This is a genomic window from Leisingera sp. SA215 (genome assembly GCF_055902035.1).
Genome location: NZ_JBVVXU010000001.1, coordinates 56,323 through 167,972, shown reverse-complemented (window position 1 = coordinate 167,972; position 111,650 = coordinate 56,323). Strand labels below are relative to the sequence as shown.

Annotated in this window: 112 protein-coding genes and 2 pseudogenes (2 of these 114 only partly in view); 45 read left to right on the top strand and 69 right to left on the bottom strand. The window is 61.9% G+C overall.

Going from position 1 to position 111,650, the window contains the following annotated elements; all coding sequences use genetic code 11:
* A protein-coding gene (locus AC0KW6_RS00820) for a hypothetical protein (RefSeq protein WP_323776424.1) crosses the window boundary here: on the top strand, positions 1-177 show its 3' portion. It extends 108 nt beyond the left edge of the window; only the last 177 of its 285 coding nucleotides appear in the window; its start codon lies beyond the left edge, outside the window; the stop codon is at positions 175-177.
* 126 nt (positions 178-303) lie between these two features.
* Positions 304-642 (top strand): DOPA 4,5-dioxygenase family protein, encoded by a 339-nt coding sequence (locus AC0KW6_RS00815; RefSeq protein WP_474033824.1) that lies wholly within the window; start codon positions 304-306, stop codon positions 640-642.
* Between the two features lie 116 nt (positions 643-758).
* Here the strand turns inward: AC0KW6_RS00815 and AC0KW6_RS00810 are convergent, their stop codons facing one another.
* From AC0KW6_RS00810 to yajC, 10 genes are all read right to left on the bottom strand, one after another.
* Positions 759-1,298 carry a DsbE family thiol:disulfide interchange protein gene (locus AC0KW6_RS00810; RefSeq protein ID WP_323776421.1) on the bottom strand — a complete coding sequence of 180 codons (540 nt, stop codon included), beginning with the start codon at positions 1,296-1,298 and terminating at the stop codon, positions 759-761.
* Positions 1,291-1,446, bottom strand: a complete 156-nt coding sequence (ccmD, locus tag AC0KW6_RS00805; RefSeq protein ID WP_323776419.1) for a heme exporter protein CcmD — start codon at positions 1,444-1,446, stop codon at positions 1,291-1,293. Before ccmD ends, AC0KW6_RS00810 begins: the two co-directional genes overlap by 8 nt.
* Entirely contained in the window at positions 1,446-2,177 is a 732-nt protein-coding gene (locus AC0KW6_RS00800; protein ID WP_323776417.1) for a heme ABC transporter permease, read from the bottom strand. The genes ccmD and AC0KW6_RS00800 overlap by 1 nt, the downstream gene beginning before the upstream one ends.
* Before the next feature lie 55 nt (positions 2,178-2,232).
* Positions 2,233-2,889 (bottom strand): heme exporter protein CcmB, encoded by a 657-nt coding sequence (gene ccmB / locus AC0KW6_RS00795; RefSeq protein WP_323776416.1) that lies wholly within the window; start codon positions 2,887-2,889, stop codon positions 2,233-2,235.
* On the bottom strand, positions 2,886-3,500 hold the full coding sequence (gene ccmA, locus AC0KW6_RS00790; RefSeq protein ID WP_323776414.1) for a heme ABC exporter ATP-binding protein CcmA: 615 nt from the start codon (positions 3,498-3,500) through the stop codon (positions 2,886-2,888). The genes ccmB and ccmA overlap by 4 nt, the downstream gene beginning before the upstream one ends.
* Before the next feature lie 87 nt (positions 3,501-3,587).
* Positions 3,588-3,941 (bottom strand): Mth938-like domain-containing protein, encoded by a 354-nt coding sequence (locus AC0KW6_RS00785; protein WP_323776413.1) that lies wholly within the window; start codon positions 3,939-3,941, stop codon positions 3,588-3,590.
* Between the two features lie 12 nt (positions 3,942-3,953).
* The gene (locus AC0KW6_RS00780) at positions 3,954-4,706 is read right to left on the bottom strand and encodes a sulfite exporter TauE/SafE family protein (RefSeq protein WP_323776412.1); all 753 of its coding nucleotides are present in this window, start codon (positions 4,704-4,706) and stop codon (positions 3,954-3,956) included.
* Entirely contained in the window at positions 4,699-5,667 is a 969-nt protein-coding gene (gene secF / locus AC0KW6_RS00775; protein ID WP_323776410.1) for a protein translocase subunit SecF, read from the bottom strand. The genes AC0KW6_RS00780 and secF overlap by 8 nt, the downstream gene beginning before the upstream one ends.
* A gap of 1 nt (position 5,668) precedes the next feature.
* Positions 5,669-7,330 carry a protein translocase subunit SecD gene (gene secD, locus AC0KW6_RS00770; RefSeq protein ID WP_323776408.1) on the bottom strand — a complete coding sequence of 554 codons (1,662 nt, stop codon included), beginning with the start codon at positions 7,328-7,330 and terminating at the stop codon, positions 5,669-5,671.
* Between the two features lie 34 nt (positions 7,331-7,364).
* A complete protein-coding gene (yajC, locus tag AC0KW6_RS00765) occupies positions 7,365-7,649 on the bottom strand; it encodes a preprotein translocase subunit YajC (protein WP_024089858.1) in 285 nt (94 codons plus the stop codon).
* Between the two features lie 293 nt (positions 7,650-7,942).
* Here yajC and serS point away from each other — a divergent pair, with 293 nt between their 5' ends.
* Positions 7,943-9,235 (top strand): serine--tRNA ligase, encoded by a 1,293-nt coding sequence (serS, locus tag AC0KW6_RS00760; RefSeq protein ID WP_474033823.1) that lies wholly within the window; start codon positions 7,943-7,945, stop codon positions 9,233-9,235.
* 70 nt (positions 9,236-9,305) lie between these two features.
* Here serS and AC0KW6_RS00755 read toward each other — a convergent pair whose 3' ends face one another.
* From AC0KW6_RS00755 to AC0KW6_RS00735, 5 genes are all read right to left on the bottom strand, one after another.
* Positions 9,306-9,638, bottom strand: coding sequence for a hypothetical protein (locus AC0KW6_RS00755; protein ID WP_474033822.1), 333 nt, complete (start codon positions 9,636-9,638; stop codon positions 9,306-9,308).
* A 196-nt stretch (positions 9,639-9,834) separates the two neighbouring features.
* Positions 9,835-10,788: a fatty acid desaturase gene (locus tag AC0KW6_RS00750; protein ID WP_323776399.1), complete on the bottom strand. Its 954-nt coding sequence runs from the start codon at positions 10,786-10,788 to the stop codon at positions 9,835-9,837.
* A gap of 309 nt (positions 10,789-11,097) precedes the next feature.
* Positions 11,098-12,561 (bottom strand): ribosome biogenesis GTPase Der, encoded by a 1,464-nt coding sequence (gene der, locus AC0KW6_RS00745; protein WP_474033821.1) that lies wholly within the window; start codon positions 12,559-12,561, stop codon positions 11,098-11,100.
* A 72-nt stretch (positions 12,562-12,633) separates the two neighbouring features.
* The gene (locus AC0KW6_RS00740) at positions 12,634-13,956 is read right to left on the bottom strand and encodes a PQQ-like beta-propeller repeat protein (RefSeq protein WP_474033820.1); all 1,323 of its coding nucleotides are present in this window, start codon (positions 13,954-13,956) and stop codon (positions 12,634-12,636) included.
* Positions 13,957-14,009: 53 nt separating this feature from the next.
* The gene (locus AC0KW6_RS00735) at positions 14,010-14,681 is read right to left on the bottom strand and encodes a hypothetical protein (RefSeq protein WP_474033819.1); all 672 of its coding nucleotides are present in this window, start codon (positions 14,679-14,681) and stop codon (positions 14,010-14,012) included.
* Positions 14,682-14,997: 316 nt separating this feature from the next.
* Here AC0KW6_RS00735 and AC0KW6_RS00730 point away from each other — a divergent pair, with 316 nt between their 5' ends.
* Both AC0KW6_RS00730 and AC0KW6_RS00725 read left to right on the top strand, forming a co-directional pair.
* On the top strand, positions 14,998-16,113 hold the full coding sequence (locus tag AC0KW6_RS00730; RefSeq protein ID WP_474033818.1) for an efflux RND transporter periplasmic adaptor subunit: 1,116 nt from the start codon (positions 14,998-15,000) through the stop codon (positions 16,111-16,113).
* Positions 16,110-19,940 carry an efflux RND transporter permease subunit gene (locus tag AC0KW6_RS00725; RefSeq protein WP_474033817.1) on the top strand — a complete coding sequence of 1,277 codons (3,831 nt, stop codon included), beginning with the start codon at positions 16,110-16,112 and terminating at the stop codon, positions 19,938-19,940. Before AC0KW6_RS00730 ends, AC0KW6_RS00725 begins: the two co-directional genes overlap by 4 nt.
* Before the next feature lie 154 nt (positions 19,941-20,094).
* Here the strand turns inward: AC0KW6_RS00725 and AC0KW6_RS00720 are convergent, their stop codons facing one another.
* From AC0KW6_RS00720 to AC0KW6_RS00710, 3 genes are all read right to left on the bottom strand, one after another.
* Positions 20,095-20,367 (bottom strand): EF-hand domain-containing protein, encoded by a 273-nt coding sequence (locus AC0KW6_RS00720; protein WP_474033816.1) that lies wholly within the window; start codon positions 20,365-20,367, stop codon positions 20,095-20,097.
* Positions 20,368-20,673: 306 nt separating this feature from the next.
* Positions 20,674-22,503 (bottom strand): ABCB family ABC transporter ATP-binding protein/permease, encoded by a 1,830-nt coding sequence (locus AC0KW6_RS00715; RefSeq protein ID WP_474033815.1) that lies wholly within the window; start codon positions 22,501-22,503, stop codon positions 20,674-20,676.
* 97 nt (positions 22,504-22,600) lie between these two features.
* Positions 22,601-24,124: a LysM peptidoglycan-binding domain-containing protein gene (locus AC0KW6_RS00710; RefSeq protein ID WP_474033814.1), complete on the bottom strand. Its 1,524-nt coding sequence runs from the start codon at positions 24,122-24,124 to the stop codon at positions 22,601-22,603.
* A gap of 124 nt (positions 24,125-24,248) precedes the next feature.
* Here AC0KW6_RS00710 and AC0KW6_RS00705 point away from each other — a divergent pair, with 124 nt between their 5' ends.
* On the top strand, positions 24,249-24,800 hold the full coding sequence (locus tag AC0KW6_RS00705) for an LOG family protein (protein ID WP_474033813.1): 552 nt from the start codon (positions 24,249-24,251) through the stop codon (positions 24,798-24,800).
* On the opposite strand, the gene rarD is transcribed toward AC0KW6_RS00705, so the two are convergent.
* Both rarD and AC0KW6_RS00695 read right to left on the bottom strand, forming a co-directional pair.
* Positions 24,737-25,648, bottom strand: a complete 912-nt coding sequence (gene rarD, locus AC0KW6_RS00700) for an EamA family transporter RarD (RefSeq protein ID WP_323781258.1) — start codon at positions 25,646-25,648, stop codon at positions 24,737-24,739. The genes AC0KW6_RS00705 and rarD overlap by 64 nt on opposite strands.
* A 124-nt stretch (positions 25,649-25,772) precedes the next feature.
* Positions 25,773-26,372: a superoxide dismutase gene (locus AC0KW6_RS00695; protein ID WP_474033812.1), complete on the bottom strand. Its 600-nt coding sequence runs from the start codon at positions 26,370-26,372 to the stop codon at positions 25,773-25,775.
* A 271-nt stretch (positions 26,373-26,643) separates the two neighbouring features.
* Here AC0KW6_RS00695 and AC0KW6_RS00690 point away from each other — a divergent pair, with 271 nt between their 5' ends.
* The 3 genes and pseudogenes from AC0KW6_RS00690 (at position 26,644) to AC0KW6_RS00680 (ending at position 27,278) form a co-directional block, all read left to right on the top strand.
* Positions 26,644-26,802, top strand: a complete 159-nt coding sequence (locus tag AC0KW6_RS00690) for a transposase (protein ID WP_323781264.1) — start codon at positions 26,644-26,646, stop codon at positions 26,800-26,802.
* Positions 26,803-26,823: 21 nt separating this feature from the next.
* A pseudogene (locus AC0KW6_RS00685) lies at positions 26,824-27,135 on the top strand (DDE-type integrase/transposase/recombinase); the annotation flags it as partial.
* On the top strand, positions 27,075-27,278 hold the full coding sequence (locus AC0KW6_RS00680) for an integrase core domain-containing protein (protein WP_416361555.1): 204 nt from the start codon (positions 27,075-27,077) through the stop codon (positions 27,276-27,278). The pseudogene AC0KW6_RS00685 and the gene AC0KW6_RS00680, both read left to right, overlap by 61 nt.
* A 274-nt stretch (positions 27,279-27,552) precedes the next feature.
* On the opposite strand, the gene AC0KW6_RS00675 is transcribed toward AC0KW6_RS00680, so the two are convergent.
* The 5 genes from AC0KW6_RS00675 to AC0KW6_RS00655 all read right to left on the bottom strand — a co-directional run bounded on the left by AC0KW6_RS00675 (position 27,553) and on the right by AC0KW6_RS00655 (position 33,443).
* Positions 27,553-27,987: a hypothetical protein gene (locus tag AC0KW6_RS00675; RefSeq protein WP_323781265.1), complete on the bottom strand. Its 435-nt coding sequence runs from the start codon at positions 27,985-27,987 to the stop codon at positions 27,553-27,555.
* Positions 27,988-28,182: 195 nt separating this feature from the next.
* Complete coding sequence (locus AC0KW6_RS00670; RefSeq protein WP_323781266.1) at positions 28,183-28,749, bottom strand: sarcosine oxidase subunit gamma; 567 nt, start codon at positions 28,747-28,749, stop codon at positions 28,183-28,185.
* Positions 28,742-31,774, bottom strand: a complete 3,033-nt coding sequence (locus AC0KW6_RS00665; RefSeq protein ID WP_323781267.1) for a sarcosine oxidase subunit alpha family protein — start codon at positions 31,772-31,774, stop codon at positions 28,742-28,744. Before AC0KW6_RS00665 ends, AC0KW6_RS00670 begins: the two co-directional genes overlap by 8 nt.
* Positions 31,775-31,823: 49 nt before the next feature.
* Positions 31,824-32,165, bottom strand: coding sequence for a sarcosine oxidase subunit delta (locus tag AC0KW6_RS00660; RefSeq protein ID WP_474033811.1), 342 nt, complete (start codon positions 32,163-32,165; stop codon positions 31,824-31,826).
* Between the two features lie 33 nt (positions 32,166-32,198).
* On the bottom strand, positions 32,199-33,443 hold the full coding sequence (locus AC0KW6_RS00655; protein WP_024089838.1) for a sarcosine oxidase subunit beta family protein: 1,245 nt from the start codon (positions 33,441-33,443) through the stop codon (positions 32,199-32,201).
* A 198-nt stretch (positions 33,444-33,641) separates the two neighbouring features.
* On the opposite strand from AC0KW6_RS00655, the gene ccmI reads away from it, so the two are divergent.
* The 3 genes from ccmI to AC0KW6_RS00640 are packed head-to-tail and all read left to right on the top strand — an operon-like array spanning position 33,642 to position 35,587.
* Positions 33,642-34,880 carry a c-type cytochrome biogenesis protein CcmI gene (gene ccmI / locus AC0KW6_RS00650; protein WP_323781277.1) on the top strand — a complete coding sequence of 413 codons (1,239 nt, stop codon included), beginning with the start codon at positions 33,642-33,644 and terminating at the stop codon, positions 34,878-34,880.
* Positions 34,877-35,350 carry a Holliday junction resolvase RuvX gene (gene ruvX, locus AC0KW6_RS00645; protein WP_323781280.1) on the top strand — a complete coding sequence of 158 codons (474 nt, stop codon included), beginning with the start codon at positions 34,877-34,879 and terminating at the stop codon, positions 35,348-35,350. Before ccmI ends, ruvX begins: the two co-directional genes overlap by 4 nt.
* A 3-nt stretch (positions 35,351-35,353) precedes the next feature.
* A complete protein-coding gene (locus AC0KW6_RS00640) occupies positions 35,354-35,587 on the top strand; it encodes a DUF1289 domain-containing protein (protein ID WP_323781283.1) in 234 nt (77 codons plus the stop codon).
* 13 nt (positions 35,588-35,600) lie between these two features.
* Here the strand turns inward: AC0KW6_RS00640 and AC0KW6_RS00635 are convergent, their stop codons facing one another.
* The 8 genes and pseudogenes from AC0KW6_RS00635 to AC0KW6_RS00600 form a co-directional block, all read right to left on the bottom strand.
* On the bottom strand, positions 35,601-36,329 hold the full coding sequence (locus tag AC0KW6_RS00635) for a SpoIIAA family protein (protein WP_474033810.1): 729 nt from the start codon (positions 36,327-36,329) through the stop codon (positions 35,601-35,603).
* 176 nt (positions 36,330-36,505) lie between these two features.
* The gene (locus AC0KW6_RS00630; protein ID WP_323781595.1) at positions 36,506-37,303 is read right to left on the bottom strand and encodes a hypothetical protein; all 798 of its coding nucleotides are present in this window, start codon (positions 37,301-37,303) and stop codon (positions 36,506-36,508) included.
* Positions 37,304-37,313: 10 nt separating this feature from the next.
* A complete protein-coding gene (locus tag AC0KW6_RS00625; protein WP_323781592.1) occupies positions 37,314-38,168 on the bottom strand; it encodes a sulfite exporter TauE/SafE family protein in 855 nt (284 codons plus the stop codon).
* Between the two features lie 86 nt (positions 38,169-38,254).
* On the bottom strand, positions 38,255-39,250 hold the full coding sequence (gene dusA, locus AC0KW6_RS00620; RefSeq protein ID WP_474033809.1) for a tRNA dihydrouridine(20/20a) synthase DusA: 996 nt from the start codon (positions 39,248-39,250) through the stop codon (positions 38,255-38,257).
* A gap of 350 nt (positions 39,251-39,600) precedes the next feature.
* Positions 39,601-40,414, bottom strand: a pseudogene (locus AC0KW6_RS00615) (transposase); the annotation flags it as partial.
* Positions 40,415-40,912: 498 nt separating this feature from the next.
* Complete coding sequence (locus AC0KW6_RS00610) at positions 40,913-42,316, bottom strand: TRAP transporter large permease (protein ID WP_323779079.1); 1,404 nt, start codon at positions 42,314-42,316, stop codon at positions 40,913-40,915.
* Between the two features lie 5 nt (positions 42,317-42,321).
* Positions 42,322-42,972, bottom strand: coding sequence for a TRAP transporter small permease subunit (locus AC0KW6_RS00605; RefSeq protein WP_474033808.1), 651 nt, complete (start codon positions 42,970-42,972; stop codon positions 42,322-42,324).
* Positions 42,973-43,048: 76 nt separating this feature from the next.
* A complete protein-coding gene (locus AC0KW6_RS00600) occupies positions 43,049-44,065 on the bottom strand; it encodes a C4-dicarboxylate TRAP transporter substrate-binding protein (protein WP_474033807.1) in 1,017 nt (338 codons plus the stop codon).
* Between the two features lie 489 nt (positions 44,066-44,554).
* Between AC0KW6_RS00600 and acs the strand changes: the two genes are divergently transcribed.
* From acs to AC0KW6_RS00560, 8 genes are all read left to right on the top strand, one after another.
* Positions 44,555-46,516 (top strand): acetate--CoA ligase, encoded by a 1,962-nt coding sequence (gene acs, locus AC0KW6_RS00595; RefSeq protein ID WP_474033806.1) that lies wholly within the window; start codon positions 44,555-44,557, stop codon positions 46,514-46,516.
* 6 nt (positions 46,517-46,522) lie between these two features.
* Complete coding sequence (locus AC0KW6_RS00590) at positions 46,523-47,206, top strand: adenylate kinase (RefSeq protein WP_474033805.1); 684 nt, start codon at positions 46,523-46,525, stop codon at positions 47,204-47,206.
* A 195-nt stretch (positions 47,207-47,401) separates the two neighbouring features.
* Positions 47,402-47,686 carry a DUF4212 domain-containing protein gene (locus AC0KW6_RS00585; RefSeq protein ID WP_323779089.1) on the top strand — a complete coding sequence of 95 codons (285 nt, stop codon included), beginning with the start codon at positions 47,402-47,404 and terminating at the stop codon, positions 47,684-47,686.
* A gap of 1 nt (position 47,687) precedes the next feature.
* The gene (locus tag AC0KW6_RS00580) at positions 47,688-49,472 is read left to right on the top strand and encodes a sodium:solute symporter family protein (RefSeq protein WP_323779090.1); all 1,785 of its coding nucleotides are present in this window, start codon (positions 47,688-47,690) and stop codon (positions 49,470-49,472) included.
* A gap of 102 nt (positions 49,473-49,574) precedes the next feature.
* Positions 49,575-51,398 carry a DUF294 nucleotidyltransferase-like domain-containing protein gene (locus AC0KW6_RS00575; protein WP_474033804.1) on the top strand — a complete coding sequence of 608 codons (1,824 nt, stop codon included), beginning with the start codon at positions 49,575-49,577 and terminating at the stop codon, positions 51,396-51,398.
* 85 nt (positions 51,399-51,483) lie between these two features.
* A complete protein-coding gene (locus tag AC0KW6_RS00570; RefSeq protein WP_323779094.1) occupies positions 51,484-52,002 on the top strand; it encodes a hypothetical protein in 519 nt (172 codons plus the stop codon).
* A gap of 2 nt (positions 52,003-52,004) precedes the next feature.
* The gene (locus AC0KW6_RS00565) at positions 52,005-53,408 is read left to right on the top strand and encodes a 3'-5' exonuclease (protein WP_474033803.1); all 1,404 of its coding nucleotides are present in this window, start codon (positions 52,005-52,007) and stop codon (positions 53,406-53,408) included.
* 65 nt (positions 53,409-53,473) lie between these two features.
* A complete protein-coding gene (locus AC0KW6_RS00560) occupies positions 53,474-53,974 on the top strand; it encodes a flavin reductase family protein (RefSeq protein ID WP_323777637.1) in 501 nt (166 codons plus the stop codon).
* A gap of 85 nt (positions 53,975-54,059) precedes the next feature.
* Here AC0KW6_RS00560 and AC0KW6_RS00555 read toward each other — a convergent pair whose 3' ends face one another.
* From AC0KW6_RS00555 to AC0KW6_RS00520, 8 genes are all read right to left on the bottom strand, one after another.
* Positions 54,060-54,800: an ATP-binding protein gene (locus AC0KW6_RS00555; protein ID WP_474033802.1), complete on the bottom strand. Its 741-nt coding sequence runs from the start codon at positions 54,798-54,800 to the stop codon at positions 54,060-54,062.
* Positions 54,800-55,084 (bottom strand): hypothetical protein, encoded by a 285-nt coding sequence (locus AC0KW6_RS00550; RefSeq protein ID WP_474033801.1) that lies wholly within the window; start codon positions 55,082-55,084, stop codon positions 54,800-54,802. Before AC0KW6_RS00550 ends, AC0KW6_RS00555 begins: the two co-directional genes overlap by 1 nt.
* 36 nt (positions 55,085-55,120) lie before the next feature.
* The gene (locus AC0KW6_RS00545) at positions 55,121-56,107 is read right to left on the bottom strand and encodes an ABC transporter substrate-binding protein (protein WP_323777631.1); all 987 of its coding nucleotides are present in this window, start codon (positions 56,105-56,107) and stop codon (positions 55,121-55,123) included.
* A gap of 147 nt (positions 56,108-56,254) precedes the next feature.
* Complete coding sequence (locus AC0KW6_RS00540; RefSeq protein WP_323777629.1) at positions 56,255-57,100, bottom strand: ABC transporter permease; 846 nt, start codon at positions 57,098-57,100, stop codon at positions 56,255-56,257.
* Between the two features lie 85 nt (positions 57,101-57,185).
* Complete coding sequence (locus tag AC0KW6_RS00535; protein WP_323777627.1) at positions 57,186-58,103, bottom strand: ABC transporter permease; 918 nt, start codon at positions 58,101-58,103, stop codon at positions 57,186-57,188.
* Positions 58,104-58,202: 99 nt separating this feature from the next.
* On the bottom strand, positions 58,203-59,042 hold the full coding sequence (locus AC0KW6_RS00530; protein WP_323777625.1) for an ABC transporter ATP-binding protein: 840 nt from the start codon (positions 59,040-59,042) through the stop codon (positions 58,203-58,205).
* A 60-nt stretch (positions 59,043-59,102) separates the two neighbouring features.
* Positions 59,103-60,557 carry a dihydropyrimidinase gene (hydA, locus tag AC0KW6_RS00525; RefSeq protein WP_474033800.1) on the bottom strand — a complete coding sequence of 485 codons (1,455 nt, stop codon included), beginning with the start codon at positions 60,555-60,557 and terminating at the stop codon, positions 59,103-59,105.
* Positions 60,558-60,687: 130 nt separating this feature from the next.
* Positions 60,688-61,938 (bottom strand): Zn-dependent hydrolase, encoded by a 1,251-nt coding sequence (locus AC0KW6_RS00520; RefSeq protein WP_323777621.1) that lies wholly within the window; start codon positions 61,936-61,938, stop codon positions 60,688-60,690.
* A gap of 269 nt (positions 61,939-62,207) precedes the next feature.
* Between AC0KW6_RS00520 and AC0KW6_RS00515 the strand changes: the two genes are divergently transcribed.
* Positions 62,208-62,822 carry a TetR family transcriptional regulator C-terminal domain-containing protein gene (locus tag AC0KW6_RS00515; RefSeq protein WP_323777619.1) on the top strand — a complete coding sequence of 205 codons (615 nt, stop codon included), beginning with the start codon at positions 62,208-62,210 and terminating at the stop codon, positions 62,820-62,822.
* 95 nt (positions 62,823-62,917) lie between these two features.
* Here the strand turns inward: AC0KW6_RS00515 and preA are convergent, their stop codons facing one another.
* The 6 genes from preA to AC0KW6_RS00485 all read right to left on the bottom strand — a co-directional run bounded on the left by preA (position 62,918) and on the right by AC0KW6_RS00485 (position 67,967).
* The gene (gene preA / locus AC0KW6_RS00510; protein ID WP_323777617.1) at positions 62,918-64,222 is read right to left on the bottom strand and encodes an NAD-dependent dihydropyrimidine dehydrogenase subunit PreA; all 1,305 of its coding nucleotides are present in this window, start codon (positions 64,220-64,222) and stop codon (positions 62,918-62,920) included.
* A 52-nt stretch (positions 64,223-64,274) separates the two neighbouring features.
* Positions 64,275-65,609, bottom strand: coding sequence for an NAD(P)-dependent oxidoreductase (locus tag AC0KW6_RS00505; protein WP_474033799.1), 1,335 nt, complete (start codon positions 65,607-65,609; stop codon positions 64,275-64,277).
* 155 nt (positions 65,610-65,764) lie between these two features.
* Positions 65,765-66,403, bottom strand: a complete 639-nt coding sequence (locus AC0KW6_RS00500; protein WP_323777613.1) for a cupin domain-containing protein — start codon at positions 66,401-66,403, stop codon at positions 65,765-65,767.
* Between the two features lie 77 nt (positions 66,404-66,480).
* On the bottom strand, positions 66,481-66,885 hold the full coding sequence (locus AC0KW6_RS00495; protein WP_323777611.1) for a RidA family protein: 405 nt from the start codon (positions 66,883-66,885) through the stop codon (positions 66,481-66,483).
* A 95-nt stretch (positions 66,886-66,980) separates the two neighbouring features.
* Positions 66,981-67,133, bottom strand: coding sequence for a hypothetical protein (locus AC0KW6_RS00490; RefSeq protein WP_323777609.1), 153 nt, complete (start codon positions 67,131-67,133; stop codon positions 66,981-66,983).
* A gap of 570 nt (positions 67,134-67,703) precedes the next feature.
* Complete coding sequence (locus AC0KW6_RS00485; protein ID WP_024089791.1) at positions 67,704-67,967, bottom strand: DUF2312 domain-containing protein; 264 nt, start codon at positions 67,965-67,967, stop codon at positions 67,704-67,706.
* A 196-nt stretch (positions 67,968-68,163) separates the two neighbouring features.
* On the opposite strand from AC0KW6_RS00485, the gene AC0KW6_RS00480 reads away from it, so the two are divergent.
* Positions 68,164-68,382, top strand: a complete 219-nt coding sequence (locus tag AC0KW6_RS00480; RefSeq protein ID WP_323777606.1) for a hypothetical protein — start codon at positions 68,164-68,166, stop codon at positions 68,380-68,382.
* Between the two features lie 28 nt (positions 68,383-68,410).
* On the opposite strand, the gene AC0KW6_RS00475 is transcribed toward AC0KW6_RS00480, so the two are convergent.
* Positions 68,411-68,626 carry a hypothetical protein gene (locus AC0KW6_RS00475; RefSeq protein ID WP_323777604.1) on the bottom strand — a complete coding sequence of 72 codons (216 nt, stop codon included), beginning with the start codon at positions 68,624-68,626 and terminating at the stop codon, positions 68,411-68,413.
* Between the two features lie 292 nt (positions 68,627-68,918).
* Between AC0KW6_RS00475 and AC0KW6_RS00470 the strand changes: the two genes are divergently transcribed.
* The 4 genes from AC0KW6_RS00470 to AC0KW6_RS00455 are packed head-to-tail and all read left to right on the top strand — an operon-like array spanning position 68,919 to position 71,101.
* Positions 68,919-69,782: an MBL fold metallo-hydrolase gene (locus tag AC0KW6_RS00470; RefSeq protein ID WP_323777602.1), complete on the top strand. Its 864-nt coding sequence runs from the start codon at positions 68,919-68,921 to the stop codon at positions 69,780-69,782.
* Positions 69,772-70,230, top strand: a complete 459-nt coding sequence (locus tag AC0KW6_RS00465) for a YeeE/YedE family protein (protein WP_416361497.1) — start codon at positions 69,772-69,774, stop codon at positions 70,228-70,230. Before AC0KW6_RS00470 ends, AC0KW6_RS00465 begins: the two co-directional genes overlap by 11 nt.
* Positions 70,230-70,664: a DUF6691 family protein gene (locus tag AC0KW6_RS00460; protein WP_323777600.1), complete on the top strand. Its 435-nt coding sequence runs from the start codon at positions 70,230-70,232 to the stop codon at positions 70,662-70,664. The genes AC0KW6_RS00465 and AC0KW6_RS00460 overlap by 1 nt, the downstream gene beginning before the upstream one ends.
* A gap of 11 nt (positions 70,665-70,675) precedes the next feature.
* Positions 70,676-71,101, top strand: a complete 426-nt coding sequence (locus tag AC0KW6_RS00455) for a protein tyrosine phosphatase family protein (protein WP_323777598.1) — start codon at positions 70,676-70,678, stop codon at positions 71,099-71,101.
* A 277-nt stretch (positions 71,102-71,378) separates the two neighbouring features.
* Here the strand turns inward: AC0KW6_RS00455 and AC0KW6_RS00450 are convergent, their stop codons facing one another.
* From AC0KW6_RS00450 to AC0KW6_RS00430, 5 genes are all read right to left on the bottom strand, one after another.
* On the bottom strand, positions 71,379-72,728 hold the full coding sequence (locus AC0KW6_RS00450; protein WP_474033798.1) for a FliM/FliN family flagellar motor C-terminal domain-containing protein: 1,350 nt from the start codon (positions 72,726-72,728) through the stop codon (positions 71,379-71,381).
* A gap of 85 nt (positions 72,729-72,813) precedes the next feature.
* On the bottom strand, positions 72,814-75,492 hold the full coding sequence (locus AC0KW6_RS00445; protein ID WP_474033797.1) for an ATP-binding protein: 2,679 nt from the start codon (positions 75,490-75,492) through the stop codon (positions 72,814-72,816).
* On the bottom strand, positions 75,492-75,824 hold the full coding sequence (locus AC0KW6_RS00440) for a hypothetical protein (protein WP_323777594.1): 333 nt from the start codon (positions 75,822-75,824) through the stop codon (positions 75,492-75,494). Before AC0KW6_RS00440 ends, AC0KW6_RS00445 begins: the two co-directional genes overlap by 1 nt.
* 7 nt (positions 75,825-75,831) lie before the next feature.
* Positions 75,832-76,212 carry a response regulator transcription factor gene (locus AC0KW6_RS00435; protein ID WP_323777593.1) on the bottom strand — a complete coding sequence of 127 codons (381 nt, stop codon included), beginning with the start codon at positions 76,210-76,212 and terminating at the stop codon, positions 75,832-75,834.
* A 91-nt stretch (positions 76,213-76,303) separates the two neighbouring features.
* Positions 76,304-77,602 (bottom strand): helix-turn-helix domain-containing protein, encoded by a 1,299-nt coding sequence (locus tag AC0KW6_RS00430; RefSeq protein ID WP_323777591.1) that lies wholly within the window; start codon positions 77,600-77,602, stop codon positions 76,304-76,306.
* Positions 77,603-77,833: 231 nt separating this feature from the next.
* On the opposite strand from AC0KW6_RS00430, the gene AC0KW6_RS00425 reads away from it, so the two are divergent.
* The 5 genes from AC0KW6_RS00425 (at position 77,834) to AC0KW6_RS00405 (ending at position 83,077) form a co-directional block, all read left to right on the top strand.
* Positions 77,834-79,180: a substrate-binding protein gene (locus tag AC0KW6_RS00425; protein WP_323777589.1), complete on the top strand. Its 1,347-nt coding sequence runs from the start codon at positions 77,834-77,836 to the stop codon at positions 79,178-79,180.
* Positions 79,181-79,311: 131 nt separating this feature from the next.
* The gene (locus tag AC0KW6_RS00420; RefSeq protein WP_474033796.1) at positions 79,312-80,334 is read left to right on the top strand and encodes a branched-chain amino acid ABC transporter permease; all 1,023 of its coding nucleotides are present in this window, start codon (positions 79,312-79,314) and stop codon (positions 80,332-80,334) included.
* 3 nt (positions 80,335-80,337) lie between these two features.
* On the top strand, positions 80,338-81,540 hold the full coding sequence (locus AC0KW6_RS00415) for a branched-chain amino acid ABC transporter permease (protein ID WP_474033795.1): 1,203 nt from the start codon (positions 80,338-80,340) through the stop codon (positions 81,538-81,540).
* Positions 81,541-81,552: 12 nt separating this feature from the next.
* Positions 81,553-82,308 (top strand): ABC transporter ATP-binding protein, encoded by a 756-nt coding sequence (locus AC0KW6_RS00410; protein WP_024089774.1) that lies wholly within the window; start codon positions 81,553-81,555, stop codon positions 82,306-82,308.
* A 13-nt stretch (positions 82,309-82,321) separates the two neighbouring features.
* On the top strand, positions 82,322-83,077 hold the full coding sequence (locus tag AC0KW6_RS00405; protein ID WP_474033794.1) for an ABC transporter ATP-binding protein: 756 nt from the start codon (positions 82,322-82,324) through the stop codon (positions 83,075-83,077).
* A gap of 94 nt (positions 83,078-83,171) precedes the next feature.
* Here the strand turns inward: AC0KW6_RS00405 and AC0KW6_RS00400 are convergent, their stop codons facing one another.
* A complete protein-coding gene (locus AC0KW6_RS00400) occupies positions 83,172-84,680 on the bottom strand; it encodes a class I adenylate-forming enzyme family protein (protein ID WP_474033793.1) in 1,509 nt (502 codons plus the stop codon).
* Between the two features lie 93 nt (positions 84,681-84,773).
* Between AC0KW6_RS00400 and AC0KW6_RS00395 the strand changes: the two genes are divergently transcribed.
* The 4 genes from AC0KW6_RS00395 (at position 84,774) to aat (ending at position 88,030) form a co-directional block, all read left to right on the top strand.
* Positions 84,774-85,310, top strand: a complete 537-nt coding sequence (locus AC0KW6_RS00395; protein WP_474033792.1) for a PAS domain-containing protein — start codon at positions 84,774-84,776, stop codon at positions 85,308-85,310.
* Positions 85,311-85,466: 156 nt separating this feature from the next.
* A complete protein-coding gene (gene accB / locus AC0KW6_RS00390) occupies positions 85,467-85,955 on the top strand; it encodes an acetyl-CoA carboxylase biotin carboxyl carrier protein (RefSeq protein WP_323781872.1) in 489 nt (162 codons plus the stop codon).
* A gap of 9 nt (positions 85,956-85,964) precedes the next feature.
* On the top strand, positions 85,965-87,314 hold the full coding sequence (gene accC, locus AC0KW6_RS00385; RefSeq protein WP_323781875.1) for an acetyl-CoA carboxylase biotin carboxylase subunit: 1,350 nt from the start codon (positions 85,965-85,967) through the stop codon (positions 87,312-87,314).
* An 83-nt stretch (positions 87,315-87,397) separates the two neighbouring features.
* Positions 87,398-88,030, top strand: coding sequence for a leucyl/phenylalanyl-tRNA--protein transferase (gene aat, locus AC0KW6_RS00380; protein WP_474033791.1), 633 nt, complete (start codon positions 87,398-87,400; stop codon positions 88,028-88,030).
* Here the strand turns inward: aat and AC0KW6_RS00375 are convergent.
* The 6 genes from AC0KW6_RS00375 to AC0KW6_RS00350 all read right to left on the bottom strand — a co-directional run bounded on the left by AC0KW6_RS00375 (position 87,994) and on the right by AC0KW6_RS00350 (position 91,913).
* Positions 87,994-88,356, bottom strand: a complete 363-nt coding sequence (locus AC0KW6_RS00375) for a DUF2155 domain-containing protein (RefSeq protein WP_474033790.1) — start codon at positions 88,354-88,356, stop codon at positions 87,994-87,996. The two genes, aat and AC0KW6_RS00375, sit on opposite strands and share 37 nt — an antisense overlap.
* The gene (mlaD, locus tag AC0KW6_RS00370) at positions 88,356-88,811 is read right to left on the bottom strand and encodes an outer membrane lipid asymmetry maintenance protein MlaD (protein WP_323781883.1); all 456 of its coding nucleotides are present in this window, start codon (positions 88,809-88,811) and stop codon (positions 88,356-88,358) included. Before mlaD ends, AC0KW6_RS00375 begins: the two co-directional genes overlap by 1 nt.
* 24 nt (positions 88,812-88,835) lie before the next feature.
* Positions 88,836-89,222, bottom strand: coding sequence for an NADH:ubiquinone oxidoreductase subunit NDUFA12 (locus AC0KW6_RS00365; protein WP_323781886.1), 387 nt, complete (start codon positions 89,220-89,222; stop codon positions 88,836-88,838).
* Positions 89,223-89,357: 135 nt separating this feature from the next.
* The gene (locus AC0KW6_RS00360; RefSeq protein WP_474033789.1) at positions 89,358-89,723 is read right to left on the bottom strand and encodes a RidA family protein; all 366 of its coding nucleotides are present in this window, start codon (positions 89,721-89,723) and stop codon (positions 89,358-89,360) included.
* A gap of 139 nt (positions 89,724-89,862) precedes the next feature.
* Entirely contained in the window at positions 89,863-91,131 is a 1,269-nt protein-coding gene (clpX, locus tag AC0KW6_RS00355) for an ATP-dependent Clp protease ATP-binding subunit ClpX (RefSeq protein WP_323781893.1), read from the bottom strand.
* A gap of 149 nt (positions 91,132-91,280) precedes the next feature.
* Complete coding sequence (locus AC0KW6_RS00350) at positions 91,281-91,913, bottom strand: ATP-dependent Clp protease proteolytic subunit (RefSeq protein WP_323781895.1); 633 nt, start codon at positions 91,911-91,913, stop codon at positions 91,281-91,283.
* Between the two features lie 254 nt (positions 91,914-92,167).
* Between AC0KW6_RS00350 and AC0KW6_RS00345 the strand changes: the two genes are divergently transcribed.
* Positions 92,168-93,175: a GlxA family transcriptional regulator gene (locus AC0KW6_RS00345; RefSeq protein ID WP_323781897.1), complete on the top strand. Its 1,008-nt coding sequence runs from the start codon at positions 92,168-92,170 to the stop codon at positions 93,173-93,175.
* Positions 93,176-93,260: 85 nt separating this feature from the next.
* Here the strand turns inward: AC0KW6_RS00345 and AC0KW6_RS00340 are convergent, their stop codons facing one another.
* From AC0KW6_RS00340 to AC0KW6_RS00300, 9 genes are all read right to left on the bottom strand, one after another.
* Entirely contained in the window at positions 93,261-94,307 is a 1,047-nt protein-coding gene (locus tag AC0KW6_RS00340) for a c-type cytochrome (RefSeq protein WP_323775998.1), read from the bottom strand.
* Positions 94,291-95,562, bottom strand: a complete 1,272-nt coding sequence (gene soxC / locus AC0KW6_RS00335) for a sulfite dehydrogenase (RefSeq protein ID WP_323775999.1) — start codon at positions 95,560-95,562, stop codon at positions 94,291-94,293. The genes AC0KW6_RS00340 and soxC overlap by 17 nt, the downstream gene beginning before the upstream one ends.
* Positions 95,563-95,655: 93 nt before the next feature.
* Positions 95,656-97,353, bottom strand: coding sequence for a thiosulfohydrolase SoxB (soxB, locus tag AC0KW6_RS00330; protein ID WP_474033788.1), 1,698 nt, complete (start codon positions 97,351-97,353; stop codon positions 95,656-95,658).
* A gap of 99 nt (positions 97,354-97,452) precedes the next feature.
* The gene (soxA, locus tag AC0KW6_RS00325) at positions 97,453-98,304 is read right to left on the bottom strand and encodes a sulfur oxidation c-type cytochrome SoxA (protein ID WP_323776001.1); all 852 of its coding nucleotides are present in this window, start codon (positions 98,302-98,304) and stop codon (positions 97,453-97,455) included.
* A gap of 75 nt (positions 98,305-98,379) precedes the next feature.
* Positions 98,380-98,709, bottom strand: coding sequence for a thiosulfate oxidation carrier complex protein SoxZ (soxZ, locus tag AC0KW6_RS00320; RefSeq protein ID WP_323776002.1), 330 nt, complete (start codon positions 98,707-98,709; stop codon positions 98,380-98,382).
* 44 nt (positions 98,710-98,753) lie between these two features.
* The gene (gene soxY / locus AC0KW6_RS00315) at positions 98,754-99,170 is read right to left on the bottom strand and encodes a thiosulfate oxidation carrier protein SoxY (RefSeq protein ID WP_474033787.1); all 417 of its coding nucleotides are present in this window, start codon (positions 99,168-99,170) and stop codon (positions 98,754-98,756) included.
* A 58-nt stretch (positions 99,171-99,228) separates the two neighbouring features.
* Entirely contained in the window at positions 99,229-99,705 is a 477-nt protein-coding gene (gene soxX, locus AC0KW6_RS00310) for a sulfur oxidation c-type cytochrome SoxX (RefSeq protein ID WP_323776004.1), read from the bottom strand.
* A gap of 129 nt (positions 99,706-99,834) precedes the next feature.
* A complete protein-coding gene (locus tag AC0KW6_RS00305; RefSeq protein WP_323776029.1) occupies positions 99,835-100,401 on the bottom strand; it encodes a thioredoxin family protein in 567 nt (188 codons plus the stop codon).
* A 46-nt stretch (positions 100,402-100,447) separates the two neighbouring features.
* Positions 100,448-101,185, bottom strand: a complete 738-nt coding sequence (locus AC0KW6_RS00300; RefSeq protein ID WP_474033786.1) for a cytochrome c biogenesis CcdA family protein — start codon at positions 101,183-101,185, stop codon at positions 100,448-100,450.
* Between the two features lie 109 nt (positions 101,186-101,294).
* Here AC0KW6_RS00300 and AC0KW6_RS00295 point away from each other — a divergent pair, with 109 nt between their 5' ends.
* The 9 genes from AC0KW6_RS00295 to AC0KW6_RS00255 all read left to right on the top strand — a co-directional run.
* Positions 101,295-101,678 (top strand): hypothetical protein, encoded by a 384-nt coding sequence (locus AC0KW6_RS00295; RefSeq protein ID WP_323776006.1) that lies wholly within the window; start codon positions 101,295-101,297, stop codon positions 101,676-101,678.
* A 60-nt stretch (positions 101,679-101,738) separates the two neighbouring features.
* Positions 101,739-102,077 (top strand): ArsR/SmtB family transcription factor, encoded by a 339-nt coding sequence (locus AC0KW6_RS00290; RefSeq protein ID WP_323776007.1) that lies wholly within the window; start codon positions 101,739-101,741, stop codon positions 102,075-102,077.
* Between the two features lie 20 nt (positions 102,078-102,097).
* The gene (locus tag AC0KW6_RS00285; RefSeq protein ID WP_323776008.1) at positions 102,098-103,156 is read left to right on the top strand and encodes a YeeE/YedE family protein; all 1,059 of its coding nucleotides are present in this window, start codon (positions 102,098-102,100) and stop codon (positions 103,154-103,156) included.
* Between the two features lie 175 nt (positions 103,157-103,331).
* Positions 103,332-105,365, top strand: coding sequence for a PhoX family protein (locus AC0KW6_RS00280; RefSeq protein WP_474033785.1), 2,034 nt, complete (start codon positions 103,332-103,334; stop codon positions 105,363-105,365).
* 156 nt (positions 105,366-105,521) lie between these two features.
* Positions 105,522-105,992 carry a DUF302 domain-containing protein gene (locus AC0KW6_RS00275; RefSeq protein ID WP_323776010.1) on the top strand — a complete coding sequence of 157 codons (471 nt, stop codon included), beginning with the start codon at positions 105,522-105,524 and terminating at the stop codon, positions 105,990-105,992.
* Between the two features lie 148 nt (positions 105,993-106,140).
* Positions 106,141-107,754: a thiamine pyrophosphate-binding protein gene (locus AC0KW6_RS00270; RefSeq protein WP_323776011.1), complete on the top strand. Its 1,614-nt coding sequence runs from the start codon at positions 106,141-106,143 to the stop codon at positions 107,752-107,754.
* On the top strand, positions 107,741-108,940 hold the full coding sequence (locus AC0KW6_RS00265; protein WP_474033784.1) for a CaiB/BaiF CoA transferase family protein: 1,200 nt from the start codon (positions 107,741-107,743) through the stop codon (positions 108,938-108,940). Before AC0KW6_RS00270 ends, AC0KW6_RS00265 begins: the two co-directional genes overlap by 14 nt.
* 260 nt (positions 108,941-109,200) lie before the next feature.
* Positions 109,201-110,562: a tetratricopeptide repeat protein gene (locus tag AC0KW6_RS00260; protein WP_474033783.1), complete on the top strand. Its 1,362-nt coding sequence runs from the start codon at positions 109,201-109,203 to the stop codon at positions 110,560-110,562.
* A 24-nt stretch (positions 110,563-110,586) separates the two neighbouring features.
* On the top strand, positions 110,587-111,650 hold the 5' portion of the coding sequence (locus tag AC0KW6_RS00255; protein ID WP_323776014.1) for an OpgC family protein. The gene runs 199 nt beyond the window's last position; 1,064 of the gene's 1,263 nt are visible here — the first part of the coding sequence; it begins with the start codon at positions 110,587-110,589; the stop codon falls past the right edge of the window.

The window sequence follows — 111,650 nt, the reverse complement described above, 5'->3', positions numbered from 1 at the left end:
ATCGAAGCCCATGCGGGCATTAACCGCGCGCGTTTTGAAATTGCCGTTTTCCACCTATGGGAGTCGAATGCCCATTTGGAGCGCTACTTGACCTGGCGTGCGGAACGCGGCGATTTGGACGCCCGCAGCGCCACCATGCGGCGGGAACAGGATTTCAGGACTTTCTCGGTGCCCTGAAACCCCGGCCTTCGCTTTGACAGCGCGTCACCGTCCCCCGCACAGCCGGGTTCAGCCTTGCGCTGCACAGGGGCTGTTCGCAATCTGCTGATTGCCTTGGGCTGTCGCGCCGGAAATACTGGCGGCATGAAACACACAGACAGCATCACCGGCTATCACGCCCATATCTACTTTGATGAACACAGCTTCGCCCAGGCCCGCGCTGTTTGCCAGCGTGCCGCTGAGCATTTTGGCTTGGAGATGGGGCGCATGCATCAAAAACCCGTCGGACCGCATCCCAAGTGGTCTTGCCAATTGGCGGCCAGCCCGGAGCAGTTTTCCAAGCTGCTGCCTTGGTTGGCATTGAACCGCGATGGCCTGATCGTCTTTGCCCATCCGGAAACCGGCGACGCCCTGGCGGATCATCGGGATCACGCCATCTGGCTGGGGACCGGGCTGGCGCTGGATCTCAGCATTTTCGGCTGAACCGCATCGTAAGTTCACCGGGCTGGCGGCTCTTGTGAAGCAAACGGCTTGTCTGCGCGCTGTCATCAAAGGAGCTGGATTTCAGCAGCGCCGCCCCGGGTTAACCAGCATAAGGCTCACTGGCCCGCCGCCTTCGCCATAGCCGGGCGCAGGGTGTTTTCGATCACCCGCTGGGTGATCGGCCCGGCAAAGCGCAGCACGATCTTGCCTTCGCCGTCCACCACATAGGTTTCCGGCACGCCGTACAGGCCCCAGTCGATCGCCATGCGGCCCTTCTCATCCCTGCCGATTGCTGTGTAGGGATCGCCCAGCTCGTCCAAAAAAGCCGCGGCGTTGGCCAGCTGATCCTTATAGTTGACGCCATAGACGGGGACACCTTCCTTGGTCAGCGCCTCCAGGTTGGGATGCTCGGCCCGGCAGGGCGCACACCAGCTGGCCCAGTAATTCACCAGCTTCACATTGCCATCGCGCAGGGTAGCGTCGCTGAACAACTCCTTGCCCGGGAATTCATCCAGCACCACCGGCGGTGCAGGCTGGCCTTCGCGCGCGGACGGCAGGCTGTCGGGGTCCTCGCGGAACATGCCCACCAGGGCGAGACCGAAAAAACCGGCGAACACAACACCGGGGACCGCCATCAGCGGAGAGATTTTAGCCATTGCGTTTCACCCGGCTTTCCAATGTTTCCATCTCCCGGCGCACCTTGCGGCCGCGCAGGATTGTCAGCACTACCAGCGCCAGCAGCAGCAGCAGCGAGGCGCCATAGGCCGACAGCACAGTATCGGCGTATTTTCCAAGATCGGGCATCAGGCCTCCAGCCGTTCACGCGCCATCAATGCCTTGATGCGGCGGGCGCGGATTTCAGTTCCGGTGCGGTAGAACACCAAGGCGATGAACAACAGCACAAATCCTGCCATGCAGACATACAGCGGGTTGGAAAACGCATCTGCCACGTTCTCCTTTTTGTCCAGCGACAGCGATGCACCCTGGTGCAGCCCCTGATTCCAGAAGTTGACAGCATAGCGGCTGAGCACGGCAAAGACCGAGCCGACCAGACACAGGATCGAGGTGAGGTCAGCGGCAGTGTCAGGATTGTCGATCGCCTCCCACAGGGCGATGTAGCCGAGGTAGAACAGGAACAGCACGAGGAAGGACGTCAGCCGCGGATCCCAGGCCCACCAGGTGCCCCACATCGGCTGGCCCCAGATCGCGCCGGTGATCAGCGCGATCACGGTCATGACAATGCCCACAGGGGCGGCAGCACGGGCGGCCAGCGCGCTGACGTGGTGGCGGCGGATCACCCAGACCAGCGAAGCGACCAGCATCATGAACCAGGCGTTAATCGCCATCAGCGCCGAGGGTACATGCAGGAAGATGATCTTGACGGTGGAGCCCTGACGGTAATCGTCAGGCGTGAAGAAGAAGCCCCAGGTCAAGCCCGCGGAAATCAGTACCGCAGAGCTGACCCATAAGGCCGGCATCACCTTTTCCGTGGTGGCCAGGAACTTCTTCGGGTTGGCGTATTCCCAGATCGACATGTTGGCTATTTAGCTCTTGTTCTCGGGTTTCTCAATTCACGAGGCAGGCATTCGGTCAGCGCAAATTGACGCGCAGTACGGCGGCGCTGGCGAACGGCAGCAATGCAATGGAGGCGGCGGAGATTCCCGCCAGCATCAGAAGCGGTGTCTGTACTGTCATTCCTTCCGCCCCGCGGCGGGCCACTTCGGAGCCGAAGATCAGCGTCGGCACATAGAGCGGCATCACCAATAGCGACATCAGCAGGCCGCCGCGCTTCAGCCCCACTGTCAGCGCCGCGCCAAAGGTGCCGATGACGCTCAGCGCCGGGGTACCCAGAAGCAACGAGACCACAAGCCATTGGAACCCCGCAACAGGCAGGTTCAGCAGCAGCCCCAGCACCGGCGCCGCCATCACCAACGGCAGGCCGGTGGTGATCCAATGGGCCAGCGCCTTGATTGTCACGGTGCTTTCCAGCGGCAGCGGTGCAGTGGCCAAGAGGTCGAGCGAGCCGTCCTCCCAATCCAGCGCCAACAGCCGGTCCAACGACAAAAGGCAGGCCAGCAGCGCGCCCAGCCACAACACACCCGGCGCAATGCGGGCCAGCAGCTCGGATTGCGGGCCAACGGAAAACGGCACCATCACGGTCACGATCAGGAAGAACGCAAGACCCAGGCCAAAGCCGCCGCCCGCGCGGAAAGCGAGCTTCAGATCCCGCATCAGAAGCGCAATCACAGGAAGCCTCCGTCGAAATCATCCAGCGCCATTGGCTTGGCCTTGAAGGGACCGACATCCAGCACCCCGGCTGCCAGCCCCAGATCGATATGGGTGGCAATCAAGGCAGATCCGCCCTGCCCCAGATGCGCCCGCACGGCATTTGCAAACATCGCGACAGAGGTTTTGTCGAGGCTCACCGTCGGCTCATCCATGATCCAGATCGGCCGCCCGGTGACCAGCATCCGGCTAAGGCCGAGGCGGCGTTTCTGTCCCGCCGACAGCGCCCCCGCCTGCCGGTCGCGCAATCCTTGCAGGTCAAACCCGTCCAGCGCCTGTTCGATCCCATTGCGGCCAAAGACGCTGGCCCAGAAGGTCAGGTTCTCGGCCACCGTCAGCGTCGGCTTCAGCCCGTCGGAATGTGCGGCATAGGCGATCTGATCCTCGGCGCCTTCCACCCGGCCTTTCAGCGGCGGCTGCAGCCCGGCGACGGTGCGCAACAGCGTGGTCTTGCCAATGCCATTCGGGCCGCGCAGGATCAGCGCCTTGCCGGGATCCAGCGCAAAGCTCAGGCCTTCCAGCACCGGGATGCCACCGCGCGCCACGCTCAGATCCGTCACAGTCAATGTCATGAAGTTCGCTTATCCCATTGTGCTTGCGCATCAAAAGCCATTCAGCCGCAGCCCGCTTAGCGGCAGGTCAATCACATCTTAAGAAATTCAGACCGCCAGCGCCGCTATGGCAATCCGGCGCCCCTCGGACAGCAGCACATTATAAGTGCGGCAGGCCGCGGGGGAGTTCATCACCTCGACCCCCAGACCGGCCCCTTCCAGCACCTTGCGCAGCTCCGCCGGGATATGGGCAATCTCGGCGCCGGTTCCTATGAACAGCACGTCGATCTCTCCTGCCAGCGCCAGCAACGGCTTGGCATCCGCATAACCGCCCCAGGCCGCGGTCCCCGCAGCTGAGGTCAGCACCGCCCCCTGATGCACCTGCCCGCCGATGCGGAAGAACCCGGCACCATAGCCATCAACCGGCTGTGCGTCCGTATAGCTCACTTCATTCAAGCGCATTCGGGGATCCTTTCAGTCAAACACCGGAAGGCTGGATAACACGGCCAGCGCAATCACGGAATAGGAGGCCAAGCGGTAGGGCTTTTCCAGCTTGGGATCAAACAGCGCCTTTCCGGTCAGGGTGGTGATCACGTAAGGCACGCCCAGCAGAGCCGCCAGAACGACCGCCTGCAGGCTGGCCAGCCCGCCAAAGATCAGGTTAACCGCAATCACCACATCAAGGGCGGCCAGAAACACAATTGTATTGGCCCTGACCCGCGCCACATCGCGCACATTTGCCAAATAAAAGACAATGACCACCGGTCCTGTCAAACCGGTCATGCCGCCGACCATGCCAGCCGCTCCACCGATGCCAAACCGTCCAGGCCAGCCCAACCGCCCCTGCCAGCGCCAGCCGGAGACCACAGCTGCCAGCGTCACCCCGATTACCCCGGCGGCAAGCCAGCGCAATGTCAGCGGATCCATCTGCGACATCACCCACAGACCAGCGGGAACTGTAACCGCAGCGGCCATCGCCAGCGCACCAACCTCAGCCTTGTCGGCCTGGCGCCAGGCCTGCGGGAACAGGGTGATGGTGGAAAACACCCCCATCAGCACCATCAGAAACACCACATCCGCCGCCGGCAGGAACTGCGCCCCCACCGGCACAAAGATCATTGCGGTGCCAAAACCAGTGAAGCCGCGGACAAGACCCGCGGCTCCAATAGTCAGGAAAAGCCAGAACAGCCCCGGTGTGGCCAGGGTTGCCTGAAAGGTCTCAAGCATCGATGTTCGAGAACTGATTGCCGGTGGTGTTTGCTTGTTTCGACCAGTCACGCTTCACACCCAGCCTCAGCAGAATGGTGGAGGCCACGAACACGGACGAATAGGTCCCGACCAGAACACCCCAGATCATTGCAAAGACAAAGCCGCGGATCACATCGCCGCCCAGCACATACAGCGAGACCAGCGCCAAGAGCGTGGTAACCGAGGTCATCACCGTCCGGCTGAGGGTCTCGTTGATCGAGATGTTCAGAACCTCGGCCAGGTCTTTCTTCTTGTAGCGTCGCAAGTTTTCGCGGACCCGGTCGAACACAACCACAGTATCGTTCAGCGAATAACCAACAATAGTCAGCAAGGCTGCGATGATGGCTAGGTCGAACTTGATCTGCAGTTCCGAGAACACGCCGATGGTCAGCACCACATCATGCACCAGTGCCGCCACGGCGCCCAAGGCGAACTGCCACTCAAACCGCAACCAGATGTAGACCAGAACAGCGGCAATCGCGAGTGCCACGGCCAGCACTGCAGTCTGGATCAACTCGCCCGAGACCTTGGGGCCGACCGATTCGACCGAAACAAACTTGATGCCCGGCGCCACTGCGTCCAGCGACTGTTTCAGCATCTCGACCATACCGCCTGTGATCGCCTCGCCGTCGTCCTGCGCCTGAATGCGGATCATGGCGACGTGCTGGTCTTCCTCGAAGGTCGGATCGAACACTTCGGTAATCGATACATCGCCCAGATCATGCACCGCCAGCGCGTCGCGGTAGGCGCCGACGTCCACGGATTCGGATGCTTCGGTGCGGATGGTGGTCCCGCCGCGGAAATCGATGCCGAAGTTCAGCCCCTGCAAGAAAAAAGAGACCAGTGCAACCACCATCATCAGGGCGGAAATCCCCAGCCACAGCTTGGAGAGCTTGAAGAAATCGAAAGAGGTCCCCTCGGGAACTAGTTTCAGCCGCATCTTACACCTCAATCGTTTTCGGACGGCGCCGTTCAAACCACATCACGATGATCAGCCGGGTGACAAAGATCGCGGTGAACACCGAGGTCAGAATGCCAAGCCCCAGAGTGATCGCAAAGCCGCGCACCGGGCCGGAGCCCATGGCAAACAGGATCACCGCGGTGATGAACGTTGTGATATTGGCGTCAAGGATGGCGCTCAGCGCCTTGGAGTAGCCTTCGTCGATGGCACGGGCCGGGCCGCGGCCCGCCTTCAGCTCTTCGCGGATACGTTCGAAGATCAGCACATTGGCGTCCACTGCCATACCGACCGTCAGCACGATACCCGCGATGCCCGGCAGCGTCAGCGTGCCGCCGATCAGGCTGAGCATCCCGAAGATCAGCGCGATGTTCAGGATCAGCGCCACATTGGCAAAAAGACCGAAAAGACCATAGCTGAGCCCCATGAACACCAGCACTGCAATGAAGGCAACGATAGTAGCGATCTTGCCCGCGTCGATGCTGTCCTGGCCCAGTTCCGGGCCGATGGTGCGTTCTTCGAGGAATTCCAGCCCTGCCGGCAGTGCGCCTGCGCGCAGAAGAACCGCCAGATTGGTGCTTTCCTCGATGCTGAAATTGCCGGTGATGATGCCGGAACCGCCCGGAATATGCGATTGGATCACCGGGGCAGAGACCACCTCGTCGTCCAGCACAATGGCAAAGGGAGAGCCGATGTTTTCCGCGGTGTAGTCGCCGAACCGGCGCGCACCCGAGGTGTTGAAGCGGAAGGTCACCGCTGGACGGCCGTTCTGATCGAAGGACGGCTGCGCATCCACCAGGTCCTCACCAGTTACCACAGCAGCAGCTTCAATGGTGTAGTAAATGCCGCTTTCGTCCAGCGACGGGATGATTTTATTACCGATACCCGGTGCAGCATCTTTGTCGCTGCCACGGCCGACAACCGGATTGAAGGTCAGTTGCGCAGTGGTGCCAATGATCGCCTTCAACTCAGAGGCAGAGCCAATGCCCGGCACCTGGATCAGGATCCGGTCAGCGCCTTGGCGCTGGATGGTCGGCTCGCGGGTTCCGACCTCGTCGATCCGGCGGCGCACGATCTCCAGCGCCTGCCGCACGGTGCGGTCGTCCGAGGCGATCTTTTCTGCCTCGCTCAAGCGCACCACCAGGACGCCAGCCTCAGCGGAAACCTCGATGTCGTTGGCGCCCACTCCGGTTAATGTGGTAATCGGATTGGCCAGCTCGCGCACGACGTCCAGCGCACGGGCCATGCCTTCGGGCTTGGTGATTTTCACCCGAATCTCATCCGCCTTGCCCGGCTGGCGGCGGAACGTGCCGACGGTGCTGCGTTCGGGCCGCAGTGCATCGCGCACCTCCGGCCACAGCGCATCCATCCGCGCCTCATAGACGTCACTGACCTGCACTTCGGCCAGCAGATGCGCGCCGCCCCGCAGATCGAGGCCCAGGTTCACCAGCCCTGACGGCAGGAAGGCCGGCCATTGGCCCGCCGTTTCAAGCCGCTCAGATGTTTCACCCTTGGCGATGATATCCGCCGCGGCATCGTTGGCCTGTTCGACGCGGGTATAAAACCCGTTTGGCAGGGCAAGCATCAGACCGGCCGCACACACCAGCCAGATCAGCACCCTCTTCCAGAGATCAATTTGCAGCATTGCCCTGCCTTTTCAGTATGTTATCGGTCTGAGCTTACGACACGGGGTCGGTTTTGCTCAGCACCTGGGCAATGGTCGCCTTGATGACGCGCACTTTCACGCCATCGGCGATTTCAACTTCGATCTCGCCGTCTTCCTTGACCTTGGACACCTTGCCGATCAGGCCGCCCTGGGTCACCACCTGATCGCGCACCCGCAGCTGATCGACCATCTTCTGATGCTCTTTCACCTTTTTCTGCTGCGGACGGATCAGCAGGAAGTACATGATCGCGAAGATCAGGATAAGCGGGAGAAATTGGGCGATTGCGCCACTGTCCATGGGATATTCCTTCTGTCAAAGCGGCATGAGGTTTCACACCGGAATTTTGCAGCGGAACCTATGCGCTGGGTGGATAGGTTGCAAGGCTGGCGCAATGCAAAAGCGCAGCCGGGAAAGGCCGTTGCAGGTTTCGCTTGGCGCCGTGCCGGGAAAGGCGCTCCGATCCGCTGCCGCAGTTGCGGCAATTCCCATGTTGCACATAGACCGTACGCGCCCCTTCCCCTTTGTTCACCCTTGCGTCATAGGATGGGCTTACTGATTCAAATCGTCATTCAACGCCAGGAGAGACTCTCATGCATGACATCCGCGCCATCCGCGAAAACCCTGCCGCATTCGACGCCGCTGTGGCGCGGCGCGGGGACGCGGGCGTGTCATCCGAGATCCTGGCACTGGATGAGGCGCGCCGGGCCAAAATCCAGGCAGCAGAAGCCGCCCAGGCCCAGCAGAACAAGGCCTCCAAGGAAGTTGGCGCCGCCAAGGCCCGCGGCGACGAGACCGAGTTTGAACGCCTGCGCGCACTGGTCGCGGAGAAAAAGGCCGAAGTCGCCGCCATGAACACCGAGGCCAAGGAGCTGGATCAGCAACTGACCGATAGGCTGATGACCATCCCGAACCTTGCGTTTGAGGACGTGCCAGACGGCGAAGATGAGGACGACAATGTCGAAATCCGCCGCTGGGGCGAGCCAAAGGAACTCGGCTTCGAGGCCAAGGAGCATTTCGAGATCGAAGGCGTGAAGCCCGGCATGGATTTCGAAACCGCAGCCAAACTGTCAGGCAGCAGGTTTGTGGTGCTGTCGGGTGCAGTCGCCCGCATCCATCGCGCGCTGGCGCAGTTCATGATCAACACCCATGTGGACGAGAACGGTCTAACTGAGGCCTGGACCCCGGTTCTGGTGCGCGAGGAAATGATGTACGGCACCGGCCAGCTGCCCAAGTTCGGCGAAGACAGCTATAAGACCACCGATGGCTGGTGGCTGGTTCCGACTGCCGAGGTCACGCTGACCAATATCGTCAACGGCATGACGGTCGAAGAAGGCTACCTGCCCCGCCGCTATGTGGCGCACACCCAGTGCTTCCGCTCCGAGGCCGGTTCGGCCGGCAAGGACACTTCCGGAATGCTGCGCCAGCACCAATTCGAGAAAGTCGAAATGGTTTCGGTCACGCATCCTGACAACAGCGGTGATGAGCATGAGCGCATGACCCGTTGCGCCGAAAACATTTTGGAACGGTTGGGCCTGCCCTACCGCACCATTGTTCTGTGCACTGGCGACATGGGATTCGGCGCCAGAAAGACCCACGACATCGAGGTCTGGGTGCCCGGCCAGAAAACCTATCGCGAGATCTCTTCGGTTTCGGTCTGCGGCGATTTCCAGGCCCGCCGGATGAATGCACGGTTCAAGCCTGAGGGCGGCGGCAAGCCGCAGTTCTTGCACACGCTGAACGGATCCGGTCTGGCAGTGGGCCGCTGCCTGATCGCAGTGCTGGAGAACGGCCAGCAGGCGGATGGATCGGTCAAGCTGCCCGAGGTTCTGGCACCTTATCTGGGCGGTAAGCTGACCCTGACCGCGGATGGCGCACTGGCCTGACACAAACGCCAGAGCCATACAGAAAACGGCGCCCAAGCGGTGCCGTTTTTTCTTGCTCAGAGCGTTAAGGTTATTTCTTCACCTTCTTCTTCCCGCCCCCCTTGGCTTCAAGAATTGCCTGAGCCTTTGCCTTTTCCTTTTCAACGGCTTTTTTCGCCTTCGCTTTGACCTTCTTTGCCTTTTGCTTGGCTTTTATTCTTGCTGCTGCAAAATCCACCGCCAGCTGCGCCGCTTTACGCTTGGCTTTACGCGCCTTGGCCTGCGCCTTTGCAGCCTTTTCCTCGGCTGCCCGGCGCGCGGCCTCGGCAGCTGCCAGTTTGGCATTCAGCTCGTCCTGCAATCCACCAGTTGCTCTATCTGCCAGTGGCTTGACCACTTTCCTGCCTGGCGCCTTTCCGGTCATGGGCGGGGTCTCCTTCTTTTCAAATTCGGTCGGCCTGGCGGCCTCAGCCGGCTATTCCTTGGAAGCCTGCGGCAGCATCACCGCATGTCCGGTTCCGGCACCGGGGATGCCGTGCAGCGGCGGGTTCCCGTGCAGCCAGGTCAGTTGCGCCTTGGAAGTCATAGCTGCCCGCCGCCCGTTTCAACAGAGGAAGACCTCAGCTTGGAAAGGGCACCAGGCATTTTTTGTCCTCGTCCCACAACTTCAGCGTCAGCGCCCGGACTGCTTCGCGAAATTTGATCCGGCGCAGCCCCAGTTCCGGCGGCAGGCTGTAGTGGCATTGGCGCAGCCGGTAAGACGGGATACGGGCGTTAAAATGGTGGATATCATGCAGGGTGATATTGGCCACCGCCATGTCGAAGACCCAGCCGAAATCCAGGCAGGAAGACCCCTGCAGCGCCGCCACCTGCGGGTTTAGGTCCGGGCGGCGGTCCCAATAGGTGTCCTCAAAATTATGCTGCAGGTAGACCAGGAACACTCCGATCATGCCGCCCAGGAAAGAAAACACCAGCCAGACCCAGATCCCGGTCACCCCAGCCGCCCGGTAAAGAAGGCCCAGCAAGGCGACGATCACAAGATTGTGCAGGATCACCGCCACCGCACCAAAGCGCCGGGTATTCTTGGGCCAGCGATAGCGGATGAAGTAAGTGAATGCCGCCCCCAGCGGCACCAGCACGAACGGATTGCGGTACAGACGGTAGCGGAGCCGGTCCCAGCCCCCGGCCTTGGCCCACTCCCGCACGGTCATGGTGTGAATCTCACCCGTCTCGCGGTGTTCCAGGTTGCCGATGTTGGAGTGATGCAGGTTGTGGTTCTGTTTCATAACCTCAAACGGCGCAAATGTGAAAGGAGACAGCACATGGCCGGCAATCTCGTTCTGGAGCCGGGTTTCAAATAAGGAATGATGCCCGGTGTCATGCTGCAGCACATATAGCCGCACTGCGGCAAAGGCAAAAACCACACCTGCCGGCAGCATCAGGAACCACTGGTCCGCATAGGCAACAGCCACGGCAAGCGCTGCAAAGTAGACCGCAAAAGTGCCGAAATAGCTGAGCAAGGCCAGCCGGTTGTCCTGTCGTGCGAATTGACGCGTATGTGCCCTCAGATCCATGACCCCGTCCCTAAAGCCGATGCGTGACAGCTATGCAAAGCGCGCATTCCGTCCAAAGTCAATTTCCAGATAACCCGGCCTTGTTCAAAAACAAGATTATCACCGGACAAACCCTTCAACCTTAAGTGTATAAATCTGCAAAAGTGAACCAAATACAGGCAGGAGACGCAGGGCTAGCAGCAGGCAAAAGCCCGCGCCCCCCCGCGCAACGCAAAAGCGCCGCCCGACAGGGCGGCGCCGGGCCCAACGGGCCGGGGTTTTCTTTCGGGACTGCCGCAGGACCGGCGGGAGCACCGCGGTCTTACTGGATCAGCCGCCGCGCTTGTTCAAATGCTTGGCCAAAGCGCCGGCATTTTTGGCGCGCTTGCCCTTATAGGGGTTCTTGTCGCCCTGGCCGCGCATATAAAGCCGGATCGGCGTGCCCGGCATGTCGAAATCCTCGCGCAACCCGTTGACCAGATAGCGGGTATAGCTTTCCGGCAGTTTGTCGGGATGCGAGCACATCACCACAAACCCCGGCGGGCGGCTTTTGGCCTGGGTCATGTAACGCAGCTTGATCCGCTTGCCCTGGGGTGCTGGCGGCGGGTGCTGCTCCAGCATGCCAACCAGCCAGCGGTTCAGCGCCGCGGTCGGCACCCGGCGGTTCCACACACGATAGGCCCGCATGATCGCGTCATGCAACCGGTCCAGCCCTTTGCCGGTTTTGGCCGAAACCGTCACCAGAGGCGCGCCGCGCAGCTGCGGCAACAGGCGGCCGAAGGCTTCCTTCAGATCGCGCAGCTTTTCCTGCTTGTTGTCTTCGATGTCCCATTTGTTCACCGCGACAACAACCGACCGGCCCTCGCGCTCGGCCAGGTCGGCGATCCGCAGGTCCTGTTGCTCAAACGGGATATCCGCATCCAGCAGCACCACCACTACCTCGGCGAATTTCACCGCACGCAGGCCGTCGGAAACGGACAGCTTTTCCAGCTTTTCCTGCACCTTGGCCTTCTTGCGCATGCCGGCAGTGTCAAACACCCGCATCGGCACGCCGTTCCAGTTCATCCGCAGCGAGATCGCGTCGCGGGTGATCCCTGCCTCAGGTCCGGTCAGCAGCCGGTCCTCACCCAGGATCTTGTTGATCAGCGTCGACTTGCCCGCGTTGGGACGGCCCACCACAGCGACCTGCAGCGGCTTGGCATCGGTCGGCTCGGGGATGCTCTCGACCTCATCTTCGCCGATCTCTTCGTCCAGCACCACATCGGTGACCGGCGAATGATCCACTGCCTCGGTTTCAAACTTCTCCGCCAGCGGCATCAGGACCGAGTAGAGATCCGGCATTCCTTCGCCGTGCTCGCCGGACAAGCGCAGGGGCTCGCCCAGACCAAGGCTGTAGGCCTCCAGCACGCCGGCTTCGGCGGCGTTGCCTTCGGCCTTGTTGGCAACCAGGATCACATGGGCGGATTTGCGGCGCAGAATGTCGGCAAACAACTCATCGGTCGGCGTCACGCCGGTGCGCGCGTCAATCATGAACATGCAGATATCGGCCATATCCACCGCCCGCTCGGTCAGCCGCCGCATGCGGCCCTCCAGCGAGTTGTCGGTGGCATCTTCCAGACCTGCGGTATCAATCACCGTGAACCGCAAATCGCCCAAACGCGCCTCGCCTTCGCGCAAATCGCGCGTCACGCCCGGCTGGTCGTCGACCAAGGCCAGTTTTTTGCCCACAAGGCGGTTGAACAGGGTGGACTTGCCCACATTGGGGCGGCCCACGATGGCGAGGGTAAAGGACATCAGACCAGCTTTCTGCGATTCAGACGCGGCTCATAACGCATCCGGGCGGCATCCGCCACCCGGAAACACTGCTCAGCGGTATGCCAGCAATTCACCATTGGAGGAAACCACGTAGAGCGTGCGCCCTGCAACAACCGGTGCGGTGGTGGCGCCGCCCGGCACCTCGGCGGTGCGGATGAGGCTGCCATCCTGCGGGTTGAAAAAGCGCAGAAGCCCGTCATTGGAGGCGACTACAATCTGCCCGCCTGCCAGCACCGGCCCGTAATGCACATGGATCCGGCCGCGCTTGCCTGGCCTGTCTTTCAGAAACCCCGGAAGATCAACCGCCCAGATCACCTCGCCGCTGCCCGCATCCAGGCGCAGCAGCTGGTTGAGGTCGCTGACCTGGAACAGGCTGCCGCCTGCAGGCCAGGCTGTGCCGGCGGCGCCTTCGCGCGCGGTCCACAGCCGGTCGCCGGTGTCGAGATCGATCGCGACGGTGCGCCCCGAGTGGTTGCCGGCATACAGCCGCTTGCCCGAGACCACCGGTGCGCCGGTCACATCGCTGATCCGCGACAGGGTCAGGCCGGTGCGCTGGCCGGAGACCGATGCGCTCCAGCGGCGCAGGCCGCCGCGGCGGAAAGTGGCGATCAGATCCCCGGAACCAAAAGCAAAGACCGCCAGATCATTGGTCACCACAGGTGCAGGCGCCCCCAGGATATTCGACGCCGAGGGCGAAGCTTCGATCTGCCAGGCGATGCGGCCGTCCTTGGTTCTGACAGCCCAGCCGGTGTCATCCCCTGCCACCAGATAGACCAGGCCGCCGCTGACCCGCGGCTGGCCCGAGCCGGTGGCGTCCAGTTCCTGACGCCAGATCAGACTGCCATCGGCAGCATCCAATGCTGTCAGCACGCCATAGCCGGAGGAGACGTAAAGAACGCCATCATCATAGGCCAGACCGCCACCGGTGGCCTGACCCTCGTCATCTGCTGCCGGGATCAGCGTGCTGCGCCACAAGACCTGCCCCTGCGGCGACACCGCCGAAACCTGTGCTGCGCTGTCCAGCGCGTAAATGCGCCCGCCGCCGACCACCGGCGTTGCGGTGATACGCTGGCGGCGCCCGTCGCCGCTTCCGATGGAAGCGGACCAGATCCGCTGCGGCGCCGCTGCCAGTGCAGGATGCGCTGTGCGTCCGGCCTCGGCGCCATGGCCCTGGGCCCAGCTTGCATTTACCACTTGCTTGGGCAGCGAAATCGCGCGGGATTGGTTGACCACCTCAATTGCGGCCTCCGGACGGATGTCCTCGCGTTCTCCGCGCAGGATAATCTCTTCCTCCGCACAGGCGGCCAGAATTGCCACCGCCGCGGTGCCGCACAAAAAAGCCCGTGCCCGGGAGAATGTTCTGCTTTTTGTCATTACCCTGCCCTGTCTGCCGTTCGTGTTCCGCAAGTTCCCATCTGCGGAGCGCCTCACCCCTCAGGCGCAGAGGCATCCTCCATGGAGCCGCCAAGCGCCACAATCAACTGAGTTGCACGTTCTTTCAAGTCTGCGCTCACAGAAGCATCCGCTGCAATCTCCCGGAGCCGGCCGATTGCGGCCGGGGTATTACCCGCTTCAATATCCAGCAGCGCCAGCTGTTCGGACGCCAGCAGTGCCAGCGGCGCGCCCGGCTGGGCCAGCGCCTCATATTGCAGACGCCGGTCGTCAGAGCTCAGGGTTCCGGCCTGCAAAGCCAGTGCCTTGAAGCTGGCAATATGGCGGTAGATCAGCGGCAGCTCGCCATTGACCGCCACAGTCTCCAGCCGGGCGACCGCCTCCGCAAGCTTGCCCGAGTCCGCCAGCGCACCCGCTTCCAGCATTTTCAGAATGGCTGCGCCGCCAGCGCTTTTGGCGGAAACCGCAGCCAGTGCTTCGGATTGGCTGCCGCTGCCGTCAATTTCCAGCGCGGCGCTGATCGCATCCCCCAGGGCTTCTGCCGCGGCCTGGTCCTGTGCCTTGCTGTACTCGCGGTACGCGGCACCGCCGACGATCAGCGCCACCACAGCGCCGCCGATCCAGCCGTAGCGTTTCAGCATCAGGAATAGCCGGTCACGGCGGACCTCTTCGGTCACCTCATCGATAAAGCTGTCGGTATCGCTCATGAAAAGCCCCTGATGTGCGCGGCCCAGGCAATCCGCCCGAACCGGTAATAAATGCGTTGCGCCCCTCTTAACCCGGCTCAAAGGCCAAGCCAAGTGGCCCGTTTGCACCAGAAACCCCGGCTTTTACCCCAGAAAGGAAAGAAATGTGAACTAAACGGCTTAGTTTAGAATGGACAACTCTTGTATCAGGCTTATCACATACGCGTGGCTCCCATAGAGAGCAGGCCCTGCCATTTGTGAGCAGGCCCTGCCATATTCCGGTCATGGGCATTTTGCACCTATGACCCGACCCGACAGGAAACAAGGAAGGCCCGACATGCGTATCATTCCGATGCTGACTGCTGTGGTTGTGACAGCTGGCCTCTATTTGGTGATAATTCAGCGTGATAATCTGATTGCCTTTGCCCGCGGCGAGGTCGCGCCAGGGGCCGGCCAGACCGGGCCGGAACCAGTTGAAGGCCAGCAGCTTGCCGAAGCCTCGGACATGCGAGTCGGCGTAGTGGCCCTGCGAAGCAAGGCGCGCACCATTGACAGTGCGGTCATCCTGCGTGGACAGACGCAGGCGATCCGCCAGGTCGACGTTCGGGCCGAGATCACCTCAACCGTGATTTCCGAACCCTTGCGCAAAGGAGCCCATGTGAAGAAGGGCGACTTGCTGTGCGAACTCGACCCTGGCATCCGCCAGGCCATGCTGCTTCAGGCGCAGGCCCAGTTGAAGGAAGCCAGGATCAATCTGACCGCCTCGGCGAAACTGTCGCAAGGCGGTTACGCCTCGGAAACCCGGCTGGCCTCCTCGGAGGCTGCGGAGCGGACGGCCTTGGCCGCAGTGGCGACAGCAGAACAAGAACTCGGCCACCTAACCATTACTGCACCTTTCGACGGCCTGCTGGAAAGCGACACCGCCGAATTGGGAAGCCTGCTGCAACCCGGCAGCCTGTGCGGCACAGTGATACAGCTCGACACCATCAAGCTGGTTGGCTACGTGCCCGAGGCCGAGGTGAACAAGGTGACCCAGGGCGCCACGGCCGGGGCCGAACTGGCGACCGGACAACATGTGCAGGGTGAGGTCACCTTTGTCAGCCGTTCCGCCGATCCGAACACCCGCACTTTTGAGGTGGAAATCACCGTTCCCAACCCGGATCTGAGCATCCGTGACGGCCAGACCGCCGATATAGCGATTTCTTCGGCCGGCCGGCTCGCGCACAAGCTGCCGCAATCGGCGCTAACGCTGAATAACGAAGGCAAGCTGGGGGTGCGCGTTGTCGGTTCTGATAGCACTGTGGTATTCTACCCGGTGCAGCTCCTGCGGGATGAGGCCGACGGAGTCTGGCTCGGCGGCCTGCCCGAAACCGCAAATGTGATCGTGGTGGGGCAGGACTTTGTGACCGAAGGAGTCGTGGTGGCGGCCACCTACCGGGAGACTGAACAGTGATTGGCATCGTCGATTGGGCCGCCGGCCGCGCGCGGATGGTCCTCGCCTTCATCGCGATCTCGCTGCTTGTCGGCGGCGTCGCCTATTCGATGCTGCCCAAGGAGGGTGAGCCGGACATCGAAATCCCCGCCCTGTTCATCTCGGTCCCCTTCCCCGGCATTTCGGCCGAGGACGCCGAAACCCTGATGGTCAAGGTGATGGAGACCGAGCTGGCCGATCTCGACGGGCTCGACAAGATGACCTCGACCGCCGCCGAGGGCTATGCCGGGGTGGCGCTGGAGTTCGAGTTCGGCTGGGACAAGACCGCGATCATGGCCGACGTGCGCGACGCCATGGATAAGGCCGAGGCGGAATTCCCCGACGGCGCCGAGAAATACTCGATCACCGAAATCAACTTTTCCGAGTTCCCGATCGTCATCGTCAACCTGACCGGCGCCGTGCCGGAACGCACGATGGCGCGCATTGCCAAAGACTTGCAGGACGACCTTGAAGCACTGGACGCGGTTCTGGAGGCCGGGATCGCCGGCAACCGCGACGAAATGGTCGAGGTGCTGATCGACCCGCTGCGGCTGGAAGCCTATAATGTCACAGCACCTGAGTTGATCAATGTTGTGCAGAACAACAACCAGCTGATTGCGGCAGGTGAAGTGGAGACTGCACAGGGCACCTTTGCGGTCAAGATCCCCTCCTCCTTTGACGAGGTAAAGGATATCTATCAACTGCCGGTCAAAACCAACGGTGACCGTGTGGTTACCCTTGGGGAACTGGCGCAGATCAATTTCACCTTTGAAGACCGGATCGGCACCGCCCGATTCAACGGCGGAGACACAGTGGCGCTGCAGGTGGTCAAGCGCAAGGGCTACAACGTTATCGACACCGTCAACCTGGTGAAAGAGACGCTGGAATCCTCCAGATCCAAATGGCCGCCGGAACTGCAGGCCGCGGTTAACGTCGGCACCTCCAACGATCAAAGCCGCGTTGTCGGCTCGATGGTCAGCCAGCTGGAAGGCTCGGTTCTGACCGCCGTGGCGCTGGTGATGATCGTCGTTCTGTCCGCGCTTGGCAGCCGCGCTGCGCTGCTGGTCGGCTTTGCCATCCCAACGTCGTTCCTGCTGTGCTTTGCATTTCTGGCGCTGATGGGCGTCACCATTTCCAACATGGTGATGTTCGGACTGATCCTTGCCGTGGGCATGCTGGTGGATGGTGCCATTGTGATCGTGGAATATGCTGACAAACGCATCCAGGAAGGCACCGGCCCGATGCACGCCTATGTCGAGGCAGCACAGCGGATGTTCTGGCCGGTGGTCTCCTCCACCGCGACCACGCTCTGCGCCTTTTTGCCCTTGCTGTTCTGGCCCGGTGTGCCTGGCGAATTCATGGGAATGCTGCCAGTCACAATGATCTTTGTGCTGTCCGCCTCGCTGGTGGTGGCGCTGATCTACCTGCCTGTCATGGGCGGAGTCACCGGCCGTATCAGCCGCACATTCGAGGGCGCCTCCCGCGCGCTGCGCATGGTCGCGCCCTGGTGGCTGCGCGCCGCTTTGGTGCCTGTTGCCATGTGGGGCATGTTTGCAGGCGCCATGCAGATGCTGAACCCGTCTTACCTGCTGGGCAGCGGGGCCGATGGACTGGGCGGCGTGCTGTTTGGCGGGCTGGTCTTCACGCTTGCCTCTTTTGCCGCCTCCATCACCCTTAGCGCGGTCAAGATCGAGCGTGAGCAGAAAGAGGTCGCCGCCGGCTACCATCACACGCCCTTTGGCCATGTGATCAAGTTCATCGCAGGCAACCCGGTGATGCCGGTGGTGACCATCATCGCGGTCGCGTTCTCCATCATGATGGTGTTCAAAACCTTTGGTGAAAACAACCTTGGCGTTGAATTCTTCGTGGATTCGGAACCTGAACAGGCCTCCGCTTACGTCCGCGCCCGCGGCAACATCTCGTTGCAGGAAAAGGACGCAATGGTCCGCGCCGCTGAAGACATCATCCTGCGGCACCACGCAGTGATCAACGTCTTTTCCTTTGCCGGCGACGGCGGGTTGAACACCGACAGCTCCGGTGCGCAACTGCCCCCCGACACCATCGGCCAGGTCCAGTTCGAGATCATCCCTTGGGAAGACCGCCCCACCGACAACGAACCGCTGGATGGCTGGTTCGGGGAGGTGCTGAGCAAATACCTGGGCGTTGAAAAGGCACTCATCGCCGAGGAATACGACGGCAACACGGTCCTGGACGAGCTGAACGCCGAAATGGCCAGGCTGCCCGGTTTTGAGGTTGAGGTCCGCGCCCTTGCGCAAGGTCCGGCCTCCGGCAAACCGGTTCACCTGCGCCTGCGCGGCGACGGCTGGGAAGAACTGACAGCCGCCACCCTAGCCGCACGCGCGCATTTTGAGGCCACCCCAGGCCTGACCCTGATCGAAGACAGCCTGCCGCTGCCAGGCATCGACTGGCAGATCGACGTCGATGTCGAAAAGGCCGGCCGCTACGGCGCCGATGTAGCCACCGTGGGCGCGATGGTTCAGCTGGTCACCCGAGGCATCCTGCTGGACACCATGCGGGTCGACAGCTCGGACGAGGAGATCGACATCCGCGTTCGCCTGCCGGAGCAGGACCGGGTGCTGTCAACGCTCGATAACCTCAAGGTCCGCACTGCCGACGGGCTGGTGCCGCTGTCCAACTTCATCACCCGCCAGCCGGTGCCGAAACTGGCCCAGATCAACCGCATCGGCCAAGAGCGCTACTATGACGTGAAGGCCGACGTGGAAGCGGGTCTGAGCAAGGCCGTGATCGAAGATCCGGATACCGGCGAAATGACCCGCTTGGCGCTGCTGAAGGACCTGCCCGAAGGCACCGCGGCAACCGGAGAAACCATCGTCGCACCAAATGGCAAAACCCTGCAGCTGGTGCAGCTGACGGGTGCTGAAAGCCTTGATGCGCTGAAGGCTGCGCTGGAGGATGGTGCCAGGATCAGCCCGGTCAACCCGAACGAGCGGATCGCCGTCATCACCGAATGGCTGGAAACCGATCCGCTGCCGCGCGGCATCAGCTGGGAATGGACCGGCGACCAGGAGGAGCAGGAGGAATCCGGCGCCTTCCTGTCCAAGGCCTTTGCCGGCGCGCTGGCGCTGATGTTCGTGATTCTGCTGGCCCAGTTCAACAGCTTCTACAATTCCGCGCTGGTGCTGCTGGCGGTAGTGCTATCCACCACCGGGGTGCTGATCGGCATGATGGTAATGCAGCAGCCGTTTTCGATCATCATGACCGGCACCGGCATCGTGGCGCTGGCAGGGATTGTGGTGAACAACAACATCGTGCTGATCGACACCTACCAGGAGTTCAGCCAGCAGATGCCGCGGATCGAAGCGATCATCCGCACCGCGGAGGCGCGCATCCGCCCGGTACTGCTGACCACCATCACCACGATGGCGGGCCTGACCCCGATGATGTTCGGCGTCAGCCTGGACTTCATCAACGGCGGCTATTCCATCGACAGCCCCACCGCGCTGTGGTGGAAACAGCTGGCCACGGCAGTGGTCTTCGGCTTGGGCATCGCCACCGTGCTAACCTTGGTTGTCACCCCCTCGCTGCTGGCAATCCGGGTGTGGTTCGCCACTTATATGCGCGCCCTGGGCCGGGCGCTGTCGCGGATTACCCGCGGCCGCTCCAGCCGCATCGCGCAGGACTCGCGTCTGTTCAAAAAAGCGCGGCAGCTGCCGACGACGGAAATTCAGTGGGTAGAGGATTCGGCGTCTGAAAAGGCCGGCGACCAAGGTGAAGAGGACGAACCGCAACCGCCCGCCCCGCAGGGCCGCCTGCGCGCCGCGGAATAGCGGAAGAATGGTGAAAGCTGGCCCCGCACCTCCGGGGCCAGCTCTTTGCATTGCAACGTCAGCCTGTCTGCAGGGAACGGCAGCTTTTGCACAAGGCTCCAACCAGAGAGGAAGCGAGCCGGCCTGCTGGGAACAGGTCTGAACGCGGTGATGCTCAGCCCGCTTTTGCCAGCACGCCGGCGTCCACGGCGGCCTTCATTTCATCCTGGTCAACCTCGCCGTCGGCATCGGCATCGATGGCGGCAAAGGTTTCCGCGTTCAGTTCCGGATATTCGGCCTGCAACTCTTCCAGCGAGAAGGAGCCGTTGCCGTCCACGTCGGCCTCGGCGCCGATGCCAACGGTGACCCCGGTGGCGAGGTCCAGTGCGGCCACCGGGGCAGCGGCAAGGGCAGTCAGGGCGGCAGCAGTCAATGCGAAGGACTTCATGTGAGATACTCCATTCATTCTATTGCGTTTTTCTAAACCCACGGTGTCTCGGTGAGCCACGGATAGAGGTAGGCACAGCGCGCAGCCATCGCCAGAGGCCGGGACGGCCCGGGAAATTTTCGGCGCGGGGCCGCCGAAATCCCGCCCCGGTCTGAGCGCCTTGCCGCCCTGGCCCGAAACCTGTGCCTTTCTCCGCTTAGCCGCAGCCGCGCAAGCCGCAGGTTTTTGCCGCCGCTGTCGCCGGTGCGGCAATAACGCAAGTCTCTGGGAACTTTCCCGGCCGGTCCGAAAGCCGCCGCACGAGGCTTACGCCACGTCCTGATCCGCCTGCTGACGCTGCCACAGCCGCGCGTACCGCCCGTCCCGTGCCAGCAATTCGTCGTGGGTGCCTGTCTCGGCAATTTCCCCCTGCTCCAGCACCACGATCCGGTTGGCTTCGGCAATGGTAGACAGACGGTGCGCGATGGTGATCACTGTGCGTCCCTGCCCGGCCCGAGCCAACGCCTCCTTGATTTCCTGCTCAGTATCGGTGTCCAGAGCCGAGGTCGCCTCGTCCAGCAGCAGCACCGGCGGATTTTTCAGCAATGTGCGGGCAATGCCAACCCGCTGCTTCTCGCCGCCGGACAATTTCAAACCACGCTCGCCGACCTGCGTGTCGTAGCCCTCCGGCAGCGCCGCGATGAAGTCATGGATCTGCGCGTCGCGCGCCGCTTGCTCCACATCAGACTGGGTGGCCCCGTCGCGTCCATAGGCAATGTTGTAGCGGATCGTGTCGTTAAACAGCACAGTGTCCTGCGGCACCACGCCGATCGCGTGGTGCAGGCTTTTCTGGGTCACGTCGCGCACGTCCTGACCGTCGATCTTCAACGCGCCGCCAGTGACGTCATAAAAGCGGAACAACAACCGTCCGATGGTGGATTTTCCCGACCCGGTGGAACCCACGATCGCCACCGTCTGGCCAGGTTCCGCTTCCAACGAGACGCCTTTCAGGATCTCCCGCCCTGACTCATACGAAAACCGCACATCCTCCAGCGTGATCCGGCCGCCATTGACCCGCAGCTCAGCAGCGCCCGGGCGGTCGCTCACATCGGCGGGCTGCTCCAAAAGATCAAACATCTCGCCCATGTCCACCAGGCTCTGGCGGATTTCGCGGTAGACGGTGCCAAGGAAGTTCAACGGCACCGTGATCTGGATCATATAGGCGTTGACCATGACGAAATCGCCGACCGTCAGCGCGCCCCGCTCCACGCCGATCGCGGCCATCACCATAACACCGATAAGGCCCGCGGTGATAATCATACTCTGGCCGAAATTCAGTGCTGCCAGCGAATAGGCTGTTTTCAGGGCCGCCTGTGCATATCCCCGCATCGCTCCGTCATAGCGTGCCGCCTCGCGCTCCTCGGCGACGAAATACTTGACCGTCTCGTAGTTTAGCAGGCTGTCGATGGCTTTCTGGTTGGCGTCGGTGTCCTGCTTGTTCATCTCGCGGCGCAGCTTCACCCGCCATTCGGTCACCGCAAACGTGAACCAGACATAAAGGGTGATGGTTCCGGCCACGACTGCCAGATACCAGGCGTCGAAAAGAACCGTCAGAATCACCGCAACCAGGGTCAGCTCCAGGATCAGCGGCCCGATGGAGAACAGCATGAAACGCAGCAGGAACTCGACACCCTTCACGCCGCGCTCGATGATCCGGCTAAGCCCCCCGGTCTTACGGGTGATGTGATAGCGCATCGACAACCGGTGGATATGGGCGAAGGTCTCCAGCGCCAAACGGCGCAGGGCACGCTGCCCGACCGGGGCAAAGATTGCATCGCGCAACTGCTGAAACCCAGTGGTCAGGACGCGCGACATGCCATAGGCCACCGTCAGACCGACGGCGCCCAGGGCCAGCGGCGGCACCCCTTCCCCCGCGAGACTGTCGACTGCGTCTTTATACAGCATCGGCGTATAGACCGCGATCAGCTTGGCCAGAACCAGCACCGCCAGCGCCAGCACCACCCGGACCTTCACTGCACGGTTATCCTTGGGCCACAAATACGGTCCCACCTTGCGCAGTGTGCGCAGGCCGGACCGGCGTTCGTCTTCGGCGGTGAGGGCTGGCGGCGGCACGGCGGCCTGGTCTGTCTGGGTCATGGTGGTTCCTGGCTTGACCCCCTCAGATATTCACCTGTTCACGGTTTTGCGAGGGGCAAACAGGAAAAACGCCCCCCAGGGGCGGGGTTCTTTGCTGTTACTCCGGTACGGTAAAGACTTGCCCCGGATAAATCAGGTCCGGATCGCGGATCGCACCGCGATTGGCCTCAAAGACCCGGACGTACAAAAAGCCGCTGCCGTATTTCTGTCGGGAGATTGCCCAGAGCGTATCGCCCTTCTGCACCGTTACCGCCCGTACCAATGGCACCGGCTGATCCGGCGTTGCCTCCTCCGCAGGCTGCAGCAGCGTCCCGGGAGGTTCGCGTTTGAACGGGGTTTCCAGACGGCTGACCACAGCTCCGGTTCCCGCTTCGATCTCATCCAGGCGCAAGGTATAAATGCCAGGTGCCACATCTTCCAGCCGGCCGCTCCAGCGCCCGTCTGCCGCGGCGTTCAGCTCTGCCACAGGCCGGTTGTCAACATAGACCCGCACCTGCGATTGCGGCTGCGCCCGGCCTGACAGCTCGACCCCGCCGCTGCCATTGTAGCTGATTGAATCCAATGCCACTTCGTCATTCAGCTCCGGATCGGCGGGACGTGCGGGCTGCACAACCTCAATCCCCTCCGCATCTGCCCGCAGAACGGCCATAGCCTGCCCCTGCGGTGTTTCCGGTTCGCCGGCAGTTGCCGGGTCCGTTGACGCCGCCGGAGCCCCTGCTGCGAAAGTCCCCGCCGTCTGACCGGTGCTGTCATCACCATTGCTTGGGTCCGCCATTCCTGTAACCGAGTCAGCGGCTGGATCCAGAGCCGCTGATGCTGTTTCGATTGCAGATTGTTCCGCCACGGCAACCTCTGCAGATTTGAGCACTGCTGCCTGACTGACCGGCGCCAGGATAAAAGACGCCCCCGAGACTTTCTTCCGGCCGTTATGTTCGGCCAGAAGCGACACCACCCGTGCATCGGTGCTTGGCGCAATCGTGGTCAAAGAAACAAATTCACCGCCCGTCGGTACTTCCAGTTGTTCCAACACTTCGCCGTCCAGCAATACCGATATACGCACCCCTGCCTGCGCGCGTCCGGCAATCACTGTGGCGCCTTCATTGTCTACCCGCACCAGATCCAGTTCGGGGGGGGCCAGAACAAAGGTATCTACCGTGGACGTTGGCGCCTCATCAACAGCGTCTGCCAAAGCAATCCGTTCCGGCCGCGCCGCTGCTTCGGGCGCTTGACCCGTAGAAATTTCATTTTCTATTTTAATTCCGATATTTACTTGCAGATCTTCATCTGGAACCTGGCCTTCTGAAGCCACTGTTTCAGCAGATTCAGCCTCAGCCCCGCCGGTATCGGAAACAGCGGCTGCAGGTTCAGATTCCGCTCTCTCGGCTTTGGTTCGGGTCTGGTTCTGCAGCGGCTGGCCGGATTCGCCGCCATCCCCTGTGAATGCGCCCCCCCCATTTGCCGCCTGGCTGCCCGTCTGATGGTCCGTCGCCCCCTCGCCTGGCTGGCCGCTGCCGAAATCCCCAAGCTGGAACAGCGCCACGCCGCCCAGCACCACCGCCACGCCGGCAATGCCGCCAAATGTGAGAGCCCCCAGCCCCCCTTTTCCAGATGCTTCCGCCATTTCGATCCCTTCGGAAATTGCGGAATGTTGCCTTCCGCTTAGTTGAGCAAACCTACCAATCCCGCTATCACGGGTCAAAACACCAATTGCGTTCCACCTTGAATTCCCACGGAAAGGCTGGCCGATGAGCATCAAATCCGTCTGTGTCTACTGCGGCGCCCGCGCTGGAGCGCTGCCAGCCTATACCCAGGCGGCACAGGATCTCGGCACCGCACTCGCCGAAAACGGGATGCGGCTGGTCTATGGTGCCGGCGATGTCGGACTGATGGGAGAGGTCGCCCGCGCCGCTCAGGCCGCAGGGGCAGAAACCTTCGGCGTGATCCCCGGCCATCTGGAAAAGCGGGAAGTCGGTAAATCCGATGTCAGAACCTATGTCGTCACCGAGACCATGCATGAGCGCAAAAAGGTCATGCTGTGGAACGCCGATGCGGTGGTTCTGCTGCCCGGCGGCGCCGGGTCGCTGGATGAGCTGTTCGAGGCCCTCACCTGGCGCCAGCTGGGCCTGCATGACAAGCCGATCGTGATCCTGAACACCGCAGGCTACTGGGACAAGCTGCGCGAGCTGCTGAACCATATAGTCAGCCAGGGTTTTGCCGGTCAGGACACAGCGGATTATCTGATTTGGGCCGACACTCCGGTAGCAGCCATTGCCGCCCTGCGCGACGCCCGCTCCTGACGCAGAGCCGAGAACGAAAACACCGCAACCGCACTCCAGATCAGCGCAAAGGCGGCGCTGTGCCAGGGAGTGAACGGCTCGGAAAAGACCAAAACCGCCACCAGGAACTGCAGCGTCGGGTTCAGATACTGGAGCACCCCGATGGTGCCCAGCCGCACGCGTTTTGCAGCATAGCTGAACAGGATCAGGGGCAGCCCGGTCAGGATACCGGAAAACGCCAGCATTGCCGCGTCGGCAGTACTGCCCAGAAATCCAGCGCCGCCAGTCAGCCAGATCACCGCCAGCGCCACCGGCAGGATCAGCAGGACCTCGGCGGTGACCGATACCACCGGACCCAAAGAAAGTTGTTTTTTGGCAACGCCGTACAGAGCAAAGCTGCCACCAAGAACCAACGGGATCAGAGGCGCCGCCCCTAATCCGAATGACAGCACTGCAACCGCCAGTGCCGCCAGTCCGACAGCCGCGCCTTGGGTCCGTGTCAGCCGCTCACTGAACACCTGCCGTCCCAGCAGCACGCTCAGCAAAGGAAAGATGTAATAGCCCAGGCTTGCTTCGGTTGCGTGGCCCGTCTGCACTGACGAAATGAAGACAAACCAGTTAAGCGAGATCATCGCCGTTGCTAGGACCAGAAACACCGCGTTGCGCTTGGTGCTCAGCGCTGTTCCCAAGACGCCGATCCGGCCCTGGAACAGGAGCACGCCAGAAAAGAACAGGAACGACCACAGCGCGCGGTGCGACAGAACCTGCTCCGGCGGCACATGCGACAGGGCCTTGTAATAGATCCCCGACAGGCCCCAGACCAGGCAGGCTGCGATCATTGCCAGAATACCCTTGCCAGCGTCACTCATCTTTGCCTCCAAGCCTCAGGTTCCCGCCGCCGGCCTGTTGTGCGCTATACGCGCCGGCCGCCCGGCGAAACAAGAAACGCCCGGTCGGATGACCGGGCGTTCCTGACGTTGATCTGCCTGCAGATTACATCCGCGAGGCGACGTTTTCCCAGTTCACCAGATTGTCCAGGAAGTTGGTCAGGTAGGCCGGACGCTTGTTGCGGAAATCGATGTAGTAGGAGTGTTCCCACACATCGCAGCCCAGCAGAGCAGTCTGGTTGAAGCACAGCGGGTTGACGCCGTTTTCGGTCTTTGTCACCGCCAGCGAGCCATCGGTGTTCTTGACCAGCCAGGCCCAGCCGGAGCCGAACTGGCCGGCACCTGCAGCGGAGAACTGCGATTTGAACTCGTCAACCGAGCCGAATGACTCCACCAGCGCCTTTTCCAGCTCGCTTGGCATTGCGCTGTCGCCCGGGCCCATCATTTCCCAGAACTGATTGTGGTTCCACAGCTGCGAGATATTGTTGAAGATACCATTCTGGGCAACTGAACCGGCGTCATAGGTGCCTTTGATGATTTCTTCCAGCGACTTGCCGTCCCACTCGGTGCCGGCGATCAGCTTGTTGCCGTTGTCGACATAGGCTTTGTGGTGCAGGTCGTGGTGATACTCCAGGGTCTCGGCCGACATGCCTTTGGCGGCCAGGGCGTCGTGTGCATAAGGAAGATCGGGAAGTTCAAAAGCCATTTGGGCCCCCTGTAAAATAAGATTACGTTCCTGATCAGATACATGCTGTGCGGCGGGTTTCAGGTCAAGTGCCAAGGCCCCATTTCCCTGCAAGGTTTATGTGCACAAAGGCTGAGCCTGCCCGGTCCGGCTGGTGCTATGCTTATCTCAGACTCTCCAACCGATGCATTTACCGCTGCCGCGCGGCGCGTTGTGAGTTCCCCTGAACATCGGACACTGACGTAAGCTGCGGTTTGTTGTCTGCTGATCTTTAACGCGAAGGAGACCAGCAATGCCGAAACGGAAGAAACATCGCCCCATTTTCAAAGCTAAGGTCGCGCTGGAAGCGTTGAAGGGCGAGCCGATTATCCGCGATCTGGCCAGTCGGCTCGGCGTTCACCCGGCGATGATCCATCATTGGAAACACACCTCTATCTGTTGCCTGGCCTGAGGGTGACGCGCCCCAACCAGGTGGGCGGCCGGCATCACCTACCTGCCAATGCGCAAGGGGTTCCTGTATCCGGCCGCCATCATGGACTGGCACAACCGCAAGGTGCTGGCCTGGCGTATCTCAAAAACGCTGAAAACCGATTTCAGCGTGGAACCGCTGAGCAAGACCATCGCCAGGCTCTGCCCATCCGTGATCATGAGCACCAACCAGGGCAGCAAGTTCACCTCGCTTGACTGGACTGACCGGCTGCGCGATCCCGCTTGCGTATCTCGATGGATGGCAAAGACCGGTTCCTCGACAATTTCTTTGTCAAGCGTCTCTGGCGGTCGCTGAAATACGAATGCGTCTACCTGTACGCCTGGGAGACCGGATCAGAGGCAGAGGCCGGTGTCGGCAAAGGGATCGAGTTGTACAACTGCAGGCGCCCATATTCCGCCCCTGGCGTCCCCCCAAGCTTGGCCTATTGGCTGAGATAAAGACAAACCCAAACCGGTCAGCAGGTGCAGAGAGCAGCTTAAGTATCGCCGGAACTTGCCCAAAGATCAGGGAGTTGCTCAGTGATGCTTCTTCCTTCCGCCGCTGCGGCGGACGCGGTTGCCAGCAGAATGCGCGCATCCAGTAGCAATCGGTTCATTCAGGTTGTTCCATTCAGCCTGCTGCGCATGTGATGCAAGCACGCCAGTTCCAAAGCAATTGCAATCAATGACTGCATTGCAAACAACACATTTCCGCCCAAGGTCTGGCGGGCGCCTAGTTCCGCCCGAGGCGGTTCTGAGCTACCAGCGATAAAGACGGCTCCCTGCGGCATGAGCCCCAACCGCGCGGCGGCTGCATCGTGCTGCCGACGTTGATCGATTGAATGCTCATCTTCAGGTTTGCAGTGTTCAGGGCGGCCCTGAATCGCGGCTTTGCCCGCCCGCTGTCCGTCAGCATCGGTAACGACCAGCTAAGCGCATAGGTTGTCGCGCTGCGCTGCGAAACCCTGGCTGATACAGACACCCCAAACGCCGCATCGGTGACCTTTGCGGTCGTGAAGTCATCAGAAAATCGCACGTTGATACGGCCAGGTATCCATGACGCGCGGGAAATCGGTTGCAGGTCGCATTGAAAGCTGCCTTCCGCCCGGGCGCCCGCCCCGGATAACGTTAAAACCAGTGCTAGAATTCCGTATGCAGGCACGCTCATAAGCCGCTCCCTGTAACTTATTTTTCAAACAGCCTCTCCCTCCACCGTGAAAAGGCTTTTCAATTCAATCAATTGCAATCAGTGCTAAGGAGCAATTCCAGGGGCATCCAAATATATAAAAACGGTGCCCGGAAGGTCTCCAGGGCACCGTAAATGACGCGTCATAGCGTCACAAGCAGAAAGAGGGTGAAAATTTTAGTAAACACCCACCTTGCTTTGTGGATGTGCCGCTGTGCTCAGAAGTTTGAACACATACTCTCCGACAGAGCGGAAGCAGACGATGTAAAAGCAGCCGTCTTCATGCAGCCAGAAGGCGCCCGCCACCTGCGCCAAGCGCGAGCGGCGGAACTGGCCTGCCTTAAAGGCCGCCGCGTCAAAGTCCACCGGGCTTACTTTGCCCAGCACCTCGCGCGCCCCTTCACCCGAAACACGGAAGAAGGCACGGGCGTCAGAGACGTTCACCGCCAGTGCATGTTCGCCCGCCAGTGCCGCGGTCACTTCCGCGGTTTTGGCGACTGCATCCTCATAGGGCACCAGCAGCAGCAGCTCATCCGGCGACATCCAGGCAGCGGCGCCGTTTTCGGCAACCGTGATGCTGCCCTGGCCCGGAACCCCGGCGCCGGTGGCGGCTTTGACAGCCGCTTTCAGCGCGGCAGACCCCAGATCGCCACGCAGGGTGATCATCCCCTGCAGGCCCGCGTCCTCGACCTTGGCCAGGCCGGAGAAATGTGCGCCGTTCAGTACGGAAACAGCCTTAGACATTCTGCTTCTCCCCTTCCTTGTCGTAAAAGACCGGATCAACGATCTTGGCCTTGTAGGTCTTGCCGTCGGTGCCCGGGAATTCAACCACTTCGCCCATCCGCTTTGGACCGTGCTTGATCAGGCCCATTGCGATGCCGCGCCCCAAGGTCGCGGAATAGTAAGTTGAAGTCACCCGGCCGATCATGTTGCGCTGGCCGTTGGCATTGACGCCTTCACCCAATGCATAGGCGCCGTCCGGAAGCACCGAACCGTCCACAGTCTCCAGACCGACTAGCTGCCAGCGGTCGGGGTCTGCCATGTGGCTGCGCAGCTGGGCGCGTTTGCCAAGGAAGTCTTCCTTCTTCTTGGAGATCGCCCAGTGCAGTCCCAGATCCTGGGGGATCACGGTGCCATCGGTCTCGTCGCCGATCATGATGAAGCCTTTTTCGGCCCGCAGGATGTGCAGGGTCTCGGTGCCGTACGGCATGACGCCGAATTCCTTGCCTGCTTCCATCAGCGCATCCCAGAACGCTTGGCCTTCGGAAGCCGCAACCGCAATCTCGTAGGACAGCTCGCCCGAGAAAGAGATCCGGTAGGCGCGGGCATCGAAGCCGCCGATCTGACCGTCACGCCATTCCATGAACGGCAGCGCCTCTTTCGACAGATCCATGCCCCCGCCAGCTTGCGTGTTCAACTTCTCCAGCACCTTGCGGGCGTTGGGGCCGACCACGGCAACCTGGGCGTACTGCTCAGTCACGTTAGCGACATAGACCTTCATGTCCCACCATTCGGTCTGCAGCCATTCTTCCATGTGGCCATGGATGCTTTCGGCACCGCCGGTGGTGGTGTGGCAAAGGAAAGTGTCCTCGTCGATGCGGGCAACAACGCCGTCATCAATCAGGAAACCGTTTTCCGAGCACATCAGGCCATAGCGGCATTTGCCGACCTTCAGCGTGGACATCATGTTGGTATAGAGCATGTCCAGGAACTTGCCTGCGTCCGGCCCTTTGACAATCAGCTTGCCCAGGGTCGAAGCGTCCAGCAAGCCGAGGTTCTCGCGGGTGTTTTTCACCTCGCGGTTCACCGCGGCATGACGGTCCTCACCCGGTTGCGTGATGGCAAACGGGCGGCGCCACTGGCCAACCGGTTCCCAATCCGCACCGTTCTTGTCCATCCAGTCATAGATCGGCGTCTTGCGCACCGGCTGGAAGATTTCGGCCCGCGCCTCGCCAGCGATCGCACCAATGGAGATCGGGTGGTACGGAGGACGGAAGGTGGTGGTGCCAACCGACGGGATTTCCGAGTTCAGCGAGTCCGCAAGGATCGCCAGACCGTTGATGTTGGACAGTTTGCCCTGGTCGGTGGCCATGCCCAGCGTGGTGTAGCGCTTGGTGTGCTCGACGCTTTCGTAGCCTTCGCGCGCAGCCAGCTGCACGTCGGAGACTTTCACGTCGTTCTGGTAGTCCAGCCAGGACTTCATGCGCAGTTTGATGTCCGCCTTGGCCGGCATCAGCCAGACCGCTTCCATCTGCACTTCATCCTCGGAGACACCCTTGGCAGCCGCCACGGATTTCGCCGGGAAGCCAGCTGCTTCAGCCGCTTTCGAACCAGCCGCAGCTGCGTCTTCCAGCAGCGCGCCCAGGCCGAACTCGCCGTTTGCGGCACCTGCCGGTACCACAAAGCCGTTGCCGTCATGGCCCAGCGGCGGACGGGAGGCGTCCGGGCGGAAGTTGGCGTTTTTCTCGTCCCAGATCAGCTTGCCGCCGCAGTGGGACCACAGGTGCACCACCGGCGACCAGCCGCCGGACATGGCAACCGCATCGGCCTGCACGACCTCACGGGCGCCGCCTTCGCCGTTTTGGGCGCAGATGGAGACCTCGGTCACGCATTTGCCGTCCTTCACCTTGGCGATGGCACGGCCCAGCTCAACCCGGATACCCTTTTCGCGAACGGCTTCCATCAGCGCGCCGCCGCCGGTTTCGCGGGTATCGACCACACGCACCACTTCGACGCCGGCCTCATGCAGCACCAGTGCGGTGCGATAGGCGTCGTCGTTGTTGGTAGCAACCACAACCTTCTGGCCAGGGTTCACCCCCCAGTTCACCACATAGTCGCGCATCGACCCGGCCAGCATCACGCCCGGCACGTCGTTGCCCGCGAAGGACAGCGGCCGTTCAATGGCACCGGTTGCGGTAACGATCTGGCTGGCGCGGACCCGCCACAAGCGGTGGCGCGGACCGCCCTGGCCCGGCGCGTGGTCGGTCAGACGCTCATACCCCAGGGCATAGCCGTGGTCATAAACGCCTGACCCCATGCAACGGTCTCGCAGGGTGACGTTGTCCATCGCTTCCAGCTCAGCCAGGGTCTTAGCGATCCAGGCGTCAGGCGCTTCACCGTCGATGGTGCCACCGTCAACCGGAGCGCGGCCGCCCCAATGGTTGTTCTGCTCCATCACCAGAACCTTGGCGCCGGTGGCCGCTGCCGCCTTGGCCGCTTGCAGTCCGGCAACGCCGCCGCCGATGACCAGCACATCCGCGAAGAAGTAGAAGTGCTCGTAGGTGTCGGCGTCTTTCAGCTCTGCGTCAGGTGCCTTGCCCAGACCGGCAGACTTCCGGATGATTGGCTCATAAACGTGTTTCCACAGCGGACGCGGGTGGATGAACATCTTGTAATAGAAGCCAGCAGTCAGGAACCGGCTCAGCTTGTTGTTGATCGACAGAACGTCGAACTCCAGGCTCGGCCAGTGGTTCTGGGAATTTGCCGACAGTCCCGAAAAAAGCTCGGTTGTGGTGGCGCGCTGGTTCGGCTCATAGCGGTCACCGGTTCCCAGCTGCATCAGCGCATTGGGCTCTTCCGAACCGGATGCGACAACACCACGCGGGCGGTGGTATTTGAACGAGCGGCCCATCATCACTTGGCCGTTGGCCAGAAGAGCGGAGGCCAGGGTATCGCCGGCAAATCCTTTCATGGATTTGCCATTGAAGGTGAAGGCGATCTGTTTGGAGCGGTCGATCAGCCGGCCGTGCTTGGCAAGACGCGTGCTCATGTGCGCAGACCTTTCAAAGGAAAAGCAGGTGTTTCAGTCAGGCGGCGGATCATTTCTGACCGTCCGAGAATTCGCGCCAGGTCCAGCCCGGGCGTTTGGCAGTGATCTTGTCCATGATCTCCTGCGTCGGCACGCTGGTCTGGGCAGTGTAGGTGCCAAAGACCTCCAGTGTCATGGTGCAGCGGGCAGCGTGGAACCACTTGCCGCAGCCATTGGCATGGCGCCAGCGTTCAAAATGCACGCCTTTGGGGTTTTCGCGCATGAACAGGTAGTCATGAAACTCATCATCCGTGGAGCCGGGGCCAAAGCGCTTCAGATGCGCTTCGCCGCCCGCAGCCAGTTCGGTTTCTTCGGCTTTGACGCCGCAATAGGGGCATTCAAGGATCAGCATGGTGCTTGCTCCGTAAAATTGAATTTTGCAGCGTTAGTGCGCCACACCGGCAGCGACGCTCTCGTCGATGAACTTGCCTTCCTTGAAGCGCATCATCGAGAACTCCTCGGTCAGCGGCGAGTGGCCAGTGGCCATCAGTTCCGCCATTGCCCAGCCCGAGCCCGGGATCGACTTAAAGCCGCCGGTGCCCCAGCCGCAGTTGACAAAGCAGTTCTGCACCGGGGTTTTCGAGATAATGGGAGAGCGGTCTCCGGTCACATCCACAATGCCGCCCCACTGGCGCAGCATCTTCAGACGGCTGACCATCGGGAAGGTTTCGACCAAGGCGCGCACGGTTTCCTCGATATGGTGGAACGAGCCGCGCTGGGTGTAGTTGTTGAACCCGTCGGTGCCGCCGCCAATGACCATCTCGCCCTTATCGGACTGGGACATATAGCCGTGCACGGTGTTGGCCATCACAACCACATCCATGCAGGGTTTGATCGGCTCGGAAACCATCGCCTGCAGCGCCACGGATTCCATCGGCAGACGGAAACCCGCCATTTCCGACAGGACCGAAGCATTGCCTGCAACCAGCATCCCCAGCTTGTCGCAATCGATCGGGCCTTTGGTGGTGTCGACACCCACGGCGCGGCCGTTCTCGGTGCGCACGCCGGTAACTTCGCATTTCTGGATGATATCCATGCCCATGTCGGAACAGGCCCGTGCATAGCCCCAGGCCACCGCGTCATGGCGGGCGGTGCCGCCGCGTTCCTGCCACAAGCCGCCCAGAACCGGGTAACGGGGGCCGTGCAGATTGATGATCGGCACCAGTTCCTTCACCCGCTCCGGGCTGATCCACTCGGTCGGAACACCCTGCTGCAGGTTGGCGTGCGCCGTGCGCTTGTAGCCGCGGATTTCATGCTCGGTCTGGGCCAGCATGATCACGCCGCGCGGGCTGAACATCACGTTGTAGTTCAGATCCTGCGACATCGTCTCATAGAGGCTGCGCGCCTTTTCATAGATCGCAGCAGACGGATCCTGCAGGTAGTTCGAGCGGATGATGGTGGTGTTCCGGCCCGTATTGCCGCCCCCCAGCCAGCCTTTCTCGATAATTGCGACATTGGTGATGCCGAAGTTCTTACCCAGGTAATAGGCAGTGGCAAGGCCATGCCCGCCCGCCCCGACGATGACAACATCGTAATGGCGCTTGGGTTCAGGCGAGCGCCAGGCGCGCTCCCATCCGGTGTGATAGCGCAGGGCTTCCCGCGCGACGGCAAAAGCTGAATAGCGTTTCATAAGCGAATCCGATGGTTCGTGTCTGCTAGCGGGTATGCCTGAAACGCATGGCAGACCAGCGCCGTTTATCGTCCTCTTTCTGAGCTATTGCGACATATACAGCGCTCGTATTCCGACAGTCGGTGTCCGGGCGTGGCAGTTTGACCCTTTTGTTCGCCCGCCCCTGGATATAGATGAAAACCAAACCACGGAGACGGCATGATTTTCTGGACAGTCACCGCCCTGATCGCGTTCTCGGCAGCCTTTTTGCTGGCTATGATCCTTATTCGCGCCCGCACTGCGGGTGAACCCGCCGCGGCCTACGACTTGCGCGTCTACCGCCAGCAACTGCGGGAGGTGGACCGGGATCTCGCCCGCGGCGTCATCAACGCAGGCGACGCCGAACGGATCCGCACCGAGATTTCCCGCCGCATCCTGGCCGCAGACACGCAATTGCAACAGGCGCAGTCAGGCCGCTCGCAGCCCCGGACTCTGTCTTTGGTTATTGGCACAGCCACGGCGCTGCTGATCACTGGCGGAACGCTGGGGATTTACTGGCAGCTGGGTGCGCCCGGTTATGGCGACCTGGGCCTGAAGGACCGTATCCAGCTGGCTGGCGAACGCGCCGAAAACCGCCCTTCCCAATCCGAAGCTGAAGCCGAAGCGCCCGACCTGCCCAAGCCCCAGGTTGAAGAAGGCTATGTCAAACTGGTGGAGCAGCTGCGCAAAACCGCGGGCCAGCGCGACAACGACGCCCAGGGCCAGGCCCTGCTGGCCCAGCATGAGGCCAACCTCGGCAACTTCAAGGCCGCCTATGCCGCCAAGACCAACTACATCCGGCTGGCGGAGGGTCAGGTCAACGCCCGCGACTTCACCGAGCTGGCCGAGCTGAAAATCATGGCTGCCGCCGGCTATGTCTCTCCCGAGGCCCAGACCGACCTGCAACAGGCACGCGCCATTGATCCCGCACACGGTCCGGCCCGCTATTACTGGGGCCTGATGCTGGGTCAGATCGGCCGCCCGGACCTCGCCTACCGCGAATGGGCTGCAACCCTGCGTGACGGCCCGGCGGATGCGCCGTGGATCAAGGGCATTCAGGGCCAGATCGAGGAGATGGCCTTCCGCGCAGGTGTTGAATACCAGCCAATCCCTCCTGCCGGCGGAACCGCCCCTGCTCTGCCCGGCCCCAGCGCCGAAGACATGGCGGCTTCCAGCGGGCTCAGCGCCGAAGACCGGCAGCAGATGATCCGCGGAATGGTCACCCGCCTGTCCGACCGGCTCGCATCCGAAGGCGGCTCGGCCGAGGAGTGGGCCCGGCTGATCGGCGCCCTCTCGGTGCTCGGCGACAGCGCGCGTGCCCGCACGGTCTATGACGAAGCCCGCGGCGCCTTTGCCGCCGACCAGGACGCACTGGAGCTGTTGGAAACCATCGCCGCCCAAACAGGGATTGCAGAATGATCCACGACATTTTCGAAGAATTTGCCGCCGCCCTGCCGCCGATGTGCGCGCTGATCGGGCTGGACCTTGGCACCAAGACCATCGGCGTTGCCGTCTCTGACCGGATCGGCGCGGTGGCGACTCCGCTGGAAACCGTGAAGCGCAAGAAGTTCACGCTGGATGCCGCCCGCCTGCTGGAGATCATCCAGGCACGCGACATCAGCGGCATCCTTCTGGGCCTGCCCCGCAACATGGATGGAAGCGAAGGCCCCCGCTGCCAGTCCACCCGCGCCTTTGCCCGAAATCTGGGGCAGCTCACCGAGCTTCCGATCAGTTTCTGGGACGAACGTCTCAGCACTGTGGCGGCAGAAAAAGCGCTTCTTGAAGCAGATACGACACGCAAACGCCGCGCAGAGGTTATCGACCACGTCGCGGCCTCCTATATCCTCCAGGGTGCATTGGACCGGATGCGGCATTTGAAAAACGGGTGAATGATGACTGACGACGTATGGAAACGGGACGAGATCCAGTCCCCCTGCATCAAGATCTGCGTCGTCCACCCGGAGGCGCGCATCTGCACCGGCTGCTACCGCTCGATCGACGAAATCCGCGACTGGTCGAAGATGACAAATGAAGAACGCGCTGGCATCATGGACGACCTGCCAGCCCGTGCCAGCACACTGGTCAAGCGCCGCGGCGGCCGCAGCGCACGGCTGAAGCGCCGCTGACGCCGCGCGCGGCTCAGCCCGCCGCCAGCCAGGTCTTGGCGCTACCCGCCTCATCACTGGGAAAGAACCGGGTTTCCGCATCCAGGATCCGGCCAGCGATCCGCTGCGCCATATGCTGCCAGCCTTTGTCGCCGACCACGGCAGCGCGGTCCAGCAGCCCCACATGTGTCCGCGCCAGCCTGAAATGCGCCGCCATTGCCGACAGCCCTTGCCAGCCGTCGAACTCTGTCAGATCAAGCAGCAGCCGGAACCCCTCGCGCTCCCGCAGTTTTTCATCCAGTTCGCGGCCTGCACGCTCATAGACCTCCGGATCGACCTTGCCCATCAGCTTGATCTGCAGACAGGACCCGCCAAGATCGGTGACATGCACCGCGCCCAGAGACTCCCGCAGCCAGCGGCGCGCCTCGTCGGCCTCGTCCGAAGCAAAGACCTGCACCGGACAGGGCAGCAGCGGCGCTGCCACGCGGATCGCTGTTTTCACCCAGCTTTGATCCGCGGCCACCGCGCAGCGGTCAAACCCGCGCCAGTGCCCAAGGCCCAGTTTCGTATCCGCCCAGGCAGCGGACAGATCGAAGCCCTCGAAGCCCTCGTCCAGCACCGCCAGAACCCTGATCCGGTCATGCTCCTTCAAGGCCGCCTCGACGGCGGGCACGACCGTTGCCTCGTAGTCCTCGCCGCGAATTCTGCCCGACATGCGAATTTCAATCAGCGAGCCGTCCATCTGTGTGTCGATATCAATCATCTCAATCACCCTTTGCTCACAATGCTGGTCCAAGCCTACAGCCTCAGGCTGCTAGGGTCCAAGCGGGTGGTCTGCATCTGCTGCGTAACCCGGCAGCTTGCCGCTTACGGGAGGGCAACAATGATCGGCCGAGGGGACGAACCTGGAGCCGGCCAGAAGAATGTCAACGAAAGGGGTTAGCGATCTGCCAGCCAGCCTGAGGTCCAATCCGCCAGCTCCGGGCGGAAATAGGCGATCATGCGGCCCTCTTCCGGCGCTGAGGCTCCCTTGCCCCAGGGCGCAACCCCATGCAGGCACAAACGGTGCATCAGATAGGACTCGCCGGGCTTGGCGTGCACCGTGATCCGCGGGCAGGTCTCGAACACTTCGGCACGGGCGGCCGTATAGGTGTCGGTCACATCCGCATCTGCCCACTCCGCCTGCGGCACGCCCTTGAACGCGGCGGCAAAGGCGCGGCGCATGATGTGGTGGCTGCCCTCCCAGATCACCAGCGGCGCCGCATCCGGGCTGCTGTCATTCAGCGGGATCCCCAGCACCCAGGCATGCGGCTCCTCCACCTTGCGGCGGCGGTGCTCGCCAAACATCTTCACCCCGTCCACATGCGCCGCATCGCGTTTGACGCGGTAGCGGAAGGCTGCCTCCCCCTCGCCCGGACGCGGCCGCGGGTAGCCGGGAAAGACCGAGGACACTTGTGCGCGGTGCAGATCAGGGATCGGGCCAAGGTTCTGCGTGATGAACGCCACCGGCAAGCCCGACAATGGCGGACCATCCGGCAGGCGGCCCCCGGCGTCATTGGGCAGGGCATCGACGCCGATGAACCAGGTGCGCTCGCACTGGAACCACTCGGCGCAGGCCGGATCGTCCAGCGCCCTGACACCGTGCTGCAGCGCATCCGCTGCCCAGGCGGCGATCTGCGGGTCACGGGCGAACCGCACCCAGCCTTTTTCCTGAAACTGCTCGAATTGCTCCGGCATGATATCCCTCTTAATATCCGAAAGCCTTGCGCAGCATGTTGACTGCCACCAGCACCAGAAACACCCCGAACACCCGCTTCAGCGGTTTCGGGTCCATCGCATGGGCCAGTCTCACACCCCAGGGCGCGGTTATCAGCGTCATTGCGATCACGATGAAAAACGCCACCAGATTAACCGCCCCGACGGTGAACGGAGGCCGCGTGGCCGGGTCCAAATCCAGCAGCAGGAAACCAGCGACTGACGGCACCGCAATGATCACCCCAAAGCCCGCAGCCGTCGCCACCGCCCGGTGCACCGCCACCCCGTGCAGGGTCATTAGCGGCACGCCAAAACTGCCGCCGCCAATGCCCATCAGCACCGACAGGAACCCGACCGCAGGCGACAGCGCCAGCCGCTTTACACCTTTGGGCATCGCTTCAGCCAGCCGCCAGTCCGCGCGGCCCAGCCCCAGATAGCAGCCAATCACCAGCGCCAGTCCGCCAAACACGCCTTGCAGCACGGATGAACGCAAAGAGGTTGCTGCCAGCACCCCGGCAATGGCCCCCAGCGCGATGCCAATGCCCCAGCCGCGCAGAATCTGCCAATCCACCGCGCCCTTCTTGTTGTGGCTCAGGACTGAACGCACAGAGGTCACAATAATTGTCGCCAAAGAGGTCGCCAGACACATCTGCATGAGCTGATCGCCGCCATAGCCAAGGGTCTGAAAGGCATAGAAAAACGCCGGCACCAGGACGATGCCGCCGCCAACACCCAGAAGTCCCGCAAGCATCCCGGCGAATGCGCCGATCACCAGCAGCAGCCCCGCCATCTGCATCAGCAATGCAGGCTCCGGCCACAGGGCGGCGGTCATGGCAGGATCAGTCATGCGGGGAACCTCCGATTTAGCTTCACTGGCAAAGGGTTAGCGGCCGGAAACCGATTGCACAAGCCGATAGCCTGCAAAGCGCCGCGTCACGCGGCCGCGCGGTCCGCCACCTGCGCCAGGGCCTGCTCCACCAATTCCGGCCCGGCTCCTGCTCGGCAGGCGCCCTCAGAGAGCGTCCGCCGCCACTGCCGCGCGCCCGGCTTGCCGGCAAACAATCCGAGCATATGCCGGGTGATCTGGTTCAGCCTGGCCCCTTCGCCCAGCCGCGCTTCGATATACGGCAGCATCTGCCGCACGGCCTGGCAAGGCTCACTGGCGCTGCCGGTCCCGTAGATCTCCGGATCCGCGGCGCAAAGAACATCGGCAGGCTGGTGATAGGCCGCACGCCCCACCATCACGCCATCGAGGCCCCGGTCCAGGTGCGTCTTGGCCTCAGACAGCGTGGCAATACCGCCGTTGATCGAGATATGCAGATCCGGGAATGCGGCCTTCATCTTATGCACCAGATCATAATCCAAGGGCGGGATATCGCGGTTTTCCTTTGGGCTCAGCCCCTGCAACCAGGCCTTGCGTGCGTGGATTGTCACCCGCTGGCAGCCCGCAGACCGGATCTTGTCCAGGAAGTCCGGCAGCACCTCTTCCGGCTCCTGATCGTCAACACCGATCCGGCATTTGACGGTAACCTCGGCATTCACGGCTTCACGCATGGCGGCGACGCAATCCGCCACCAGGTCCGGCGTCTGCATCAGCACCGCGCCAAAGGCGCCCGATTGCACCCGGTCACTCGGACATCCGCAGTTGAGGTTGATCTCGTCATAGCCCGCTACCGCCCCCAGCCTGGCGGCCTCTGCCAGCTCCACCGGGTCCGAACCGCCCAGCTGCAAGGCTACCGGATGCTCGTCGGGGTGAAACTCAAGCAGATGCAGCGCCCCGCCCCGAACCAGCGCAGGCGCGGTTACCATTTCTGTGTAAAGCAGCGTCTCCCGGCTCAGCAGCCGATGCAGAAACCTGCAATCGGATGTCGTCCAATCCATCATGGGTGCCACGCTCAAACGCGCTGCTTTTTGTGCGTTATCTTTCAAAGCGTTAGCTCCGTAGGCTCATCAAGTACCTGTAGCAGGATTCCCTCGGGTTTCCGGTGATTTTGCCGGGTTTTCGGCGATTTTCGATTCTGGTGTGCTACGGTGTAGCACAACCGAGCCCATAGAACACCGCCCGTTCAGGGCTGAGCATCGTGCCCGGGAAACTCCTGCCCAAGATCTTCGACAGATCCAGGGAAATCGGCAATGAAATCTCCGCAAAGTTTTTTCTAGAACGGACCGACTTCCCCATCACCAAGACCGAGATGGAATGAGTTCTATGTCCAAGATAGACACCAATACCCAGAGCGTTCTCGCCGCCATTGCCGCTAAGAATGCCTGGAAGCCTGCTAGCCGATCCGCCCGCCGACCCGTTCGAGCGTCTGAACGACGTCTTCGCCCCGATAGGTGAAGCGCGGATCGGCCGCCGGGCAGTACCTGGAATGGGTTTCGACCACCGTCAGGACGCCCAGCTTCTTACCCAGGGCGAGCTGGTCGTGAACCAAGCCCCTTCCGGCAGATTGCGCTTGCGCAATCGCCTTTCGGGCAAGGAATCGCCCAGACATCGTTCGGTCCAGTTGCCTCCTGACGGTCTTCCCGCAGCTTCGCTTTTACCCGCCGCTTCGGGTGCTTGTTCCAGAGCTGCAGCCCCAACGCATTTTAAATCCTGCGGGTCTTCTTCATGTTGATTATCCACCCCTCCCGCCTCAGCAACACGTGGACGCGGCGGCAGCCGTAGCGCACACGCGTCTTTGCAATCTCCTTGATCCGCCGCTCAACGGCAGCCTGATCCGTCCGCCGGGATTAGTAGTGGAAGGTGGATGTGTCAAAGCAGATGGCCCCACAGGCCCTCCCAGTCGACGCACATCCCGGTGACAACCTCACGCAAACGGCCAGGCTTCAGAGCTTTCGGCGAATGACATCCTGAAGCATCTCCCGGTCCAGCGTCAGGTCCGCCACGGTCTTCTTCAGCTGGGTGTTCTCATCCTCCAGCGCCTACAGCCGGCGCATCTCGTCCGGCTGGAGGCCTCCGTATCTTTTCTTCCAGCTGAAATACGTTGCCTGACTGATCCCGGCCTTGCGGCAGATCTCCGCGACCGGTGTCCCTTGCTCACCTCGTTTCAAGATGAACGCCTTCTGCGCTTCGGTGAACTTCGATGCCTTGATGTGATTCCGCTCCTTTCCCAGCCGGGAAACCTTAGCGGAAAAATCCAGCTTCATTCGGTCCAGTTCTCTGGCCGCAAGTCAACGTCACGAACTCCAAAGAAACTACCGCTCCGAATTGAATCTAAGCAAGAACGCGTCTGCAAGTCTGTCTCAGAAGAGGACTTCTTCATCGGTTTTCACACCAGCACGTTGAGACTCCCTGTTTGATCGGCAAATTCATTTGCCGATCAAACAGGTGTTTAGCATCGTACATTGAATGAAGCTCAGCTTGGCGATCCGATCAGGCCGAAGGCTGCATATGTGCTACGCGCCATATAGTAGGGTACAAAATTATTACCAAACGACAAATTGCACTCAGCCATGTAAATCCAGCTTCGGGACCGCCAGCAGCCGGGCTGTGTGGTGCAAGGGGCGAAATCACTCGTGCCGCTCCCCGTAGGCTCTGCGCCACCGCTTGCCAAGCCGGTCCGGTTTTGTGTGTCGTGGGCCTGCTCCCCGCTAGCCAGCCAATGACGGCAAGTAGAGAACAATCCCCGGAAAGGCGACCAGCAGTGCAATTGTTACGGCGTCGGCAATGAAAAACGGCGTCACGCCCTTGAACACATCCTGCACGCTCAGGTCATCCCGAACGCCGGCAACCACGAAACAGTTCAGCCCGATCGGCGGAGTGATGAGGCAGAACTCGGCCATCTTCACAACCAGAATGCCAAACCAGATCGCGCACATCGTGCCGCTCATGCCAAAGGCGCTGTCGGCAGCGGCAACGCTTTCGCCGCCGTTCAGCGCCATCACCGCTGGATAGACCACCGGCAAGGTGAGCAGCAGCATTCCGATGGCATCCATGAACATGCCCAGCACCGCATAGGCCAGAAGGATGCAGATCAGGATCACCATCGGCGACATTTCCAGCGAGGTGATCCAGTCCGAAAACGCCCCAGGCAAGTCCGCGAACCCCAGAAAGCGCACGTAGATCAGAACCCCCCAGATGATGGTGAAGATCATCACCGTCAGTTTCGCTGTTTCCAGCAGGGCGGACTTCAGCTCCGCCCATTTCATGCCTTTGAGAACCGCCATGCAGAAGACCACAAAGGCCCCCAAAGCGCCGCCTTCGGTTGGCGTCCCCCAAGCATCGCCGCCAAAGGGGTTGTAGACAAAGCAGATGATGATCACGACAACAAAGATGATCGGCAGCGCGCCTGGCAACGCCGCAAAGCGCTGCCCCCAGGTGAAACCTTTGACCGGCGGGCCGACCGATTTGAAAACCACCGCGATACCGACAATCAGCAGGCCGTAAATCACTGCCGAAAATGCTCCGGGGATGAAACCCGCCAGCAGCAGCTTGCCGACGTCCTGTTCTACGATGATCGCATAAATAACCAGGATCGCCGAGGGCGGGATCAGCGAGGCCAGCGTGCCACCAGCTGCCACCACACCGGCGGCGAACTGCTTGTTGTAGCCGATCTTCAGCATCTCCGGAATGGCAATGCGGGCAAAGACGGCAGAGGTGGCGACAGACGCGCCCGACACCGCGGCAAAGCCCGCGGTGGCAAAAACGGTGGAAACCGCCAGCCCGCCCGGCAGCCAGGCAATCCAGCGTTTGGCGGCTTCGAACAAAGCGCGTGTCAGGCCCGCGTAATAGGCCAGATAACCGATCAGGATGAATGTTGGGATCAGCGACAGCGCCTGGCTGGAGACTTTGGAATGCGGCACCTGCCCCGCGATCTTGACCGACACGGTCAGCGCCTTGCCGAACTTATCCGGGCTGTAGCCGAACTTGGCCCAGAAGATCCAGACAAGGCCGATGAGGCCCGCAAGACCGGCGGCAAAGGCCACCCGCATTCCCAAGACCACCATCGCCAGCAGGCCGCCGGTGACCCACAGGCCGATTTCAATGGGTTCCATGTATCTTATCCCTGCCCGCTGCCGTTCGTGTCATGGCCTGCTAGTTGATCCGCCTCTGCCGCGGCCTGTTCCGCGGCGCTTTGCACCAGCGGCACCGCCACCGGCGTATCCAGCCCCAGAACCAGCGCCCGGCCATAGCCCCAGATTTGCAGCATCAGCCGAAGGCCCAGCACCGCAAAGGCCACCGGAGCCAGCAGTTTGGCGGGCCAGATCGGAATGCCGATGTCAATGGAGCTGTCGCGGCTCCACCAGGGTGCGGCAAAATCAAAGGAGCGCAGGAAATGCGACCAGCTGCCCCAGACCAGCGCTGCAATCAGCAGGAAGATCAGAATGACCGAGATCATCTCAAACAGCCACATGGCCCGGCCCCTGAGGGCACCGATAACGATGTCCATGCGGATATGGCCGCCATTGCGCTGCACATAAGCGATGCCCATGAAGGCGATCAGCGGCATAATTTGTTCGATCCAGTCGACGTAACCGGGCAAGGGCGCATTGACCGCATTGCGCCCGCCGACTGAGACCACCGCCAGGATCATCAGCGAAAACACCGCTATGCCGCTCAGAAGCGCCAGCAGGCGCTCTGCTTTCAATAACCTTTGGTCCAGCCTGCTGATCAGGCTTCCGTCCTCCAGCACTGCTGCGCTGCCTGCCATGCCCGCCCCCGTCGTTCAGTCTCGTCAAGAAAAGGGGCCGGGCCTGATCAGCCCGGCCCTTTGTGTTTCATCAGGCTCAGCTGCCTGAACGGTGATCGCTAAGTGTCTTCTGCACCAGATCATACAGCTCCTGCGCCGGCAGTCCCTGGGCGGTCATGTCCTCGATCCACTGAGCACGGATCGGGTCAGCGGCCACTTTTCGGAACTCGGCCAGCTGGTCGTCAGAGATATTAACTTTCTCTACACCTTTCTCGACGAGCACGCTGTCCCACTTCTCCAGCAGCGCGCCGTAATTGGTCAGATAGTGGTCGATTGCCTCTTCAACCGAGCTGTCGAGGGCCTCGCGCTCGGCGCCGCTGAGGGCTTCATAGGCATCGGTGTTCACCACCACCGGGCAGTTCACGGTGCCCGGGTTCAGGTTTGCGGTCCACCAGTCAGCGCGATTGATAGTGCCAAAGGCCAGATGCGCGTGCTGGGCAAAGGCGACGGTGTCCACGACACCGGATTCCATTGCATTGTATGCTTCCGTCGCGGTCACCGAGGTCGGCACCGCGCCAACAGCCGAGAACGCCTTGCCGATGCCGCCAGTGGCACGCACCCGCATGTCCTTGAACTCCGCCAGCTCATCGCGCGGCTCACCTGTGCCCACGATATTGTACTGCGGCATGGGAGAGGTCATAAGAAGCTTGGCATTCCAGCGCGCCAGATCCGCCTGCACCGCCGGATGCGCATAGACCGCGTTTGCCACGGCCACTTCTTCGTCCAGCGTGTTCACGCCCAGGAACGGCAGTTCCAGCACGGTGATCGACGGGTTCTTGTCGCGGTGGTAGCCGGCACAGAACTGCGCCATCTCAAAGGCACCGATGGAAATGCCGTCGAGGTTCTCCTTGTTCTTGGACAAGCCGCCATAGCTGATGTTCAAGGTGAATTCGCCGCCGGTTTTTTCAGCGACCAGCTCGGCCAGTTTTTCCACATGTTCAGTGAACGCGCGGCGCTTGCCCCACAGCGACACGTTCCATTCGGTCGCAGCGGCCTCGCCTGCCATTGCTACGCCAGCAGTTGCCGCCACAGCGGCCGTCAGAAATCTATTCATGATGTAACTCTCCCGAATTGCGCCCTTTTCGATCCGGCATCTGATCCGGAGTGGTGCGCTTGACCGTCAGGCTAGCGGCACAGATACGCGCTGCCAAGCCCCTCGAAGGGAAAGGTAACGCAGCGACTCGCGCCATCCTCAAATCGAAAGTCCCGCCGCGCCGGCACAATATGCCGCAGGGGCTAAGCCGCCGGAAGCTGCGGCAGTACGCCGCTCCTGAGCCTAAAGCAGCGATTGAAGCAGCACCTGATCGCTGGTGAAATTTACAGAAAAGCCTATAAAAACAGGCCGCCGCATGCGTTTGCACGCCACTTTCTTTACAAAGAAACCTAAGAATCTTAAATTCGTTGACAGATAAAGCCTTTGATATCGGCGTTTTATTCACAAATTTTCTAGCCGCACTATTATTTGCCCCAGGAGGAAACGGTTTGACAGCCACGGCACAGCGTTGTCGTTTGTCTTGCCAATAAAATTCTGGGAGGAAACCGAATGAACGCGTTGCACGCAGACGCTGTCTATCCGCCGTCCGACGAAACCGTTGCCCGTGCGCATGTGACCGCCGCCAAGTATCAGGAGATGTATGACGCCTCGCTGACCGACCCCGAAGGGTTCTGGGGCGAACAAGGCAAGCGCATCGACTGGATCAAGCCCTTCACCCAGGTGAAGGACGTGAACTACAGCTTCGGCAATGTCTCGATCAACTGGTACGGCGACGGCACCCTGAACGTCAGCGCCAATTGCATCGACCGCCACCTGGAAACCCGCGGCGATCAGACCGCGATCATCTGGGAACCGGATGATCCGAACGAGGACGCGCAGCACATCACCTACACCGAGCTGCACCGCCGCACCTGCCGGATGGCCAATATCCTCGTGTCGATGGGCGTGCGCAAAGGCGACCGCGTGGTGATCTACCTGCCGATGATCCCCGAGGCGGCCTATGCCATGCTGGCCTGCGCCCGGATCGGCGCCATCCATTCCATCGTGTTTGCCGGCTTCTCCCCCGACGCGTTGGCGGCCCGGGTCAACGGCTGCGACGCCAAAGTGGTCATTACCGCCGATGAGGCCCCCCGCGGCGGCCGCAAGACCGCGCTGAAGTCGAACGCCGACGCGGCGCTCTTGCACACCAAGGAGAGCGTGAAATGCCTGGTGGTCAAACGCACTGGCGGCCAGACCACCTGGGTCGACGGGCGCGACCATGACTACAACGAAATGGCGCTGGAAGCGGATGACACCTGCGCCCCCGCCGAGATGAACGCCGAGGATCCGCTGTTCATCCTCTACACTTCCGGTTCCACCGGCCAGCCCAAGGGCGTTGTGCATACCTCCGGCGGCTATCTGGCCTATGCCGCGATGACCCATGAAATCACATTCGATTACCACGATGGCGACGTCTACTGGTGCACCGCGGATGTGGGCTGGGTCACCGGCCACAGCTATATCGTCTATGGGCCGCTGGCCAATGGTGCCACCACCCTTATGTTCGAGGGCGTGCCGACTTACCCCGATGCCAGCCGCTTCTGGCAGGTCTGCCAAAAGCACAAGGTGAACCAGTTCTACACTGCCCCCACCGCGCTGCGCGCCCTGATGGGGCAGGGCAACGAATGGGTCGAAAAATGCGATCTCAGCGATCTCAAGGTGCTGGGCACGGTGGGTGAACCGATCAACCCCGAGGCCTGGAACTGGTACAATGAGGTTGTCGGCAAGGGCAAATGCCCGATCGTTGACACCTGGTGGCAGACCGAGACCGGCGGCCACCTGATGACCCCGCTGCCGGGCGCCCATGCGATGAAACCGGGCGCCGCAATGAAGCCTTTCTTTGGTATCCAGCCGGTGGTTCTGGACCCCACCACCGGCGTCGAGATCGAAGGCAACGGCGTCGAGGGCGTTTTGTGCATCAAGGACAGCTGGCCGGGCCAGATGCGCACCGTCTGGGGCGACCATGAACGCTTCGAGAAGACCTATTTCTCCGACTACAAAGGCTATTACTTCACCGGCGACGGCTGCCGCCGCGACGAGGACGGCGATTACTGGATCACCGGCCGCGTCGATGACGTGATCAACGTCTCCGGCCACCGCATGGGCACAGCTGAGGTCGAAAGCGCGCTGGTGGCACATGCCGCAGTGGCCGAGGCCGCCGTGGTCGGCTACCCGCATGAGATCAAGGGCCAGGGCATCTACTGCTATGTGACCCTGATGAACGACCGCGACCCCTCGGACGAGCTGTTGAAGGAGCTGCGGACCTGGGTGCGCACCGAGATCGGCCCGATTGCCAGCCCGGACGTGATCCAATGGGCGCCGGGCCTGCCGAAAACCCGTTCCGGCAAGATCATGCGCCGTATCCTGCGCAAGATTGCCGAGAACGATTTCGGCAGCTTGGGCGATACATCGACGCTTGCCGATCCGTCGGTGGTCGACGACCTGATCGCAAACCGCGCGAACAAGGGGTAAACGCACATGAATATGGCAGTTATGACCCGCCCCGCAGTTCTGATCCTGCTGGGCCCTCCCGGGGCCGGCAAAGGCACCCAAGCGCGGATGCTGGAGGAAAAATTCGGCTATGTGCAGCTGTCGACCGGCGACCTGCTGCGCGAAGCGGTTGCCGCGGGCACGCCTGCGGGCTTCGCCGCCAAGGCGGTGATGGAAGCGGGCCAGCTGGTCAGCGATGAGATCGTAATCAACATCCTGCGCGATCGCCTGACAAAGCCGGATTGCGCCAAAGGCGTGATCCTGGACGGCTTCCCCCGTACAACCGTGCAGGCCGAAGCGCTGGACGGGCTGCTGGCCGAGACTGGCCAGAAAATAAACGCCGCGATCAGCCTCGAAGTGGATGATGCGGCGATGGTCGAGCGGATCTCGGGCCGCTACACCTGCGGCGGCTGCGGCGAGGGCTATCACGACAGCTTCAAACAATCCGCCGTGGCCGGTAAATGCGACAAATGCGGCGGCACCGAGATGAAGCGCCGCGCCGATGACAATGCGGAAACCGTTGCCAGCCGGCTGGTGTCCTATCACGCGCAAACCGCACCGCTGATCGCCTATTACGGCCGCAAGGGCGTTCTGCAGCGAACTAACGCGATGGGCCGTATCGGCGACATCGCCCGCGACATGGCGGCCATCGTGACCGGGGCCACCGGCTAACCAACAAGAAACGGGGCCTGCGCTGAACCCGCAGGACCCCGTCTTCCAGACAGCTGAATACCCGACGGCCCCGTCTGCACTATGCAGCTGCGGACCGGAGGAGCCATGCCTGCACGCCGAGACCCCGGCGGCCGGCAAACGGAGAGAGTCTGCCCGCATCCCGCGGCAGCTCAATAGGGAGAAGGAGGAGCCGCTATGGCGAACCACACAACCAACTCCGCACAGACTGCCGAAGCCGACAAAGGCTATTGGGCGGCAAATGTGCGGATCATACTTGTCAGCCTGGTGATCTGGGCTGTCGTCTCGTTCGGCTTTGGCATCCTGCTGCGCCCGCTGCTGTCCGGTATCAAGGTCGGCGGCAGCGATCTAGGCTTCTGGTTTGCCCAGCAGGGCTCGATCCTGGTGTTTCTGGGGCTGATCTTTTTCTACGCGTTCCGGATGAACAAACTGGACCGCGAATACGGCGTGGAGGAAGAATAAGATGGACCAGTTCACCATCAACCTGATGTTCGTGGGCGCGAGTTTTGCGCTCTACATCGGCATCGCAATCTGGGCCCGCGCGGGCTCCACCTCGGAATTCTATGCCGCCGGCCGGGGTGTTCACCCGGTTACCAACGGCATGGCCACCGCAGCCGACTGGATGTCGGCAGCTTCCTTCATCTCGATGGCGGGCCTCATCGCCTTTACCGGCTATGACAACTCGACCTTTCTGATGGGCTGGACCGGCGGCTATGTGCTTCTGGCGCTGCTACTGGCCCCCTACCTGCGCAAGTTCGGCAAGTTCACCGTGTCCGAGTTCATCGGCGACCGGTTCTACTCCCCGACCGCGCGCATCGTCGCGGTGATCTGTCTGATCGTCGCCTCGACCACCTATGTGATCGGCCAGATGACCGGCGTCGGCGTTGCCTTCGGCCGGTTCCTGGAGGTTTCCAACACGACCGGCCTGCTGATCGGCGCCTGCGTGGTCTTTGCTTACGCCGTGTTCGGCGGCATGAAGGGCGTGACCTATACCCAGGTGGCGCAATACTGCGTGCTGATCATGGCCTATACTATCCCGGCGATCTTCATCTCGCTGCAGCTGACCGGCAACCCGGTTCCGGCCCTGGGCCTGTTCGGCGACCATGCCGCCTCGGGTGAGCCGCTGCTGGCCAAGCTGGACGCTATTGTCAAGGAGCTGGGCTTCAACGAGTACACCGCGCATCATTCAGACACCTTCAACATGGTGCTGTTCACCTTGTCGCTGATGATCGGCACCGCGGGCCTGCCGCATGTGATCATGCGCTTCTTCACCGTGCCGCGCGTCGCTGATGCGCGCTGGTCGGCAGGCTGGGCGCTGGTGTTCATTGCGCTGCTGTACTTGACCGCTCCGGCAGTTGGCGCCATGGCACGGCTCAATATCACCGAAATGATGTGGCCCAATGGGGGCATTGAAGGCGGCGCCGTGACCGTGCAGCAGATCGAGAATGATCCCCAGTACGACTGGATGGCGACTTGGAAGAAAACCGGTCTCCTCGCCTGGGAAGACAAGAACGGCGACGGAGCAATTCAATACTACAACGACCAGAACGCCGATCTGCAAGCCACCGCCGAAGCCAACGGCTGGGCTGGCAATGAGCTGACTAACTTCAACCGCGACATCCTGGTTCTGGCCAATCCTGAAATCGCCAACCTGCCCAGCTGGGTGATCGGTCTGGTGGCAGCAGGCGGCCTGGCGGCGGCGCTGTCGACCGCGGCGGGCCTCCTGCTGGCGATCTCCTCGGCGGTGTCGCACGATCTGATCAAGGGCTCGATCAACCCGCAGATCTCGGAAAAGGGCGAGTTGCTGTCGGCCCGTATCGCCATGGCCGTGGCCATCGCGGTTGCCACTTACCTTGGCCTCAACCCGCCGGGCTTTGCCGCCCAGACCGTGGCGCTGGCGTTCGGCCTGGCCGCAGCCTCGATTTTCCCGGCACTGATGATGGGCATCTTCACCAAGGTGAACAACAAGGGTGCCGTGGCCGGCATGCTGGCGGGCCTGATCGTGACCCTGGTCTACATCTTCCTGCACAAGGGCTGGCTGTTCATCCCGGACACCAACTCCTTCACCGATGCGGATCCGCTGCTGGGCACCGTCAAATCCACCTCCTTCGGTGCGATCGGCGCAATGGTGAACTTCGCAGTCGCCTTCATCGTCTCCAAATCGACCGAGGCAATCCCTGTCGAGATCGAAGAGCTGGTGGAAAGTGTCCGCATCCCGCGCGGCGCCGGGGCCGCAAAGGACCACTAACCTCCCCTCTGGGCGGGCCGCCCGGCCCGCCTCTTCCCTCATGGTCCCGTCCGGTTCACACTGGCCGGGACCATTTTTTCCTGATTTCACGCAGGTACGACCATGCCTCTATCCGACGCCGCTCTGCTCCGCTTCCTGACCTCGGTCCACCCCTACGACAGTCTGGAACCCGCGCTGCTGCAGGAACTGGCACCGAAGTTCCGCCAAATAGACGCCACCGCAGGTGCCCCCGTCTATGCGCTGAACGAGGAGCTGGAGGGGCTGTACCTGGTTCACAGCGGCGAGGTGGAAGTGGCTGATGAAAACGGCATTCCAGTCTCCATCCTCGGCCCCCGCAATTCCTTTGGCGAACGCGGGCTGACCCGCGGCGGCCGGGCGGTGACATCGGCCCAGGCCACAGCGCGAACACTGCTGCTGCTGCTGCCAAAGTCAGAGTTCCACACCCTGATGGCCAGCCAGCCGCAAATGGCCAAATTCTTCGGCCGCCGCCGCCCAGGCGGCCGCGAGACCAGCAATCTCGCCACCACGTGCATCGCGGCGATCATGGCCCGTGATCCCGTCACCTGCTCCAGCGGCCTGACTTGCCAAGGCGCCGCCCAGCTGATGCGGGACCAGCGCGTTTCCTCGGTCTGCGTGACCGATGGGGTAAGGCTGCAAGGCATTGTTACCACCCGCGACCTGACGGGCAAAATCCTGGCGGCAGGAAAACCTATCTCCACCCCGGTCAGCACGGTCATGACCCCCGACCCGCTGACACTGGCCCCCTCAGCGATCGGCTCGGACGTGCTGCATTTGATGATGGAGCATGGCATCGGCCACATCCCGGTGGTCGAAGCTGGCCGGCTGGCGGGAATTGTCACCCAGACCGATCTCACCCGGTTTCAAGCGATAAGTACCGGCGAAATGGTTTCACGCATCGCCAGCGCCCGCTCCGCCGAAGACATGGCCAATGTTACCGCTGAAATTCCCCGCCTGCTGGTGCAGCTGGTGGCAAGCGGCAACCGGCATGAGGTGGTGACCCGGCTGATCACCGACATTGCCGACACCGTGACCCGCCGGCTGCTGGCACTGGCGGAAGAAAAACTCGGCCCTGCTCCGGTGCCCTTCCTATGGCTCGCCTGCGGATCACAAGGGCGGCGTGAACAGACGGGTGTTTCAGATCAAGACAATTGCCTCATCCTGTCGGATGACATGGCACCGGAGGATGAGACCTATTTTGCGCAGCTCGCCGGTTTTGTCTGCGACGGGCTGAATACCTGCGGCTACGTCTATTGCCCCGGCGATATGATGGCGTCGAATCGCCGCTGGCGGCAGCCCTTGCGCGTTTGGCGCGACTACTTTCGCGGCTGGATCGCCAAACCTGATCCCCAGGCGCAGATGCTAGCCTCGGTGATGTTCGACCTGCGCCCGATCGGCGGCGAGGCCGCGCTGTTTGCCGGCCTTCATCAGGAAACCCTGCAGGCCGCCAGCGCCAATTCGATCTTCACCGCGCATATGATCGCCAATTCGTTGAAGCACACGCCGCCGCTGGGTCTGTTGCGCGGGCTGGCCACCATCCGCTCGGGCGAACACCGCAATACGCTGGACATGAAGCACAACGGCGTGGTGCCGGTGGTCGACCTGGGCCGGGTCTATGCGCTGCAGGGCAAGCTGACCGATGTGAACACCCGCGCCCGGCTGGAGGCGGCAGAAACTGCGGGCGTGCTCAGCCCCGCCGGTGCGCGCGATCTGCTCGACGCCTACGATCTGATCGCCGTGACCCGGCTCGAGCATCAGGCCGAACAGATCCGCAGCGGCCAGGCGCCGGACAATTACCTGGCACCGTCCGATCTGTCGGATTTTGAACGAAGTCATCTGCGCGACGCTTTTGTTGTGATAAAGACAATGCAATCGGCGGTTGGGCACGGCAAAGGCATGCTAAGCTGACACCTGCGCTTGCGGGCAGCGCGGGAGCTCGCAGCGCAAGTATTTGGATAAAAAAGAAGCGGCCTTGGGCCTGCGGGGAGTTAAGATGTTTCTGGAACTGATTGCGGTGATCTTTGCCGGTATTGCCGCCGCGGGCGTTGTCATGCTGCTGGGAAAGTCCATGCGCGGACGCCTGCCGCGCTGGCTGGCGCCGGTGGCGGCGGGACTGGCGATGATCGCGGCTACCATCGCTTCGGAATACGGCTGGTTCCCGCGGACTGCAGCAGCATTGCCAGACGGGCTGGTCGTAGCGGACACAGTTGAAAACCAAAGCTTCTATCGGCCCTGGACCTATGCAGTGCCTTACATCGACCGCTTCGCCGCGCTGGATACCGCGACAATGAAAAGCCACCAGGCGCATCCTGAGGTCTATCTGGCCGAGATCTATTTCTTTGGCCGCTGGGCACCGGTCAACAGCCGGCCCGTGGTGCTGGATTGCGGCAAATGGCGGCGGGCGCTGGCAGCTGGCACTATCGTGTTCTCCGGCAGTGGCTTGCCCAAGGGGCTTGACTGGACGGCGGGCAGCCGGGACGATGCGATTCTGACAGCCGCCTGCGGAGGGTAGCCATGCATGCGCGCCTAAGCCTGCGTTTGCGGATCTTCCTGTTTTTCTGCGCCTTGGCGCTTGGCGGCATCGCGGTCACCACCGGCGCGCTGTGGCTCGGCTACAGCCGCGCTGAACAGCCCGGATTGACGGATGCATTTGTCTTTTCCGGCCTGCTCAGCGGTTTTGCCATCCTTGGTCTCTGCGCCGCGGTTTGGCTGCTGTTTGACGAAAACGTCGCCAAACCGATCGAGAGGCTGGCGGCGGGCATGCGCGCCCGCGCCCATGCCGGCGTGTCGCGGGCGCTCGACACCCATGGCGCGCAATATCTGGGCGATCTGGCAGCCGCAGCCGAGGGGCTGGCCGGGCAATTGGGACACTCAGCGCTGTCCGCAGCTGAGGCGATAGCCCGCGAAACCGAGCATCTGGAGGCCGAAAAAACCCGTCTCGCGGCCTTATTGACGGACATCCCTATTGCCACCGTGATGGCCAACCCCTCCCATCAGATCGTGCTTTATGACGGCCAGGCCGCTGCGGTTCTGGCACAGGAGGCCCCGCCGCGTCTGAATGCGCCGCTGTCCGATTACCTGGACCTGACCGGTCTGGAGGCCGCCTATGGCCGGCTGATACGCAGCGGGATGGAAGTGCAGGCCGAAGTCAAAAGCTCCAGCGGCACCCAGGTGTTTGACCTGCGGCTGAAACCCTTGGGCGGCGCGCCGGGCTACATCATACTGTTCGAGGGCAGCCATGCGGGGCTCGCCCCGGGAGACTCCCGGCCCTTGGTCTATGACTTCGCGCTGCTGGAAACGGACCACACCGAGCTGGACAGCCGCAAGCTCAGCAACCTCAGCTATGTGGTATTTGACACCGAAACCACCGGGCTGCTGCCGCATAAGGACGAGATTGTGCAGATCGGTGCGCTGCGGATTGTTCGGGGCCGCATTATCGACAGCGAGGCGTTTGAAACCCTGGTGGACCCGGGTCGGCCAATCCCTGCTGCTTCGACCAAAGTGCATGGCATCAGCGATGCCCTGGTGCAGGGCGCGCCGGTGATTTCCGACACCGCCCGCGCCTTTCACCAATTTGCCTCGGACGCCGTGATCGTGGCCCACAACGCGCCTTTTGACATGGCCTTTCTGCACCGCCACGCCAAGCGGGCAGGTATCAGTTGGGACCAGCCGGTGCTGGACACCGTGCTGCTGAGCGCAGTTCTGTTCGGCGCCTCGCAGAACCATACGCTGGACGCGCTTTGCGAACGGTTGGACGTCACCATCCCGCCTGCCCTGCGCCACACTGCGATGGGGGACGCCCGCGCCACCGCAGAGGTATTCTGCAAGATGCTGCCGATGCTGGAGGCACGCGGGCTTGCCACCTTTGGCGCGGTGCTGGAAGAATCCCGCAAGCACGGGCGCCTCATGAAGACATGAACGTGGTAGACAATCGCCGCCATGCGTGGCACGTCACTGCCCGGAACGGATAAAAGGCGCGCGACATGGCCGACACCAGCTTCATCCCCGGGCCGGAGACCGCCAGGGACTACCGCGATGCGCTCGGCTGCTTTGGCACCGGGGTGACGGTAGTTACCACCATGACAGCGCGCGGCCCCCTGGCGATAACCGTCAACAGCTTTACCTCCGTTTCACTGGATCCGCCGCTGTTGCTGTGGTGTCCGGCCAAAGCGTCCCTTCGCCATGATGCCTTTGTAATGGCCGAGAATTTCGCCATTCACGTGATGGCCGAGGACCAACTGGGCCTGGCCAAGCATTTCGCGGCCCGCGGCGAGGACTTCAGCGCCGCAGCATGGCAGCCCAATGGCCAGGGAGCGCCGGCCCTGGACGGGGTGATTGCCCGGTTTGACTGCCGCCGCTTTGCCGCCCATCTGGCGGGTGACCACACCATCATCATAGGTGAAGTGGCCAGCGTCACCACCCGCCCCGGCAAAGGCCTGATCTTCAAACGCGGCCAGTACGGCGGCTTCCTGGAGCAAAGCTGAAAAGGGCAGTCTCAGGCCTGGCCCCTCGCTCCGGGCATGCCCCTATGCCCGGCACCACCGCACTTGCGGAGCCCGGCCCCCTGACCTACTCCGCCAGATCAGGGGTTTCTGCATCTTTTTCGCCTTGCCCCGCCAGCAGATGAGGCAACACGGCAGACGCAGACAGATCCATCCCTGCCTCCATGCTAAGCGCCCGCTGCGGACAGATCGAAACGCACAGGCCGCATTGAAAACACATGGCTTCAACAAAGCTCAATGCGCCGCCGTCTTCGGTCAGGCTCAAGGCATCCGACGGGCAGACCCACACGCAGCTGCTGCATTGGTTGCACAGGCCTTCATCAAGGCTGACGGCGCCGTATGGAGCCTGTTCCGGCAAGACTACATGGTCCTCACTGGCCGGCAGCAGCGCCGCGGCACTGGCCCGTGCGGTGTCCCTGCGGCTGCCCACCGCCACTATGTCCGGCGCAACCGAAGGAAACGGGAAAATACCCGCCGCCAGCCGCCGTGCAAGAGTCCCGGCACAGTCGAACAGCAAGATCCGGCCCAGCCCGCCCAGAACCTGCACCAATTCAACCTCCTGCTGCTGATGCAGCCTGTCGGCAGAGCTGGCGCAGACCTGCACGTGAATGACATCAAAACCGCAGGCCAAGGCGTGCAGCAAATCAGTATGGGTAATCTGTTGCAGGCAGCAGACCGAAACCGGAATTACGTCAACCTGCCAAGGCGCCGCCAGTTCCAGCCCCAGAGGCTCCACATCGTAAAGCAACAGAATCTGGGCCCGTCCGGTCTCCAGCTTGCGCTGATGCGCCGCCTGGCAGAGATCCATCAGCGGCAGTTCGCAGCTTCTGCCGGCGACATCCAGCAGCGCAGGCCGTCCGTGCGCGGCATATCGTGCATGGCACGTAATGCCGTCTGGCTGAGGGCAAAAGCACAAATATTTCGGCAGGTATCCGGATTGCTTTTGCCGATCAGGGATATGAGCACGCTTCTCTCCCATAAGGCAACCCTATCACAAAAACAGACGCCCCAGGGCTGTATTTTAAAATTGCTGAAGAATTGTTGGGAATTTATCAATATTGCGCGGTAATCAAACGGAAGATCCGCCGGCATCCCAATCCCGGCGGATCCCCAAGGTCTATGGCCTGCCTATTTCAACGCCGCATCGGTGATAGCGTGGGTCCAAGCGCCTTCCGGGACCTTGGTGATGACCGGGTCCGAGCCACCGCTCATTAGCGTTGACACCGTCCGCTCATAGTCCGCCGGATTCAGCGCTCCATTGCTGCCCGCGGTGAGTTTGGCAATCTCGCCCATCATGCGTTTCTGGTGGGTCTCGGTCTGGGCACCGGACGCATCATTGTCGAGTACAATTTCCGCTGCCTCGTCCGGGTTTTCTTCGGCGTATTTCCAGCCCTTCATCGAGGCCCGCACAAACCGCTCCATCTTGTCAGCGAACTCCGGATCGCCAAGGTTCTCTTCCAGCACATACAAACCGTCTTCCAGCGTCGCCACGCCCTGATCCTCGTACTTGAAAGTGATCAGCTCATCCTCGGTGACGCCGGCATCGAGGACCTGCCAGAACTCATTGTAGGTCATTGTCGAGATGCAATCCGCCTGGCGCTGCAGCAGCGGATCGACGTTGAAGCCCTGCTTCAATACCTCAACGCCCTCCTCGCCTTTGCCTTCGGTGGAAATCCCCAGCTGACTCATCCAGCTCATGAAAGGAAACTCATTGCCAAAGAACCAAACGCCCAAGGTTCGGTTGGCAAGATCCGCAGGTGCGGATATTCCTGTGTCCTTCCAGCAAGTCAGCATCATGCCCGAAGATTTGAACGGCTGCGCGATATTAACCAGCGGCAGACCTTTTTCACGTGCTGCCAGCGCCGCGGGCATCCACTCCACGGTCACATCGGCGCCGCCGCCGGCTATCACCTGGGTCGGTGCAATATCAGGGCCGCCGGGCAGGATGGTGACATTCAGCTCCTCTTCCTCATAGAACCCCTTGTCAGCGGCAACGTAATAACCGGCAAACTGCGCCTGGGTTACCCATTTCAGCTGCAGCGTCACGTCATCCGCCGCCTGCGCTGCGCCTGCAGTGCCCAGTGCCAGCGCTGCCGCCGTCATCAGATGTTTCATATCTTGTTCTCCCTGTTGATTATGATGTTAAGCTTGCCCGGGTTTGACCATTCGTTCAAAGTTTTTTCTTTTTGGGTCGGTCCTTTGCCGGTCACCAGCACAAGATTTCCGCAACACCGCCCCGCACGCGGCGGGGCGGCTGATCCCTCACCCACGTTGCGACGGGTGCCAGAAGGTCAGTGTTTTCTCAATTACTGCCATCAGCCCATAAAAAGCCGAGCCTGCCAGTGCTGCCACCACAATCTCTGCCCAGACCATGTCCAGCGCCAGCTGGCCCACGCTGGTAGAGATACGAAAGCCCATCCCAACAGTGGGCGAGCCAAAAAACTCCGCCACAATCGCGCCGATCAGCGCCAGAGTGGTGGAGATCTTCAACCCGTTGAAGACAAAGGGCAGCGCCGCCGGCAAACGCAGCTTGAAAAATGCCTGCCAGTAACTTGCCGCATAGGTTTGCATCAGATCGCGCTGCATGGCCGAGGTTTCCCGCAGGCCCGCCACCGTGTTCACCAGCATTGGAAAGAACACCATGACGACAACAACTGCAGCCTTGGAATGCCAGTCGAAACCGAACCACATCACCAGGATCGGCGCGGTGCCCACAATCGGCAGCGCGGCGACGAAATTCCCCACCGGCAGCAGCCCGCGGCGCAGGAAGTCGCTGCGGTCGACCAGGATCGCGGTCAGGACCGCCGCGCCGCAACCGATCACATAGCCGCCGAGCGCCCCCTTCAGGATGGTCTGGGTAAAGTCCTCCCAAAGGATCGGCATGCTGGAGGCGAAGCGCACCGCGATAACCGAGGGCGCAGGCAAGATCACCAGCGACACCTCCAGTCCGCGCACCAGCAGTTCCCAGACCACCAGCACGGTGACGCCGAAGTTGGCCGGAACCAGCAGCTGCACCGCGCGGGTATGCGCAGCCGGACCATTGGCCAGGCGTCTGTTTAACCACCAGCCCGAACACCAGACCAGCACCGCAAGCAGAACCATCACCATGCCGCGCCCTCCTGCTTCTTTCTGGGCCAAATACTCCGGATGAGCGGTGCAGCGGCAAGGGCAGAGCCCTTATTCCATAGGCCAATCATGCCTGCACCCCCATCCGCTTCAGCACCAGTTTCTCCATCAGCCCCAACAGCGCGACCAAGGCGGCAGCCAGGATCGCCGCCGCAAAAAGCGCCGACCAGATCTGCACGGTCTGCCCATAGTAACTTCCGGCCAGCAAGCGCGCGCCAAGGCCGGCAACCGCTCCGGTCGGCAACTCACCCACGATGGCCCCCACTAGCGATGCCGCAATGCCGATCTTCAGAGAGGCAAACAGATAGGGCATCGACGACGGCAACCGCAGTTTCCAGAACCCCTGATTAGTATTGGCATTATAGGTCTTCAGCAGATCCAGCTGCATCGCATCCGGTGCTCTGAGGCCCTTCACCATCCCCACGACAACCGGGAAGAAGCTGAGGTAGGCCGAAATCACCGCCTTGGGAATGATCCCCTGCACTCCAATAGAGTACAGCACCACGATGATCATCGGCGCCAAGGCGATGATCGGAATGGTCTGGCTGACAATCGCCCAGGGCATCACCGACATATCCATCACGCGGGAATGCACGATCCCCACCGCCAGCAGAATGCCAAGGCCAGTACCGATGGCAAAGCCCAGCAGCGTTGCCGACAGCGTCACCTGCGCGTGATAGATCAGGCTGCGCTTGGAGGTGACCTTCTTTTCCACCGTGGTCTCCCACAGCTCCACTGCCACCTGATGCGGCGCAGGCAGCCGCGGGCGCTCCTGCACCCAAGTGTCATTGATGGCAAAGCTGTTCTTCGCCACCAGCCCAAACTCGCTCCTGTCCCGGCGTTCCTTGGCGGTAGCGGGGGTCACTTCGACCCCTGCCCGCTCAGCCGCATCCAGCACGCCCTTGATGTTCATCGGCACACAGGCCGCGTACCAAAAGGCAATGATCGCAGCGAGAACGGTCAGGACAGCAACAAGGCTTTTCATGACTGCGCCCTCCCTAAACGGCTGCCGCCCGGTGCACAGGGGGTGTACAGGGGGTGTACGCTTGTCACCCCCCAATTCCGGCGGATCTCGCTAGCTAACTCAGTCATCGCCATGCCCCGCCCGCAGGCCCTCGCGCACCCGGTGGGCGATCTCGATGAACTCCGGGCTGTCGCGGATATCGAGCGGCCGTTCCTTGGGCAAAGTGCTGTCGATCACGTCATGAATGCGGCCGGGCCGCGGCGACATCACCACGATCTTGGTCGACAGATACACCGCCTCCGGGATCGAGTGGGTGACAAAGCCGATAGTCTTGTTGGTTCGCGCCCACAGCTTCAGAAGCTGCTCGTTCAGATGGTCGCGCACGATCTCATCCAGCGCCCCGAAGGGTTCATCCATCAGCAGGATGTCAGCGTCAAACGCAAGCGCCCGCGCAATGCTTGCCCGCTGCTGCATACCGCCTGACAGCTGCCAGGGAAACTTGCCGCCAAACCCTGACAATTCAACAAGTTCCAGGACCTGGCTGACGCGCTTCTCCTGCTCGGCCTTGGAATACCCCATGATCTCCAGGGGCAGCTTGATGTTCTTGGAGATGGTCCGCCACGGGTACAGCCCCGCCGCCTGGAACACATAGCCATAGGCCCGGTTGCGGCGCGCCTCGTCCGGCGTCATTCCATTGACGCTCAGGCTGCCGCCGGTGGGTGTCTCCAGCGCTGCGATACAGCGCAAAAACGTGGTCTTTCCGCAGCCCGATGGGCCGATGAAGGAGACAAACTCGCCCTTGTGGACCTCAAGGCTCACATCCTTCAGCGCATGCACCGGGCCATCGTTGGTCTGAAACGTCAGATCCAGGTTCCGGGCCTTGATCACTGTTTCAGCTGAGGCTGGGTCGGAAGCGGCGGCCTCGGGTCGGATTGCCTGGGTGGTCGTTTCCATATTCATGTCTTTGCCTTGATTTCACACAGGAAAACGGGCCGCCGATACCGGCAGCCCGCTCCTGATTTACACGCCTGTCGCCGGGATGCCGGTGCGCTCCACCGGACGCGGCGCGGTCAGCTCTTTCCAGGTCGACAGCGCCTTGTTCACCGTGGTGTTGGCCTCTCGGGAGACGAACTTGCCGTGACCCTCCCGGCAGCGGATTTCGCCGTCATGCACCGCCACATGGCCCCGGGTCAGGGTAAAGCGCGGCAGGCCCTTTACCTCGTGCCCCTCAAACACATTGTAGTCGATCGAGGATTGCTGGCTGGAGGCGGAAATCGTCTTGCGCTTTTCCGGATCCCAAACCACCAAATCGGCATCCGCACCAACCAGAACTGCACCCTTTTTCGGATAACAATTCAGGATCTTGGCGATGTTGGTTGAGGTTACGGCCACAAATTCGTTCGGCGTCAGGCGGCCGGTTTCGACGCCATGGGTCCACAGCATCGGCATCCGGTCCTCCAGACCGCCGGTCCCATTGGGAATCTTGGTGAAATCCCCCACGCCATTGCGTTTCTGTTCAGTGGTAAAGGCACAATGGTCCGTCGCCACCACTGACAAGGATCCAGACTGCAGACCAGCCCACAGGCTGTCCTGATGCTTCTTATTACGGAATGGCGGCGACATTACACGGCGCGCGGCATGGTCCCAATCCTTGTTGAAATACTCGCTTTCATCCAGGGTGAGATGCTGGATCAGCGGCTCGCCCCAGACCCGCTTGCCCTGCATCCGGGCGCGGCGGATGGCCTCGTGGCTGTCCTCGCAGGAGGTATGCACGACGTAGAGCGGCACACCCGCCATATCAGCGATCATAATGGCGCGGTTGGTGGCCTCGCCTTCTACCTGCGGCGGCCGGGAATAGGCATGCGCCTCGGGGCCATTATTGCCTTCTGCCAGCAGCTTGGCCTGCAGCTCCGCCACCACGTCACCGTTTTCGGCATGGACCAGCGCTATGCCGCCCAGTTCGGAGAGGCGCTTGAACGAGGCATAAAGCTCGTCATCATTCACCATCAGCGCGCCCTTGTAGGCCATGAAATGCTTGAAGGTGTTGATGCCGCGCTCCTGGATCACAGCCTTGATGTCATCAAAAACCTGCTCGCCCCACCAGGTGACCGCCATGTGAAAGGAGTAATCGCAATTGGCACGGGTCGATTTATTGTCCCAGCGTTTGAGCGCATCCAGCAGGCTCTCACCCGGATTGGGCAGCGCAAAATCCACCACCATGGTGGTGCCGCCAGCCAGCCCGGCGCGGGTGCCGCTCTCGAAATCGTCCGAACTGTAAGTGCCCATGAAAGGCATCTCCAGATGGGTATGCGGATCAATCCCGCCCGGCATCACATAGCAGCCGGTGGCGTCCAGTTCCTCATCGCCTTTCAGATTGGGGCCAATCTGCGTGATCACCCCGTTCTCAACCAGAACATCCGCCTTATAGGTCAGATCAGCGGTCACGATGGTGCCGTTTCTGATGACTTTAGTCATACTTGCAACTCCCTGTTCGGGGCGTATTTTCACGCCTCCCATTATCTCTTCCGCTGTCTGGCGCAGCTGTTTTCATCTTTCCGGATATACTCCGGGGAAGCGGCCCTCCGGGCTGCGGGGGCAGCGCCCCTTATTCCACGATCTCCGCCGTTTGGACCGCCGCATGGAACAGCACATTGGCACCGGCTTCGGCCCATTCCTTGCTGATCTCCTCCGCCTCGTTGTGGCTCAGCCCATCCACGCAAGGACACATCACCATCGCGGTCGGCGCCACCCGGTTGATCCAACAGGCGTCATGGCCTGCTCCGGATATCAGATCCTGATGCGAATATCCCAACCGCTCTGCCGCGTCGCGCACGGCTGAGACACAACCCGCGTCAAAGGCCACGGGATCAAAGCCGCCGACTTTCTCAAACTCGATCTCGACCCCCATCGCCTCGGCAATCCGGGTCGCCTTTTCATGCAGCTGGTTTTCCATATCGGTAATCACCTCGAGCTCCGGGCTGCGGAAATCGACGGTGAAAACCACCTTGCCCGGGATCACGTTGCGGGAGTTCGGGTAAACGTCGATATGCCCCGCCGCCCCGACCGCATGCGGTGCGTGCCCCCAGGCGATTTCATCCACCGTTTCCAGAATGCGTGCCATCGCCAGGCCAGCATTGCGGCGCATCGGCATCGGGGTCGAACCGGTGTGCGCATCCTTGCCAGTGACCGTCACCTGGGTCCAGCTCAGGCCCTGCCCATGGGTCACCACACCGATATCTTTGCCCTCAGTCTCCAGGATCGGGCCCTGTTCGATGTGCAGTTCAAAAAAAGCGTGCATCTTCCGCGCACCGGTCTCCTCTTCGCCGCGCCAGCCGATGCGCTTCAATTCTTCACTGAATTTTTTGCCCTCGGCATCCTCACGGTCATAGGCCCAGTCCTGCGTGTGAATGCCCGCAAACACGCCCGAGGACAGCATCGCAGGCGCAAAGCGTGTGCCTTCCTCATTGGTGAAATTGGTCGCCACAATCGGATGTCTGGTCTTGATATTCATGTCATTGAGCGAGCGGATCAGCTCCAGCCCGGCCAGCACCCCCAGCACTCCGTCATATTTGCCGCCTGTCGGCTGAGTGTCCAGATGCGAGCCAACGTAGACCGGCAGTGCCTCCGGATCCGTGCCTTCCCTGCGGGCGAACATATTGCCCATCTGATCCAGCCCCATGGTGCAGCCGGCCTCCTTGCACCATTTCTGGAACAGGGCGCGGCCTTCGCCATCTGCGTCCGTCAGCGTCTGGCGGTTGTTGCCGCCAGCGACACCCGGGCCGATTTCGGCCATCTCCATCAGGCTGTCCCACAAACGGTCGCCATTTATCTTCAGATTCTGTCCAAGGGACGTCATTACGAGCTTCCTTCCCTGTGCGCCCGTCTGTGCAGGCTTCATCCGGCATTACGCCGTTGAGGTGGCGTTAAGTGCTGGCCGGTTCACAGTGCCGGCTCTCTTGATCCCGGTCAATGATTTGACCAACTGGTCAAACTCACGCTATCACGGGTTCGCTATCAGTCAAGAAATTGCCGCACAGCCCTTGAAAAAATCGGTTCTTTCACCGGAAACAGGTGAAATTCCGCGCGTCAGCTGGCAAAAGGCGGCAGAAACAGACAGGGACGGACATGCCCGCAGACCGCGCGCCAACCCGCATTCAGAGAAAGAATCGCGCCGCCATTCTGGAGGCTGCGCTGGATGTGTTCTCCAGCCACGGTTTCCGCGGCTCCACAGTGGATAAGATCGCCAAGGCGGCCGGACTGTCAAAGCCGAACCTGCTTTACTACTTCCCTTCCAAAGAAGCGATCTTCAACGAGCTGATGTCAGGCTTGCTGGATACCTGGCTTGATCCGCTGCGGGCACTGGACCCGGAAGGCGAGCCATTGGACGAAATCCTCGCCTATGTGCAGCGCAAACTGCAGATGAGCCGGGATTTCCCGCGCGAAAGCCGGCTTTATGCCAATGAGATTGTACAGGGCGCACCGCGGCTGCATGGCGTGATTGCGGCAGATCTGAAAGTGCTGGTGGAAGAAAAGGCGCAGCTGCTGCAAGACTGGATGGATGCCGGGCGGATTAACCGCGCGCACCCGAAACATTTGCTGTTTTCGATCTGGTCGCTAACCCAGCACTACGCCGATTTTGACGCCCAGGTGCGCACGCTGATGGGGGAAGAAGACCCCTTTCACGCAGCGCCGCAATACCTGGAAACCTTGTACCGGCGGATGCTTACACCCAAAAGCTGACCTGCCTCCTTAAAAGGCCGACCCAACCGGGCCGCGCCTATTCTTTTGCCCGGAACACCCACGCCAGCGGCACGGCCCTAAAGGCGCAACAGTTTTTACTCCGCCGCCGTTGCCGACGGGTTGTTCGGATGCGTGGTCCAGTTGGCATACTCGCCGGAAACCACCTCGCCGGTGCGCTCGTCAATCTGTCCGGCAGCCACTTCTTCCATGGTGATGCAGCCTTCAACAGGGCAAACATTCACGCAAAGATTGCATGCGACGCATTCGTCGTCCTTTACCGTGAACACCCGATCCTCGCTCATCGCAATCGCCTGGTGCGAGGTGTCCTCGCACGCCGCATAGCAGCGGCCGCATTTGATGCAATCGTCCTGGCTGATCCGCGCCTTGGTCACATAGTTCAGGTCCAGATACTGCCAGTCTGTGACATTCGTCACCGCCATGCCGATGAAGTCCTGAGTGGAGGTATAGCCCTTCTCGTCCATCCAAGTGGACAGGCCCGAGATCATTTCCTTCACCACATTGAAACCATAGGTCATTGCTGCGGTGCAGACCTGCACGTTGCCGGCCCCCAACGCCATGAACTCCGCCGCATCGCGCCAGTTGGTGACGCCGCCAATGGCAGAGATCGGCAGGCCGCGGGTCTGCGGGTCGCGGGCAATTTCCGCAACCATGTTCAGCGCAATCGGCTTCACCGCCGGGCCGCAATAGCCACCGTGGGTACCCTTGCCGCCGATGGTCGGCTCCGGCGCCATGCTGTCGAGGTTCACCGAGGTGATCGAGTTGATGGTGTTGATCAGGCTGACCGCATCGGCATTCCCGGCATGCGCCGCCCGCGCCGGCTGGCGGATGTCTGCAATATTCGGGGTCAGCTTAACGATCACCGGCTTGGAGTAGTATTTCTTGCACCACTCGGTGACCATCTGGATGTATTCCGGCACCTGCCCGACGGCCGAGCCCATTCCGCGCTCGGCCATTCCGTGCGGACAGCCGAAATTCAGCTCGATCCCATCGGCGCCCGTGGCTTCGACCTGCGGCAGAATATCTTTCCAAGCCTGTTCCTCGCACGGCACCATGATCGAAACAATGATGGCGCGATCCGGATAGTCCTTCTTGACCCTTTTGATTTCCTCCAGATTGGTCTGCAGCGGCCGGTCGGTGATCAACTCGATGTTGTTGAGGCCCAGCAGGCGGCGGTCGGCCCCCCAGATCGCTCCGTAGCGCGGGCCGTTCACATTGACCACCGGCGGACCTTCAGCGCCCAGCGTCTTCCAGACCACCCCTCCCCAGCCGGCCTCAAAGGCACGGCGGACATTGTATTCCTTGTCAGTCGGCGGCGCAGAGGCCAGCCAAAACGGATTGGGGGATTTGATTCCCAGAAATTCTGTTGTCAGATCAGCCATTTGATCTCTCCTGTTCAGGCTAGCTCGGAACGGTATTCCGTTCCTGACTGGCTCAGCCCATAAGGCTGGAGTGAATGTCCATTGCAGCATCGCGGCCCTCGGCCACGGCGGTCACGGTGAGGTCTTCGCCGCCGGAAGCACAATCGCCCCCGGCCCAGACCCCGGCCACGGAGGTTCGCCCGTTGGCATCGACCTTGATCTTGCGGCCTTCCAGCGCCAATGCATCCGGCTGGTTTTCCAGCGTCTGGCCGATCGCCTTGAAGACCTGATCAGCGGCCAGCCGGACGGTCTCGCCGGTGCCGGAGACCTTGCCGTCCGTGACCTGAGTATACTCCAATTCGATCTCAGCAGCGGCGCCATTGCCATGGACAGCCCTGGGCATGACGTTGAACATCAGTTTGACGCCTTTGGAGGCCGCCAGATCCTGCTCGAACCGGCTGGCGCCCATGGCGTCGCGGCTGCGGCGATAGGCAATAGTGACGTTTTCGGCGCCCAGCAGTTTCGACTGAACCGCAGCATCCACCGCGGTCATTCCACCGCCGATCACCACCACATTTCGGCCCACCGGCAGCTTGGTCAAGTCGCCTGCCTGGCGAAGTTCAGCGATGAATCCCACTGCGTCGCGCACACCGTCTTTGTCTTCGCCCGGCGCCCGCAAGGCGTTGACACCGGCCAGGCCAATCGAGAGGAACACTGCGTCATAGCCGGATTTCAGTCCATCCAAAGACAGGTCCGCGCCCAGTTTTTTGCCGTAATCCATTGTAATGCCGCCGATTTGCAGCAGCCAATCCACCTCTCGCGCGGCAAAGTCATTGGTGGACTTGTAAGCGGCAATGCCGAATTCGTTGAGGCCGCCTGCTTTGTTATTCGCATCATAGACCACCACATCATGGCCCAGCATCGCCAGCCGGTGCGCGGCAGCCAGACCGGCCGGACCTGCACCGACAACAGCGACAATCTTTCCAGTCGCCTTGGCACGGGTGAAAGGGTGAACGCCTTTTTCCATCAGCCTGTCCGTGGCGTAGCGCTGCAAGCGGCCGATTTCCACAGGCTTGCCCTCTGCAGCTTCCCGCACACAAGCCTCTTCGCACAGTGTTTCGGTCGGGCAGACCCGCGCACACATGCCGCCCAAAATGTTCTGCTCCAGAATGGTTTTGGCCGCGCTTTCGGCATGGCCCGCCTGAATTTCCCGAATGAACTGGGGAATGTCGATGCTGGTCGGACAGGCGGTCATGCAGGGCGCGTCGTAGCAGAAATAGCAGCGGTCCGCCGCCACGGCTGCCTCATGCGCGTCATAGGCTGGGTGCAGGTCCGAGAAATTCTCCGCAATCTCGGCAGCGTCCAAACGCGCCGCCTGAATGCCGGATGCCTGATGGCTGGTCGCCATTGGGTGTCTCCCTGATTATCTGTTTTCTTACTTATCAGAGTGCCACAGTCCTATTTTTTATCAACTGGTAAAATTTTTAAGCTGGTAAAAAAAATACCGCCCTTGAAGGAGCGGCTTGCAAGCATTTGAATTTGGGCAGAAACAATTGCAGCGGTTTAGTCAGTCATTTGCGCTAGATGCCCGGTTTTCATCCAAACTTTGGCGCCATTGATGCCAGCCGTCGCCTCCAAACGGCTGCCCGGCGGCAGCCGCAGCCAGTCCCAGCGGCCGAATTCTTCGCCGCTCTCGCTGTAACTGCCGTCCATGACAAACACCTCGGCGCCGCCGGGCACCGCCAGGCTGACTGCCTGCCCCGGCGCCCAATTTTGCAGGGTTACGGTTTCAATTCTGTCCTGAAACAGCCGCTGCTGCGGCGCATCGCCTGTGATGCGGGTTTTCACTTCGGTCCTGTCCGCCGGGTCGAACTGATGCAGCTTCACCAGGATCACTGCGCCCTCCGCCGCAGCTGGCGTGTGGCTGGTGTTGGGCGGGTTGCGGATATAGGAGCCTTTCGGAAAATCCCCGTGTTCGTCCTGGAACACGCCGTCCAGCACTAGAAATTCCTCGCCGCCATCATGCACATGGCGCGCAAAGGCAGAGCCCGGCGCAAACCGGACGATGGTGGTGGCTCGGGCCACCTCCTCTCCTATGCGGTCCAGCATTTTCCGCTCCACCCCCGGGGCCGGGCTTGCCACCCAAGGCGTTTCATCAAAATGCACCGCTGCGCGTTTGCTGAAATCGGCGTTGATCCGCATTTCTCTCTCCCTTGTTTCCCAGAAAATGCGGCCGCTTAGGGCTGCCTTGAAAAGCGCGTTCACAGAACCGTGTAAGGCTAGGATCTGGCCGGAAGAACCGCCGTGGCTTCGATTTCGATCTTGGCTTGATCCTCGATCAAGGCGGAAACAACCACCATGGTCATGGCCGGAAAGTGATAGCCCATTACCGCGCGGTAGGCTTTACCCACTTCTGCCTGATGGGCGAGATATTCGGCCTTGTCCGTCACAAACCATGTGAGCCGGGTGATATCCTGCGCGGATCCGCCTGCGGCTCTGACCACCTCCAGAATATTTTGCAGCGCCTGGCTCATCTGGCCAATGAAATCCTGCGCAGCAAACACCTGATCCGCGGTCCAGCCGATCTGGCCACCGACAAAGAGCAGCTTGCCCTCCGCCACCATGCCGTTTGCATAACCTTTGGCGGGCTTCCACCCTTCGGGTTGCACGCTGATGGCTGGCATGGTGGAGCTCCTTTGCTGATGCGGCCTGCCAGCGACCATACCGCCGCCTCGGCATTTACTTCAAGCTTAAAACTTATCAGGCTGATACACATCCCTCAGAGGCCCATGGCCGCACGGGCACTCAAGCGGTTCAGCAGAACGGAGGGAAACAGCGGCGGCACCTGCCGGGCCTTTACACCGTCGATGGCATAAGGGGCAGCCGTCTGTTGCGCGCTCTGCTCCCGCAACTCCGCATGTTTGCCCAGCAATACCCCGCTTTTGGCAACCAATGCAAAGGCATTGCGCGCTGTTCCGGACCATATCCGCCAGGACGATCCGAGTACTCAGAAGATGTTCCACATCCTCCGCGGCGTGGAGCCGAGTTCAGCCATAAAAACAGATATCCACGACTACGCGGCGCCTAATGCATAGAGGACAAGCCGTTGTCACCACGTAAAAAATCAGAACGGCGCCAAGAAATGGAACCCCAAGCGGAAACGCCAGTCCAGTCCCGCCAAGGAACAGGGCGGCTGCTATCCGGCCGGCACGTGCCATGGGCCTTCTGTGTTCGGAAAAGGCCGGAACCGTTTGCAAGTATGGGCCCGGACAGGGTTCAGGCCCAGCAGTTCCTTCAAAAAGTGAAAACTGGAACCAATCAGGCTGAACAATAAAAACGCCAGCAGCGATTGCGTCAGCCTCGCAGCGCCCAATTGGTGCCCTGCCACAGGCTGGAAGCCCGCAACAGGAAACAACAATCTGCATCTGCAGGCTTGTGCCGGACGCGGGTTTTCACCTCCGCCACCAGCGTAAACAATCGCGGGGCCGCGGCCCCGCGGGGCTTACATGCCCAAGGCTTCCTTATACATTTCAAGCACCGCTTCTTCTTCGTCGATGTCGTTCTGGTCGCGCTTGCGCAGCGCGATGATCTTACGCATGACCTTGGTGTCGTAGCCGCGCGCCTTGGCTTCGGCCATCACCTCTTTCTGCTGTTCGGCGATGGTCTTCTTTTCTTCGTCCAAACGCTCGAACCGTTCGATGAACTGGCGCAGTTCGCCAGCGGTCACACGGTAGTTTTCGCTTTTTTCGTCTTCGGTGATATCCATCTGCGGCTCCGTCGGCACATGCTGTCAATTGCTGTCGGAGCAAGGGGATAGCGCCCAGCCCGCTGCGCCGCAAGCAAGGAAAGCCGCAGCAGTGCCAAGAGCGGCAAAAACCGGCGCCCTGCCCCCTCGCGCGGCTTGCGCGCAGAGCCCGGATCAGCTAGGCGCGGCGCAGCGCGAAAACCGCAGGAGCACGCTTATGTTCGAACTCATTGTCTGGGCCGGAGCCGCCTTGTCCATTGCCGGACTGCTGGGTTTGGTCTGGTGCATCGTCCGGGTCGCGCGGGCGCGCCGCCAAAAACTGGACGACGAATCCCTGCGCGCGGTTGTGCAATCGGTGCTGCCTTACAATCTGGGCGCACTGCTGCTGTCAGTTCTTGGACTGATGCTGGTTATGACGGGCATTTTCCTGGGCTAGACCTAAGGCGCCTTGCCTGGCAGACTGGTCAGACCGGCATATTGTCAAACATCTCCTCCACCGCTTCCTCGCACAGCGTGGCTTCCAAACGGCGGAATCGGCCCGGCACCGCAGCGCCCGTTTTGCGCATATGATCCAGCAACCGGATGAACTCAGGCCGCATTGCAAGCCGGGCAGTACCAGTCTCTCCAAGAATCCGGTTTTCCAGATTCTCAACAGTGTTCAGCAGATCGTCATGTGTCATTGGCAGTTCTCCCTGAATCATGATGAGGTTATGCTGGATTTTCACAACAGCCGCGTGAAGGCCTGCAGAATTTAGGCAAGCGACCGCTTATTCGCGAAACTTTACCGGCCTTTTGACGGTTTTGCACTGCCCCGGACGCCTATTAAGCATACCGCAACGCGGCATTGCCTTGCCTTGACACAGGTCAACCGGCTGCGATGATTTCAAAGGCAGCAGCGGTTTCCGCACCGGCATCCTTGAAACACATTCTTAAATTGATATATGATCATCCAAACTCATGGGAGAGTATCAGATGAGCCCCGCCGTCAAGGCCTTCTTCGACGAAGCCACCAACACCGTTTCTTATGTGGTGCATGAGCCTGCGGGCTCCGCATGCGCCATCATCGACTCCGTGCTGGATTACGATCAGGCCGCCGGACGCACCTGCACGGAATCGGCGGATGCCATCACCGCCTGGATCAAGAAGCAAGGCCTGCGGACAGAGTGGATCCTGGAAAGCCACGTGCATGCCGACCACCTGTCAGCCGCGCCATACCTCCAGGAACGGCTGGGGGGCAAGATCGGCATTGGCGACCAGATCACCGTAATCCAGGACACTTTCGGCAAGATTTTCAACGAAGGCACCGAATTTCAGCGCGACGGCAGCCAGTTCGACCGGCTGTACCGTGAGGGAGACACCTTCATGATCGGCCAGATGCGCGGCGAGGTGCTGCACACGCCCGGCCACACGCCTGCCTGCTTGACCTATGTGATCGGCGACGCGGCCTTTGTCGGCGACACGCTGTTCATGCCAGACTTCGGAACCGCCCGCTGCGACTTTCCCGGCGGATCCTCAGCCGATCTGTATAACTCGATCCAGAAAATCCTGGCGCTTCCCGACAGCACCCGAATCTTTGTCGGCCATGATTACAAGGCACCGGGCCGCGATGATTACGCCTGGGAAACCACCGTCGGCGAACAAAAGGCGCTGAACGTGCATATCGGCGCAGGGCGCAGCATCGAGGAATTCACCCGAATGCGCGACGCCCGTGATGCGACCCTTGGCATGCCGCGTCTGATTCTGCCGTCGCTGCAGGTGAACATGCGCGCGGGCCAGATGCCGGAGCCGGACGACCAGGGCGATATTTTTTTAAAGATCCCGGTCAATAAAATCTGACCCAAGCAGGCGGAAGGCGATCATGGAAACGGATTGGGTTTGGGGCTTGGCTGGCGGTGTGCTGATCGGACTTGGCGGTGCCGTCTATCTTTTGGGCAACGGCCGCATAATGGGTGCCAGCGGCATCCTGGGCGGGCTGCTGGATGGCAGCGGCCGCAGCTCTGCAGCGGAACGGCTGGCCTTTCTCGCAGGCGTGATTGTCATGCCGCTGCTGATTGGGCTGTTGGCCGGTTCACCTGCGACCCATGCCACCAGCAACGCTGCCATACTGATTGCTGCAGGCGTGCTGGTCGGCCTTGGCACACGGATGGCCAACGGCTGCACATCCGGTCACGGGGTCTGCGGTGTTTCCCGGCTTTCCTTGCGTGGTATCACCGCGACGGCGGCCTTCATGCTGGCAGGCATTCTGACGGTGGCCATTCTGCGCCAGGTAATGGGAGTCATCTGATGCTGCGGATTATTCTGGCGATGATTGCGGGCAGCCTGTTTGGCGCGGGGCTGATGCTGTCGGGCATGACCGACACCGAAAAGGTACAGGGATGGCTGGATATTTTTGGCCATTGGGATCCCACGCTGGGCTTTGTGATGGGCGGTGCGCTGCTGCCGATGGCGCTGGCTTGGCGGCTGGCAGAAGGACGCAAGCCTGCCGCCGGGGGCAGCTTCCCCGCCCTGCCGCGCGCTGGGCTGGACCGGCGGCTGATCCTCGGATCCATTCTGTTCGGCGCGGGATGGGGCCTGGCAGGGTTTTGCCCCGGTCCCGCCATCGCCTCGCTCAGCTACAATGGCTGGCAGGGCGCGCTGTTCGTATCGGCGATGGCTTGCGGCATGATAGCTGCTCCCAGGCTCAGCCGGCATCTGGACCGGCGCGCCGCAAACGCGTAAAGACTCGGGATATGGATGCACGCGTAATCACCCCCCGCTATTCGGTCTCACCGCAGATCTCGGCTGAAGACCTGCCCGCCATTGCCGACGCCGGCTATAAGACAGTGATCTGCAACCGCCCGGACGCGGAAGTGCCGCCCAGCCATCAGGCAGAGGCGATCCGCACAGCCGCCGAAGCCGCCGGGCTGCGGTTCGAGGTTCTGCCGCTGACCCATCAGACCATGACGCCGGAGAACGCCGCCCGCCAGCGGGCCCTGTACGAAGAATGTGACGGCCCTGTGCTGGCCTATTGCGCGTCCGGAACCCGTTGTTCGGTGGTCTGGGCGCTTAGTCAGGCTTGCGAAATGTCCGCCGATGACATTCTGCAAAAGACCGCAGCCGCCGGCTATCAGCTGGAAGGGCTGCGCCCGGCATTGATTTCCATGGCTGACAGCTAATTCCCCGGAAAATCTGCCTGCCCAGTATGTGGCGGGCAGAGAGCCCGTGTCCGGCCGCTGTGGCGGAGCGGGATTTGGCCGGAACCACCCCCGCCTTCTGCGCAAGACCGGATCACAGGTTGGTTAGGACTTGTTGGTTAGGACTTGGAGATTCCAGGACATGCCGCCTGCGACGGCGGCTGACCCTCCCTGCGATGTCCTAGGCTCCAACTCCCGGATCCTGCTGCGGGCAGACGAGGCCTCCACACGGTGCCGTCAGTAGGATTTCTCCCGTAGATCAGCGGTTTCCAGCCAAAGCGCCATCCAGCCCGGCCAGCTGCGAGTATTCTGCCGCCGCATCCTCCGGCGCGCGCGCCCCCAAATCAACAGAAGGCAGATCAGGCAAGTCAGGCAGCCCGCCATCCAGCCCATCCAAGCCCAAGGCGCCATCGCCGCCAAGCCCGGCCAAGTCCATCGGATCCATTCCGCCGATGGCCCCGTCCATACTCCCCATGCCGCCGTCAAAACCGCCGCCGCCAAGGGCAGAAAGCGCGCCGCCGCCTTCGTCCAGGTCGAACCCGGCACCCCCCAGTCCCGGTGCCGCCTCCAATGCCGGCAATCCCGCGTCGCCCATCGGATCCTGCAGCCCTTGTGCCGCAATTCCCATATCGAGTGCCGGAGGTCCGCCGCCTATCAGATCGGTGGTTGCCCCGCCGGAGAACCTATTTCCAACTGCCCCCGCATCACCCGCCAGCCTGGCCCCGGATTGATTCAGCCGGACTGCACGCGCCCCGTTCATCTGGCCCAGACGCCCCTGTGCAACAGACTGGCCGCCAATGGTCAGCAGATCCGTTTCATAGAGAAAGGCGGAATCCAGCGGCAGCGAATCACCGACCTTGAGAGCAGCAAAATCCCTCAAGGGCACCCGCATCTTGCACAGAACAGCCGACAACTCCGCCCGGATAGCGCCCAGATTGCGGCCCAGTGACGGGCCCTGTGCACCGTTGCACTGGCCGTCCTGCAGTTCTTCGGCCGTCGGTTCGGGAAGCATCAGCTTCATCACGCCCTGCATGGCGCCGCAGGCGAGATCCAGGTTCAGCTCGATCACCCGGTAATCCTCCGCCTCCATACCCAGAACCAGGCTGCGCACATTTTCAACCTGTGCGCCAAAGCGGTAACCGGTGAAGATTGCCTGATCAGCGTGGCCGTCCAGCATCGCGAAAACCTTGGCAAAAGTGGTTTCCAGAAACTCTGCCGTCATCACTGCGTCTGTCGGCGTATAATGACGCTCGTCCGGTGCTTTGCCCATCACCGTGCCAATGGTCTGCTGCTGGATCAGCGCTGTGACCGTGGCCGCATCCATGCTGGCAGCCCCCATCCTGCCATGCGGGCAATCCAAAACAACCAGCAGATCCTTGTCCGACAGCTGGTCAGCCAGGTCTTCGGGAATGCGGTTGGACTGCCGCGCCGCCAGTACCGCCACCGGCAGACCGCACAGGTCCGCAGCCGCACGCGCAACCGACCGGCGCAAAGCCTTCAGCGTCAAAGAGCTGGTAAGCGCTCCAACACCTTCCTTTGTCGCTGCCAGCTTGCGTGCAAGCACACCTTGCTTGCCGCTGCCTTCCTCTGCTGGTTCTGTCTCAGACATAGGCTGTTTCAACCTGCCTCTTGCACGTCCCGTTTCCACGGTTTTAACCGAAAGGGGGTTAACAACTCCTGTACTTCAGGCCGGGTTATGCAGCCTTTTCCCCTGCTGCGGGTAAGGAAACCCGGAACGCGCCGCCGCCGTGCCCCGGCAGATAGGATACATTGCCGCCCAGCCGTTGCATGACCTCCCGGCAAATGGCCAGGCCAAGCCCGGCCCCGCCTGCCCGCTCGGGGCGGACGCGCGAAAATTTCTCAAAAATCATCTGTTGGAACTCTGCCGGAACGCCGCTGCCATTGTCAGTAAAGTCGATCTGCAGCCAGCCGTTGCTTGCAGTGGCGGAAATGGACAGTTCCGGTTCAGCAGCATCGCAATATTTCTGAGCGTTGACGATCAGATTGATGAATACCTGCGCCAGACGGTCCATATCTGAGGAAAGCCGGAACCCTTCCGTTGCAGGATTGCGGCGGACCTTGAGCGGACGGTCCGATCCCGCCAATGCAGCGGCAACGGCGCGGTCCAGCACGTCCGGCAGGGTGGCCGCGGACATATTAAGGCTCACTTGGCCGTTCTCCAGGACGCTGAGGTCCAGAAGATCGTTGAGCAGCCGGGTCAGGCGCAGCGTTTCGTCATGAATGACCCCGGCATAGCGGCGCTGATCCTGCATGCTCAGCTGCCTGTCATCGCGCAGAATTTCCGAAAACGCACGGATCGAGGTCATAGGGGTGCGCAACTCATGGCTGACCTGGCTTAGGAAGGCGTCCTTCTGCTCCGATATTTGCGTCAGCTTTTCGTTTGTTTCCCGCAATTTGCGGGCAGTCGCAGTCAGTTCCGCCGACTGTGCCTCCAAGCGGCTGGAATACTCCAGCATCTGGGCGGTTTCATCCGCAACTGCCAGCAGGTCCGCAACCGACACCGAGGAGCCGCCGGCGATCTGGCCAATCATCGCATGCGCTGCCGCCGCGCCGATGGACGCGCTCAGCTCGCGCTCCAGCCGTTCCAGAAACGCCGGTGTCGGCTCTGGAAGCGGACCGCGTCCTCCCTGGCGCATTCGTTCCCGCTGGAAAAATGCCTGTGCTTCGGACGCTCCGAGAATGCGCTGCGACATGATCATCAGATCTTCGCATTGCGCCACGGAGCCGGTCCAGCCGCGCGGGCCTGCGGAATGTTCGAACACATTGACATATTGCGCCCCCTGCAGACGCTCCAGGGGGCTGGGGAAGCTCATCAGCGAGACCAGGCAGAACACCAGCGCATTGAGGCTCATCGACCACATCACGGCGTGCACCGTCGGGTCCATCCCCTCGATCCCGAACAGCGCCTCAGGACGCAGCCAGCTGAAACCGAACAGACCTTCGCGCAAGATATTCTCCGGTAACAGCCCGCCGCCGAGTGCCGGCAGCAGCATGGTATAAAACCAGATGGCAAAGCCCACCGAAAGCCCGGCCAGGGCGCCGCTGCGGGTGGCGCCGCGCCAGAACAGCCCGCCGACCAGCGCGGGCAGGATCTGCGCCACCCCCGCAAACGAAGTGAGGCCGATGGCAGCCAGTGCCGCGGCGCCGCCGGACAGGTGGTAATAGAAATACCCCAGCGCCATGATCACCGCGATCGACACCCGGCGCGACAGCAGCACCACATCGCGCACATCGCCGGAGACCGAGGCCCGGCGGCTTTGCAACCGCAGCCAGACCGGCATCACGATGTGGTTCGACACCATTGTCGACAGCGCCATGGCGGCCACAATCACCATCGATGTGGCCGACGAAAATCCGCCCAGAAAGGACAGTACCGCCAGCCCTTGCTGCCCCTGCTGCAGCGGCACCGTCAGCACGAACATGTCCGGATTGGCACCTGCCGGCAGCAGCTCCAGCCCCACGGCGGCAATCGGCACCACAAACATCGACATCAGCAGCAGATACAGCGGAAAAGCCCAGCTGGCGATCCGCAGGTGGCGCTCATCCTCGTTTTCCACCACCATCACCTGGAACATCCGCGGCAAACAGACAAAGGCGGCGGCGGCCAGAAAGGTGATCGTGGCCCAGCGGCTGCCATCGACGTTCCACTGGCCGATCTCCGAGGCATCTATTCTCTGCAGTGTCTCCGCAACCCCGCCGGCCACTCCCCAGACGACAAAAACTCCAACCGCCAGCAGCGCCGCCAGTTTGACGATCGCTTCCAGCGCCACCGCAGTGACAACCCCGTGGTGGCGTTCATTGGCGTTCAGATTACGGGTCCCGAACAGAATGGCGAACACCGCCAGCCCCGCTCCCACCCAGAACACGGTGTAGGTCTCGTTAAAACTGCCCAGCGGGTCGGCCTCGGCAAAGATGGCAAAGGACAGGGTGATGGATTGCAACTGCAGGGAAATGTAAGGGGTGACGCCAATCACCGCGAGGATCGTCACGCCGGCTGCCAGCAGGTTCGACTTGCCATAGCGCGAAGACAGAAGGTCCGCGATCGAAGTGATCCTCTGACTGCGCCCGATCCGCACCAGTTTCCGCAGGCCCCACCACCAGCCGATCATCACCAGCGAGGGACCAAGGTAGATCGTCACAAACTCCAACCCTGACCGCACCGCGTAACCCACTGCGCCGTAAAAAGTCCAGGCTGTGCAATAGATTGACAACGACAGCGTGTAGATCAGCGGCGAGCGCATCCAGGCAGCGCTTTTCCCGCGGGTTGCCATCCGGTCGGCCCAAAAGGCAATGAAAAACAAAAAAACCACATAGGCGAGACAGGCAACGGCAAGCATATTGAGGGAGGCCATCAGCTGTCCTCCGCTCCGTCCGGATCCCCTGCCCCGTCCAGCCCGCCGCCGGTCCAGTGATCGGCCCACCGCTGCACTGCGACACTAAAGGCAAAGCAGGCGCCGATCAGGCCGATCCAGACCGCAAAAACATAGATGTAGGCTGTCGACATGCTGACCCCGTCCCGCGCGGCCGGATGGGTCGAGGCTTCAGGCCACAGGAGCGGCAGCGCCAGCAGCAGTGCGCCCAGAACCGGCAGCAGCCGGGCAATGTCCATCAGCCGGCGGCGGCGGTAGGTCTGGCGTTCCGCGCGGGTGCCTGTCTGCTCTTCTGCGCCCCCGTCCCGGAACATCCCAGCCTTATCCCTGACCGGCCTGGGCGTGCAGGTCGCGCACCGCCGTCAGCACCTCGGCGTTGGAAAACGGTTTGGTCATGAAACGCGTCACCCCGGCTTTTTCCGCCATTTCCCGGTCGCGCATCTGACCCCGGGCGGTCAGCATCAGCACCGGCAAAGCGCCCATGCCGTCCTCCATGCGCAGCTCGCGGACGATCTCCAGACCGCTTTTGCCCGGCAGCATCAGATCCAGAATCACCAAATCGGGATCGGCACCGCGGATCACCTCCACCGCAGTGGCACCATCGGTATGCGCATCCACGCTCCAGCCGTCCCGTACCAGCAGAAACCGGATGGCCTCGGTGATATTCGGTTCATCTTCAATCAGAACAACATGCCTGCCCATCAGCAGATTTTCCTCCCGGCGCTGCTTGCCGGCCCGGCCGGCCGCAGGCGCATTCATTTTTGTGCAGGTTAGCCCCGTGCCGGTATGGCTGTCAAAACTCTTCCTTCAGGATCGACGGCTCGCGCCGTGCCGGACAGCCCTGGCGCGGGCAGATCCGGCAGCTGGCGCCCACCAGCTGCGGATCCTGTGCATCCTTGGCGCCGGGCAGGATCAGCATAACCGCCCGATATTGCGGATCAGCCCCGAAATCCGGCATCTCCTGCGGCCATGCCACTGCCATACAGTCAAAGGCTGCCGCGTTGCGCCCCTGCTGCAGCACATTGCGCCGCACGGGAATATTCGGATGCACAAGCGCAGTGTACAACGGCCACAGCGGGCAGGAGGCACCGAAACGCGGCATCGCAAATCCGGCCACTGGCTTGCGGAACAATAGCGTGCCTGAGGCATCGCAGACCACCAGCCCGGCCTCCTGCCCGAGCAGCTCCTCCGGAAGCGCCGCCAGACGGCGCAGCACGGCAGGCAGCCCGCATTTAAAACGGCGCGCGATCGTCACCGGGGCAACCCCCTCCGCCTGGATTTCCTGGGCCAGCGCCTGCAGCGGCATTGCCCGGGCATCCGCCCGGTATTGCGCCAAGACTGCCTGTGCCACACTGCGGGCCGCCGGGCTTGTCATAGCAGAGGCCGACTGGACCAACTGCTCGGGCCCGGCCGACCCATCCTCAAGGGCAGGGAAGTGAAACCCGTTTTCCTGAAAGAAGGCCTCGGCTTCCTCTTGCGGCATGCCACGGCGGCCGTCGCTGCTGTCGCCCTCATCCAGGAAATTTACCAGCGCCCGGCTGCTTTCCGACAGGCGCAGGGAATCTTCATTGAGGTTCTTGTGGAACCGGTCGCGCCACTCCGGCTCCAGCTCGCCGGTTTCTGCCAGGATTGACGCGGTGGAACGGATCGCCGCAGCGGTCGACAGCACTTCATGCACCGAAGCAGCCAGGTTTGGGTCATGGGTCAGCCGGTCCGACAGGGTTTCCACCGTGCGTTCCAGCGTGGCGATACGGCGATGACCGGTTGCCAGCACCTCGGCCCATCCCGGAAACCGGCCCGCAAATTCATCAACCCGGTCCAGCTCGGCCACCGGCACGCCGCTGTCCGCCGCCGCCTCCCGCAGGGTGGAGATCAGCGCCGCTTCGGCGCCCTCGCTCAGCATCGACGGCTCCACCCCCAGAACACTCGCGATATCAACCAGCAGCTTGCCGCCGATTCTACGCCGGTTGTGTTCGATCAGGTTGAGGTAGGAGGCGGAAATACCTGTCTCGCGCGCCAGTTCCGCCTGGCGCATTCCGAGGATCAGCCTGCGCTCGCGGATCCGGCTGCCGGTCAGGGTATCGCGTGCCATTCCGAGGGGCCTCCCAAAACACTGTCTTTTCAACAGTTTTCTGCATTGCAATATAACATAATTTACAGAGCATCACGAAATACTGTTCATTTCTTTACAGGATTTTCAAGCTGTAAAAGGGTATTATTGTCATAATTTACACATCGCACTCATACTGGCTTTGCACAAATAGTGCTGGTGCCGCGCGGAAGTGAGGAGCTGCAAGGCACCATTCATATTAGGGAGGAATACATGTCTGAATTTGACGCATCGCGCCGCAGAGTCTTGAAGACCGGCGCAATCGCAGGCGCTGGTGTGGCGCTGCCGACGATCTTCACCGCCTCTTCCGCCGCGGCCTTTACCAATGAACCGACCGGCGGCACCGTCACATTGGGCTTCAACGTTCCCCAGACCGGCCCTTACGCCGACGAGGGCGCCGACGAGCTGCGCGCTTATGAATTGGCGGTCGAGCATCTGAACGGCGGCGGCGACGGCGGCATGATGAACACCTTCAGCTCCAAGGCGCTGCAAGGGAGCGGCATCCTGGGCAAGCAAGTGGAATATGTCACCGGCGACACCCAGACCAAATCCGACGCCGCCCGCGCCTCTGCCAAATCGATGATCGAAAAAGACGGCGCGGTGATGATCACCGGCGGCTCGTCCTCGGGCGTGGCGATTGCGGTGCAGGGCCTCTGCCAGGAGGCAGGCGTGATCTTCATGGCCGGCCTTACCCACTCGAACGACACCACAGGCAAAGACAAGAAAGCCAACGGCTTCCGCCACTTCTTCAACGGCTACATGTCGGGTGCGGCGCTGGCGCCGGTTCTGAAGAATCTTTATGGCACCGACCGCACCGCCTATCACCTGACTGCCGACTACACTTGGGGCTGGACCCAGGAGGAATCGATTGCAGCCGCCACCGAGGCGCTGGGCTGGAATACCGTGAACAAGGTCCGCACGCCGCTGGCCGCGACCGACTTCTCCTCCTATATCGCGCCGGTTCTGAACTCGGGTGCGGACGTGCTGGTGCTGAACCACTATGGCGGCAACATGGTGAACTCGCTGACCAACGCGGTGCAGTTCGGGCTGCGCGACAAGGTGGTGAACGGCAAGAACTTCGAAATCGTCGTTCCGCTCTATTCCCGCCTGATGGCCAAGGGCGCTGGTGCCAACGTGAAGGGCATTCACGGCTCCACCAACTGGCACTGGACGCTGCAGGATGAAGGCTCCAAGGCCTTTGTGAAATCCTTTGGCACCAAATACGGCTTCCCGCCAAGCCAGGCCGCCCACACCACCTACTGCCAGACGCTGCTTTATGCGGATGCGGTTGAGCGTGCGGGCACCTTCAACCCCTGCGGCGTTGTCGAAGCACTGGAAGGGTTTGAATTCGACGGCCTGGGCAATGGCAAGACCCTGTACCGCGCCGAAGACCATCAGTGTTTCAAAGACGTGCTGGTTGTGCGCGGCAAGGAAAACCCGACCTCGGAATTCGACCTTCTGGAAGTGGTCGAGGTCACCCCGCGTGCACAGGTGGAATACGCACCGGACCACCCGATGTTCGCCGGCGGCCAGCTGGGCTCCTGCAACCCAGGCGCCTAAGCGCCGCCACTGGCACCGGAGTTATGCAATAATTCCGGGCCGGATTCCGCACAGGAATCCGGTTGCGCCGCATCGCGGGTCTTCCGGCATTGCCGGAAGACCCCTCCCTGACCTGATGAACGGTGGGACCCATGGACGCCATTCTCCTGCAAATCCTGAACGGGCTCGACAAAGGCTCGGCCTACGCGCTGATCGCGCTGGGTTTGACACTTATCTTCGGCACGCTGGGCGTAGTGAACTTTGCCCACGGGGCGCTGTTCATGATCGGCGCCTTCTGCGCCGTCACCCTGCAGCGCATTCTCAACCTCAGCTTTGAAACCGTCGACGAGACCCAGACCGATTTTCTGGGCAACCCGCTGAAAGTGAAAACCCCTTATGTGGAGGCCTGGTTCGGCCCCGAGTTCGGCGGCTCCATCATCGACTGGGCAGTGCCGCTGGCGATCCTCTTTGCCATCCCGATCATGGTTGGCGTCGGCTATGTGATGGAGCGCGGGCTGATCAAGCATTTCTACAAGCGCCCCCATGCGGATCAGATTCTGGTGACCTTCGGTCTTGCCATCGTGCTGCAGGAAGTCATCAAGTATTTCTATGGCGCCAACCCGATCCAGACCCCGGCCCCGGATGCGTTGAACGGGGTGATGAATCTGGGCGCCATCATCGGCATGGACATCATCTATCCGGTCTGGCGGGTGGTCTATTTCTTCTTTGCCGTGGTCATCATCGGCGGTATTTTCTCCTTCCTGCAGTTCACCACCTTCGGCATGGTGGTGCGCGCCGGCATGGCAGATCGCGAGACCGTGGGCCTGCTGGGCATCAACATCGACCGCCGCTTCACGATCATGTTCGGCATCGCTGCTGCAGTCGCCGGCTTGGCCGGGGTCATGTACACCCCGATCAATTCCCCCAACTACCACATGGGCATGGACTTCCTGGTGCTCAGCTTCGTGGTGGTGGTTGTCGGCGGCATGGGCTCCCTGCCCGGCGCGGTGCTGGCGGGCTTCCTGCTGGGCATTCTCGAAAGCTTTGCCTCGATGAACGAGATCAAATCGCTGATCCCCGGCATCGACCAGATCATCATCTATGTGGTCGCGATCATCATTCTGCTCACCCGTCCGCGGGGCCTGATGGGCCGCAAAGGCGTGATGGAGGACTAAGACATGTTCGGACTGGATAAAAAAGACACCTCTATGCTGATCATCGTCGCCATCCTGACGCTGTTCGCCCCCTTCATCCTGAACCCCTTCCCCACGGACAGCGCCATGGCGCAGTTCAACGCGGGCTACCCGGACCTGATGCAGCGTTTCGTGATCTTCGGGATCTTCGCCATCGGCTTCAACATCCTCTTCGGCCTCACCGGCTACCTGTCGTTCGGCCATGCGGCCTTCCTCGGCGCCGGCTCCTACTCCGCCGTCTGGATGTTCAAGCTGATCGGCATGAACGTGATCCCTGCAATTCTGCTGTCGGTGATCGTCGCGGGCCTGTTCGCGCTGCTGATCGGCTTTGTCAGCTTACGCCGCTCAGGGATCTACTTTTCGATCCTGACACTGGCGTTTGCCCAGATGTCCTTCAACCTCGCCTATTCGGTTTTGACCCCGGTCACCAATGGCGAGACCGGCCTGCAGCTGACGCTGGAGGACCCCCGCATCCTGGGTGTTTCCGCCACGGCTGACGGCTCGATCCCGGTGACCAGCCTGTTCGGGCTGGAGATGCGCTCAACCTTCGAGCTTGCCGTTGGCCCCTGGGCCTTTCAGTTCAACGCCGGCTACTACCTGTGCGCGCTGATCCTGCTGGCGGCCTTTTACCTGTCGATCCGCATCTTCCGCTCGCCCTTTGGCATGATGCTGCGGGCGGTTAAGTCGAACCAGCAGCGGATGAACTACACCGGCCTCAACACCCGGCCCTACACGCTGGCGGCCTTTGTGATCTCCGGCATGTATGCAGGGCTCGCAGGCGGGCTGATGGCCTCGATGGACCCGCTTGCCGGAGCTGAGCGGATGCAATGGACCGCTTCAGGCGAAGTGGTGCTGATGACAATCCTTGGCGGTGCCGGCACTCTGATCGGCCCGGTTCTGGGCGCAGGCTTCATCAAATACTTCGAGAACATCTTCTCGAAAATCAACGACAACGTGCTGCACAGCTGGTTCAGCTTCATGCCCGACGGGATGGAGGATGCCGCCGTCTTCCTGCTCCATCCCTTCATCGGCAAAGGCTGGCATCTGACACTGGGCATCCTGTTCATGCTGGTGGTGATCTTCCTGCCCGGCGGACTGGTCGAAGGTGGCCAGCGGATCAAGGGCTGGCTCAGCCGCCGCAAGTCCAAGGACAGCGATACGTCCAGCGAAACCAACCCCGCGGAATAAGGAGACAGAACAATGGGTATCCTTGAAGTCAAAGACGTAGGGAAACGGTTCGGCGGCCTGCAGGCACTGTCCGAGGTGAACCTCAGCGTAAAGGAAAACTCGGTCCACGCGATCATCGGGCCGAACGGTGCGGGCAAGTCCACCTTGCTCAACTGCCTGGTGGGCAAGCTGATCCCCGACACAGGATCCGTGATGTTCGACGGCCAGTCGGTGCTGGGCCGCGCGCCATACGAGATCAACCAGATGGGCATCAGCCGCGTGTTCCAGACGCCGGAGATCTTTGGCGACCTGACGGTTCTGGAAAACATGATGATCCCCTGCTTTGCCAAGCGGGACGGCGCGTTTGAACTGAACGCCCTGTCGTCGGTGCTGCAGCAGAAGGACATTCTGGAACGCGCCGAAGCGATGCTGGTGGAGATGAACATGGCGGACAAGCGGCACATGCACGCCGCCGCCATGTCCCGCGGCGACAAGCGGCGGCTGGAGATCGGCATGTGCCTGTCACAAGAACCGCGCCTGTTGCTGCTGGACGAACCTACCGCGGGCATGGCCCGGGCCGATACCAACAACACAATCGACCTGCTGAAACAGATCAGCGACGAGCGCGACATCACCATCGCCATCATCGAGCACGACATGCATGTGGTGTTCAGCCTGGCCAACCGGATCACCGTGCTGGCCCAGGGCATGCCCCTGGTCGAGGACGATCCGCAGAACATCCGCGGCAACCCGAAGGTACGCGAAGCGTATCTTGGCGAAAGCGCGTAAAGGAGAAACCGACATGAATGTGAAACCCGATTTCTCCAGAAGCGCCAATGCCGCCACAACCGCGCCGGCCTTCCTGTCGGTCTGGGATGTCCACGCCTACTATGGTGAAAGCTACATCGTGCAGGGCATCAGCTTCAACGTCCACGAAGGTGAAATCCTGGCCCTTCTGGGCCGCAACGGCGCTGGCAAAACCTCAACCCTGCGCTCCATCGCCCGCACCGGCTCCCCCTTGGTGACCCGCGGCGAGATCTGGCTGGATCACAAACCGCTGCACAACATGGAATCGTACGAGGCCGCGTCCGTCGGCCTGGGCCTTGTGCCCGAAGACCGCCGCATCATCCCCGGCCTGACAGTCGAGGAAAACCTGCAGCTGGCGCAGATAGCGCCGCCCGTTGGCTGGTCGCTGGAGCGTCTGTACGACCTGTTCCCGCGTCTCGGTGAACGGCGCAAGCAGGAAGGCGTGACCTTGTCAGGCGGCGAACAGCAGATGCTGGCGATCGCCCGCGCGCTGGCCCGCGACATCAAGGTGCTGCTCTTGGACGAACCCTACGAGGGCCTTGCCCCGGTGATCGTCGACGAAATCGAAAAGACCCTTATCCACATCAAGGAACAGGGCATGACCACCATTATTGTCGAGCAGAATGCGGTCCGCGCGCTGGAACTGGCTGACCGCGCGGTGATCTTGGATACCGGCGGCATCGTCTTTGACGGCACCGCAGCCGAAGTTCTGGAAAACGAGGAACTGCGCGCCGAATATCTGGCGATCTGAAAAATCATCCCGTCATGCAGGCCTTTCGCTGGCCTGCGCCGGCGGGCTGAGGCCGGCTCTGATCAGGACCGGCCGGTTTTGCCCTCCGGAACGCTTATTGATCCTCCGCCAGACGTTTTCTGAGTTCGGTTTTCAACACCTTGCCATAATTGTTCTTAGGCAGTGCCCCGATGCGGATATAGGCCTTGGGGCGTTTGAAACGAGCTATCCGGCTGTTGCAAAGGTCATCCAGACTGGCATCCGACGCCTCCCCCACGACAAAGGCCACTACCTCTTCGCCCCAGTCCGCATGGGGGCGGCCCACCACCGAAACCTCGCGTACCTCAGGATGCAGCAGCAAGACTTCCTCGACTTCACGCGGATAGACGTTGGAACCGCCGGTGATGATCATGTCCTTGGAGCGGTCCTGCAGGGTGAGGTAGCCGTCGGCGTCCAAAACACCCATGTCGCCGGTCATCAGCCAGCCATCGACCAGTGTCCTGTTAGTGGCCTCCGGGTTATTCCAATAGCCCGGCATCACAACATCGCCGCGCACCATGATCTCACCGTGGCTGCCAGCGGGCAGGAAGTCCCCCTCCGGCGTGCCGATCCGCACCTCAACCACGCTTTGCGCCCTGCCGACACTGGCCAGCCGCTCGCGCCAGCGCGGGTGGCTGCGGTTCTGCACATCGTGGCGCGGCAGCGCGGTGATCGCCATCGGGCATTCACCCTGGCCGTAGACCTGCACGAACTTCGGGCCGAAATGCTCCACCGCCTCCACGATGTCGGCCACATACATCGGCCCGCCTGCGTAAACCACGGTACGCAGCCCCTCGCCCTTGCGGCCCAGCCGCTTGGCTTCCGAGGTCATCCTTGTGACCATCGTGGGCGCTGCAAACATGTGAACTCGCCCGAAATGCACTGCCAGATCCAGGATCTCCGCCTCGTCAAACCCTCCTGAGACCGGGCAAACATGCGCAGCCCCCGCCAGAACATGCTGAACTGCATAAATCCCCGCCCCATGGCTCATCGGCGCGCTATAAAGCGCCTGATCTGCCGCGCTTACCTGATCCACGTCAGCGAAATAGGCAATTGCCATGGTCATCAGCATCCGGTGGGTGATCATCACCCCCTTGGGCCGCCCGGTGGTGCCGGAGGTATAGAACAGCCAGGCCAGATCTTCGGGCGCGCGGAAAACAGGCCCTGAAACCGGGTCAGCCTGCGCGGCTTCCGCATATTCCGTTCCGGCAGTATCCACACAGCGCAGCTCCGCGCCGGTCCCATCCACCGCCTCAGTCAGGCCGGGCGAAGTGAACACCAGCCTGGCACCGGAGTTCTCCAGAATGAACTCTGCTTCCTTGCCATGCAACTTGGCATTGACCGGCACCGCCGCCGCACCCGCATACCAAATGCCAAAAAGGGCGATCAGATAATCCGGGCAATTCTTCATGAAAATACCGACCCGGTCCCCCGGTTGCACCCCCTGCGCCTGCAGCCAGCCGGCCACCGACGCCGCGCGGGCGTGAAAACCTGAATAGTCTGCAACCTGTTCCTGCCCCAGAAACAACGCAGGCCGCGCCGCGTCCGCTGCCGCCATGCGCTGCAACCACACTGCAATGTTCATCCGCCAATCCCTTCCGGCTTGCCCCTGCGGCGTGTGCCGCGGCTCGCAATCAGCCCCTTCTATTCCGCAGAAAGACCGGGGTAGAAACACCATATGAGCGATCTTGCCTTTGACCATGCCCCTGTGGGCCTTGCCGTGCTGGAACGCCGCGTCATCACGCGGTGCAACCTGCAGTTTGCTGCGACCTTTGGCGGAACCCCCGCAGACTACACCGGTTTGCCGATTGCCGACCTCTACCCCAGCCAGGAGGATTTCAACCGCATCGGCGTCCTGCTCCAGCAGCCCGAGGCCAAAAGCGGCAGCTACAGCGACGAGCGTATCATGCGCCGCCGCGCTGGCGCATTGTTCTGGTGCCGGGTGCGCGGCCGCTCGGTCACGCCCGAGGCGCCGTTTCAGACCGGCATCTGGTCGTTCGCCGATATCTCCGAGGACCGCCCCGTAGTCTCGCTCACCCCGCGCGAGCGCGAGGTGGCAATCCTCACCTGCAAGGGGCTGTCGGCCAAGGAAATCGGCCAGCAGCTCGCACTGTCCTACCGCACAGTGGAAAGCCACCGCGCGCATCTGCTGCAGAAATTCGGCGCCCGCAAGCTGCCGGAACTGGTGGCCAAACTGACCGGCATGCCGCTGTGAGATAAAAAACAGTCCGGCAATTGCAAATCCATCAATCTGCCTTCATGTTACAGCCCGGGTCGACGGTGCTTTCCTTGCGGTAATCCTTGCCCTATAAGCGCCCTAATTTCCGGCCCGCCTGCACTGGCGGGCCTGTCGGAATTGGCTGAGGAAAATATGACAAACAAATCTCACGAAGCGGACGTGGCATTCATCAAGGCGCTGGCGGAACTGCTGCGCGAAAACGACCTGACCGAGCTGCAGGTCAAACGGGACTATGGCGACGACGACAGCCTGAATGTGCGTGTCTCCCGCCAGACCGCCATGGCCGCGCCGATGCAGGTTGCCATGCCTGCCGCTGCTGCTGCTGCTCCGATTGAAGCCGCTGCCGCTGCAGCCCCCGCAGCCGCCAGCGAAGACCCGGCCAACCATCCCGGCGCCGTGGCCTCGCCGATGGTCGGCACGGTCTATCTGCAGCCCGAACCCGGCTCGCCCGCCTTCATCTCCGTGGGCCAGAAGGTGAGCGAAGGCGACACCCTGCTGATCGTCGAGGCAATGAAGACCATGAACCATATTCCGGCGCCGAAAGCGGGCACCGTGAAACGCATTCTGGTTGAAGACGGCGCCGCCGTTGAATTCGGAACTCCCCTGGCCATCATCGAGTAAGGATCTGCAATGTTTGACAAGATCCTGATTGCCAACCGCGGCGAGATCGCCCTGCGCGTGATCCGTGCCTGCCGGGAAATGGGCATCAAATCGGTCGCCGTGCACTCCACTGCGGATTCCGACGCAATGCACGTCCGCATGGCTGATGAATCGGTCTGCATCGGCCCGCCGTCCGGCAGCCAAAGCTACCTGTCGATCCCGGCCATCATCTCGGCCGCCGAGATCACCGGCGCCCAGGCAATTCACCCTGGCTATGGCTTTCTGTCGGAAAACGCCAATTTTGTGCAGATCATCGAAGACCACGGGCTGACTTTCATCGGCCCGTCGGCAGCGCACATCCGCATCATGGGCGACAAGATCACCGCCAAGGAAACCGCCTTGAAACTTGGCATTCCGGTTGTTCCGGGATCCGACGGCGGCGTGCCCGATATCGCCGCGGCCAGGAAAGCTGCCGCAGACATGGGCTACCCGGTAATCATCAAGGCCACCGCCGGCGGCGGCGGCCGCGGCATGAAAGTGGCCCTGAACGAAAAAGAGCTGGCCTCCGCATTCTCCACCGCACGTTCGGAAGCCAAGGCTGCCTTTGGCAATGACGAAGTCTACATGGAGAAATACCTCCAGAAGCCGCGTCACATCGAAGTGCAGGTCTTTGGCGACGGCAAGGAGACCGGTGTTCATCTGGCCGAGCGCGACTGCTCGCTGCAGCGCCGCCACCAGAAGGTGTTCGAGGAGGCCCCCGGTCCCAGCATCACCCCGGAAGAACGCGCCCGCATCGGCAAGATATGCGCCGACGCAATTGGCAAAATGGGGTATTCCGGCGCCGGCACCGTGGAATTTCTCTATGAAGACGGAGAGTTCTACTTCATCGAGATGAACACCCGTCTGCAGGTGGAGCACCCGGTGACCGAGGCGATCTTCGGCGTCGACCTGGTGCGCGAGCAAATCAGAGTTGCCGAAGGTCTGCCGCTGTCCTTTACCCAGGACGAACTGGAAATCAACGGCCACGCTATCGAGGTCCGGATCACCGCCGAGAAGCTGCCGAATTTTTCCCCCTGCCCGGGCAAGATCACCCAGTACCACGCCCCCGGCGGATTGGGTGTGCGGATGGATTCGGCGATTTATGACGGCTATTCGATTCCGCCCTACTACGACTCGCTGATCGGCAAGCTGATTGTGCATGGCCGCGACCGGACCGAGGCTCTGGCGCGCCTGAACCGCGCCTTGGGCGAGCTGATCATCGACGGGATCGACACCACCGTGCCCCTGTTCCACGCGCTGCTGCAGGAACAGGATATCCACACCGGCGACTACGGCATCCACTGGCTGGAACGCTGGCTGGAAGAAAACCAGCCCGGCTGACCGGGACACTTCAACGGGGCGCGCCGCCAGGCTGCGCCCCGTTCTACTTTTACCTGATGTTTTCCTTTATACTGCCCAGCATCATGAGCTTGACTGCGGACCTCCTGCTGCATGCCTATTCCGCCGGTGTTTTCCCGATGGCCGAACACCGCGACGACCCCGAAGTGTTCTGGGTCGATCCCAAGCTGCGTGGTATCCTGCCTCTGAACGGGTTCCGCATTTCCCGTTCTCTGGCCAAACGCATCCGCAACGGCGGCTTTGAGGTCAGTGTGAACCGGGATTTCGGTGCTGTCGTGGACGGCTGCGCCGACCGGGCCGAGACCTGGATCAACGGGGAAATCCGCGACCGCTATCTGGATCTGCACCTGATGGGCAACGCGCATTCGCTGGAGGTCTGGCAGGATGGCGTTCTGGCCGGCGGCACCTATGGTGTCTCGCTGGGCGGCGCCTTTTTCGGCGAAAGCATGTTCTCGCGCCGCCGCGATGCCTCCAAAGTGGCACTGGCCTATCTGACGGACAGGCTGGTGCAGGCGGGCTACAGGCTGTGCGACACGCAATTCCTGACCGCGCACCTTGCATCGCTTGGCGGGATCGAGATTACCCGTGCGCGATACCAGGCCCTATTACGCGAAGCCCTGAAAACGGATGCCGATTTCACCCGGCCGGCTGTGCCCGGACCTCAGCTGCTGCTGCAGCGCATGACCCAGACATCATAGCGGTTGTGATCCAGCGCGTTCAGCGCCGGGCTGGACGCCACCATCCAGCCCTGGAAATGCGTGGCCCCATCGCCGGAGTCCCGCACGGTCAGATAGGCAAAGGCATCCCCCGTCGGGTTCTCCTTGGGAAAACGGCAGTCCGATACAGTCACCAGCAGGCCGAACATTTCCGAACTGGCTCCGATGGCCACTTCCGCATCCATGGTATGGCCGTTGACCTTGTCCAGCGCTCTCAGCACCGCAGCGCTGCCCTGCGCCGCCGGCCGCTCCTGGCCCCAGGCCGGCATGGCCAGCGCGCAGGCCACTGCCGCCACGGCAAAGCGCATCAAGAATCGCCCTCGCCGCCGCCGGCAACAAACTTGACCAGCAGGGAAATCAGGCTGACCGCACCCTGCGTATCTTCGATCTCATCGCCAGCTTCAAAGGCAAAAGGCGAGCCGCCGGGCATAATCTCGACAAAGTTTCCGCCCAGCAACCCTTCGGAGGAGATCACAACCGCACTGTCATCGGGGATCTCAATGCCTTCGTTGACCGAGAACATGGTATCCGCGCGGAAGGTTTCCGGGTTCAGGCCGACGCCGGTCACGGTTCCGATCTTGACCCCGGCCAGCCGCACATCGGTGCCGACACTGACCCCTTCCAGCGACCGGAAAGAGGCCTTTAAGTCATAGGTCGAGCCGCCGCGCGACAGACCGGCCGCCTGGCCGGCATAGACGGCAAAGGCAACAGCAGCCGCCAGCACGACGCCGCCGGCAAAAACTTCGGTAGGATTATGGGACATGAAATCAGCCTTCTGGCAGATGTTTTACTCGGGCACCCAGGCCTCATAGTCGCGGCGCTCCTTGGGTTCCCCGCCTGCGCGGATCGACCCCGCCGGCGCATAGGCCATCATGGTGCCGGTCAGATTTTCCTGATGCGGTTTTTCCCAGGACTTGCGCTTCAAAGGCTTCTCGCTCGGCAGATCGTCAAAGGTGCGGTGCAGCCAGCCGTGCCAGTCCGGACTCACCCGCGAGGCTTCGACTTCACCGTTGAACATCACCCAGCGCTTGCTGTCATCGGCGTTGCGGTAGAACACATTGCCCTGATCATCCTCGCCCACCTTGATGCCTTTACGGGCGGTGAATATCCGGGTGTTCAGGGTGGATCCGTTCCACCAGGTCACAGCGCTCAGAAGAGTGTTCAGGATTCCCATCGGTGCCTCCGGATTTTTCTGTCTCTGATATGGCCCAATTTCCCGCCAAGGTCCAGTGGCTTGCGCCCTCTCAGGGGGAACCCCGGCGGGAATCGGCAGGTTTGCCTCAGCCCCGCTTGCGGGACTTTTACCGGCTCAGCCTTCCGCCGAAGCCAGCGCCGTCACCTCGATTTCGATCCGGAACTTCGGATCGATCAGGTTGCACTCGATCATTGTTGCCGCGGGCGGATTGGCACCAAAAATCTCGGCCAGGACCGGCCAGCAAGATTCGAACTCCGCCGCATCCGGCAGGTAGTAGTTCACCCGCACCACATCCGCGAAGCTTGCGCCAGCCTTCTCCAAGGCTGCGCCAATGGTGTCCAGCGCCGACCGGCACTGTGCCGCCGCATCATCGCCCTGGCCGACAGTGCCCGCCACATGCACAAACCCGCCTGCCACAACAGCGCGGCAATAGCCGATTTTGGCCTCAAATTCTCCGCCAGACGAAATCCGTTTGATCACTGCCCTACTCCTTCTTGTTAGCTGAAATATCCTGGGGGTTCTGCGGCCCGCCGCTGCATGGGCAGCGCCCTTGTCCATCCCGGCGGAAAAAGCAAACGGCGCGGATAGGACCGCGCCGTTTGCCTCTATTCCTGTGACTTCACCCTGCCGAGGCCGGCTCTTTCTCGGCATCGGCGTGGATCATCAGCGGCTGCGCGTCCGAGGTCACCGCCTCTTCGTTCACAACCACCTTGGTCACGCTGTCCATGCCCGGCAGATCGAACATGGTATCCAGCAGGATATCTTCCATGATCGACCGCAGCCCGCGGGCGCCGGTCTTGCGTTCGATCGCCTTGCGGGCAATCGCGCTCAGCGCCTCTTCGGTAAAGTCCAGCTCGGTGTCTTCCAACTCAAACAGACGCTGATACTGCTTGACCAGGGCGTTCTTGGGCTGGGTCAGGATGATGACCAGCGCGTCCTCGTCCAGATCTTCCAGAGTTGCCAGCACCGGCAGACGGCCGACAAATTCCGGGATCAGGCCGAATTTCAGCAGATCTTCGGGTTCCAGCTCCTGGAACACCTCGCCGACGCCGCGCTCGTCATTGTCGCGCACATCCGCACCAAAGCCCATCGCCGAGCCCTTGCCGCGGGCCGAGATGATCTTGTCCAGACCGGCAAAGGCGCCGCCGCAGATGAACAGGATATTGGTGGTGTCCACCTGCAGGAATTCCTGCTGCGGATGCTTGCGCCCGCCCTGCGGCGGCACGCTGGCCACAGTGCCTTCCATCAGTTTCAGCAGCGCCTGCTGCACGCCCTCGCCCGACACGTCGCGGGTGATCGAGGGGTTTTCCGACTTGCGGGTGATCTTATCGACCTCGTCAATATAAACGATGCCGCGCTGCGCCCGCTCGACATTGTATTCCGACGATTGCAGCAGCTTCAGGATGATGTTCTCGACATCCTCGCCCACATATCCGGCTTCGGTCAGCGTGGTGGCATCCGCCATGGTGAACGGCACATCCAGGATCCGCGCCAGCGTCTGAGCCAGCAAGGTCTTGCCGCAGCCGGTGGGGCCGATCAGCAGGATGTTCGATTTCGCCAATTCGATGTCCGACCCGGCCTTTTGAGCGTGATTCAGACGTTTGTAATGATTGTGCACCGCAACCGACAGCACCCGCTTGGCAGTGGCCTGGCCGATCACATAGTCATCCAGAACCTGGCAGATGTCCTTGGGTGTCGGCACACCATCGGTGGCCTTCAGCCCGGAAGCCTTGGTTTCTTCACGGATGATATCCATGCACAGTTCGACGCATTCATCGCAAATGAACACGGTGGGGCCTGCGATCAGCTTGCGCACTTCATGCTGGCTCTTGCCGCAGAAGCTGCAATAGAGGGTGTTTTTGCTGTCGCCGCCTGAATTCGTCGCCATGGTCTACCTTTCAGTCCGCCCGGTCCGCTGCTCCCGCACCGCGGGGCTTCTCAACTTTCTGCCAGCTTAAGCGAGTGCTTAGGCCGCCACAATGTGAAAGTGCGCCCCAAATCAAACACGGGGCACACGGCTGTTCACATCCGCAGGCCTTAGGCCTGCTCTTCGTCGCCTTTAGCACGGTTTTCCACGATCTCATCGATCAGGCCGAACTCCTTGGCTTCTTCCGGAGACATGAAATTGTCCCGCTCCAGCGCCTCCACGATCTTATCGTATTCCTGGCCGGTGTGCTTGACGTAGATCTCGTTCAACCGCTTCTTCAGCTTCAGGGTTTCCTCGGCGTGGATCATGATATCGGTCGCCTGGCCCTGGAACCCGCCCGAGGGCTGGTGCACCATCACGCGGGAATTCGGCAGCGAGAAACGCATGCCTTTTTCGCCAGCAGTCAGCAGCAGCGACCCCATCGAAGCCGCCTGGCCGATCACCAGAGTCGAAACCTTGGGCTTGATGTACTGCATGGTGTCATAGATCGACAGGCCCGAGGTCACAACGCCGCCGGGCGAATTGATGTACATCGAGATTTCCTTGGACGGATTTTCCGCCTCAAGATGCAGCAGCTGCGCCACGATCAGCGAGCTCATCCCGTCGTGCACCGGACCGTTCAGGAAGATGATCCGCTCCTTCAGCAGGCGGGAAAAAATGTCATAGGCCCGCTCGCCCCGGCTGGTCTGCTCCACCACCATCGGGACCAGGGTATTCATGTACGTTTCTCTGGGATCAATCATTTCGACCTGCCTGCGTTGTTTATGTCCGGCACCATACCCGACCTTGTGTTACCTGAGTCTTAGTATCGCCACTTTTGACCTGCAAGGGGCGGCAGCCATTTTACGTTGCCGCAAAGCTGCATACTGTGTCGCAATCCGTTGGAACGCTGTCGCTATTCTTGGGCTGCGGCGCGCGGCAGCGCCTTAGGAAACAAACTCAAGTCCGAATTCCACCCGTGGAGGCCAAATCCCGGGTGCCGCGCTGGGGGTCCGCAATGGCCGATGACAGTTTCGTTCAGAAAGGCGCCGCCGCCAATCTCGCCGTTCCCTTCGAAGGCGAGCCGCAGGACTTTTATTTCCTGCTGCTGCCGAAGGCGACGATGCTGCCCGTGGCCGCCGCCATCGAACCTTTACGCATTGCCAATCAGGTGACCGGCACCCGGCTCTACCGCTGGTACATCATGACCGAAGACGGCCAGCCGCTGCATTGCTCCAACGGGATGGTGATCACACCGGACACGCCGCTGCAGCCCCTGCCCTCGGATTCGCTGGGCTTTGTCTGCGCCGGCGTGGAGCCGCATAACGCAGCCAGCGAGATCACCCTGAACTGGCTGCGCCGCGAAAGCCGCTTTGGCCGCTCCATCGGCGGCATCTGCACCGGCGCCTTTGCGCTGGCTCAGGCCGGGCTGATCAAGAACCACAAATTCACCCTGCACTGGGAGAACCAGCCGGGGTTTCTGGAGAGCTACCCGAACCTGGAACCGTCGCCCAATATTTTTGAAATCTCCGGCCCGCTGATGACCTGCGGCGGCGGCAATGCCGCGACCGACATGATGCTGCACTTGATCGAGGAGCGCCACGGCAAACAGCTCGCGATCATCGTCGCCGACATGTGCCTGCATGTGCGCTCGGGCGGTCAGGCCGCACCGCAGAAATCCAACTATGCTGTGGCCATCGGCAGCCGCAACCAGCGGCTGCTGAACGCGCTGCAGCTGATGCAGGAATCAATCGAGGAACCGCTGTCGATCGGCGAACTCTGCGACCGGCTCGACATTTCCCGCCGCCAGCTGGAACGGCTGTTCTCGCGCTACCTCAACCAAAGCCCGATGCATGTCTACTTCGACATGCGGCTCAGCCACGCCTTTGCGCTGATGAACGAAACCTCGATGAGCGTCACCGAAATCGCGCTCGCTTCGGGTTTCAACTCAGCCACGCATTTCTCCCGCCAGTTCAAGCGCAAGTTCGGCGCCTCGCCGCATTTCTTCCGCAAAGGCTGGAGCTGACGGGCGGATCGGCCGCCCCGGCTGCCGGCCCCGCAGGAAAAAGGGCGCCAGCGGCGCCCCCTGCCAGTGTCCAAGACGTCAGCGTTTACTGCGAATAGGACTGCAAATACGCGATCACGGCTTTAATGTCGCTGTCCTTCTTAAGACCGGCAAAGGACATCTTGGTGCCCTTCATGTATTTTCTGGGCTTGGCCAGAAAGGCCGCAAGTTCGGCCTCGTCCCAGACCAGCCCGCCCTCAGCTGCGGTTTTCATCGCCTTGGAATAGCGGAACCCCTCTATATGGCCAGCAGGGGCGCCAACGATACCGTTCAGAATCGGCCCGGTCTTCGATTTGGCATTGTCCCCGACCTGATGGCAGGCCTTGCACTTCTTGAAGGCCTTCTCGCCTTTGGCGACCAGTTCCGGATCCAGAACCGCAGTGGTTTCAACAGTTTCGTCAACCGCCTGCTCCGCGGCGCTGCCAGCCGGCGGCACAGTTTCCGCAGGTGCTCCGGCGCTTTCCTCCTCCGGTGTCACATCCAGCACCAGGGCGCGCATGGTGATCTCGACACTGCCCTTGCAGTCTGCCATGCAAGGGGCCGGGTTCCAGAAATGCTTCTCCGCCTCCGGCCGGTTATCCAGAATGAACCCATCGGCGTTCGGCAGTTCGACATCCATGAAAGTTTCGTTCGACAGCACGAACTCCTCATCCACCAGGTCGTTGGAATAGAGGATATAGGCGGTGATGGCATAGACCTCATCCGCACTCAGCGACTGCGCGTTTCCGAATGGCATCGACCGGTTCACATAGTCCCAGGTGGTCGATAGATACGGCCAATAGCTGCCCACCGTCTTCAGCGGGTCGTCATGGTCCAGCGTGCCCTGCCCGCCTGCCAGCTTGGGCCAGTTGCCGACCCCTTCGGCAAAGTCGCCATGGCAGACCGCGCATTTTTCGGCAAAAACCTCCTCGCCGGTGAACACATCGCCCGAACCTGCAGGCAGACCGCTGCCGTCGGGTGCGACGTCCAGGTCCCAGGCTGCGATTTCCTCCGGCAAAGCCGGGCGGCCCAGGCCGAACTTCTCTGCATCGGCAGGGACCGCCAGCGCTGATGCCACTGCAGAAACTGCTATAAACTTAGGAAACCTCGACATTCTCCGCCTCCCCGTTTGCCGTGACCCACCAGGTCTGGATGGCGTTGTTGTGATAGATCGAATTCAGCCCGCGCACGGCGCGCAACTGCGCCTTGGTGGGCTGGACATAGCCTGAGGAATCCCTGGCCCGGCTCTGCAGCAGCATTTCCGAACCGTCCCAGTTGCTGTCCAGATAAAACCGGCTCAGCGCCTTGTCGGCCCCCGGAGCCGCCAGCCGCGCCGCCTGCCAGTTCTTGCCGCCGTCCAGCGACACATCCACGCCGGTGATTGCACCGCGGCCCGACCAGGCCAGACCGGTGATCACCAGAGGGCCTTTCCCGTGCGTGATGGGCGCCTGCGGGCTGGGGCTGGTGATGACGGATTTGGCATCCATCTCCCAGGTCCATTTGCGGCTGACGCCATCGGCCAGTGTGTCGGTGTATTTCGAGGTTTCCTCGCGGCTCTCTACCGGCTGGTCCATCACCTCGATCCGGCGCAGCCACTTGATCCACATGTTGCCTTCCCAGCCCGGCACCACCAGCCGCACCGGGTAGCCATGCTCCTTGCGCAGCGCCTCGCCATTGGCCTTGAAGGCAACCAGCACGTCGTCCATCGCCTTGTCCAGCGGGATAGAACGCCCATTCGAGGACGCATCCGCGCCTTCCACATAGACCCACTTGCCCTCGGGGCTGACGCCCGCCTCCTCCAGCAGCGTCCGCAAAGACACACCGGAATATTCCATGTTGTGGATCATGCCATGGGTGAACTGTGCCCCGTTCAGCTGCGCCCCGGCCCATTCCATGCCCGAGTTCGCCGCGCACTCGCAAAAGTAAACGCGGTTTTCACGCGGGAAGCGCTCCAGATCCTCGTAGGTGAACACCAGCGGCGTATCCACCAGCCCGTTGATCATCAGCCGGTAATCTTCCTTGCGCAGTTCGATGGCACCCGAATGATGCCGCTCAAACGCACAGCCCTGCGGTGTGATGGTTCCGTCCAGCGCGTGGATCGGCGTGAAATTGATTGAACTGATTGTATCCGCCGTCAGCCATTCGACATTGCGGCGCACCACATCGGATTCAAACTGGATCGGCAGCCCATAGGGCGTGGCATCCACTCCCTCGCCCAAGCCGCTGGCCCAATCCTGCACTTCGGTAATCAGCGGATCAGGCGCGGCGGCCTTGGCGGCACCGGCCGCCGCCGCCCCGGCTCCGGCCGCCGCCGCCCCGGTCAGGAACTGGCGGCGCGAGGGCGCCAGACTCTTGGCGTTATCACTCATTCTTTCTCATTGCCTCCTTACATAGAAGAATTCACTTTCGTGAATTCAACTGCGCAAATTTTTTTGCCGTAACTCCCGCCGGGGCGGGCGCTGTTAAGCGCCAGCCACCTGCACAGAGGTATTCGGGTTCAGGCTCACAGTGCCCAGCTTGCGGATGTGATCCTCGACCACATCCCAGATCATCGGCCCTTCGGTGCCCTCATTCACGCTGGCCCAGCCGGCCACAACATAGGATTTCGCGGGATCAATCGCCTCGCCGCTCTTCAGCAAGGTCATATCGGTAATCCGTTCGCCCTGCGGCTTGGTGATATCGATGCGATAGCCCATGCCGCCGATCCGCACCATGTCGCCGCCCTGCTGATAATAGGGGTCCGGGTTGAAAATGTTGTCGGCCACATCCTCCAGCACCACTTTGATGAACTCGCCGGTCATTTCGGACCGGTATGCCGCGCCGTAGGACATCGAGGTGACGTTCCAGATATCCTCTCGCGTGATGTCGTCACCGGGCACCAGCGACGGCCCCCAGCGCACGCCGGGCGACATGGCGATATCCGCTTCCCGCTCGCTCAGCAGCGCGTCGCAGATCAGGTCGTCCCAGGTGCCATTGAAGTTGCCGCGCCGGTACAGCAGCGTATCGGTCTGGCCGATCACCTCCGCCAGCTGCGCCTTGTAGGGCGCGCGCTCGGCCTCGATCAGCTGCGCCACCGCCGGATCCGGCGCGATCACATCGGAGAAGACCGGGATCAGCTTGTGCCGCAGCCCCATCAACTGGCCGTCGCGCACGTCCAGATCCACGCGGGAGACGAATTTGCCGTTCGAGCCCGAGGCGATGATATGGGTCTTGCCCACCAGCACCGGCGCCGGCAGCGCGTCATGAGTGTGGCCCGACAGGATCACGTCGATGCCCTGCACCTTGCCCGCCATCTTCTTGTCAACATCGAACCCGTTGTGGCTAAGGACCACCACCAGATCGGCGCCCGCCGCGCGGACCTCATCCACCATGGCCTGCATGTTCTCGTCGCGAATGCCGAACGAATACTCCGGGAACATCCAGCCGGGGTTGGCGATCGGCATATAGGGGAAGGCCTGACCGATCACCGCCACCTTGGCGCCGCCGCGCTCAAAGAACTTGTAGGGCTTGAACAGCTCGGCCGGCTCATCCCATTCGGCATCAAAGATGTTCTGGCCAAGCGCAGCAAAGGGCAGCCCTTCGACAATCTCGTTGACCCGCTCGGAGCCCAGTGTGAACTCCCAGTGAAAGGTCATCGCATCCGGCTTCAGCGCGTTCATCACGTTGACCATGTCCTGGCCTGCCGTGTGATGGCAGGTATAGGAGCCGTGCCAGGTGTCGCCGCCATCAAACAGCAGCGCGTCAGGGCGGTCGGCGCGGATCGCGTTGATCACCGTCGCCACCCGGTCCAGCCCGCCAACGCGGCCGTATCCCTTGGCCAGCGACGCAAAATCATCATGGGTCAGCGCATAGGCCGAGGGGCTGCCATCGGCGATACCATAGGCGCGGCGGAAATCGGCGCCGGTGATATGCGGCACATGGCCCTTGTTGGCGCCGACGCCCAGATTGACCGAGGGTTCGCGGAAATGGATCGGCTTCAACTGGCCGTGAATATCAGTCACATGGATCAGGCTGATGTTACCAAAGCTGTCAAACTCCAGAAGCTGGTCCTGGGTCAGCGACTGCTGCGCAGCCAGCCGCGCCCAATTGCCAAAGCCTGACGCCCCCATCATGGCCGAGGCGGCCATGGTAACCTGCAGAAAATCGCGGCGCGAGATCATGAGTACCGGTATCCTGTATGCTCACGCGATATATTCGCGTAAATGAATGTTTATAAAGAGAGACGCCCCGCACCTGCATCCAGGCGCGGGGCGCAAAGATCAGTTGCGGACGGAAGGTGCTTCGACCGACAGCCCGTTGCCGCGCGAGGCAACATAAAGCTCCAGCGCCACAAACTCAGCCGAGCCGGGCTTGTAGGTTTCGGCGCGGGTGTCACGGATGCAGCCCTTGAACCGCGCGTGCGCCGTGTTCAGCTTGGTGTTCTTCAGCCGGTACACCGGGAAGCCATTGATGTGGCCCTGGCTCAGATGGTCGGCGCGGATCATGTTGCCATAATTGTCTTCATGGCAATTCGCGCAGGACAGCTCCAGCTGGCCGGTGCGGGTGTAATACATCTCTTTGCCCTGCTCCCATGCCGGCTGAGCCGGGCCGTCGATGGCCACATTCACCGGCATGCCGCGTGACTGGACCGAGATCAGCGCCTCCATCGCGGCCATTTTGCCACCGGAATACTTCCACTTCTCGGCGCCCATCTGGTTTTCGCGGCAGTCGTTGATCTGCATGTTCAGGGTGCGGACCTCGCCTGCGGTCTCGTTCCACTTGGGATAGACCGCGCGCACACCGGCCATGCTTGCCTCCACATCATCGTGGCAGGACGCACAGGACTTGCCTTCGGAGCCTTCGGCGGTGTTCCAGGTGTCAATCGCCTGATCGACGAATATCATCGCCGGGTTCTCGAAATCATCCATCTGCAGGGCCTGGGTTTCATCCTTGCGGAAGTGCCAGCCCGACATCACCTCGTCCAGCACATCCGACACATGGGCGGGCGCGGCGGTCTTGGTGACCATCTCGATGTCCTCGTTGACCACCAGAGTGTCATCATCGGGGCCTGCTGCGGCGGCCATCGGCAGCGCCAGCACAGCGGCAATGGCTGTAATTGCCTGTTTGTTCATTCCCTGTCCTCCCTTGGGTGCCTGCCCTGCCCGGATCAAACCGGACAAGACGCGTGCCTGAAGATCCGGAACGGATCAGCCAATGGCGATGTTCTTTTTGGTGTCGTAGACCGAGCCGTCGTCGTCATACCAGGTGAAGACAAACTCACCGGCTTCCGGGACGACAGCTTCGAATTCGAAATACGGGTTAGTGGAGATCGCAGGCTCCATCGCCACATCCACAACCGTCTCGCCGTTGAATTCGCAGGTAAAGCGGTTGATGATCGAGCGCGGGATCAGGTTGCCTTCCTTATCCTTGCGCTGACCGCTTTCCATCTTGTGGCTGATCAGGGTCTTGATGGTGACCGCCTCACCGGCGGCAGCGGACTTCGGGACCTTGACGCGGGGTTTAACACCGGATGCCATGTCTTTAATTCTCCTTAAGAATTCTGTTCAGGGAGCGCACAGCCTCAGCCGCCGCAGCCGCCGATGGTCACTTTGACGGTGGCGCTGGCCTTGGCAAAGGAGCCATCAGCCAGCTTGGCAACCGCAACCACGTCCTGGGTGCCTGCCAGACGGATCCGGGTCGAGGCCGACTGCTGCGCGGCACCGGGCCCGAAATTGAAGGTCGCAACGCCCGGTTCCGGGTTGCCGGTGGCCAGCACCAGGATCGCGGAAGCGCCTTCTGCAGCCACGGACACCGGAACTGTGTTGCCGTTTTCAGCAATTTCCGGCGCGGTCAGGGTGACGCCGCCCTCGGCGATTTCCGCACCACCGGTAAAGGCGGCGATCCGGTCGTCCGCCGCCGCATTCGCACGGAACGGCAGCACGGTCACCATGGCAGCGCCCAGGCCCATCGCCAGGGTCTCACGGCGTGAGAACTCCATCATATCTCTCCTTTGAATTCTCTGAAGGCTGCGAAGCGCACAAGGCCCCGCCCGTGCCTTACTCTTCTTTCAGCGTCGCAAGGAACGCGACCACATCCTCAATCTCCTGCGCCGTCAGGATCGGCGGCAGCGGCTCGGTTCCGGCTTCGCCGGTATAGGCATCGCCCGGGCGGATGAAGCCATCGACCTTGTAAAAGGCCGGCATCATGGTGCCCTCGAATGTCATCTTGGCATTGGCCACCAGCCCGCGCAGCTCTGCTTCGGTCCAGCGGTCGCCGGCGCCATCCAGCGACGGGCCGATCTCGCCATGGAACGGCACATCCGCCAGCGCTGTCAGCTGGTGGCAGGCCACGCAGTTGCCCTTGGATTTGGTGCCGGCCACCAGCGCGCCATTGACGGCATCGCCCGCAACCCCCGTCAGCGACACGGCCACTTCGCCATACTCGCCGTACTGCACCGCTTTCGGAGCAACCTCCCCGGCCCAGACCGCATTCCCGGCCAGGCTCAGCGCCAGTGTCAGAGATGTAAGCTTCATGTGTCCTCCCATTGGCTGCCGCTTTCACCGGGCGGCTTGCTTAGCTGCTGCATACCGTAGGGCACTGCCGCCCCTGCACGCAACAACAAATTCAGTATTATGAATTTTTGCGGATTATGCGCCGGGCCCCTAGTCTGCAGATCCATTATTGCGCTCGCGAATCCGGCGCGCGTGATAACGCTGGAAATCTTCACCGCTCTCAGCCGCATAGCGCTTTTCATTGACCCATGTAAACATGTCCAACGTGGTCCCGGCGCCAAAGGCCCCCGGCATCACCGCCACCGCCGCCTCAGGCGCCGTGGCATCGTCCGCCACCGCTTCCGGCAGGAACAGAATCGTCGGTGTGAACAGCATTCCCCATTTTCGCGCCATCTCTTTTTCCGGCAGCACCTCGCCATCGAAATCGGTGACCTCGATATCGCCGTGCAGGTTCAGCTGCACGACAAAGAAGTTCTCTTCAATGTATTGGCTGACCTCGGGGCGCGGAAAGGTTTCCTCATGCATCTTGGTGCAATAGATGCAGCCGCGCTGTTCAAAGATCAGCGCCAGCCGCTTGCCCTCGCCATTGGCTTCTTCCAGATCCTCGCGCAGATCCTTGAAGGTGTCCCGCATCCAGGACGTCTTGTGCAGACCGTCATCGCCCAGATCCGCCGCCGCTGCTCCCACTGCCAAGGGCGTGGATAAAACCACCGCCATTAACGCTTTCGCAATATTTCTCAGCATGTTATCTCCCATACCTCAGTTAGCCGATTGTGCTGAAACCCGGCATCCAGCGGATCATCGCATCGGCAATCAGCCGTACCCCGCCGGTTGCGATCAGCACCGCAAACAGCACCAGCATTACCCCCATGCCCTTTTCCACCCAGGCAAATGCTGCCCGGTGCCGCGCCACCCAGGACAAAAAGGGCCGTGCAAACAGCGCCGCCGCCACAAAGGGCGCGGTCATCCCCAGCCCGTACACAAGCAGCAGCAGCCCGCCGCGCCAGATATCCCCCATGCCGGAAGCAATCATCAGGATCGAGGCCAGTGCCGGCCCCACGCAGGGCGTCCAGCCAAAGCCGAAAGCCAGCCCCGTCAGATAGGCGCCCAGCATGGTGGAGGGCTCCGCAGAACTCTCCATCCGCGCCTCGCGGTACAGCAGCGGGATCTTCACCACGCCCAGAAAATGCAGCCCGAACAGCAACAGCAGCGCCGCAGCGCCGTAAGATAGAATTTCAAGGTACTGTCCAAACAGCTGCCCCAGCGCGGTGGCCCCCATGCCCATCAGCATAAACACGGTGGTGACACCGGCGGCAAAGCAGAAAGCCGAGGCCAGCAGCCGCCGCTGCGCTCCGGCAGCAATCGCCCCGTCCCCACGCAACTCGGCCATCGACAGCCCGCCCATATAGGACAGGTAGAACGGCACCATCGGCAGAATGCAGGGGGTGAAAAAACTCAGCAAACCTGCGATCATGGCGCCAAACAGGGTAATTTCGAGCATCGCCCCTCCCAGACAGCCCCACGCGAACGTTAACGGGCCCGGCTTGTATCATTCACATATTCGAATTAAGTTGTTTCAATAGCAACCGTCAACAGATGGAATGACACGTATGCGCCACATTAGGCAACTGGTTGCAGCCGCAGCGGCAGTCTGCTTATCTCTGCCTGTCTGGGCGGCGGAGCTGGTGATGGTGGAACAGCCGGGCTGCGAATGGTGCGCCCGCTGGAACGAAGAAATCGCCCCGGTCTACCCAAAAACATCCGAGGGCGGATTCGCGCCCCTGCGCCGGGTCGACCTGCGTGCCCTGCCTGATGATCTGCAGGTTGCCCGCCGGGTCATGTTCACACCGACCTTTCTGATCGTCGACGGCGGCCGCGAACTGGCCCGGCTCGAAGGCTATCCGGGCGAAGATTTCTTTTGGCCTTTGCTTGCAGATTTGTTAACCGCCCATACAGGGTTTGTTGAGAGTACGAACACTCATGGCGGCAGCTGACCGGCCGTAGGAGGTCAAGACGGGGAGTACGGCGCCCGCGCGCTGCTCAGGAGGCAACAGATGGCACTACCGCAGTTTTCCGCCGATATGGAACCGGAAGAAATGGACAGGATGGTGGACAACGCCACCAAAGCCTCCAACTTCCTCAAGGCGATCAGCCATGAAGGGAGGCTGATGATCCTCTGCCATCTGGTCTCCGGCGAGAAATCGGTGACCGAACTGGAGGAGCTGTTGTCGGCTCGCCAGGCCGCTGTCTCTCAGCAACTCTCCCGTCTGCGTCTCGAAGGCCTTGTCATTCCCCGCAGGGAAGGCAAGGCGATCTTCTACCGTCTCGCCGACGACAAACCCCGCCGCATGCTGGAAGTGGTCTATGACCTGTTCTGCAAAGACGGAAGCTGAGGCCTGTTTGAAATCCCCGCATGTTTGATCTTCTGACAGAACACCAGCTGGCCGCCTGCATCGGGTTGCTGGGCGGTGTGCTGCTGGGGCTTGCCGCGCGGCTGGGACGGTTCTGCACCCTGGGTGCAATCGAAGACCTGCTGTACGGCGGCTCCTCGCTGCGGATGCGGATGTGGGGTGTGGCCATCGGTGTTGCGGCCGCTTCCAGTTTTGCCCTGATCGGACTGGATCTGATCGATGCCGGACAGTCCTTTTACCTCACGATCCGCTGGATGCCTGCGGCGTCGATCCTTGGCGGGCTGATGTTCGGCTATGGCATGGCTCTCAGCGGCAACTGCGGCTACGGCGCCATCGCCCGGCTGGGCGGCGGCGATCTGCGCAGCTTTGTGATCGTGCTGGTGATGGGCGTCTCCACCTATGTGGTTCTGGCCGGCCCCCTCGCCCCCCTGCGCAACCTGCTTTTCGCGCAGCAGGACGTCACCACCGAGATCCCGCCGGGACTAGCCCATTATGCCGCCGCCTGGAGCGGCCTGCCGGTTGCAGCGATCGGGACGGGTGCCGGTCTTTTGATCCTGCTGATCTCCCTCGCCAACGCGGAACTGCGCGCCGACAGACAGGCGCTGTTCTGGTCTGCCGTAGTCGGGCTGGCAGTCACCTCCGGCTGGGCCGGCACAACTTATATCAATGCCGAAGGGTTCGACGCCCTGCCGGTGGTCTCCCACTCCTTCTCCGCCCCCTTGGGCGAAACCATCCTCTGGACCATGACCGGCAGCCTGCGCCCGTTGTCCTTTGCCGTCGGCTCCATCGCCGGAGTCTGGACCGGCGCTTTCCTTGGCTCGCTGATCAAGGGGCATTTCCGCTGGGAGGCCTGCGAGGACCCGCGCGAGCTGCGCCGCCAGATCATCGGTGCTGCGATCATGGGTGCGGGCGCGGTGATCGCAATGGGCTGCACCGTCGGCCAGGGTCTCAGCGCCTTTTCCGTCCTGGCGGTCTCGGCGCCGGTCACCATGCTGGCGATCTTCACCGGCGCCGCCATCGGGCTGCGCCAGCTGATCGAAGGCTTCCGCCCGGCAGGATAACCAGCTGTCCCCGCGGGGACAGGCAGGCAATTGCAGGCCGCTCCGGCGCATGTGATAGTCTGGTTAATACGCGTTAACCTTTATACCGCTGTTACACGCCTGCCGATAATGATCCCGGTCCGCCTTTGGCCCGCTGGCCAGCCGGCAACGTTTGATGAGAATTTTGGAACCCGCCATGGACCGCAAGCAAATCATTGACGACCCGCAGACCGGCAACAAGGGTGAAGCCTTTGAAACCTTTGATGATATTCCAACCAATCCGAACCAGACCCGCACCATCGGCGACGTGATCGCCAGCCGCTATGGCCGCCGGGACATGCTGCAAGGCCTGCTGGGGGTCTCCGCCACCACCGCCCTGTTCGGCGCCGCCGCCCTCACTGCGCCGCGCCAGGCTGCTGCGATCGGCACGGCGGCAAGCAGCCGCTATGCCTTTGATGAGCTGGCCCGGGGCAACGACGAAACCCATCACGTGGCAAGGGGCTATGACGCCGATGTCCTGCTGCGCTGGGGCGACCCGATCACTGCGGACGCTCCGGACTTCGACGTGATGAACCAATCGGCCGCGGCCCAGCTGCAGCAGTTCGGCTACAACAACGACTATGTCGGCTTTCTGCCGCTGAACGCCGAAGGCTCCCGCGGCCTGCTCTGCGTGAACCACGAATACACCAATGAAGAGGTCATGTTCCCGGGCCTCGGCCGCCAGGACAAGGCGCAGTTCGCCGGCATGACCCAGGCGCTGGTGGACGTTGAGATGGCCGCGCATGGCGGCTCAGTGGTCGAGATCGTCCGCATGGATGATGGCAAATGGGCCGTGGTCCGGGATGGCAAAATGAATCGCCGGATCACGCCGCTGGACACGGTAATGCGTATAGACGGTCCCGCTGCCGGACATCCCCGGATGCAGACCAGCGCAGACCCAAGCGGCGCGCAGGTCATCGGCACCCTCAACAACTGCGCCGGCGGTATGACCCCTTGGGGCACCTGGCTGATGGCCGAGGAAAACTTCCACGGCTATTTCTGGACTGACAGGCTGGACGCCGGCGGCAAGCCGGACCTGTCGGATCAGCCCGAAGCGGCCCGGATGAATCGCTATGGCGTGCCGGGCCTCTGGTACGCCTGGGGCAAGTATTACGACCGCTTCAACATCGACAAGGAGCCCAATGAAGCCAACCGTTTCGGCTGGGTTGTTGAAGTTGATCCGCGTAACCCGGAGGCCGCGCCGGTGAAACACACCGCCCTTGGCCGCTTCCGCCACGAAGGCGCTGAAACCATCACCTCCAAGGACGGCCATCTGGTTGTCTACATGGGCGACGACGCGCGGTTCGACTATCAGTACAAATATGTCTCCAAGGGTGTGGTGTCGGATGACCCGGCTGCCAATTCAAACCTGCTGCGCGATGGCACGCTGTACGCCGCCCGCTTTGACCCGGACGGCAGTGTCCACTGGCTGCCGCTGGTGCAGGGGCAAGGCCCCCTGACGGCTGAAAACGGCTTTGCCAGCCAGGCGGATGTTCTGATCGACGCGCGGCTGGCCGCCGACGCGCTGGGGGCGACGCCGATGGACCGCCCCGAAGATGCCGCCCCGCGCGGCGACGGCACCGCCTACATCATGCTGACCAATAATTCACGGCGCAGTTCCGGCCGGACTGACGCTGCCAACCCGCGGGCAAGGTCGGATTTCGGCCATATCATCGAAATCAAGGAAGACCGAGGCGACCATGCCGCCACCCGCGGCCGCTGGTCGATCCTGGTGAAATGCGGCGATCCGGGCATTGCCGCCGTCGGGGCGGAATGGAACCCGGAAACCTCGGAAAACGGCTGGTTCGCCTCGCCCGACAACTGCGCCTTTGACGCCGATGGCCGCCTCTGGGTCGCCACCGACCAAGGGCGGAAGTGGGGCAAGACCGGCAAATCCGACGGGCTTTACGGGGTGGAGACCGAAGGGGACTTGCGCGGCCATTCCAAGCTGTTCTTCCGCTGCCCTGCAGGCGGAGAGCTGTGCGGACCCTATTTCACCCCGAACGGGCAAACACTGTTCCTGGCGGTGCAGCATCCCGGCACCGACGGCACTACGGCGCTGAAGGGGTTTGCGCGCGCGTCGACTTTTGAAGATCCCGCCACCCGCTGGCCCGATTTCGACCCGGACATGCCGCCGCGCCCCGCGGTGGTTGCGGTGACCCGGCAGGGTGGCGGCAAGATCGCCACCTGACACGGACCCAACCTGTTTTCAAGCGGAGCGCGCCCCGCCCGGGGCGCGCGCAGGTTTCTGCCCTGACGGGCCGGCCGCCGGCTGGCGCACGCGATTGTGAGCCGCCGGCCTGCCTGCTTGACGCTAGAACACAGGAAACCCATCTGGAGGTCCGTCATGTCTTTGAAACGCCTGACCGCTGCCCTGATCCTTGCTGCCTCGGCCGCCGCAGCCGGAAACATCGCGCCGCGCGACGGTTGGGCAGTGCATGAGACCTCCAAACCCTACGGGCAGCTGCTCGAGGACGTCAAAGCCGCGGCCAAGGCCGGGGGCATGGGTGTGGTGACCCAGGCAGGCCCCACCAAGGCCGCAGCCGCACGCGGCATCACCATCCCGGGCAACCGGGTGATCGGCATCTTCAACAATGATTTCGCGGTGAAGATCCTCGCCCTTTCCACCGCGGCGATGATCGAAGCGCCGGTGCGGATGTATGTGACAGAGGAAGAAGACGGCCGCGCCACCCTCTCCTACAAGCTGCCCTCCCATGTCTTCGCGCCCTACGCCGAGGAGGGCGGCGCAGAGCTGCAGGCGCTGGCAGACCAGCTTGATCACCGCTTTGCGCGGATTGCCGAGCGGGCGCAGAAATGACCATTGGGCTTATTTCTGGTCCGAAACACTCAATGCGCATGACATGCGCCAAAATCCGCCGCAGCATTTCTCACACTGGCGTGAGCGGGCTTGCGCGCCGGCGCTGCCTCGGCAATCTGGCGGCAAATCAATGGATTGGACAGACAAGATGACAGAGACCCTGCGCGCAGCCGACGTTCTGGCCCGGCGGTTCTATGAGGCAGGCTGCCGCCACGCTTTCGGCATGCCCGGCGGCGAGGTGCTGACCCTGGTCGATGCGCTGACCAAGGCGGGCATCCGTTTCCACCTGGCCAAGCACGAAAACTGCGCAGGCTTCATCGGCGAGGGCGTGCATCACGCCGACGGCGCGCCGGTCATTCTGGTCGCCACGCTTGGGCCTGGCGCGCTGAACGGCATTAACGTTGTGGCCAATGCCCACCAGGACCGGGTGCCGATGCTGGTGCTGACCGGCTGCGTCGACGCGGCAGAGGAGCACAGCTATACCCACCAGGTGCTCGACCACCGCGCGGTGTTCACCCCCATCACCAAGGCGACCTTCCGGCTTGACGCGGAGGCTGCGGATCTGATCGCCGACAAAGCCGTCGCCATAGCCACGGCGCCGCGCAACGGGCCGGTGCATATCGATGTGCCGATCTCCACCGCCGATGCGCCCGCCAGGGACCGGGGCATCCGCCGCGCGCCTGCAAGTGAAACCGCGCCAAGCGGCGCAGCCCTGGCGCAGGCGCGCTCCTGGCTGGCGGCGGCAGAACAGCCGGTGGCGGTGATCGGTCTGGATGCGCTGCAGGAAAACGCAGGCGCTGCCATCCGCAGCTTCGTTGAGAATCACCGGATTCCGTTCCTAACCACCTACAAGGCCAAGGGAATCATCCCCGAAGACCATCCGCTTTCCTTAGGCGGTGCCGGGCTGTCGCCGCTGGCCGACAGGCATCTTCTGCCGCTGGTGCGGGAGGCCGATCTGGTGCTCTCCCTCGGTTACGACCCGATCGAGATGCGCCCCGGCTGGCGCAATGCCTGGGACGTGGAGACCCAGAACGTGATCGACATCGCTCCCGAGGCCAACACCCATTACATGCACCAGGCAGGCCTGAACGTCCTGGCCGCCATTGCGCCCGCCCTGGCAGCCCTTTCCGACGGCACTGAACCGCGCGGAACTTGGCACAATGGCCGCCCCAAGCAGGCAAAGGCCGCGCTGGCCGGGGCCTTCCCGCAAGACGACGCCTGGGGCCCGGCGGGTGTCATCGCCGAATGCCGCGCCACGCTGCCGCCTGAAACCCTGGCCACCGCCGACAGCGGTGCCCACCGGATCCTGCTCAGCCAGATGTGGACCTGCCATGAGCCGCGCGGGCTGATCCAGTCCTCGGCGCTTTGCACCATGGGCTGCGCGGTGCCGATGGCCATCGGCCGCAAGCTGGCGCAGCCCGGGCGCCCGGTGGTCAGCTTTTCGGGCGATGCCGGCTTCCTGATGGTGGCGGGCGAGCTGTCCACCGCCGCCGAGCTGGGCGCGGCACCGATCTTTGTGGTCTTTGCCGATGCCAGCCTGGCGCTGATCGAACTCAAACAGCGCCAGCGCCAGCTCGCCAATGGCGGCGTGGACTTTGCGCCCCATGACTTTGCCGCAATGGGCCGGGCGTTTGGCGGCAACGGTGTGACCGTGCGCAGCCGAAATGAATTGCGCGCAGCCCTTGAACAGGCGCTCAGCGCTTCCCAGTTCACTGTGATCGCGGCGGAAATCCCTCGCGGAGGATATGATGGCCGGATCTGACATGCTGCCCCACGGCGCCCTCAAGGGCGTCAGGGTTCTCGACCTCTCCCGCATTCTGGCAGGCCCCACCTGCACCCAGCTGCTGGGCGACCTCGGCGCCACCGTGATCAAGGTGGAAAACCCCAAGACCGGCGGCGATGACACCCGCCAATGGGGGCCGCCCTATGCAACTGACGCCGACGGCAACCAATCCGACCTGTCCGCCTATTTCATGGCCGCCAACCGCAACAAACGCTCGGTTTCCATTGATATCGCCACCAAAGACGGCCAGCAGGCCATCCGCCGCCTGGCGGCTGAGGCGGATATCCTGATCGAGAATTTCAAACCGGGCGGGCTGGCGAAATACGGGCTGGACTATGCCAGCCTCAAGGATGATCTGCCGGGCCTGATCTACTGTTCGATCTCCGGCTACGGCCAGACCGGCCCCAACAGCCACAAACCCGGCTATGACATCATGGCGCAGGGGTTCGGCGGCATCATGTCGCTGACCGGCGAACCGGAGGGGCAACCGATGAAGGCCGGCGTCGGCATCGCCGATGTGATGTGCGGCATGTATGCCTGTATCGGCATCCTGTCGGCCCTGCACCACCGGGAAAAAACCGGCGAAGGCCAGCAGATCGACCTGGCACTGGTGGACGCTCAGATCGCCTGGCTGATCAACGAGGGCACCGCCTATCTGAACACCGGGCAGATCCCCAAACGCCGCGGCAACGAGCATCCCAGCATCGTGCCTTACGGCGTCTATGAAACTGCGGACGGCCATGTGATCCTGGCGGTGGGCAACGACAGCCAGTTCCGCCGTTTCATGGAATTCCTCAGGCTCGAAGGCCTGGCAGAGGATGCCCGCTTTGCCACCAACCCGGCCCGGCTGCAGAACCGCGGCGCGCTGAACGGCGTCCTGATCCCTGCGGTGCAGCGGTTCACCACCGAGGAGGTTCTGGACGCGATGGAGACCCGCAAGGTTCCCGCAGGACCGGTGCAGGATCTGGAAACGCTGTTTGCCACCGATCAGGTCGCCGCCCGTGATATGGCCATCAGCATGGACAGCGCGGCCGGCCCGGTCAAACTGCTGGGCAACCCGCTGAATTTCTCCCGCACGCCTGTAACATACCGGCACGCGCCCCCCGTTTGCGGCGAAGCGACGGAGGAGATCCTGGGCGCCAGTGCCCCCTTCGGGCAGCAATAGGTGCCGCCATTCGCGGCGGCTTTCCGCCAAGTGTTACAATTTCCGGCAAAGCATTGCCAAAACGGCGGTGCTTTCGCAGCGCGCAAATCCTTCCGCTTGCATAAATTTCCACGGAAATCCTACACATCCGGCGTATTTTGCATTCAGACACACACAGGCCTTCACCAAACCGCGAGCAGGGTTCGCCCGGGCTGACCCGATGAACTACTCTTTCATCAGGACACCGGCCCCGCACTTTATTTGAGAAAGATTGGACACCCATGACGCATGATATTTTCGGCCAAGACACCAGCCTGACCGATGCAGCGGCGCTGCGGGATTGGAATGCCGTGCAGATGGGGGTTCTGGCCCACGCCGCAGCGACGGCCGATCACCTGGGCGCGGTGCTGAAATCGGCGCCTGATTTTGCCTTGGCTCATGCGGTTAAGGGATTGTCTCTGCTGATGCTGGGCCGCCGGGAGTTGCTGCCGGCCGCGCAGGCGGCCCTGCGCGACGCCAAGTCGCACTACGAAGGTGCCCTGCCGCGCGAGCGTAAATATGCCGATGCGCTGGAAGCCTGGCTGGCGGGCCGGCCCAGCCAGGCGATCCGCCGGATGGAAGAGGTTCTGGATGCCTTCCCGCAGGACACCCTGGCAATGAAGCTCAGCCACGGCATCCGCTTTATCCTTGGCGACCCGGAAGGGATGCGTGCCTCCGTTGAGAGAGTGATGCCTGCTTACGCGCCGGATCACGCGGGCCGCGGCTACCTTCTGGGCTGCCACTCCTTTGCACTGGAGGAAACCGGCGAATTTGAGCGCGCGGCCAATGCCGGCCGCCAGGCGCTGTGGATGGCCCCCGATGATGCCTGGGGCCTGCATGCCGTGGCACATGTGCATGACATGACCGGCAATGCCAGATCAGGGCTGGAGTGGCTGCACGGCCGCGAGGAGGCCTGGGCCCATTGCAACAACTTCCGCTACCACGTCTGGTGGCACAAGGCGCTGATGCATCTGGATCTGGGCCAGATGGACGAGGCGCTGGCGCTGTATGACACCGCGGTGCGCAAGGATAAGACCGACGATTACCGCGACATCTCCAACGCCACCTCATTGCTGGTGCGGCTGGAGCTGGAAGGCGTCGATGCCGGCAACCGCTGGGAGGAACTGTCAGAGCTTTGCGCCAACCGGACCGAAGACGGCAGCCTGATTTTCGCCGACCTGCATTATCTTCTGGCCCTCACCGGACACCGCAGGGGCGACGCCCATAAGCTGGTCCAAAGAATCCACGCCGACGCCGGACAGGGCGGGTCCGAGGCCCGTGAGCGCATGGCCGATCCGGGCTGCGCGGCAGCCGATGGCCTGGAAGCCTTCGGCGACGGCAACTACCAGTCCGCCTTCAGGCATCTTGCTGCTGCCCGCGGCAGCCTGCAGCTGGCCGGCGGCAGCCATGCGCAACGCGATGTATTTGAACGCATTACCATAGACGCGGGAATCCGCTCAGGCCAGCTTGACGCGGTCGAAGCAATCCTGGATGACCGCCGGATCAAACGCGGCGGCACCGAGGACAATTACGCGCTCGCCCGCCGCACCCTGATCGCCGAAGGCCGGAACCCGCCCGGTGCTGCCAGCGTCCCCGCAGAATAAGACCTTCAAGGACCAAAACCACAGATGTCCAGTGTTGCGCCCTTCCCCGGGCCTCAGAAAGATCCCGGCGCTGCCAACCGCGCAGCCCCCCCGCCGCAACCGGCCCAGCCGCCGGTGCGCGATCCGCGGCTCGATTTCTATCGCGGCATTGCCATGTTCATCATCCTGGCGGCCCATATCCCGGGCAACCGCTGGACCGGCTGGATCCCGGCCCGCTTCGGGTTCTCGGATGCGACCGAGATCTTTGTGTTCTGCTCCGGCATGGCCTCGGCCATCGCCTTTGGCGGCTCCTTTGCCAGGCAAGGCTGGAGGCTGGGCACCGCCCGTGTTCTGTTCCGCTGCTGGCAGGTGTTCTGGGCCCATATCGGCCTGTTTGTCTTTATTGCCGTCTCAGTGGCTGCCATCGACCTTTATGGCGGCTTCGAGAAAAGCTATGTGAACTCTCTGAACCTCGGCCATTTCTTCAAGGATCCGATGACCCAGCTGGTGGGGCTGTTCACCCTGACCTATGTGCCGAATTATTTCGACATTCTGCCGATGTACCTGGTGGTGCTGATGCTGATGCCGCTGATGATGGGGCTCGAGAAGATCGGCCTTTGGGCCGTTGCCATGGCGTCTGTCCTGATCTGGCTCACTGCCAACCCCTATATGATCGGGCTTGGCCCCAATGGCCTGTCGCTGCCCGCAGAACCCTGGTCGGAGCGCGAATGGTTCTTCAACCCCTTCGGCTGGCAGCTGCTGTTCTTCACCGGCTTTGCCTTCATGAAAGGCTGGCTGCCGAAGCCGCCGGTCTCCAAGCTGCTGATCGTGCTGGCCGCCGCCTTTTTGATTCTGTCGGCGCCCTATGGCTCGTGGAAAGTCTTCACCTGGGTCAAATCCGCCAGCCCGGAACTGGCCGATCTGATCATGCCGGGCCGCGATGCCATTGGCGAATGGCGCGAAAAGACCGACTTCGGCCTGCTGCGCTATGCCCATTTCCTGGCGCTGGCCTATCTGGGCTGGGTCGCTGCCGGCGAAGGCGGCAAGCGCCTGATTGCGTCCGGCTCCTCCGCCGCCGCCCGGATCTGGTCGGTGTTGCTGCAGGTCAT

Bases quoted from the DNA above. Each gene is read 5' to 3' on its own strand.
- AC0KW6_RS00780 (WP_323776412.1), bottom strand. From the start codon at position 4,706: ATGCTTGAGACCTTTCAGGCAACCCTGGCCACACCGGGGCTGTTCTGG.
- AC0KW6_RS00785 (WP_323776413.1), bottom strand. From the start codon at position 3,941: ATGCGCTTGAATGAAGTGAGCTATACGGACGCACAGCCGGTTGATGGC.
- ccmI (WP_323781277.1), top strand. From the start codon at position 33,642: ATGATTTTCTGGACAGTCACCGCCCTGATCGCGTTCTCGGCAGCCTTT.
- der (WP_474033821.1), bottom strand. From the start codon at position 12,561: ATGTCCTTTACCCTCGCCATCGTGGGCCGCCCCAATGTGGGCAAGTCC.
- serS (WP_474033823.1), top strand. From the start codon at position 7,943: ATGCATGACATCCGCGCCATCCGCGAAAACCCTGCCGCATTCGACGCC.
- preA (WP_323777617.1), bottom strand. From the start codon at position 64,222: ATGGCTGATCTGACAACAGAATTTCTGGGAATCAAATCCCCCAATCCG.
- AC0KW6_RS00550 (WP_474033801.1), bottom strand. From the start codon at position 55,084: ATGCCGGCGGATCTTCCGTTTGATTACCGCGCAATATTGATAAATTCC.
- AC0KW6_RS00375 (WP_474033790.1), bottom strand. From the start codon at position 88,356: ATGCGCTTTGCCGTGGCGGCAGTGGCCTGCGCGCTGGCCATGCCGGCC.
- AC0KW6_RS00680 (WP_416361555.1), top strand. From the start codon at position 27,075: ATGGATGGCAAAGACCGGTTCCTCGACAATTTCTTTGTCAAGCGTCTC.
- AC0KW6_RS00740 (WP_474033820.1), bottom strand. From the start codon at position 13,956: ATGACAAAAAGCAGAACATTCTCCCGGGCACGGGCTTTTTTGTGCGGC.
- clpX (WP_323781893.1), bottom strand. From the start codon at position 91,131: ATGGCGACGAATTCAGGCGGCGACAGCAAAAACACCCTCTATTGCAGC.
- AC0KW6_RS00265 (WP_474033784.1), top strand. From the start codon at position 107,741: ATGGCCGGATCTGACATGCTGCCCCACGGCGCCCTCAAGGGCGTCAGG.
- AC0KW6_RS00545 (WP_323777631.1), bottom strand. From the start codon at position 56,107: ATGAAACATCTGATGACGGCGGCAGCGCTGGCACTGGGCACTGCAGGC.
- AC0KW6_RS00735 (WP_474033819.1), bottom strand. From the start codon at position 14,681: ATGAGCGATACCGACAGCTTTATCGATGAGGTGACCGAAGAGGTCCGC.
- mlaD (WP_323781883.1), bottom strand. From the start codon at position 88,811: ATGTCCCATAATCCTACCGAAGTTTTTGCCGGCGGCGTCGTGCTGGCG.
- AC0KW6_RS00500 (WP_323777613.1), bottom strand. From the start codon at position 66,403: ATGCGGATCAACGCCGATTTCAGCAAACGCGCAGCGGTGCATTTTGAT.
- AC0KW6_RS00470 (WP_323777602.1), top strand. From the start codon at position 68,919: ATGAGCCCCGCCGTCAAGGCCTTCTTCGACGAAGCCACCAACACCGTT.
- AC0KW6_RS00535 (WP_323777627.1), bottom strand. From the start codon at position 58,103: ATGAAAAGCCTTGTTGCTGTCCTGACCGTTCTCGCTGCGATCATTGCC.
- AC0KW6_RS00395 (WP_474033792.1), top strand. From the start codon at position 84,774: ATGAGCGATCTTGCCTTTGACCATGCCCCTGTGGGCCTTGCCGTGCTG.
- AC0KW6_RS00670 (WP_323781266.1), bottom strand. From the start codon at position 28,749: ATGTCTAAGGCTGTTTCCGTACTGAACGGCGCACATTTCTCCGGCCTG.
- AC0KW6_RS00305 (WP_323776029.1), bottom strand. From the start codon at position 100,401: ATGGCGGTGGTTTTATCCACGCCCTTGGCAGTGGGAGCAGCGGCGGCG.
- AC0KW6_RS00440 (WP_323777594.1), bottom strand. From the start codon at position 75,824: ATGTTCCGGGACGGGGGCGCAGAAGAGCAGACAGGCACCCGCGCGGAA.
- AC0KW6_RS00410 (WP_024089774.1), top strand. From the start codon at position 81,553: ATGGGTATCCTTGAAGTCAAAGACGTAGGGAAACGGTTCGGCGGCCTG.
- soxA (WP_323776001.1), bottom strand. From the start codon at position 98,304: ATGAACAAACAGGCAATTACAGCCATTGCCGCTGTGCTGGCGCTGCCG.
- AC0KW6_RS00480 (WP_323777606.1), top strand. From the start codon at position 68,164: ATGTTCGAACTCATTGTCTGGGCCGGAGCCGCCTTGTCCATTGCCGGA.
- AC0KW6_RS00750 (WP_323776399.1), bottom strand. From the start codon at position 10,788: ATGGATCTGAGGGCACATACGCGTCAATTCGCACGACAGGACAACCGG.
- AC0KW6_RS00295 (WP_323776006.1), top strand. From the start codon at position 101,295: ATGCGCCACATTAGGCAACTGGTTGCAGCCGCAGCGGCAGTCTGCTTA.
- AC0KW6_RS00300 (WP_474033786.1), bottom strand. From the start codon at position 101,185: ATGCTCGAAATTACCCTGTTTGGCGCCATGATCGCAGGTTTGCTGAGT.
- AC0KW6_RS00655 (WP_024089838.1), bottom strand. From the start codon at position 33,443: ATGAAACGCTATTCAGCTTTTGCCGTCGCGCGGGAAGCCCTGCGCTAT.
- hydA (WP_474033800.1), bottom strand. From the start codon at position 60,557: ATGACTAAAGTCATCAGAAACGGCACCATCGTGACCGCTGATCTGACC.
- AC0KW6_RS00345 (WP_323781897.1), top strand. From the start codon at position 92,168: ATGGCCGATGACAGTTTCGTTCAGAAAGGCGCCGCCGCCAATCTCGCC.
- AC0KW6_RS00270 (WP_323776011.1), top strand. From the start codon at position 106,141: ATGACAGAGACCCTGCGCGCAGCCGACGTTCTGGCCCGGCGGTTCTAT.
- soxY (WP_474033787.1), bottom strand. From the start codon at position 99,170: ATGGAGTTCTCACGCCGTGAGACCCTGGCGATGGGCCTGGGCGCTGCC.
- AC0KW6_RS00640 (WP_323781283.1), top strand. From the start codon at position 35,354: ATGACTGACGACGTATGGAAACGGGACGAGATCCAGTCCCCCTGCATC.
- AC0KW6_RS00580 (WP_323779090.1), top strand. From the start codon at position 47,688: ATGGACCAGTTCACCATCAACCTGATGTTCGTGGGCGCGAGTTTTGCG.
- AC0KW6_RS00575 (WP_474033804.1), top strand. From the start codon at position 49,575: ATGCCTCTATCCGACGCCGCTCTGCTCCGCTTCCTGACCTCGGTCCAC.
- AC0KW6_RS00520 (WP_323777621.1), bottom strand. From the start codon at position 61,938: ATGACGTCCCTTGGACAGAATCTGAAGATAAATGGCGACCGTTTGTGG.
- accC (WP_323781875.1), top strand. From the start codon at position 85,965: ATGTTTGACAAGATCCTGATTGCCAACCGCGGCGAGATCGCCCTGCGC.
- AC0KW6_RS00690 (WP_323781264.1), top strand. From the start codon at position 26,644: ATGCCGAAACGGAAGAAACATCGCCCCATTTTCAAAGCTAAGGTCGCG.
- AC0KW6_RS00665 (WP_323781267.1), bottom strand. From the start codon at position 31,774: ATGAGCACGCGTCTTGCCAAGCACGGCCGGCTGATCGACCGCTCCAAA.
- AC0KW6_RS00635 (WP_474033810.1), bottom strand. From the start codon at position 36,329: ATGATTGATATCGACACACAGATGGACGGCTCGCTGATTGAAATTCGC.
- ccmD (WP_323776419.1), bottom strand. From the start codon at position 1,446: ATGCCCGATCTTGGAAAATACGCCGATACTGTGCTGTCGGCCTATGGC.
- secF (WP_323776410.1), bottom strand. From the start codon at position 5,667: ATGCGGCTGAAACTAGTTCCCGAGGGGACCTCTTTCGATTTCTTCAAG.
- AC0KW6_RS00610 (WP_323779079.1), bottom strand. From the start codon at position 42,316: ATGGAACCCATTGAAATCGGCCTGTGGGTCACCGGCGGCCTGCTGGCG.
- AC0KW6_RS00415 (WP_474033795.1), top strand. From the start codon at position 80,338: ATGTTCGGACTGGATAAAAAAGACACCTCTATGCTGATCATCGTCGCC.
- soxZ (WP_323776002.1), bottom strand. From the start codon at position 98,709: ATGGCATCCGGTGTTAAACCCCGCGTCAAGGTCCCGAAGTCCGCTGCC.
- AC0KW6_RS00405 (WP_474033794.1), top strand. From the start codon at position 82,322: ATGAATGTGAAACCCGATTTCTCCAGAAGCGCCAATGCCGCCACAACC.
- AC0KW6_RS00260 (WP_474033783.1), top strand. From the start codon at position 109,201: ATGACGCATGATATTTTCGGCCAAGACACCAGCCTGACCGATGCAGCG.
- AC0KW6_RS00340 (WP_323775998.1), bottom strand. From the start codon at position 94,307: ATGTCGAGGTTTCCTAAGTTTATAGCAGTTTCTGCAGTGGCATCAGCG.
- AC0KW6_RS00290 (WP_323776007.1), top strand. From the start codon at position 101,739: ATGGCACTACCGCAGTTTTCCGCCGATATGGAACCGGAAGAAATGGAC.
- ccmA (WP_323776414.1), bottom strand. From the start codon at position 3,500: ATGACATTGACTGTGACGGATCTGAGCGTGGCGCGCGGTGGCATCCCG.
- AC0KW6_RS00570 (WP_323779094.1), top strand. From the start codon at position 51,484: ATGTTTCTGGAACTGATTGCGGTGATCTTTGCCGGTATTGCCGCCGCG.
- acs (WP_474033806.1), top strand. From the start codon at position 44,555: ATGAACGCGTTGCACGCAGACGCTGTCTATCCGCCGTCCGACGAAACC.
- AC0KW6_RS00275 (WP_323776010.1), top strand. From the start codon at position 105,522: ATGTCTTTGAAACGCCTGACCGCTGCCCTGATCCTTGCTGCCTCGGCC.
- aat (WP_474033791.1), top strand. From the start codon at position 87,398: ATGAGCTTGACTGCGGACCTCCTGCTGCATGCCTATTCCGCCGGTGTT.
- soxB (WP_474033788.1), bottom strand. From the start codon at position 97,353: ATGATCTCGCGCCGCGATTTTCTGCAGGTTACCATGGCCGCCTCGGCC.
- AC0KW6_RS00810 (WP_323776421.1), bottom strand. From the start codon at position 1,298: ATGGCTAAAATCTCTCCGCTGATGGCGGTCCCCGGTGTTGTGTTCGCC.
- AC0KW6_RS00435 (WP_323777593.1), bottom strand. From the start codon at position 76,212: ATGGGCAGGCATGTTGTTCTGATTGAAGATGAACCGAATATCACCGAG.
- rarD (WP_323781258.1), bottom strand. From the start codon at position 25,648: ATGAGTGACGCTGGCAAGGGTATTCTGGCAATGATCGCAGCCTGCCTG.
- AC0KW6_RS00755 (WP_474033822.1), bottom strand. From the start codon at position 9,638: ATGACCGGAAAGGCGCCAGGCAGGAAAGTGGTCAAGCCACTGGCAGAT.
- AC0KW6_RS00585 (WP_323779089.1), top strand. From the start codon at position 47,402: ATGGCGAACCACACAACCAACTCCGCACAGACTGCCGAAGCCGACAAA.
- AC0KW6_RS00430 (WP_323777591.1), bottom strand. From the start codon at position 77,602: ATGGCACGCGATACCCTGACCGGCAGCCGGATCCGCGAGCGCAGGCTG.
- AC0KW6_RS00605 (WP_474033808.1), bottom strand. From the start codon at position 42,972: ATGGCAGGCAGCGCAGCAGTGCTGGAGGACGGAAGCCTGATCAGCAGG.
- AC0KW6_RS00710 (WP_474033814.1), bottom strand. From the start codon at position 24,124: ATGGCGGAAGCATCTGGAAAAGGGGGGCTGGGGGCTCTCACATTTGGC.
- AC0KW6_RS00445 (WP_474033797.1), bottom strand. From the start codon at position 75,492: ATGGCCTCCCTCAATATGCTTGCCGTTGCCTGTCTCGCCTATGTGGTT.
- AC0KW6_RS00515 (WP_323777619.1), top strand. From the start codon at position 62,208: ATGCCCGCAGACCGCGCGCCAACCCGCATTCAGAGAAAGAATCGCGCC.
- AC0KW6_RS00540 (WP_323777629.1), bottom strand. From the start codon at position 57,100: ATGGTGATGGTTCTGCTTGCGGTGCTGGTCTGGTGTTCGGGCTGGTGG.
- AC0KW6_RS00495 (WP_323777611.1), bottom strand. From the start codon at position 66,885: ATGCCAGCCATCAGCGTGCAACCCGAAGGGTGGAAGCCCGCCAAAGGT.
- AC0KW6_RS00555 (WP_474033802.1), bottom strand. From the start codon at position 54,800: ATGGATCTCTGCCAGGCGGCGCATCAGCGCAAGCTGGAGACCGGACGG.
- AC0KW6_RS00505 (WP_474033799.1), bottom strand. From the start codon at position 65,609: ATGGCGACCAGCCATCAGGCATCCGGCATTCAGGCGGCGCGTTTGGAC.
- yajC (WP_024089858.1), bottom strand. From the start codon at position 7,649: ATGGACAGTGGCGCAATCGCCCAATTTCTCCCGCTTATCCTGATCTTC.
- AC0KW6_RS00800 (WP_323776417.1), bottom strand. From the start codon at position 2,177: ATGTCGATCTGGGAATACGCCAACCCGAAGAAGTTCCTGGCCACCACG.
- AC0KW6_RS00720 (WP_474033816.1), bottom strand. From the start codon at position 20,367: ATGAAGTCCTTCGCATTGACTGCTGCCGCCCTGACTGCCCTTGCCGCT.
- AC0KW6_RS00675 (WP_323781265.1), bottom strand. From the start codon at position 27,987: ATGAGCGTGCCTGCATACGGAATTCTAGCACTGGTTTTAACGTTATCC.
- AC0KW6_RS00565 (WP_474033803.1), top strand. From the start codon at position 52,005: ATGCATGCGCGCCTAAGCCTGCGTTTGCGGATCTTCCTGTTTTTCTGC.
- AC0KW6_RS00350 (WP_323781895.1), bottom strand. From the start codon at position 91,913: ATGATTGATCCCAGAGAAACGTACATGAATACCCTGGTCCCGATGGTG.
- AC0KW6_RS00705 (WP_474033813.1), top strand. From the start codon at position 24,249: ATGAGCATCAAATCCGTCTGTGTCTACTGCGGCGCCCGCGCTGGAGCG.
- AC0KW6_RS00365 (WP_323781886.1), bottom strand. From the start codon at position 89,222: ATGGGAATCCTGAACACTCTTCTGAGCGCTGTGACCTGGTGGAACGGA.
- AC0KW6_RS00530 (WP_323777625.1), bottom strand. From the start codon at position 59,042: ATGAATATGGAAACGACCACCCAGGCAATCCGACCCGAGGCCGCCGCT.
- AC0KW6_RS00560 (WP_323777637.1), top strand. From the start codon at position 53,474: ATGGCCGACACCAGCTTCATCCCCGGGCCGGAGACCGCCAGGGACTAC.
- ruvX (WP_323781280.1), top strand. From the start codon at position 34,877: ATGATCCACGACATTTTCGAAGAATTTGCCGCCGCCCTGCCGCCGATG.
- AC0KW6_RS00695 (WP_474033812.1), bottom strand. From the start codon at position 26,372: ATGGCTTTTGAACTTCCCGATCTTCCTTATGCACACGACGCCCTGGCC.
- AC0KW6_RS00630 (WP_323781595.1), bottom strand. From the start codon at position 37,303: ATGCCGGAGCAATTCGAGCAGTTTCAGGAAAAAGGCTGGGTGCGGTTC.
- soxX (WP_323776004.1), bottom strand. From the start codon at position 99,705: ATGAAGCTTACATCTCTGACACTGGCGCTGAGCCTGGCCGGGAATGCG.
- AC0KW6_RS00660 (WP_474033811.1), bottom strand. From the start codon at position 32,165: ATGCTGATCCTTGAATGCCCCTATTGCGGCGTCAAAGCCGAAGAAACC.
- AC0KW6_RS00460 (WP_323777600.1), top strand. From the start codon at position 70,230: ATGCTGCGGATTATTCTGGCGATGATTGCGGGCAGCCTGTTTGGCGCG.
- AC0KW6_RS00715 (WP_474033815.1), bottom strand. From the start codon at position 22,503: ATGACCCAGACAGACCAGGCCGCCGTGCCGCCGCCAGCCCTCACCGCC.
- AC0KW6_RS00400 (WP_474033793.1), bottom strand. From the start codon at position 84,680: ATGAACATTGCAGTGTGGTTGCAGCGCATGGCGGCAGCGGACGCGGCG.
- AC0KW6_RS00450 (WP_474033798.1), bottom strand. From the start codon at position 72,728: ATGTCTGAGACAGAACCAGCAGAGGAAGGCAGCGGCAAGCAAGGTGTG.
- AC0KW6_RS00590 (WP_474033805.1), top strand. From the start codon at position 46,523: ATGAATATGGCAGTTATGACCCGCCCCGCAGTTCTGATCCTGCTGGGC.
- AC0KW6_RS00815 (WP_474033824.1), top strand. From the start codon at position 304: ATGAAACACACAGACAGCATCACCGGCTATCACGCCCATATCTACTTT.
- accB (WP_323781872.1), top strand. From the start codon at position 85,467: ATGACAAACAAATCTCACGAAGCGGACGTGGCATTCATCAAGGCGCTG.
- AC0KW6_RS00600 (WP_474033807.1), bottom strand. From the start codon at position 44,065: ATGAATAGATTTCTGACGGCCGCTGTGGCGGCAACTGCTGGCGTAGCA.
- AC0KW6_RS00280 (WP_474033785.1), top strand. From the start codon at position 103,332: ATGGACCGCAAGCAAATCATTGACGACCCGCAGACCGGCAACAAGGGT.
- AC0KW6_RS00625 (WP_323781592.1), bottom strand. From the start codon at position 38,168: ATGACTGATCCTGCCATGACCGCCGCCCTGTGGCCGGAGCCTGCATTG.
- AC0KW6_RS00425 (WP_323777589.1), top strand. From the start codon at position 77,834: ATGTCTGAATTTGACGCATCGCGCCGCAGAGTCTTGAAGACCGGCGCA.
- secD (WP_323776408.1), bottom strand. From the start codon at position 7,330: ATGCTGCAAATTGATCTCTGGAAGAGGGTGCTGATCTGGCTGGTGTGT.
- AC0KW6_RS00485 (WP_024089791.1), bottom strand. From the start codon at position 67,967: ATGGATATCACCGAAGACGAAAAAAGCGAAAACTACCGTGTGACCGCT.
- AC0KW6_RS00420 (WP_474033796.1), top strand. From the start codon at position 79,312: ATGGACGCCATTCTCCTGCAAATCCTGAACGGGCTCGACAAAGGCTCG.
- AC0KW6_RS00285 (WP_323776008.1), top strand. From the start codon at position 102,098: ATGTTTGATCTTCTGACAGAACACCAGCTGGCCGCCTGCATCGGGTTG.
- AC0KW6_RS00475 (WP_323777604.1), bottom strand. From the start codon at position 68,626: ATGACACATGACGATCTGCTGAACACTGTTGAGAATCTGGAAAACCGG.
- AC0KW6_RS00455 (WP_323777598.1), top strand. From the start codon at position 70,676: ATGGATGCACGCGTAATCACCCCCCGCTATTCGGTCTCACCGCAGATC.
- AC0KW6_RS00730 (WP_474033818.1), top strand. From the start codon at position 14,998: ATGCGTATCATTCCGATGCTGACTGCTGTGGTTGTGACAGCTGGCCTC.
- soxC (WP_323775999.1), bottom strand. From the start codon at position 95,562: ATGAGTGATAACGCCAAGAGTCTGGCGCCCTCGCGCCGCCAGTTCCTG.